Below are 115,343 nucleotides of genomic sequence, written 5' to 3' on the forward strand. Positions count from 1 at the left end.
TGGATCCGGACCCCAACCCGGCGCGTTGGTCGCGTAGCGCAACCGGCTTCCGGTCCGGCAGCCGTCGAGTGTGACCTTTTCCACCCGGGTTCGCAGATTTCGGGTGGATAAGGTCACTCTCGACGCAAGGCCTGGCCACGTACCTGGCCGAACCGGGCCCCGTCCAAGGCTGGTGCGCCCGATCGGTGGATCCAGGCTGGGAACGGAACAAGCGGCTCGTACCGGCACGGTGCGGAGGTTTGGGTGTTCGTTCCCTGAGCCTCAGGGCGAGCCGGATCAGCGGTCGCAGCCGCCGTCCTGGTCCGGCCGCGAATGCATCCGCGATTCGTCGGTCAATCCCTTGTAGGCGTACGGATCCCGGCCGGCGACCAGCTCGACGTCGCGGTAGTCGTACTCGCCGAAATGATCACCGGCCGGCCGCTTCCAGGGCAGCAGCGACTCCGCACTCATGTAGTGCTGGGCCAGCGCCCGCCGATAGCCGTGCCGGCCGGAGTTCTGCAGCGAGCGGTGCAGCAGGTAGCCGTTGAAGATCAACGCGGTGCCGGCCGCAATCTCCACCGGCACGGCGTCGGCGTCGCTGTACGGGAAGTCGAAGGCCTCGTTGGTGCAGTCGAAGCGGGCGTCGTCGGTCTCCCGGTCCGGGTAGAGCACGCCGCGCCGGTGCGAGCCGGGGATCACCCACAGGCAGCCGTTCTGCACGGTCGCGTCGTCCAGCGCGATCCAGGCGGCGGTCAGCGAGCGGTCCCGGGTCGGGATGAAGTGCTCGTCCTGATGCCAGGCCTGGCCCGGCTTGCCCTCGGACTTGATGAAGAACATCGACTGCATCGCCTTGACGTTGGGACCGATCAGCCGGGTCAGCACGTCGACGATCGGCCGGTGCGCCAGCGCGGCGCGGAACAGCTCCGATCCCTTGTGCGGATAGTGGATGCAGAGGAAGCGGCGGAGCAGGTCGTCGTCGGACTCGTCCGGCCGGCGCGGCCGGTCGGTGCCGGCGGCGAACGCCTCGACGATCCGCAGCCCCTCGGTCCGCAGCCGGTCCAGCGCGTCGGCGTCGAACGCGTCCGGGACCAGGACGAAGCCGTCCCGGGCATACCGTTCGGCCAGCGCATCTGTCGGCTGCCCGGTGCCGCCGGTGATCGGCTCGGTGCTGATCATGTCGGTGCTGATCATGGTTTCTCCTCCTGTGGTCGCCTTTCATGCTGGCCGGGAACCGGACCCGGGCCAATGGCGGCGACCGACCGGATAATGTCGGATCATGATCTCCGGATCGGTGTCGGCGGTGCCGCACTACACGGCCCGGGAGGCCGGTTACCCGGCCGGCGCGCGGTTCGGCCCGCGCCGGCTGGCCGAGTTCGAGTTCGTCTGGCTGCTGGCCGGGTCGGCGCTGTGGTCGTACCAACCACCCGGCCAGGAACCGACCGTCGCCGAGAGTTTGACGCCGGGCCTGGTGCTGCTGGCCCGGCCCGGCGGGACCGACCGCTACGCCTGGGACCCGCGCCGCCGCTCGGTCCACGGCTACCTGCATTTCGACCTGCCGGACCTCGGCGCGGACGACGTCGCGGAATGGCCCTTCGTGCGCCCCGCGCCGTCCGGCGGACTGCTCGACGGACTGTGCGGCTACCTGCTCCGGCTGTCCCGGCAGGGCGACCCCGATGCCGAGGCGCTGACCGCCCAGGCCCTGTCGCTGCTGGTCACCGCCTTCGTCCGCGGCGACCCTCCGGCTGTCGACCGGCGGCGACGGGCTCTCGTACCACGTGGCCCAGGGCCTCGAAGCGCTCGATCATGTCGACACCGTCTTCGTCCCCGGCTACCGGACCCCGGCGGACACCGATCCGCCGGCGGTGGTGGTCGATGCGCTCAAGGCCGCGCATGCCCGCGGCGCCCGGCTGGCGGCGATCTCGACCGGGGCGTTCGCGCTGGCCGGGACCGGGCTGCTGGACGGCAAGCGGGCGACGACGCACTGGCACTACACGAAGGCGCTGCGGGAGCGGCATCCGCGGGTGCAGGTGGACGAGAACGTGTTGTTCGTCGACGAGGGGTCGGTGCTCACCTCGGCCGGGGCGGCGTCCGGCATCGACCTGTGCCTGCACCTGGTCCGGCGCGATCACGGCGTCGGCCTCTCCAACGTCGTGGCCCGGCGACTGGTGGCGGCTCCGTACCGCAGCGGCGGGCAGGCGCAGTACGTCCCGCGCAGCGTGCCCGAACCCCTCGGCGACGTGTTCGCCGACACCCGCGAGTGGGCCCTGAGCCACCTCGCCGAGCCGCTGACCCTCGACCTGCTCGCCCGCAACGCGCGGGTGTCGGCCCGCACCTTCTCCCGGCGCTTCGCCGAGGACACCGGCTACACGCCGATGCAGTGGGTGCTCCGGGCCCGGGTGGATCTGGCCCGGGAGTTCCTCGAGCGCAGCGACCTGACCGTGGAGCAGATCGCCCACCGCGTCGGCCTCGGCACCGCGTCCAACCTGCGGCTGCACTTCCACCGGATCCTCGGCACGTCTCCGACGGAGTATCGGCACACCTTCTCGGCCTGATCCCGACGCCTTGGCGAGATCCTTGCGGCCGATGGCAAAAGCTACGGCGTGATCCTTGCGCATGCGGTCGTTCCTGCCACTGTTGAGGCGCCGTGCGGCCGCCGACCATGGCAGGTGACGAAAGGATCCCGATGACCCGCATCGCCATCAACGGCTTCGGCCGGATCGGTCGCAACACGCTCCGCGGCCTGCTCGAACGCGACACGAAGCTGGAGGTGGTCGCGGTCAACGACCTGACAGCTCCGGAGTCGCTGGCCCACCTGCTCAAGTACGACAGCTCGCTCGGCCGCCTCGGCAGCCCGGTCCAGGTCGACGGCTCCGACCTGGTCGTCGACGGGCAGCGGATCGCCGTGCTGGCCGAGCGCGAGCCGGCCAAGCTGCCGTGGGCTGAGCTCGGCGTCGACCTGGTGCTCGAGGCCACGGGCCGGTTCACCGCCGCCGACGCCGCCCGCGGCCACCTCGAGGCCGGCGCCCGGAAGGTGCTGGTCAGTGCTCCGTCCGCCGGTGCCGACGTGACGCTGGCGTACGGCGTGAACACCGAGGCCTACGATCCGGCCCGGCACGTGATCGTCTCCAACGCCTCCTGCACCACCAACGCACTGGCGCCGCTGGCCTCGGTGCTGGACGACGCGGCCGGGATCGAGCACGGCTTCATGACCACGGTGCACGCCTACACCCAGGAGCAGAACCTCCAGGACGGCCCGCACCGCGATCTGCGCCGGGCCCGCGCCGCCGCCGTCAACATCGCCCCCACCACCACGGGAGCGGCCAAGGCGATCGGGCTGGTGCTGCCGAACCTCAACGGCAAGCTGTCGGGCGACTCGATCCGGGTGCCGGTGCCGGTGGGATCCCTGGTGGAATTGAACACCACGGTCAGCCGCGAGCTCGGTCGCGACGACCTGCTCGCCGCCTACCGGGCCGCCGCCGACGGCCCGCTCCGCGGCATCCTCGACTACTCCGACGAGCCGCTGGTCTCCAGCGACATCACCGGCCAGCCCGCGTCGGCGATCTTCGACGCCGCGCTGACCCGGGTCGACGGCCGGCACATCAAGGTCGTCGCCTGGTACGACAACGAGTGGGGCTTCTCGAACCGGGTGATCGACACCCTGGAGCTGCTCGCGCGCGACTGAGCAGCCGCACGCTCGGATCCCTCCGCGTCAGGTGACAACTCCCTCACGGTTCCGCTAAGACGGCCGGGTCTGCTACCACCCCGGCACTATGATCGGGCGGCCGTCACATTCGGGGAATTCACAGACGCGGAGGGCACCAGCCGATGCCGGACACACCGGTGGACATGTTCACCTTCACGGAGGACGAACCGCCGCAACAGCGCCCACAACCGGCGAAGAAGAAGCGCGGGCGGGCGCTGCCGGCCGTGCTGATCGCCGTCGCCGGCGTGCTGGTGCTGTCCCTGGTCGCCGGCTTCCTCTACGCGGCCTCGCTGAACAAGACCGTCTCGGACAACATCCAGCGGCGCGACGACACCATGCCGGAGGAGTCCGACAACGGGCGGCCGGACAAGCAGCCGTCCCAGGAGAAGGGGGCGGTCAACTTCGTCCTGCTCGGCTCCGACAGCCGCGACCCGAGCGACAGCGGCAACGGCCGCTCCGACGTGTTGATCGTCGCCCACCTCAACGCCGAACGGAACAAGGCGTACCTGATCTCGTTCACCCGTGATCTCTGGGTGACCATCCCGGGCAAGGGCAAGGCCAAGATCAACGCCGCCTACTCCTGGGGTGGCCCGAAGCTGACGATCAAGACCGTCGAGTCGATCACCGGCGCCCGGATCGATCACCTGGCCTTGATCGACTTCGAGGGCTTCATCCAGCTGACCTCCGATCTCGGCGGCGTCACCGTCACCAATGATCAAGAGTTCAGCACCCACGGCTTCACGTACCCGAAGGGCGAGATCACCATCTCCGGCGAGGAGGCGCTGTGGTTCGTCCGGGAGCGGAAGAAGCTGAAGAACGGCGACCTGGACCGGGCCAAGAACCACCGCAAGGTGATCCAGGCGATCTTGGAGAAGGGCCTCAGCCCGGAGACCATCGCCAACCCGCAGAAGTTCACCAGCTTCGTCGGCGGCGTCGCCTCGCACCTCACCGTCGACAGCGCGCTGACCGACGACAAGATCCGCGACCTGGCGTTCTCGCTCCGGCTGCCGCCGTCGCAGATCTACAGCCTGCAGGCACCGATCGCACGGTTCGGCACGTCCGACGACGGGCAGGCGATCGACATCGTCGACGAGGAGAAGATGGCCGAGCTGTCCAAGGCGCTGCGCGAGGACAAGCTGGACGAATACGTCGCCAAATACCCGCCGAAGGAATGAGCTCGTGGGGCCGCGGCCCGGGCTCGGTGTCGGGTAGGAAAGACTGACGCGATGGAGTGGATCCGGGCCCTGCGGCTGTTGTGGCGACACGGCTTCTTCCGGCGCCTGATGGCGGTCCGGATCGCCACCCAGGCCTGCGACGGCCTGCTCCAGGTGGCGCTCGCCTCGTACGTGCTGTTCTCGCCGGAACGGCAACCGGACGCGACCGCGATCGCCGCCGTGCTGGCGATCACCCTGCTGCCGTTCTCCGTCCTCGGGCCGTTCGTCGGCGTGATCTTGGACCGCTGGTCTCGCCGCCAGGTGCTGGTGATCGTGGACCTGATCCGGGCGGTGCTGGTGCTCGGCCTGGCCGCCCTGGTCGCCACCGGGTTGCGGACCGGCTCGGTCGAGGCCCTGTTCTACGGCGGCGTGCTGCTGGCGATGAGCCTGAACCGGTTCCTGCTCGCGGCCCTGTCGGCGGCGCTGCCGCACACGATCGAGCCGACCGAATACATGGTGGCCAACTCGGTCGTGCCGACGGTCGGTCCCGCCGGGGCGCTGATCGGGGCGGCGGTCGGCACCCTGCTCCGGCTGGTGCTGGGCAACCAGGTCCCGGCCTATGCGGCCGACGCCACCCTGTTCATCGTGGCCAGCTTCGGCTACGTGCTCAGTGCCTGTCTGGCGCTGCGGATCCCGCGCCACCAGCTGGGCCCGGACGAGCGCGGCACCCGGACGGCCAAGGACGTGATCGCCGGCCTGGCCGGCGCGCTGCGACACCTGCGCGAGCGGCGCCCGGCCGGGATCGGGCTGCTCACCATCGGCCTGCAGCGGTTGATCTTCGGCGTGGTGACGGTCGCCACCATCCTGGTCTTCCGCAACTACTTCCACACCGTCGACGACGTCAACGCGGCGATCGCCGATCTCGGGCTGTTCGCCGTCCTGACCGGCGCCGGCTTCGTCGCCGCCGCCGCGATCACGCCGTTGATCACCGCCCGACTCGGCGTCCGGGCCTGGGTGATCATCGCCCTGTTCGTGTCCGCCGTGCTGCAGGTGTTCCCCGGATCGATCTACACCAAGATCACGTTGATGATCGCGGCGTTCCTGCTCGGGGTCACGGCGCAGAGCGTCAAGATCTGCGTCGACACCCTGGTCCAGGCCCACGTCGACGACGACGTCAAGGGCCGGGCCTTCGTGATCTACGACATGATCTTCAATGTCGCCCTGGTGCTGGCGGCCTGCATCACCGCGCTGACCTTCCCGGCGGACGGACGTTCGGTGCCGATCCTGATCACCCTCGCCGTCGGTTACGCCCTGCTCGGGCTGGCCTTCCTGCTCGTCACCCGCGGAATGGATCTCAACTCCGGCACCGAGTCGATGCGGGCCGTGATCGCGGACTCCGAGTCGATCACGCCGGCCGACACGGCGGCCGACTCCGGCACCGAGCCGACCCGGGATCCGGACCAGCGCGGCTGATCATCCCGGCGACCGAGCAGATTCGGTCTTAGGGCAGCGGGATGACAGCGACCGACTTAGCCTTGAGCCATGCGGATACGCACACTCGGGGTGGCCCTCACCTTCCTGGCTCTGGTCGCTGCCGGCTGCGGTGCGAACGAGGGGTCGGGATCGGCACCACCGCCGGAGCCGGTGGCCTCCACGCCGGTCGAGCCGGCCCCGCCGGAGACGCCGGAACCGCTGTCCAAGGACGCGTACCAAAAGCTGCTGACCGGCTCGGAATCCACGATCCGCAAGGCCTTCGACCAGGTGATGGCGGCCAAGTCCCTGGCTCAGGTCAAGTCCGGGGCCGACGCCCTCGATGCCGTCCTGGCCAAGCAGTCCCAGACCTTCGAGGCGACCCTGCCGCCGGACTCGGCGGCCGACGCCCACAGCACCGCGGCCACCCTGCTGTCGCAGTCTCAGGTCGGTTTCGAGCCGAGCAAGGCCGAGGCCAACGAGTGCGGGATCAAGCCGAACGACACCGAGCAACTGATCCAGGCCAAGCAACAGGTACACGACACCCTGCCCGGCGAACTGTTGAAGGAGACCGCGGGCGACTTCAAGAGGGCCGGTTTCACCTGGGGCGGCAAGCTGCTACCGGCCCGGCCGGAGACCCCGAAGGGCAAGAAGCGGCGGGCCGACAACGGCGAGATCGTCGAGCGCAACGGCAGCCGCGGCTACAACCTGCTGCAGATCAAGAACGACACAAAGGAAGACGTCGTGATCGCCGCGGTGACCAAGAACCCGAAGAAGCCGATGGCCAGCATCTACGTGCGGGCCGGCAAGGACGCCACCCTCGAGGGCCTGGCCGCCAAGAAATACACGGTCTACTACAAGTCGGGCACCGACTGGGATGACGACAAGCGGACCTTCACCCGGAGCTGCGCGTTCTCCAAGTTCCGCCAGTCCTTCACCCCGGAGTCCAACTGGTCGATCGAGCTCCAGCCGCGCCTCGGCGGCAACGCCCCCACCGACGACACCGAGCCCTTCTGACCCCTCTGGTATCGCCTCTGGCCTCGATCTTCGTGATCTTGGTGGCGACGGGTTTGGCGACCAACCGGAACGTTCGTCCTGAAGCGGAAGGCGGGATGGTCGGAGTCTCGAGGACCCGTTCAGCATGTGGCGCTCTCCGAGTGCGGTGGCATTCCGGTCGCTGCCCGACCCTGGCGCCGTGGTCGTCGCCACAGGGGATCAGCCGTCCTGACGGGTACACCGTCACAAATCGGGGGCGCAACCCGGTCCCACCGGGCGATTTCCGGTCCCGCGGGGCGTTGCGCCCCCGATTTGTGCCAGTGCGCCACCTTGGCTGGATGCGCAACCGAGCCGCAGCCCCAGGACACCGAACGCTAGCTGGATGCCCTGGTTCTGGGCGGTCAGGTTGGCGGTTCCGGCCCGAGGCGGCGGCCGAGGCCATCCAGTCTGCCGGCCGCTTCCTGGCCGAGCGGTCAGTGGCCGGTGTCTCGGACATCACCGGCTGAGGGCCAGCGCAGCAGTTCGGTGGTCAACTGCTCAAGGTAGTCGGGTGGTCCGGCTTCGAGGAACCACAGCCAGAGCTCGGCGGCATGGATCGCCGACCAGGACCGCACCTCGGCCAGGTCGGCACCGTAAGCCTCGACGATGATCTTGAACGCCCGGGGATCACGCCGGGACGCTCCCCAGGCCACGCGCGACAACTCTCGGAGCGGATCACCGACGTGGGTAGCTTCCCAGTCGATCACTCCGGTGATGCGGCCGTCGACCGCGAGCAGATTCGCATCGGTCCAGTCGCCGTGGCAGAACACCGGGCGGTGCGGTGCCGGGACCGACAGGGGCAACGGCGGGCCGCCGGCGGCCCGGTAGCGCCGAATGATCAGCGCGTCGTCCGGTGGCGCCGGCAGTCCCGGCGGCGCCGGTACCTCATGCAGGGAACGCAGCAGCGGCACCGAGGCACTGAGACCGGCCAGCCCGGCGTCGGCGCCGACCTCGTCCAACCGGTCTCCCGGCAGCAGGCTGATCAGGATCGATCCCGGGTCGACCTTGATCAACTCCGGCACCGGCAGGGCGCCGTGCGCGAGAGCCCGCAGCGCGAGCACTTCCGTCTGGTGCCGGGCCGGATCGGTGAACCGCTTCTCCACCAGCGAGCGCCCGGCGTGCTCGACCAACCGCACCTGGCCCACTGCTCCCTGCCGCACCGCACCATCCTCCGACCAAAGACCGGGCCGGACCCAGCCGGACGGCGAGTCGGCGCCGACGCGCCCAGCCTCAGGCGGCGTCAGAGGTGCGGCCGGAGCCGAGTTCGACACCGGTCAGCAGCTCGGCCTCACTCCAGAGCAGGGCGGCGGTACGGGAATCCTGGGCGCGGCGGGGAATCCGGGCGGTGCCGGTGGGGCCGACCAGTCCGAACCGGCCGGTCGGGCCGTAGTAGCCGCCGTTCTCGGCGGCCGGATCGGCGGCCGCGTAGAGCAGCGGCTCGGTGCCGGTGTCGACCTCCTGCGAGGGCAGGAACGGGAACTCGAACGAGCGCCGCTGGCTGTCCTTGCCCAGATTCGGCCCGGTCACCTGCAGGTTGGTCTTGGTGAAGCCGGGGTGGGCGCCGACACTGAGCAGATCCCAGCCGCGTTCGGTGGCGAGCCGGGCCAGCCGCAGGGTCAGCATCAGATCGGCCAGCTTGGATTGGGAGTACGCACCGTTCGGGGTATAGCGGCGTTCGGCCTGCAGGTCGTCGAGCCGGATCCGGCCGATGGCGGCCAGGCCGCTGCTCATCGTCACCACCCGGGCACCCGGCGCCTGGACCAGCTTCGGCAGCAGCCGCAGGGTGAGCGCGAACGGGCCGAGGAAGTTGCTGCCGAACTGCAGCTCGAAGCCGTCGGCGGTGGTGTGCCGGGTCGGCACCGCCATCACCCCGGCGTTGTTGATCAAGGTGTCGACGCGGTCGATGCCGGCGGCGAACTCGGTCACCGAGGCCAGGTCGGCCAGATCGATCCGGCGCACCTCCAGGCTCGCGTCCGGGTGCTTGGCCAGGATGTCGGCCTTTGCCTGCTCGCCCTTCTCCGGCGTCCGGACCGCCATGATCACGTGCGCCCCGGCCCCGGCGAGGCGAGCGGCGGCCTCCTTGCCGGTGCCGCTGTTGGCGCCGGTGACGATGATGATCTTGCCGGTCTGATCGGGGACCTGGTACATCGCGTACTCCCTGCCTCACCTGGCCGAAGAGACCAGCGGTCTGTTCTGATACCGCCAGATTAACGGACCAGCAGTCTCTTATCAAGAGACCGGTGGTCTGAAATACTGGGAGCATGAGCCACTTCCGCCGAGCCCGCAGTGAGGAGCAGCGTGCCGAGCGACGCGCCGCGATCCTCGGGGTCGCCGCGACGATGCTCGCCGATCGACCGGTCGCCGACCTGAGTCTGAACGAGCTGGCCCGCCAGGTCGGCCTGGCCAAGTCCAACGTGCTGCGTTACTTCGACTCCCGGGAGGCGATCCTGCTCGAGCTGCTCGACGCGCAATCGGGCGAGTGGCTGGCCACGCTCGAGGCGGCCCGACCGTCCCGGGGAGGGCTGCCGACGCGGTGCCGCCGGCTGGCCGAACTGATCACCGCCTCGCTCGCCGAGCGACCGGTGCTCTGCGATCTGATCAGTGCCCAGACGGCGGTCCTGGAGCGCAACGTCTCGGTCGACGTCGCGATCCGGCACAAGCGGTCCTCGCTGGCCAACATCAAGCGGCTCACCGAGGTCGTCCGCTCCGCCGTACCCGAACTGGCCGAGCCCGCCGCCGTGAAGTTCGCCGCCGCGACCCTGCTCACCGCCGGCGCGCTGTGGACCCACCAGCGGCCGTCCGAGGCGATGCTGGCCGCCTACTGCGCCGACCCCGAGCTCGCCGCCCTCCGGATCGACTTCCACTCCGCCCTCGGTGAACTCCTCACCGTCATCCTCACCGGCCTCCTCGATCCGACTTGTCAGAACTGAGTTGTGCCAGGGCACAACTCAGTTCTGACAAGTCGGGGATTTTGGGGTGGCTGCGTCGTTACGATTTTCCGGATCGGTGCCGCTTCGGCACCCGGCTTCGCGGAGGCCCCGGATGGACGCAGTCAGCGCACCCGATCGGCAGCTGATCGACATGATCGCCGCCCGCCAGCAGGCCCTCGGCGACTACCTCCGCGGCGCCCGGCCGCGCGGCAACCGGCTGGCCGTGACCGGCATCGTCTGCAGCGGCGCGTCGGCCGCCTTCACCGCCGGCCCGGCCTTCGGCGGTCCGGGGTTCGCCCAGACGGCGACCGAGCTGCTCAACCTGCCGCAGACGTCGGTCGTCTGGCAGGTGCTGTGCCTGCTCGCGCTGATCGTCTCGGTGATCACCACGGTGACGATCAACCTGGCCACCAGCCAGCAGCTGAGCAGCCGGGTCGCGGCCGCCGAGACCTGCTCGGCCGAGCTGGACGGCCTGCGTACTCTGCTCGACTTCGGCCAGATCCCGGTCGGCGACGCCGCCCGGCTTTACCACGGCTACATCTCCAAGATCGGCTTCCTCCCGATCCGCTGAACGCCGGTCACCTCCAAGACCCTTCGACAGGCTCAGGGCACGGACCGAGAGGTGTCAGGGGCGGGAGGACCACCAGGTGCGGAGTTCGGCCTCGGCGGTCTCGCGGTCCAGCGGGCCGCGGTCCATCCGGAGCTCCAGCAGGAACTTGTACGCGTCGCCGACGGCGCGGCCGGGCGGGATGTCGAGGATCTCCATGATCGCGTTGCCGTCCAGGTCGGGCCGGATCGAGTCCAGCTCCTCCTGCTCCCGCAGCTCGGCGATCCGCTGCTCCAGCTCGTCGTACGCGGTGCGCAGCCGGGTCGCCTTGGCCTGGTTCCGGGTGGTGCAGTCGGCCCGGGTCAGCACGTGCAACCGGTCCAACTGATCACCGGCGTCGCGGACGTAGCGACGGACGGCCGAATCGGTCCATTGCCCCTCGCCATAGCCGTGGAAGCGCAGGTGCAGCTCGACCAGCTTGGCCACCGCGTCGACCTCCTCGCTGGAGTAGCGCAGCGCCGCCAGCCGCTTCTTGACCAGCTTGGCCCCGACCACGTCGTGGTGGTGGAACGACACCTTGCCGCCCGGCTCGAACCGTCGGGTCTTCGGCTTGCCGACGTCGTGCAGCAGCGCCGCCAGCCGGTTGATCAGGTCCGGCCGCTGCGGCAGCCGGTCCTCCAGCTCGATCGCCTGGTCCAACACGGTCAGGCTGTGCTGATAGACGTCCTTGTGTCGATGGTGTTCGTCGCGTTCCAGCCGCAGCGCGGGCAGCTCCGGCAGCACCCGATCGGCCAGGCCGGTCGCGACCAGCAGGTTGAGCCCGGCCCGGGGCCGGTCGGCCAACAGCAACTTGGACAGCTCCTCGCGGACCCGTTCGGCCGAGACGATGTCGATCCGTTCGGCCATCGCGGTGGCGGCCGCGACCGCGTCCGGCGCCGGCTCGAAGTCGAGCTGGGCGGTGAAGCGAGCCAGCCGCATCATCCGCAGCGGGTCGTCGCTGAAGGACTGCTCCGGCGTCGCGGGCGTACGCAAGCGGCGCGCGGCCAGATCCTCCAGGCCGCCGTACGGGTCGTGGAACTCCTTCTCCGGCAGCGCCACCGCCATCGCGTTCACGGTGAAGTCGCGCCGGATCAGGTCGCCGTCCAACGTGTCGCCGTACGCGACCTCGGGCTTGCGGCTCTCCGGCCGGTAGACGTCGGCCCGGAAGGTGGTGATCTCGACGACCCACTCGGCCTGGCCGACGCTGATCTTGGCGCCGATCGTGCCGTACTCCTTGCCGATGGTCCAGACCGTCTTGGTCACCGACCGGAGCAGCCGCTCGATCTCGTCCGGCCGGGCCGAGGTGGTGAAGTCAAGATCATGACCGAGCCGGCCGATCAGGGCATCCCGCACGCTGCCGCCGACCAGGAACAGCCGATGCCCGGCCGCGGCGAAGACCCGGCCGAGCTCGTCCGCGACCGGCGCGATCCGCAACAGCTCGGCGACGGCCTTCGCCAGGTTCGCCGATTTCGGTCGCGCCGCTGAGGAGGTCACGATCGATCACTGTAGCCGCGTCGCCGCCGGCCGGCCGAGCGGCGGGGAACGACCGCCGCCGGTGACTCGTTCGGTCCTGGGACCGCGCCGACGCATTCGCCGAACGGATATGACAGTCAGCAGAACATTAGGATGACGGAGTGGGGAGTCCGGTGGCTAGGGGGAAAGCGACCGCGGCCCGACGACCCCGGCGACATTCGCGGACGTTCCAGCGCCTGTTGCACGGCGTTCCGTTGGTCGCGGCGCTGATCCTGCTCGCCGGATTCCTGACCCTGGCGCCGGTGCTTCCGGCCCACGCCGACGAGCCGGATTCGCTGGTCTCGATCCAGATCACCTCGATGACCCCGGCGCTGCCGGCGCCGACCGACCCGATCACCCTGACCGGTACGGTCACCAACACCAGCAAGAAACCGATCGACAAGCCCCGGGTCTACTTCTGGCGCAACCAGGCGCCGATCACCGACCGGGAGGGCTTCGACGCGGCGCTGGACTCGGCGGCCAACGATCCGCTCGGCGCCCGGGTGACGGCCGACGTGCAGAACCGGGAGCACCTGTGGACCGAGGAGGACCGGACCCTCGATCCCGGCGAGACCGCCCCGTTCACGGTGTCGGCGACACCGGAGCAACTCGACTTCCCGGCGGCCGACGGCATCTACCTGGTCGGCGTGCACGTGCTGACCGGGACGGACCAGCCGCCGGCGATCGGCCGGTCCCGGGTGTTCGCGCCGATCGTCACCGACCTGCCCGACCAGGTGCTGCCGACCTCGTCGGTGGTGATCTTGAACTCCCGGCCGGCCCGGCTGCAGGAGCAGGTCTTCGCCGATGATCATCTGGCTGCGGAGGTCGGCCCCGAAGGCCGGCTGACCCGGCTGCTGGCGGCGGCCCAGCGAGAGGGGATGACGTTCGCCGTCGACCCGTCGCTGATCGACGAGCTGAGGGCGATGCGGTCCGGCTACCAGGTCCGCGACGAGGACGGCGAGACCACGGCCGGGGCCGGCAGCGAGCAGGCCACCGACTGGCTGCGCACCTTCGGCGAACTGCTCGACAGCCGACCCGGCTACCGGCTGCTGTACGGTTCGCCGGATGTCGCCGCCCTGGTCCGCAGCGATCGCGAAGCCCTGCTGGAACGGGCCAAGGCGGTCGGTGCCGCGGTGCCCGAGACGTCGGAGCTGCCGTTGCTGGTCTGGCCCGGCGACGGGGCCGCCGATGCAGCCACCATCGCCGCCGCCGGCCGGCTCGACCCGGCCGGGATCCTGCTGTCCGACGCGACCACCCGGAGCACCGCCCCGCTGCTCCGCGACGGCGACGGGCCGTTGATCATCAACTACGTCGGCGCGTCCTCGCTCGGCGGCCCGGGGCCCGATCCGCGCGATTCGCCGGTGCACCAGCGGGAACGGACCCTGTCGGAGACCTGGCTGCAGGCCAGCACGGAAGATCTGGACCGGACCCTGGGCCAGGTCCGGCTGATCACCACGCCCGAGGAGGCCAGCACCGAGCAGCAGCTCGCGGCCCCGTGGCTGCGGCAGATCCCGCTGGCCGACCTGCTCCGGCAACCGCCGGAACGGTTGACCGACGAACCGCGCTACCCGAAGGCGGCGCAGGCCGCCGAGCTCGACCACGACGAGCTGCGCCGGGTGGACGACCTGGCGGAGGCGTACCAGACCTATGTCGACCTGCTGGTCGATCCGGCCGAGGCCCGCACCGACGCCGACGCGGCCGTGCTCAAGTCGGTCTCGGCCACCTGGCGCGGCCCGGACTCGGACTGGCCCAAGCTGCTCGACCTCCGGCTGGACCAGCTCGACCAGGTGCTGACCGACGCGGTGAAGATCGGGCTGGTGGGCCGGTTCACCACCACCGGGCAGAGTGACATCAGCTTCCCGATCACGATCACCAACACGCTGATCGACCCGGCCGAGACCGGCACCGCGAACGCGATCCGGGTCGGCGTCGAGTTCAGCTCGGCCCAGTCGCAGCGGCTGCGGGTGAAGCCGCTCGACCCGGTCGTCATCCAGGCCAACGACGCCGGCAACGCCTCGATCACCCGGAACACCCAGATCGAGGCCCAGGCCAACGGACCGGTGCAGGTCACCGCCCAGCTGGTCACCGCCTCCGGCAAGCGGGTCGGCAAGCCGACCACGGTCGAGGTGACGGTGACCCAGGCCGGCACGGTCGGCTGGATCATCGCCGTCGCCGCCGGCGTGGTGCTGATCGGCACGACCGTGCTGCGGATCCGGCAGGTCGCCCGGGAGCGGGCCCGCGACCGCGACGACGACGACACCCGGTCGCCGCCGCCGGCCTCTCCGGTCAGCCCGCGCCGGGCGACCCCGGCCGCCTCCGGCGCGGCCGGCCCACGGCGGGGTCGCCCATGAATCCTGCCCGATCCTCCACGACGGCGCCGAGCAAGACCTCGGGGACGGCTTCCCGCCGATCGCCCGACCCGTCTCGACGCAACCGCTCCCGACTGGTCTCGGCCACCGTGCTGATGGCCGGCGGGACGGCGGTGTCGCGGCTGCTCGGGTTCGGCCGGTTCGCGCTGCTGGTGGCCCTGTTCGGCAACGCCACCCAGCAGGCCGACATGTTCAACTACGCCAACACGGTGCCGACCAGCATGTACATCCTGCTGGCCGGCGGCATCCTGAACACGGTCCTGGTGCCGCAGATCGTCCGTGCCATCCGGCAGGATCCGGACGGCGGCGAGGCCTACACCAACCGGATCATGACGCTGGGCATCCTGGTGCTCGGCCTGCTCACGGTGGTGCTGACCGTCGCCGCACCGCTGGTGATCTGGATCTACACCCCGGAGTCCTGGCACACCCCTGAGCTCTCCCGGGCGTACGACTCGACGGTCCGGCTGGCCTACTACTGCATGCCGCAGATCTTCTTCTACGGCATCCATGTGCTGGCCGGCCAGGTGCTGAACGCCCGGGACAAGTTCGGCCCGATGATGTGGTCGCCGATCGCGAACAACATCATCTCGATCGGCGTCCTGTCGATCTTCTTCGTCGTCTTCGGCACCGGCGACGGGGTCGGCGCCTTCACCGCCCAGCAGGAGCTGCTGCTCGGCCTGGGCTCCACCCTGGGCATCGTCGCCCAGGCGGCCGTGCTGGTGCCGTACCTGAAATCGATCGGTTACCAGTTCCGGCCCCGGTTCGACTTCAAGGGCACCGGGCTCGGCCGGACGGTCCGGCTGGCGAAGTGGACCCTCGGCTTCGTCCTGGTCAACCAGGCCGCGCTGGTGGTGATCCAGAAGGTGGCCGGCGGCGCCACGGCCGAGGGCTCGGGCGGCGGTCTGACCGTCTACATGTACGCGTTCGCCGCCTATCAGCTGCCGCACTCGCTGATCGCGGTGTCGCTGGCCACCGCGATGCTGCCGTCGGCGTCGCGGCTGGTCGCGGCCGGGGACCTGGCCGGCGTGCGGGACGAGACGATCGGCACGATGCGGTTGCTGCTGACCGCGATGGTGCCGGCCGCGGTCGCCCTGTTCTCCCTCGGCGTGCCGATGGCCGAGTTCGTCTTCGGCTTCGGCCGCGGCGTCGACGACGCCTACCTGACCGGCTGGACGCTGATGGCGTTCGCGTTCGGCCTGATCCCGTTCACCCTGCACTATCTCTGTCTGCGGACGTACTACGCGCTGGAGGACAACCGGACCGCGTTCCTGATCCAGATCGCGATCGGCGCCGCCAACGCCTCGCTCGCGGTGCTGATCGTGCTGCTGTTGAACTCGCCGGCGACCACCGCGGTCGGCCTGGCGATCGCGCACGTGATCTCGTACTCGATCGGGCTGGTGCTGGCGGTCGCGATCCTGTCCCGGCGGCTGCCCGGGATGCCGGTCGGCGGCCTGGTCGGGCACGGGCTGAAGCTGCTGCTGGCGGTCGCGCCCGCCGGTGGCGCCGCGTACGGGGTGACCGCCGCCTTCAAGCTGTGGTCGTCGGCGAAGCTGGTGCAACTGCTCGCGCTGGCCGTGGCCGGTGTCGTCGCGATCGTGATCTTCCTGCTACTGGCCCGGCTGCTCCGGATCTCCGAGGTCAGCCAGATCCTCGCCTTCGTGCTGCGCCGCCGGCAGCCGGCCCCCGCGCCGATCGAGGACGAGGCCAGTATCCAAACGGTGATCAGGCCGCTTCGCGAGTTCTACGGCGAAACGGGAATGCCGGAGCCTAGGATCGACCAAGGTCGCCAACAGCCTAGGATCGACCCCGATGCGAAGCATCACCGAATCACAGCAGTCCGGTCATTCAGCACGGGTGGCCGTATCTCAACGATGTCAGCAAAGCCAGGGTCCGAGATGACCACACCATCGCCGCCCTCGGCTGACACCCCGGACCAGCCCGGTCCGGCGGAGTCCCCGAGCGCCGCCTTGGCGACGCCACCCGGCGGCCCGGGCCCGGCCGCTTCGATCACCTCGCCCGGCACCGTCCTCGCCGACCGGTATCGGCTGGAGGAGATGCTGGCCGCGGACGATCCGACGATCACCTGGCGCGCCTTCGACCAGGTGCTGTCCCGGTCGGTGTCGGTGCACCTGCTGCCGCCCCGCGATCCGCATGCCACCGAGGTGCTGGACGCCGCCCGGCGCGGCGCCGCCGCGACCGATTCGCGCTTCCTCCGGGTGCTCGACGCGGTCTATTCCGACGATCCGCGGATCGGCTCCTACATCGTCTGCGAGTACGCGACCGGCCAGCCGCTGAGCGCGATCCTGGCCCAGGGTCCGCTGTCCGGCCTGGAGGCCGCCTGGGTCACCCGCGAGGTGGCCGACGCGCTCTCCGCCGTGCACGGGTTCGGCCTGTTCCACGAGCGGATCAGCCCGGAGACCGTGGTCGTCACCCCGACCGGCAACGTGAAGATCGTCGGCCTGGTGATCGAGGCGGCGCTGCGCCCGGCCCGGGGGGGCGAGCCGGAGGGGCACGGCGAGCGGGCCGACGTGCACGACCTCGGCCGACTGCTCTACGCCTCCCTCGTCTCCCGCTGGCCCGGCGGTCCCGCGTACGGGCTCGGCCCGGCACCGGTGCTGGGCGGTCGCTGGGCCACCCCGCGGCAGGTCCGGGCCGGCGTCTCCCCGGCGCTGGACACGGTCTGCGACCAGATCCTCGGCCGGCCGCCGCGGCATCACGCGCCCTCGATCACCACCGCCAACGAGGTGGTCAACGCCCTGACCAAGGTGCTCGGCACCGCCGACGCGACCGGTGACCTGGAGCGCCGGCTGCGGCAGCCGATCCCACGGGTGACCCCGGACGAGACCGGCGAGATCCCGCTGTCGGAGCAGCCGACCGGGATGATGGCCGCGGTCGACCGGCCGGGCTCGCCGGACACCAACCCGACCGAGGACCAGCCACGGGTGGCCGGCTCGCCGGCGCTGCCGATGGCCGGCTCCATCTCGCCCAGCAGCCCGGAGTCGGCCCGGTCGACCATGATCAGGCAGCCACCGCCGCCGAACGGGGCGACCGCCCTGATCCCCGCTGTCCGCAACGGCAACGGCGCGCCGAGCAAGCCGCAGCGCTGGATCGTGCTGCTGGTCGCGCTGGTGGTGCTGCTGGTGATCGGCGCGATCGTCGGCAGCCTGGTGATCCGGCCGAGTGGGCTGCCGCTGCCGGGCCCGAACCCGCCGAACTCGTCCGCGCCGCCGACCGAGGAGCCGCCGGCCGACCCGGTCAAGGTGCCGATCAGGGACGGCCGCGACTTCGATCCGCAGGGCGACCCGTCGGAGGAGAACGGCGACGAGGTGCCGAACGCCTTCGACGGCGATCCGGAGACCCGCTGGCGTACCGTCCAATATCGCAACAACCCGGAGCTCGGCGGCCTGAAGCGCGGCGTCGGGATCGTCTTCGACCTGGGTGAGCCGGTGCCGGTCCGCGAGCTGAAGTTGATCTTGACCGGCGAGGGCACCGACCTCGACATCCGGGTGCCGGAGGACGATCCGGCCGGCACCGTCGACCCGCCGATGAACTCCGACCGCGACTGGCGGGTGGTCGGCAAGGTCACCGATGCGGGCGAGACCGCCGACGTGACGCTGGCGGAGCCGGTCACCACCCGGTATGTGCTGGTCTTTCTCACCTCGCTCCCGCAGGAGGAGCCTCGGCGCTTCCGCGGAGGGATCCACGAGGTCGAGGTCTATCGGTGACCGGATCGCCGGCGGGCGGTCCCAGCGATCAGGAACTGCTGCGCGCCCACGTCGACGGGGACCCGAACGCGTTCAGCACCCTGGTGACCCGGCACCAGGAACGGCTCTGGGCGATCGCGTTGCGGACGATGCGGAATCCGGAGGAGGCCGCCGACGCGCTGCAGGACGCCTACATCTCCGCCTTCCGCCGGGCCGGCAGCTTCCGCGGCGACGCCCAGGTGACCACCTGGCTGCACCGGGTCGTGGTCAACGCCTGCCTGGACCGGATCCGCCGCAACAAGGTGCGACTGGCCGATCCGCTGCCCGACGATCCCGACCGCGCCGCCGAGCTGGGCGTCACCGAGTCGATCGATCCGTTGGAACTGAAGGAGCAGCGCAGTGATGTGGCGGCGGCCCTGTTGCAGCTGAACGCCGATCAGCGCGCTGCCCTGGTGCTGATCGACATGGAGGGCTATTCGGTCGAGGAGGCGGCGACGATCCTCGGCTGCGCGCCGGGCACGGTCAAGAGCCGCTGTGCCCGCGGCCGGGCCAAGCTGGTGCCGCTGCTGCGGCATCTGCGGGTCGACGCCGATCGCGACGAGCACGACCTGGTCGAGGTGGATTCCGGCGGCCCGGACGTACGATCTCCGGGTCGGCAACGCGACGGCCCGGCGCCCTGACCGACTCCCGCACCCCGCATCCAGCCGCAGCCGCGTCCTCGTTCCCTGAGCCCGTCGGAGGGCCGGCCGCAGAATCGATCAGCCCGTGTCCCATCCGCTCGATCTGGCCTACAACTGGCGGACGCCGATCATCATGACGACCGTCGGCCTGGTCGCCTGCGTCACGCTGCTGGTCAGCCAGCGCACGCCGGGCTGGGAGTCGACGATCGCGGTCCTGGTCGGTTGCTGGGTCGTGCTGCTGGTCGTCGTCTGGTTCCGGGCCCGGGCCTATCTCGAGGTGGACGGCGCGACGCTGACCGTGCGGCGGTTCCGCGGCAAGCACGTGCTGGCCGGGTCCGACGTCGTCGCCGTACGCCAGGTGCGGATGCTGACCGGTCCGGGCTACCGGCTCACCATCGCCGATGGCGCCGCCCACCTGGTCGGCGTGTCGTTGCTCCGGGAGGGCACCCCGACCCTGCTCCGCTGGGTGGCCGCGCACGCTCCGGAGGCGACCCTGGACCCGGCGACCGAGGCGACGATCGACCGGCTGCGAACCCAGGGACTGGTTGAGTGACCGGCGGTGAGCAACGAACTTGAAGCCGAAACAAATCCGCGGCGACCGGGAACCGAACCCCGCGCGGCGGCCGTCCAAGACGACGGTGCCCCGGCACCCGCCCCTGACCGATCTTCTCGTCCGCTTCCCCGATCGAGCCCAAGGAACCCGTTGTGGCCGAACATCTGACCGTTGACGAACTGGCCGACGCCGCGGCCGGTCTCGTCGACGCCGCCCGCGGGGCGGAGATCACCGAACACCTGGCCGGCTGCCGGCGCTGCGCCGCCAGCCAGGCCGAGCTCGAGCAGGTGAGCGTACGGCTCGCCGCCGAACCCACCCCGCCGATGCCCGCCGCCGTCACCGCCCGACTGGCCGCCGTCATCGACGCCGAACAGAACCGGCGGCAATCCGGGCAGGCGAGCTCCGACGATGAACATCGCTACGAACTGGCCCACCGGCACAAGCCCAGCCTCGGCACCCTCGGCAGCGACCTGGCCAAGCCCTCCCGGTCCCGTTTCCTCGGTCGCGCCCTGGTCGCCTGCGTCGCGGCCGCCGCGATCGGCTTCGCCGGCTACGCCGCCGGCGCCCGCGCCGGGCTGGGCGAGCCGCAGGCCCTCCGCTCCCCGCTGACCAGCCGCAACCTGGCCCCCCAGGCCGAAGAACTCCGCTCCAAGACCGACCTCGACAGCCACTGGCTCTCCCTCGCCTGGAGCTGCGCCCGCAAGGTGACCGACGGCCGGATCACCGACATCGCCCGCGTCGTCGTCGACGGCTCCCAAGCCCTCCTCGTCTACACCAGCACCGGCGGCAAGTCCTTCGTCACCGTGGTCTCCGGCTGCCCCGACGACCCGAAAGCCAGCACCACCACCGAACTCCCCCGCTGAGCAAGCCCCGGCCGTGTCCGTACCACCGATCGGTCGGCCCGTTCCGCCGCCGATCCAGGACGGCTAAGGTCGATCTTCATACGAGCCGGTGATCCGCACCGGCATGGGTGGGTGGGCAGCCTCCTGGAGGTATGCCCAAGAATGCCCAATCCCTACCGCACCCTGTGGTCGACTCCGGCCGTCCTACCGGCCCTGACCGCCGTCTTCGTCAGCGCGCTGCCGATCGGCATGGCCGGCCTGGCGATCATCCTCACCGTCCAGCACTGGACCGGCTCACTGCCGTTGGCCGGGCTGCTGGCCGGCGTGTTCAGCGCCGGCAACGCGGTCGGCCTGTTGGCCCAGGGACGCATCCTGAGCCACTGGAACCCGGCGTTGGTGATCATGATCACCGGGCTGGTCTCGGCCCTCGGCTTCGCGCTGTTGATCATGATCGGGTACGGCGGCGCGACGCCGGTGATCATGATCATCCTGGTGGCGATCTGCGGAGTCACCGTGCCGGCGATCACCACCGCGGTGCGGGCCTGGCTGCCGCTGGTGGTGGCCGACGACGCCGGGCGCACCGCCGGGTACGCGCTGCTGACCGTGCTGTTCCAGGGCGCGATCCTGCTCGGCCCGATGCTGGTCAGTCTGGCCGTGGCGGCCGCGCTGCCGGCCGCCAGCCTGGGCTTGATCGCGCTGCTGCTGCTCGGCTCGGTGGTGCTGTTCCGCCAGGCCGTACGGACTCGGCAGGCCGGCGCCGCGCCCCGGCCGGTGACCCGGGGCTGGTGGCGGCACGGCCTCGGCTGGCTGCTCGCTGTCAGCGCCGGGTCTGGCCTCGCCACCGGCATCACGACCGTGGCGGTGCCCGGGGTGATGACCGTCGCCGGCGTCGTCGTCCTGGCCGGCGTCGTGGCCTCGGCGGCGGCGCTGGGCGACGTGGTCGGCGCCCTCGGCTACGGCTCCCGCGCCTGGCCCGGACGGCCGTGGACCAGGCTGGCGATCGTGGCCGGCGGCGGTGCGACGGTCGGGGTGATCGCCCTGCTGGTCGCCGGGGTGCCGTGGCTGCTGGTGTTGACCGGATTCGCCGGCGGGCTGCTGGCCGCGCCGCAGGGAGTGGTGCTGTCCGGGCTGCTGGACCGCGTGGTGCCGGCCGAGGCGCTGGCCCGCGGCTACTCGAGCATGGTCTGTGCGGGCCTGCTCGCCGGGGCGGTCGGCAGCACCCTGGCGGCGGCACTGCTGCCGGTGCTCGGCGAGCGCGGGCTGCTCCTGCTGCCGCCGATCGCCCTGGCCGGGGCCGCCACGGTGGCCCTGATGGCGCGCCGATCCACGCCGGAATAGCTGCACCGGGGCGAGCGTTCGGTCACTGTAGGGTTGCGGTCCAGAACCCAGAACCCAAACCCAGGACTACGCACCACAACGAAGGATCTCGATGAGCAACGTCTCCGGCATCCCGGCCGTCAATGCGATCACGATCTCCACCCCCGCCGCGGCAGCGGTCGCGGCCAGGCCCTCGGCCGAGGTCCGGGATGTGATCATCGTGGGCAGCGGTCCGGCCGGTTACACCGCCGCGATCTATGCCGCGCGGGCGGCCCTGAAGCCGTTGGTGTTCACCGGTTCGGTGGACGCCGGCGGCGCCCTGATGAACACCACCGACGTGGAAAACTTCCCCGGCTTCCCCGACGGCATCCTCGGCCCGGATCTGATGGAGAACCTGAAGGCGCAGGCCGAGCGGTTCGGCGCCGAGTTGGTCGCCGAGGACATCACCGCGATGGACCTGACCGGCGGGATCAAGACCGTGCAGGACGCGTACGACAACACCTTCTCGGCCCGCACCGTGATCTTGGCGATGGGCTCGGGCTATCGCAAGCTCGGCCTGTCCGACGAGGACCGGCTGTCCGGGCACGGCGTCTCCTGGTGTGCCACCTGTGACGGATTCTTCTTCCGGGACAAGGACATCGCGGTCGTCGGCGGCGGCGACTCGGCGGTCGAGGAGGCCACCTTCCTGACCCGGTTCGCCAAGTCGGTCACCCTGATCCACCGGCGCGACGAGCTCCGGGCGAGCAAGATCATGGCCGCGCGGGCGAAGAACGATCCCAAGATCAAGTTCGGCTGGAACTCCGCCGTCTCCGAGATCCACGGTGAGCACGCGCTCAGCGGAGTTACGCTGGAGGACACCACCAGCGGCGAGCAGCGGGAGCTGCCGATCGAGGGGCTGTTCATCGCGATCGGCCACGACCCCCGGTCGGAGCTGGTCCGCGGCCAGGTCGATCTCGACGACGCCGGCTACGTGCTGGTCCAGCCCGGCAGCACCCGGACCAACCTGCCCGGCGTGTTTGCCTGTGGCGACCTGGTCGATCACACCTATCGGCAGGCGATCACGGCGGCCGGCACCGGCTGTTCCGCCGCGCTGGATGCCGAGCGCTTCCTCGCCGACCTGGCCGACGAGGTCACCCAGGTGCCCGTAGCGGCCGGCGTCTGAACCGTCACCGACCCGAAGAACCCAGAAGGAAAGCAGGAACGATGAGCGCTGTCATCGAAGTCACCGACGAGACCTTCGACCAGGTCGTGCTGAAGTCGGACAAGCCGGTCATGGTCGAGTACTGGGCCGACTGGTGCGGGCCGTGTAAGCAGGTCGCCCCGGTGATCGAGGAGCTGGCCCAGGCGCACGGCGACAAGGTCACGATCGTCAAGATGGACACCAACGTGAACCCGGTGACCCCGGCCAACAACCACGTCCTCGGCCTGCCGACGATCCAGGTGTACGTCGGCGGCGAACTGGTCAAGGCCTTCAAGGGCGCCAAGGCCAAGTCCGTCCTGCTCGGCGCCATCGAGGAATACCTCTGAGCGCTGGCTGAAGCTCAGCCGATGAGGCGGGCCAGCACGAGCGGCGTCGCGACCAGCAGGGTCGCGACGCCGACGCCTGTCCAGTCGACTCCGCGCCACGGCGACGGCAAGGCGAAGGTACGGTTCCGGGCGCTAGCGAAGCCCCGGGCGTCCATGGACAGCGCCAACTCCTGAGCCGCGCGGAGGGCGTACACCAGCAGGGCGAAGGTCATCCCGGCCACGTGCCGGACCCGGCCGATCGGCGACCGCCCCGGATCGAGCCCGCGGATCCGCCGCACGTCGGCCATGGTCCGCCAGACGTCGATCAACTGCTGCAGCCGGAGCAGTCCGGCCGCCACCGCGACCACGGGGCGATGCGGCAGCCGGCAGCGCTGGGCCAGCGCGTCGCCGAGCCGGCTCGGCGGCAGCGACGGGATCAGCAGCACCCCGGGGATGACCAGGCAGCCGATCCGGGTCACCTCCGCCGCCGCGATCGGCCACGACTGCGCAGCCAGGAATCCGCGGTCGGAGAACGCCAGCGCCGACCAGCCGACCGTCAGCGCCGCCAGCGTCACCGGGGTCAGCCGGGCCAGCGTCGAGCGCACCCCGCGGACCGCCAGCGGTGCGAGCAACGCGGTCACGGCCAGGGTGAGCAGGCCGGTCAGCCAGTGGTCGACGAAGAACGAGCCAATCGCCGCGCCGAGCGCGATCAACAGCAGGGCCGCCGGGTTGCACCGCGCGGCCGGCGGATCGCCCGGGTCAATCACCTCGACGATCCGGTGATCGGGTTTCGCATCCGGCGCCTCCGTGGCTGCACCGAGAATCAGCCGATCACCGGCTCGGTCGGCCAGGTCGGCATCGTGGGTGGCGACGACGACCGCGGTTTCGTCCGCCCGCAGCGCCTCGATCACCCCGGCCACCGCGGCCCAGGTCTGCCGATCCTGACCCACGGTCGGTTCGTCCAGCAGCACCACCGCCGGCCGGTGCGCCACCGCCGCCGCGAGCGCGACCCGGCGTTGCTCCCCGCCCGACAGTTGGTACGGATCCGCCCCGCGGAGCCGGTCCAGCCCGAGCGCGATGATCATCGCCTCGGCCCGCCGCCGGGCGGCCGCCAACTCGGCCGGATCGTCGGCCAACACCGCCTCACTGGTCGCCAGCACTTCGGCCTCGACCGTCCGCCGGGTCAACTGCTGCTCGGCATGCTGCGGCTGCCAGGCCACCACCCGCGCCAACTCCCGCGACCGCCGCGCCACCCGCTCCAGCGAGATCCCGCCTCCGCTGCGCCGAGAGTGCACTTTCCCACCTGAAATCGTCGGATCCGCGTGGACAAGGTCACTCTCGACGATCACCTCACCCGCGCCGGCAGGGAGGAGACCGGAGAGGACCCGGAGCAGGGTGGACTTCCCGCTGCCGCTGCGACCCTGCACCGCCACCAGGTCGCCACGGCGCAACTCCAACTCCAGCCGGTCGACCAGGCGATCGCCACTCCTCCCGGCGCCCCGGCCCGGTGCGTCGATCGAGAGATCCAGGGCGCGATAGATCACCGCTCCCTCGGTTGAGTGGCCCGGGTTCGTCGCCGAGTGTTCAGCTCCCGATGAGGCTGATCCCGCGCCCGACTCCCGCGTACCCAAACTCTCCGAACCGGCCAGCCGAGCCTCGACCGGATCCGAACCCGAAGGCCGAGCACCACCCGAACCGAATCGCGGCGGGCCCATGGCCTCCGAGGTGCCCGGCACCTCCGACCAACGGATCGACCCGGATTCACCCGGAGCCGATTCGGTCGCACGACCACCATCCGACGCCTCGCGCCACTCGCTGACCGGGGCACTCGGGTCGGCCGGCCGCGGACTCGTCCAATCGATCCGGACCGGATCCGGCGGCGGTTCACCCGGCACCCAGACCCCGGCCGCCAGCAACTCGGTCCGCCGCTCGGCCAGCACGGTCCGCGCCGGGCCGTCGGCCAGCAGGCGGCCGGCCGGGTCGAGCACGATCATCCGATCGCAGAAGTCGAGCCAGTCGCCGGGCCGGTGATCGACGACCACCACGGTGACCGGCCGATCACCGACGACGTTGATCACCGCATCCCGCACCGTCGCGGCGCCGGCCGGGTCGAGCATCGCCGTCGGCTCGTCCAGCAGCAACAGTTCCGGATCGAGCGCGAGGGCGCCGGCCAGGGCGAGCCGCTGCTGCTCGCCGCCGGAGAGATCGGTGGACCGTCGGGTCGCCGGATACGGGAAGCCGGCCGCGGCCAACGCCCGTTCCGACCGGAGCAGGATCTCCGGCCGCGGGGCCCGCCGGTTCTCCGGTCCGAACGCCACATCACGCCCGGCATGCTCGGCCACCACCGCGTGCGTCGGATCCTGCAGCAGCAGCCCCGCCCCGCCGGGCCGGCTGCCGCCCGGGGTACGCAACTCGCCGGTCAGCTCGCCCAGGCTCTCGTCGGCCAGCCCGGCCAACAGCCTCAGCAACGTCGACTTCCCGGACCCACTGGCCCCGGCGAGCAGCACCCGTTCCCCGGGCCGCAGCGTCACGGTGAGATCGCGCAGTGTCGGCTCCCGCCGACCGTGCGGGCGCCAACTCAGCCCGCGAACGACCACCGCCCCCGGCTCCGATCCCGCTGCCGGCGCACCCCCTTCTCGCCCGACTCCGTCGACCTCGGTCCCGGACCCGCCACGATCACCGGCCGCACCAACGTCACCCGACCCGAGCCCAACCGGTCCCGACCTGCCCTCATCCGGCATGGATCCCCACTCCGCCCGAAACCGACCCATCGGTCCTCGACCCCCGCCCCCACTCGCCCACCGACTGTGCCGTTTGCCGGCTCTCCACGCGCCGAGTGGACGGGAAACGTCCCACTCGATGCTCGCCAGAACGCGCCGAGACCCGGCCACGTAGCCTCGACCCCACCCAGTGCGGGTCCGCGGACAGCTCGTAGACCCCGCCGAGGCCAGCGCCGGCCGCACCGAGACGCCCACCGACCCGGCCGGACACAGCCTCGCCCGATCCCCGATGCAGGCGGGGCACGCCCAGTCCCGATCGGCCGACATCCGGCGGACCACCGCGCCGCGCCAAGGCGCCGGCAGCCGCCATACCCGAGACGCCCACCGCCGGACCGGACGCAACCTCGCCCGAGCCCTGGCCAGACACCACGGCACGGCACGGCGAGTGTGACGTTTCCCGGCTTCCCGGGCCCGGCGAGGGCGGGAAACGTCCCACTCGATGCTCGCCCGGTCGCGTCAGGACCTGCGGCCGGGCGAGGCCGGCATCTTCCGACCAAGATCGTCGGTCCACCGGACCGGCCGCACCCGTCCCCAAGACCACCCGGCGCTCACGTACGTCCATCAAGGCGGGTGGGCGGTGGTGCCCATCGAGGGTCAGATCCGGTGGGCGGCGGCGCGTTCGCGGCCCGGCGGGAAGGGGGCGAGGACGCCGGTGGCGGTGAGGGCCTTGACCAGGGCCAGGCCGACCAGACCGCCGAGCAGGGCACCGGAGATCATCATGGCGACGCCGTAGATCAGCACGTAGCCGACGGCCCACTCCTGGTAGTAGGTGAGCCATTCGTACGGCGTCTCCAGCAGGCCGGCGAGCAGCCCGCCGAGCATGGCCGACAGCGCGGTGAAGCGCCGGTAGCCGAAGATCAGCAGGCCGAGCTCGACGCCGATCCCCTGGAACAGCCCGGAGCCCAGGGTGCTGATGCCCCACTGCCCACCCAGCAGCGGTTCGACGCTGGCGCCGACCAGCATCGCCAGCAACGCCGCCCCCGGGCGCCGGATGATCAGCCCGCCGACGACGGCCGGCAGCCACCAGAATCCGCCGAGCAGGCCACCCAGCGGAGGCAGGGCGAGGAAGAGTGGTTGGGTCAGGTTGGTCACCTGCGCCCAGCCGATGAAGGCGATGCCGAACGCGACGCCGATCATCACCGCGGTGATCAGGTCGACGGTACGCCAGCGCAGCAGTGGCCCGGTGGCCAGGTGCGGATCCGCCGAAGCTTCGGTGGTCATGATCATTTTCCTTCCAGTCTCGTGGAAGGGAAGCCGAGACGGATCGCTCCGTCGCGGCTCGAGATGGCCCGACTCCCTACGCCGGTGTCAACCGGATCAGGTTCGAGGGTCTGCGATCTGTCGCACTCTCAGCGCCCCAGGTGCGGCGCTCCCCTGTCGTTCACCGCAACGATAACTCGCCGCCGCCGAACCGGGCGGGTCGGAGCCGGAGGTCCGGCCGCTGAGACTGTCCGAAAGTGATTCCCGAATCGGGTTCCGGTCAGCCCACCGGCTGGGTAATCTGAATCCTTCGGCTGCGGGTCGACTCCGGGTCCCGTGATCGAAAACTTTGCGTCAGCACCAGCTTGACAACGGACGTCGATCGGGGACGTTCGCCGTTGCAGCACGTACCGCGCCGGGGGCCCGAAGGCGTGGTGAGGAGGTCCTACTCGGTGTCAGGCCGACCCGCAGCCTCGTCCGATCCATCCACCAGCCCACGGCGGGCGACCGCTCCGCCGAAAGACCCCCCAGGGCCCCTCAGACCTTTGTTCAGATCCACCGGCCTCCGCCGGCTGTTGGTGATCGGCGCCGGCTTCGGCCTGTCCCTGGCCATCAGTTCGACCGCGGTGCTCGGCAACCAGGGATCGATCACCTCACCGGAGGCGCCCGGCAGCCGGGTCATCATCCCCGGCGTCTGGAAGGCCGGCGCCGAGCCGCCGAGCAAGAGCGAGACCGACCGGCAGGCCGCCGAACGGCAGCGACAGCTGGAGCAGGCCCGCCGCGAGGCCGAAGACCGCAGCCGGCAGTCCGACCATCCCGGAGTCGGCATCCTGCTCGACCCCGGCCCCACTCCGACCGAACCACCCGCGCCGACCGAGCCCGCGCCAACGCCGCCCGCCGACGAGCAGCAGCCGCCGGCTCCGGACGACACCAACGATCCGCCGGTACGCCAGCCGGAGCGGAGCCCGCAGGGCACGGTCGACGAGCCGAAGCCTTCCGCCGACGAACCGCCGCCCAGCAAGGAGCCGAAGCGGGTCGCGCCGACCAAGAAGCCGCGCGCGACCGAGCAGCCACCCAAGCAGCCCGAGCCGGCCCCGCCGACCAAGGAACCGACCCGGCAGCCGAAGCCGCCGAAGGAACCGGAACCGACCAAGAAGCCCGAGCCGACCAGCCGGCCGACGGATGATCCCGAGCCGACCAAGAAGCCCGAGCCCACCAAGGAACCGACGAAGCGGCCGGAGCCGACCAAGGAACCGACCACGAAACCGACCAAGCCGCCGACCAAGACCCCGAAGCCGCCGAAGCCCGGCGACGACGATGATCGCGAGTGCAAGATCATCGATCTGCTCGGCCTGGTCTGCATCTGACCCGAAGCCGACTTGTAGCGGCTGAGCGCTATGTGGTCCAGGCACGTGGGCCCGGCCGCTACAAGTCGGCTTTGATCTTGGGGAACCTGAGGCCCACCGCAGGACAAGATCAAGATTTCTTGAAGCCGGTTCCCCCGAGACCCGCCCGCTCAGTAGCCTTGGCGCGTCGCCGAATCGGTTCAATGATTCGCACGTGTAAGTGGTTCAGCCAAGTCTGACAACGGACGTCGATCGGGGACGTTCGGCCGTTGGAACAGATTCCCGCGTCGGGGGGCCCGATGGCGCGGTGGAGGAGGTCCACTTCGTGCCAGGCCGAGCTGCGTTCCCACCGGACAGTTCAGATCAGCCACGGCGCGCCCTGCGGCGGCCAACGAACGGTTCCCCCGATCGCCCGGGCTTCCTCGCGCGGACCGGCGGGCTCCGCGGACTCCTGTTGATGTGCGCCGGGTTCGGGTTGACCCTCGCCATCGGCACCACCACGGTGCTCTACCAGTACCAGCCTGACTCCGCCGCCGGCAGTGACATCATCGCGCCGGCCGGCTGGGGCGAACCCGAGGCCGAAGCGGACCACTCCAAGGCGGCCCGCCGGGCCGCGGAGCGCCAAGCCGCGCTGGATGAGGCCCGCCGCGCGGCCGACCGGAGTCAGCGGTCGAACACACCGGGGACCCCCTCGAGTACGGCCGGGAACGAAGATCAACAGGAACCCGACGACAACGAGGGGCCGCCGGTCGGGAAGCTGTCGCAGAGCCCGCAGGGCCACGGCGAACCGGACGGGGACGACGACCACACCGCGCCGCCGGAGGATCCCGAACCGACCAAGGAGCCGCGGCAGAGCAAGGATCCGGAGCCGACGAAGGATCCGGAGCCGACCCGGCCCGCACCGTCCAAGGAAGCCGGCTCGCCGCCCGTGCCCACCGAGGAGCCGGCGCCGAGCAGCACGCCGCCGCGGCCGCCGACGCCGTCGGCCGGTCCGTCCGGAGATCCCACTCCGACACCGTCGGCGACGCCGTCCGGATCCTCGCGGCCGGGCGAGGAGGATGACGAGGACGAGCGGGACTGCAAGATCATCGACCTGCTCGGCCTGGTCTGCATCTGATCACCACCCCCGAAACCTGAAACGAGCCTGTCGAGGAGATCCTCGGCAGGCTCGTTTGAGGTTTCAAGATCACCAGTCGTGCACGGTCCCGTCGGCCAACCGGTTGTAGGGCAGATAGGCCGTCTGGTACGGATACTTGCCGGCCTCGTCCACGTCCAGCTCGACGCCGATCCCCGGCTGATCACCCGGGTGCAGGTAGCCGTCCTCGAAGGTGAACGACTGCTTGAAGGTCCGGTTGGTGGCGTCGCCGTGCTTCATGTACTCCTGGATCCCGAAGTTGTGGATCGCAAGATCAAGATGCAGGGCGGCGGCCATGCCGACCGGTGAGATGTCGGTCGGGCCGTGGATGCCGGACTTGATCTGATACTGCGCGGCGAATTCCAAGATCTTCTTCAGGTGGGTGACGCCGCCGGTGTGGGTGACCGCACTGCGGACGTAGTCGATCAACTGCTCGCTGATCAAGCCCTGGTAGTCCCAGACGGTGTTGAACACCTCGCCGATCGCCAGCGGCGTCGTGGTGTGCTCGCGGACCAGGCGCAGCGCCTGCTGGTTCTCCGCCGGCGTGCAGTCCTCGAGCCAGAACAGGTCGTACGGCTCCAGCGCCTTGCCCAGCTTGGCCGCCTGGATCGGCGTCATCCGGTGATGGCCGTCGTGCAGCAGCGGCAACTCCGGGCCGAACTCGCCCCGCACCGCCTCGAAGACGGTCGGCAGGTGGCGCAGGTAGGACCGGGTGTCCCAGTCCTCCTCGGCCGGGCGCAGGGCCCGCTGAGCCGGCTCGTAGTCGTACCGCTTGCCCTCGTTGCCGGGCTGGGTGACGTTGGCCGCGACGCCGTAGATCGACTTCAGGCCGGGCACGCCGGTCTGGATCCGGATCGCCCGATATCCCTGCTCCTGATGGGATCGGACGCTGTCGAACAGCGCCTCGGTGTCCTTGCCGCTGGCGTGACCGTAGGCCAGGATGCCCTCCCGGCTGGCGCCGCCGAGCAGCTGGTAGAGCGGCAGCCCGACCGACTTCGCCTTGATGTCCCACAGCGCCACGTCGACCGCGGCGATCGCGGCCATGGTGACCGGGCCGCGACGCCAGTAGGCGCTGCGGTAGAGGAACTGCCAGGTGTCCTCGATCCGGCTGGCGTCCCGGTCGATCAGCAGCGGCACGACGTGCTCGCTCAGATACGACGCCACCGCGAGCTCACGGCCGTTCAGCGTGCCGTCGCCGATCCCGGTGATCCCGTCGTCGGTGGTCAGTTTCAGGGTGACGAAGTTGCGGTCCGGCGAGGTGACGATCACCTCGGCGCGTTCGATCTTCACGACGGTGTCTCTCCTGTGGTGTGTAGCTCGGTCAGCCGGGCTTCGGTGTCCCGGGCAAGGTGATTATCGTCGGCCGCCTCCGGGCCGAGCACGGCCAGGGCCAGCCGGACCCGGTCGGCGTCGCCGGCCGCTCCGGCCAGGGCGGTGATCAACTCGACGGCGCCGGCGTCCTTGACCAGGTCGGTCTGCAGGTGGCAGATCCAGGCCGCGACGGCCAGCGGCAGCGCGGCTCCATGATCAAGTCCGGCCGACCGGCGGTGCCGGTACACGTCACCGAACCGGACCGGGAACTTCTGCGAGCCGTCGGCGGCGATCTGGGCCAGCCGGTGCTGGATCCGCGGATTGCCGAACCGGTCGCGCAGGGCGGCCGTCGCGGCGTCGATCTCGGCCTGCTTGAACGGCAGCACGGCGGCGGCGTCCCGCCACGCGTCCTCCATCGCCGCGACACAAACCGGATCGGCCATCGTCTCGGCGATCGTGCTCAGCCCGCGCTGCAGGCCGAGATAGGCCAGCAGGGAGTGAGCGCCGTTGAGCAGCCACAGCTTGCGCTGTTCGTACGGTTGCACGTCGGCCACGAACCGGACGCCGGCGACGTCCCAGGCCGGGCGTCCGGCCGGGAAGTCGCCCGCGATCACCCACTCGCTGAACGGCTCGGTGATCACCGGCGCGCGATCGTCCCAGCCGGACAGCTCCTTGGCCACGACAAGATCATCGGCCGTTGTCGCCGGGGTGATCCGGTCCACCATGCTGGACGGGAAGGTGACCGATCCGGCGACCCAGTCGGCGAAGTCAGCACCAAGATCACCGGCGAGCTCCAGCACCCGCCCGCGCAGCATGGTGCCGTTGTCGGTCAGGTTATCGCAGCACAGCACGGCGATCGGCGCGCCGCCGGAGCGGTGCCGGCCGCGCAGGCCGTCGACGATCCGGGCCGGGACCGAGATCCCGGCCTCGCCGGCCGCCAGTCGCTGCCGGTCCTGATCATCGATCAGGTACGCGGCCTCGGTCACCGTGGTCGTCAGCACCGAGATCTGATCATCGGCCAGCACCGACCGCCAGGATTCATGATCACCACCCGGCAGCGCCGCCGCGTGAGTCTCGATCATGGTCGCATGATCACCGTCGGCGGCCCGCTCGATCAACGTGTACCGGCCGTCCTGATCACTCAGGATCCGAGCCAGCTCGACCTGGCGACCGGTGAAGGCTGTGATCAGCCAGGGATCGCCCGACTGATCAAGGTTGGCCCGGTGGGTGTACCAGGCCTGGTGGGCGCGGTGGAACGCGCCCAGTCCGAGGTGTGCCAGTCGCGCGTTGACCTGGGTCATCGGATGGTCATGATCGGGCTCAGCCCTTCGACAGGCTCAGGGAACGGATCAGGCAACGTCATCACGAAGCTGCTTCGACCTCGACCGGCCGGCCCTTGATCACGGGCTCGACGTCGTCGTACTTGCCGTGCAGCACGTCATCGAAGGCGACCGGCTGGCCGAGGGTCGCCGAGACGTAGATCGACCGTACCAGGGCCAGCGACAGCAGCGCCTCCTGGGTGTCGACCAACGGGCGACCGCCGTCCTTGATCGCCGCGGCGATGTCGTCGTACTGACGCAGATGGCCGGCCAGGAAGGAGTTCGGGTCGTTGCGGCTGCCGGAGAACTCGTCCTCGGCCTTGCTCGCCTGCTCGGCCTGATTGCCGCGGGACTTGGCGCTGCGCAGGTTGGCGTCCACCTCGCCGTCGCCGGCGTGCAGATACTTCAGCTCATCGTTGTCGATGATCGCCGAGCCGAGCGAGCCGTGCACCTGGAGTCGGACGGTCAGGCCCGGGTAGGCGGCCGTGGTCAGGTGCAGCGCCGCCAGCGCGCCGGACTCGAACCTGATCGTCGCCGTCGCGGTGTCCTCGATCTCGATCCGCTCGTGCGCCAACTGCGCCGTGTGGGCGAAGATCTCGACCGGCCGGCCGAGGAACCAGCGCAGCAGGTCGACGGTGTGCACACCCTGGTTCATCACGGCGCCGCCGCCGTCCAGCGCCCAGGTGCCGCGCCAGTCCCCGGAGTCGTAGTAGGCCTGGCTGCGGAACCAGGCCATGCTCGCCATCGCCGAGGTGACGGTGCCGAGCTTCTTCTCCTCGATGATCTTGCGGACCACCTGGCTGCCCGGGTCGAACCGGTGCTGGCTGATCACGCTGACCACCTGTCCGCGCTCCTCGGCCGCCTCGACCAGCCGCCCGAACTCGACGCCGTGCTGCACGCTGACGTCCAGCGGCTTCTCGATCACCAGGTGCACGCCGGCGGCCAGGCACTCCTCGGCCTGGTCCAGGTGCAGCCCGCTCGGGGTGCAGATCGCGGCCACGTCGGCACCGGCGGCGAGCGCATCGGCGATGCTGCCGTACGACGTCGGCCGGTCGGCACCCTCGGCGACGACGACCTCGGCCACCCGCTCCATCGCCGCCGGGTCGGTGTCGACCAGCCCGGTCACGACGAAGTCCGGGTGCTTGGTCGCCACCAGCGCGTGATGCTTGCCGATGATGCCGCAGCCGATGATCACGATCCGGCGCTGCCCCGGCGTGGGCGTACTCGAAGCTTCAGGGGCCGTCATCGAAGATCACTCCTTGGGTGTGGGTGAGGAAGGCGAAGGCGCGGGCCGCGCGTCCGAACGCGGCCGGCCCGGAGAATCCGCCGAGTTGCCCGGCGATGGCGAGGTGCGGCTCGAGCGAGGCGAAGCCGTCGAAACCATGATCACGAAGCCCGGCCACGGTCTCGGCGAGCTGGCCGTCACCCTCGCCGGCCGGCGTCACCTGGCCGGTGTCGGCCTTCGCGTCCTTGACCTGCAGGTAGGCCAGGTGCGGCAGCAGCAGGTCGAAGCCGTCGGTGTAGGGCCGGACGCCGCACTGGACGAAGTTGGCGTTGTCCCAAGCGACCTTGAGCGCGGACGAGCCGACGCCGGTGATCAGGTCGTGCACCCGGGCCGGCACGTCGCCGTAGATGCCCTTCTCGTTCTCGTGCAGCAACACCAGCCCGGCCTGTCCGGCCCGCTCCGCCAGTGCCCCGAGGTGATCGATCACCCGGTCCCGGATCGCCTCGACCGCGATCCCTTCGCCCCGGTAGAAGGAGAAGATCCGGATGAACCCGGCGCCGAGCAGCTGGGCGGCGTTGATCGCGGCATCGAGCCGCTTCAGCTCGGCCTCGATCGGTTCGGCTACGTCGACCTTGCCGATCGGCGACGCGATCGCCGAGACACCCATCCCGCGTTCGTCGAGAATGATCTTGAGCTGGGACAGTTGATCACCGGACAGCTCGACGATGTTGGTGCCCCAGGCACTGCGTACCTCGAGGTGGTTGGCCCCGAGCGCCTGCAGGACCGCGATCTGTACGACCGGGTCGGGGTCGATCTCGTCACCGAAGCCGGACAACGTCCATGTGGTCACGCTTCCCGACCCTAAGCTGGCGCCGATCCGGAGGGCAAACGCTTGCCAACAGTTGCCATTCGCATCGCGGAATTGGCCTCACGTCCCCTGAGCCTGTCGAAGCATGTCCTGAGCTTGTCGAAGGGGGCCAGGCCCGACCCTGCTGAGGTCCCGGAATGCAATGGGTTGCATCACGGCTGCCCCCTTCGACAAGCTCAGGACATGCTTCGACAGGCTCAGGGAACGAACGATCAGAAGTCGTCGGGGCAGAAGGGGGCGCGGGGCCAGCTGAAGGCGTGTGAGATCGCCTGCACGCTGCCGGGGGTGTGCTCGTCGATCAGGCCGGCGCGCTGCAGGGTGTTCAACGGGGTGCCGCCGAGGTAGATCGTGGCGAGGTCGCGGACGGTCAGGGCGACATCGGCCGTCGCGTCGGTCCGGGTGACGTCGGCCCCCTCCGGGCCGGCCTGGACCCGGAAGCGTCCGGCCACCTCCGGCAGGAAGCTGTCGGCCACGTCGAGGACGACGTCGAGGTCGCCGGTGTACTTGCGGGCGGCCAGGGAGCGCGGGATGTCGGTCAGCCGGGCGTACGAGGCGTCGTGCAGCTCGGTCTTGATCGCGCGCTGGTCGGCGACCAGCTGGCGCAGCGGTTCGTCGGTCGGCGCATGCCCGAGCCGGAAGACGCGGATCAGGTCGAGGTCGAGCAGGAACCGCCACAGCCGGGCATAGGCCTGCGGGGTCGCGGCGTCGAGATCGTTGATCATCACCTCGCCGCCGTCGTCGGTCCATTTGGTCCGGAAGCTGGCGAACCCGTCCGGCGTGCCGTCGGCCGCGAAGTGCAGCAGGAAGCGGCGGGCGGAGGCCCCGCGCCGCCAGGCCTCCGGGTCGTGCACCATGCCCTTCCACCACGCCTCGGTCCGGGCCAGCGCACCCGGCCGGTCGGCGAAGAACCGGTCCCGGGCCTCCGGAGCGGCGGCCAGATATTCCTCCACGCTGACCTCGTCCACCGACCCGTCGCCGAGATCGACTCCCGGCAGGAAGGCCATCTCCCGGGTCTTGCCGGAGATGCTGAGCAGCGAGGTCGTCCGGCCGTAGCCGAACCGCCCGTAGATCAACGACTCCGACGCCCAGAGCAACGCCAACGGCTCGACCCCGCGATCCATCACATCCACAGTCAGCTGGTGCCGCATCATGTCGGTCAACAGCCCTCGCCGCCGATAGCCCGGCGCCACGGTGACGACGGTGACCGCCGCCACCGGCACCGAGCCGCCGGGCGTCGCCATCTCCCGGGTGTACGCGCCACAACTGGACACCCACCGGTCGTCGACCCGATGACCGAAGTTCCGCTCCGGCTCGAACAGATCCCGCGCCGGCCCCCAGACCTCGGCGTCATAGGTGTCATGAAAACCGCGCGCGATCGCGGCGAAGAAGTCGTCCTTGGTCTCCTCGGTGGTGGTGACCAGCTCAGGCTTGGCGAGATGCGGCGCGGTACGTGTCGACATGGACCCAGTCAACATCGCCGAGCCGACAGCCGCACCCCGATATTCGAAATCGAAGGATCCTGTTCCGTTCCCTGAGCCCGTCGAAGGGCCGGCCCGGGCTTGCCCTTCGACAAGCTCAGGGAACGAAACAAGCAGACGCAGCGTCCCCGCACCTGCTCTGCCCTTCGACAAGCTCAGGGAACGGAACAAGCCTTCGTGATCAGCCATACGCTCGGTGAGGCAGTCGGCGAAACCAGGGTTCCGCTCGGCTGAGACGGTTAAACCCCTGTGCGGCTAAAAGGAAGCGGTGGGGTCTGGGGGATAGGTGCGCGGGCGTGGACGGGCCTGGCGGGAGCCCGCGAACGCAGTGCCGCGGCAGCCGCACCCACACTTGCTCGCGGGCGGATGGTTGCCCGCGCACCTATCCCCCAGACCCCACCGCGAGATCAGCCCCCTACTTGAGAAAGATCTCCACGACAGGCACGGCAACGGATGGAGGCCGTACGGGCAGGGTCAGGGTGACGGTCCCCGCGTCCTCGGCCCCGGGCGTCGTGTTCTGGGCCACGGCATGCGGATCGGCCTCGGTGAAGTGGATCTCGGAGGCGTCGTGCAGGAACTGGGCGTACTCCACCCGACCGCCGAGCCCGGCCAGATGCACGTGCTTCATGGGCCAGGAGAACAGGTGCAGGTAAAGCCGGTCCCCGTTCTGAGTGAAGCGGCAATCGGCCGGCGCGGTGAAGTCGGCCGGCCCGGCGCCATAGATGGATCGGTCGTTGTAGTCCATCCAGTCGCCGATCTCGGCCAGCGTGGCCCGGGCGCGCGGATCGATCTCGCCGCGACCGGTCGGACCGACGTTGAGCAGCAGGTTGCCGCCCTTGGCCACGCCGTCGATCAGCATCTTGATCAACAACTCGGGGGACTTGTAGTCGTCGTTGTCACGGTCATAGCCCCAGCTGCCGTTCAGCGTCTGGCAGGCCTCCCACAGCACCGGCTCGCCGTCGCGGAGCATCGGCCCGCTCGGCTGATACTGCTCCGGGGTGACCAGGTCGCCCGGGATGTCGAGGCGGTCGTTGATCACGATGCCCGGCTGCAACTCGCGGCAGAGCGCCATCAGGGTCTCGGAATCCCAGTCCTCATGGCCCTTGCCCGGAGCGCCGCCGTTGGGATGATCGCGGCCGGGGTAGGAGAAGTCGAAGAAGAGGTAGTCGATCTTGCCGTAGTGGGTCAGCAGTTCCCGGACCTGACCGTGCAGATATTCCCGGTAGCGAGCCATGTCCCGGCCCTCGTTCTGCTCCGGGATGTCGTCGTCCTCCCGCCGCGGATTGATCAGGTCGATCGTGTAGTCGGGGTGATGCCAGTCGATCAGCGAGTGATAGAAGCCGACCTTCAGCCCGGCCGCGCGCAGCGCCTCGACGTAGGGGCCGATGGCGTCCTTGCCGTGCGGGGTGTTGGTGATCTTGTAGTCGGTCAGGGCCGAGTCCCAGAGGCAGAAGCCCTCGTGGTGCTTGGTGGTCAGCACGACGTACTTCATGCCGGCGTTCTTCGCGGTCTCGGCCCACTGCTCGGGGTCGTACAGATCGGCCTCGAAATACCGCAGGTACCGCTCGTAGTCGGCGATCTTGGTCTGTTCCCGGTGCATCACCCACTCGTGCCGGGCCGGCAGAGCGTAAAGGCCCCAGTGGACGAACATCCCGAATCGATCGTGAGTGAACCATGCGTGGTCCTGCGTCATCGCCGTACTCCTCCACTGGCTTGGCGCTTTCGCGCCGGGTCCGTTGGCATCGCCAAATTCATCCGATGATTACGTTAGATCTTCGCAGTGATCGGCCTCATTCACCAGAGTTTCGTGCAGATTTTTCGGATTCGTCGGACACGCCGTCGGGGGTCCTTGACAACGGTGGAACACCGAGCGGAAGTTATTGACGACCCTCGATCGCCGGGTTACGTTCTAGCGACGCTGATGGCTCCTACAACGTCATGTGGGGGACCCGATGCGTCAATGCTGTGGCCATATCCATCGAGCACCGTGCGCTCAAGAAAGCTGTGGTTCAAGCACTCACAGGGGGAACACCAGACATGAAAACCCGTACCATCCTTGCCCTGGCCTCGTTGGCCGGGGTCGCTCTCGCCGGGGCCGCGACCACCCAGGCCTCCGCTGATCTCGTCACCCGGTGCATCGGCACCGGCGGCGCCGTCACCGTTCCGGGCGACCTGGTCGTCCCGGCCGGCAAATCCTGCGTGCTCGAGGGCACCATCGTCGAGGGGAAGGTGACGGTCCAGGCCGGCGCCGACCTGGTCGTCACCGACGGCACCTTCAAGGGCGCCGTCATCGTGGCCGAGAACGGCTACCTCGATGCCTACAACACCGCGGTGACCGGCAAGGTCACCAGCCGTGGCGGTTACGGCGCGACCTTCGGCGGCGGCTCCAGCCTCGGCGCTGGTTACGCCGGGCAGGCACCGGCGGACGCGTCCGTCGTGCCGTTCGCCTACTTCGAGGACACCAGCGTTACCAAGAACGTGCAGTCCGTCTCCGGCGAGCTGTACCTCGGTGGCAGCAAGGTCGCCGGCTCGGTGACCGGCGACGGCACCGTCTACACCGACGTGATCAACTCGACCCTGACCGGTGCGCTCACCGTGAAGGGCAGCGTGGACGGCTCCGTCGTCTGCGCCAGTGAGGTCGACGGCAACGCGGCGTTCGACGGCAACGGCACCGTGCAGGTCGGCGGCGGCGGTCTGATCGACGACTGCGACGACGTCAACTACTTCGGTGGCAACGTCCTGATCGCCAACAACAACGGCGGTGTCGCGGTGAACGGCAACATCATCCGCGGCAACCTGGGCGGCGAGGGCAACGACCCGGCACCGACCGGCGCCGACAACCGCGTCCGCGGCACCCTCTCCGGCCAGTTCGTCGACCTGCAGCCCGCCGCCGCAGCTCGCCGGGCCGCCCCGGAGGATCGTGAGCTCGCTCTGAAGGAGAAGGTTGCTGAGCGCAAGGCGGCTGCTGTCGCCGAGGGCGAGGCCGCCGGATCTGCTGGTCTGTGAGTTCTCTTCACAATCGCTAGTACGAGATCATCCCGGGCTCCATTCTTTCTTTGGAGTTCGGGATGATCTTGTCTTCTTTCCGGGTGGTTGATCATCTCGCGGCGGGGTCTGGGGGATAGGTGCGCGGGCAACCATCCGCCCGCGAGCAAGTGTGGGTGCCGCTGCCGCGAATCTGCGTTCGCGGGCTCCCGCCAGGCCCGTCCACGCCCGCGCACCTATCCCCCAGACCCCACCGCTCCCTTTGCAGACGCACATGGGTTTACCGCCTCAGCCGAGCGGAACCCTCGTCTTGCCGACTGCCAAACCGAGCGTATGGCTGATCACGAGGCATGTTCGGTCGTCGCGTCTCGCCGACGCTTCACCGAACCCCAACTGATCACGAGGGCTTGTTCCGTTCCCTGAGCTTGTCGAAGGGCAAGCCGGATCAAATGGGTGAATCCTTCGCTCGATGACCCGGACCTGCCCTTCGACAAGCTCAGGGAACGGAACAAGCGCTGTGGTCGCCGTCATCCACAGTTCTTTCCACACTTCCACAGGCCCATGATCACGAACCATGATCACATCACATCGTCTTCCACCTTCGTGATCACCCATACGCTCGGTCTGGCAGGCGGAGGCATCATGATCAGCGTGCGGCTCAGACGGTAAAAAATCGGTGTCCCACAAAGGGAGCGTCGGGGTCTGGGGGATAGGTGCGCGGGCGTGGACGGGCCTGGCGGGAGCACGCGGACGCCTGAATCGCGGCAGCTGGCACCCAAGCTACCCGCGGGCGGATGGTTGCCCGCGCACCTATCCCCCAGACCCCGACGCGGGATCCAGCCCTCAGCCCGTTCTAGCCCTTCACCCCAGTCAAGGTGATCCCCTGAATGAAGGTCCGCTGCGCCACGAAGAACAAGATGATCACAGGTAGGACAGCCAGGGTGCTCACGGCCATGAGCGGCCCGAACTCCGTAGCGTACTCACCCCTGAAGAAGTTCAGGCCCAAGGAGATGGTGTAGAGGTTGGGGTCGGTGAGGTAGATCAGCGGGCCCAGGAAGTCGTTCCAGGAAGCCAGGAACTGGAACAAGCCTACGGCCACGAGGGCGGGTTTGATCAAGGGCAGGATCACTCTGATGAAGATCTGCCATTCGTTGGCACCGTCGATCCGCGCGCTCTCCGACAGTTCCTTGGGCAGGGAGCGGAGGAACTGGCGGAGCAGGAAGATGTAGACCGGGACACCGAGCCAGTGCGGCAAGATCAACGGGACCCAGGTGTTGGTCAGGCCGAAGGTGCGGAAGATCTCGAAGGCCGGGAACATCGTGACGTAGAACGGGATCATCATCGTCGCGAGGATGGTCACGAACAGCACGTTGCGGCCGGGCCAGTCGATCCGGGCCAGACCGTAGCCGACCATGGCCGAGGAGAACACGGCACCGAGCACGGACAGCAGCGAGATCACCAGGGTGTTGAAGAAGTAGCGGGCCAACGGAAACAGCGCCGCGGCCTGGGTGAAGTTGTCGAAGGTGATCTCGTCCGGGAGCCAGACGATCGGGCTGGCGTTCAGGTCCACCGCGGTCTTGAACGCGCCGGTGGCCATCCAGATCAACGGGATCAGGAAGATGATCGACAGCCCGATCAACACGGCATGCTTGGCCAAACCGGCCAGCAGTCTCCGCCCGAGCGGCCGGCGGCGGAACTCCAGATCCCGCCGGCCCACGTCAGCCAGAGTGGTGGTCCTGCCCTCGCCGACGAGGGCGCTACCGGCAACAGTGTCGGTCATGATCAATTCCCCCCGTAGTAGACCCGGCGGCCGACCGTTCGGAACACGATCACCGCACAGATCGCTGCGAGTACGAACAACACCCACGCCATCGCGCTGGCATAGCCGATCTTGAAGAAGGCGAAGATGTTCTGGTAGAGGTACATGCCGGCGACCATGGTGGAGCCGGCGGGGCTGCCGGTGCCGCCGGTCAGCACGAACACCTCGGTGAAGTACTGGAACCCGGCGATCAGTCCGGTCACCAACGCGAACAGCAGATGGGGCGACATGAACGGCAGGGTCACGTGCCGGAAGCGGGAGAAGACGTTCGCCCCGTCGATCTTGGCCTGCTCGTACAGCTGCACCGGCACGTCCTGAACGCCTGCGAGCATGATCACCATCAGGTTGCCGACACCCCACACCGCCATGATGATCAAGGCGGGCTTGGCCCAGTCCGGGTCGGCCAGCCAGGACGGCCCGTCGATGCCGATCGCGCCGAGCATCGAGTTGAGCACACCGTACTGCGGGTTGAAGACGTAGGACCAGATCACCGCCGAGGCGACCAGCGGCACGATGCTGGGGATGAAGAAGATCACCCGATAGACCGACCGGCCGCCGACGTTCATGTTCAGCAACAGGGCCAGGGACAACGCGGCGACGATGCCGAGCGGCACCGACCAGAGCAGGATGTAGATGGTGTTGCCCATCGCCCGCCAGAACGTGTCATCACCGAACAGGTCTGCATAGTTGTCGAAGCCGAGCCAGCGGCCCGCCGTCAGCATGGTGCCGGAGGTGAAGCTCGCCTGCAGCGAACGGAGCACCGGGTAGGCGGTGAAGATCAACAAGCCGGCGATCGCCGGGGAGCAGAAGATCAGTCCCCATCTGATGTTGCTCTTGGTCTGCCGGGACATCGGGCGGCGTTGCCGAACGGGCGTCGTCGTCCGTTCCGTGGTTGCGACGGCCATCGTGATCACCCCACCCGTTCGAATCGCTCGGCCTCACGCACGGTGAGTTCCCGGACCCGTTGCAAGGCCTGCTGCGGCGTCAGCTGGCCGTACACGGCGGCCTGGATCTGGGTCTCCATCTGTTGGTGATGGAACTCGCTGACCGTGATCAGCGGCCGGGTGTTGATCATGTTGCGCAGCGTCTCGTGGTAGACCCCGGCGTCCGGGTCGCTGGCGATCACCTCGTTGACCGGTGCCTTCTTGTAGCCGACCGGGAAGCCGATGTGCTCCCACTGGGCGCGGGTCCCCTCATCGGCGGTGGAGAACCACTTGACGAACTCCCAGGCCGCGTCCGGCTGCGGCGCGGCCGCCGGGATGAAGCAGGACCAGCCGCCGAGCCAGGCTCCCTGGCCGGGCCGCTCGGCGCCGGGCGGCTGGTACGGCAGCAGGGTGGAGCCGATCTCGATCTCCGGGTGCAACTGCTTGATCTGCAGCAGGTTGGGTGTCACCAGACAGGCCATGCCGAGCTTGCCGGTGGAGAAGGGGTGCAGCTGCAGCGACGGCGGCGCGATCGCCGCGGCTTCGGCGCCGCCGATGCTCTGCGCCGACTTGGTCATCCACTCCAGCGCCCGGATGTTGGGCTCGTCGTCGGTGGTCGCCTCGTTGGTGCCGGGCTTCCAGAATTTGCCGCCGAAGGAGTAACCCCAGGTCAGCATGGAGTTGGCACCGCCGTACTGGTTCCACGGCATGATGCCGATCTGGGTGGCCTGACCGCCCTCGACCCGGTTGATCTCTCCTGCCATGGCGTCGACCTCTTCGATCGTCGTCGGCCCGCGCTCGGGGTCGAGCCCGCATTCCTCGAACAGTCCCTTGTTCCAGAAGAACGGGAAGTTGGCGTCCGCGTCCCACTGCATGCTCCAGACCCGGTCCTGGTAGGCCATGCTGCGGGCGCAGACGTCGAAGAAGTCCTCGAGCCGGAGCCCGTCCCGCTCAAAGTAGGGCGTCAGGTCCTTCATGATCCCGAGCGAGGTCCAACTCGGCGCCTGGGCGGCGTCGCAGAACCCGATGTCGGGCGCCTGGCGGCCGGCGATCGCGGTGAACAGCTTCTGCTGGACGGTCGTGCCGGTGCTGGGGGCGAAGGTGATCCGGACGCCGATGTCGGGCTGGGACTGCTCGAACAGCTTGGCGCACTCGACCAGGCCGCTGCCGGTGGTCGAGCCCCAGATGTTGTAGATCTCGATGTTGGTCTTGCGGCCCGGTGCCGGCTCCTTGTTGGGCCGGACCGCCGCGGCGTCCCGGCCGGAACTGACGACGGCACAGCCGCTCGCCGCGCCGAGGCCGGCCACGCCGGCGGAAAGGGCGGCGCCGGCTCTCAACAGTGATCGGCGGGACAGCAGTCCACGGCCTTGAGCTCGAGGCTCGACGGGGGGACTCGACGCTCCGGGACCTTCCGCGCTCGGATCGGCCCCCGGGTCGAGGTCAGCGGCATGCGTCACCGGCTCGTACCTCCTCGTACGTTCACGACGGTCGTCTATTGAATCGTTTTGATCGTGGTGAGGTTTGCAACACTAGGGCAGCCCGGCGAGCCGGTCAATAGGTCCCGGAGCCGGTTCCGGGCGCCCCTCGACGGGCGGCGGAGACGTCGTGTCGGAGGTGCTGGCTGATACCTTTCAGCGCCCGCGGGGTCAGCTCGCGCTGGTCGCGAACGGGGCCCCGAGGTCGGTGAAGGTCCGGTGCTCGTACGCGGCCCGACGGACCCAGTCGGCAACGCCCGGGATGGCCAGCCGGGACTCCGCGTCGGCCCCGAGCAGCCGCAACTCGTCCACCGCGATCTGCAGCGGCTCGGTCGCCGCCACCGCGTCCACCACCCGCATGAAGGCGCCGGTGTTGATCAACGGGCAGAGCAACTCGGCGCCGTCGCGGCGATGGGCGAGGAGGTTGTCCAGCAGGCTGACCCGCTGGTAGTCGAGCCGCTCGGTCGGCTCCGCCTCCAGCTCGCCGGCCGGCCGCAGCTCGACCAGGTCCTGGGTGTAGAAGAAGCGGGCGGTCTGCTCGGTCCCGACCACCTCGACGTACGGCGCCTCCTTGGACTCCTCGGCACACAGGGTCAGCCCGAGCGTGATCTTGACGCCGGCGTCGGTGATCACCCGGACCACGGAGGTGTCGTCGGACTCGATGGCGTTGGCCCGGAACAGGTCGACCTCGACCTCGACCAGGTCCTCCGCCCGCTCGGCCCGGCCGAGCCGCAGCGCCGCCGAGGTGGCGTGCGCCAGCGGGTTGGTCACCACGCCGTCCATCACCGGGACGCCGTCGATGGTGCGGCAGCCGGCCCAGCCGGATCGCTGCCAGTAGCCGAAGGTGCGGACCCAGAGGCCGACGCCGGAGATCCCGACCAGCTCGCCGAGTCGGCCGGAGTCGATCATGGAATCGAGGGCGGCGAAGGCGGCCGAGCCGAGACTCTGGAAGCCGACCTGGAGCACCCGGCCGGTCTCCTCGGTGACGCCGAGCAGCTGATCGAACTGGGCCATCGTCGCGACCGGCGGCTTCTCCAGCAGGACGTCGGCCCCGGCCCGCAGCGCCGCCTCGGCGAACGGCAAGTGGGTGTGGATCGGGGTGGCGATGGTCACCAGCTCGGGCCGGGTCCTGGCCAGCAACTCGGCCACCTCGGTGAACTGGGGCACCGACGGATCGATCCGGCCGCTGTCGTCCGGTGCGGTGTCGCAGACACCGACCAGCTCGACCGTGTCCCGCCGCTCCTGGGCGGCCCGCAGATGCGCCGCGCCGTACCCGTGAATTCCGATCACCGCGAGCCGCGGCATCCCCTCCGACATGGCTCGTACTCTTTCAGATGTCGATCTTCGACCTTCCGTCACCCGCCCAGTCGGTGCCGGATCCAGCCGAGCAGGAACAGCCCGGTCTCGGCTCGGACCCGCGGCTCCGCCAGGAACAACCGCTCGAACTGCGCCTCGAGATCGTCGGGTCCGGCCAGGTCCCGCAGGTGCGGCCGGACCGAACTGTTCGGCGGCAGCGGTCGATCATTCGCGGCCCACAGGCCCTCGATCAGTCCCCAGGAACTGGTGCTGAGGCAGTAGACCGCCCGCAGCAGATCCCCGGACTCGAGCCCGACCCTGATCTTGTCCTCAGGATGCCCCAACGCCTCGGCAAGATCAGCTTTCAGCTGGCGCGGAGCCCGGAAGTCGCGGTAGACCCGTTCGGCCACGGACCGGAGCCGGCTCAGGGCGCCGTCGCTGTCGTAGAGGATCCGGCCGTCGAGGTAGGCGTAGACGTGCATCGGATTCGCCGCCAACTGGGTCTGGGCGGACCGTTCGTCGGTGAACGTCCGCTCCAGCAGCAGGTCGTCCCGGTTGTCGCGCTCGAACTCGCCCGGACCCTCGCCGTCGCGGAGAATGCGGACATCGATGTCGGTGCCGGGCAGCGCGTCGCGCCGGGCCAGCGAGCCGGTGAGCAGCACCCCGGTCACCGCCGAATCCTGTCTCGCCTCGGCAACCAGCGTCTCGATCGTTTCGGCGTACTCGGGCGGCAGGGAGCCACGCACCCAGTCGAGGACGCCCTCGAGCTCGTCCCGATCAGTCTTCTCCACCGCAGTCCTCCGTTCGCGTGCCGGCAGTCTTCACCGTACGGCTACCGCTGTCGATCTTGGTCGAGGAGTCGGACCAGGTCGCGATGCCGGGATTCGATCAAGGTCGGCAGCGCCGCGCGCAGCGACGCCACGTAGTCCGGGTCGTCACCGTCCAACTCGCCGGTCAGCCGTTCCTTGATCAACTGCAGGAAGTCGCTGCCCGGTCGGGCCGGCCCGCCGGCGCGGCGATAGGCCGCGACGAAGTCGACGGCTCGGTCGGTGATCATGTCCTCCCCCGCGGGCGACTTGGTCAGTTCCCAGGTGACCCAGGCCAACTCGGCGTCAAGACGTTCGACCCGGACGTCGTCCCAGTCGATCAGCCCGGCGATCCGGCCGTCCCGGCAGAGCAGGTTGCGGGAGTAGAAGTCGCCGTGCACCAGGCCCTGGCCGGCGGTCACCGATCGGCCCGTCTCCCGCAGCAGGTCGAGCCCGGCCCGATGCAACCGGGCCAGCAGGTCGGCCGCCGCGTCCCGCTGAGCTTGATCATGATGATCAAGGAAGCCGCCCTCGACGTACGGCCACACGCTGACCGGCCGTCCCTGCCACGGCAGCACCACCGCGCCCGTGGTCGTCCGGAGCGGAGCCGTCACCTCGGGCACCCGGTCGGCCAGTGCCCAGGCCAGCTCGTACGACTCGGCCAACTGGGCCGGGTCCCGGGAGGCCGGCGAGGCCCGCACGATCAGCCGAGGCTCGGAGTCCACCCGCCAGACCGCCGCCTCGTCACCCTGTCCGACCACCGGCACCGTCGCGGTCGCCCGGATCCCGAAATTCCGTTCCAGCAGGGCTCGCAGCGACTCCGGCAACCTCACCGGAGCAGCGTCTCACGACTACTTCGGCGGTGAACCTGTCGGGGCGACCGTGATCGGACGTACGATCCGGCCATGAGCACCCAGCGTCGGGTGCGGGTGTGGCCCGCCGTGCTGATCGTCCTCGGAGTCGAGGCCGCCGGGCTGACCGCGGTGACCTTGATCAGCTACCTGACCGAGGACACCTCCGGCGCGCTGCGCTGGGTGCTACCGGCCGTGGTCGCGTTCGGCTTCGCGATGATCAAGGTCGGGGTCGATCTGAGTCGGGCCGAGCCGGCGCACCGGCGCGCCGATCCCCGTCCGGGCAGCCGGCCGGGCCGGTCTATCGGCGTAGTCATGATCGTTCTACTGCTGCTGGCCGGCAGCGGGATCTTGGTCGGCCTCGGCGCCCGGGCCGGCTACGGCTGGCTGACCGGGAAGCAGGACGCCGTGCCACGGCTGGCTGAGCCGGCGGAGAACAGCGAGTCCGGCCTCGGCCTGGAGGTGACCGAGGTGCTGGTGTCACGCGACTTCACCCGGGTCGCCATCGCGGTGATCAACAACACCGAGAACACCGTCGTCCTGCCGCTCTATCAGAACTGCCTGCTGACCGCCGCCGACACGACCCTGGAGGCCAGCACCCTGCCGACCCGCGGCCGCTGGAGCGAAACCGTCCCGGTGGCTACCCGAACCAGCGGCACGATCGTCTTCGACGGCCCGCTGCCCGCCGGAGCGGAACGCGCCGAACTGAGCTTCGGCACCGTCTTCCGGCACGGCTTCGACGGCCCCGACACGATCGCGATCACCCTGCCGCTGCGGGAATGATCTTGGAGTCACCCGATCGGCAGTGGCCGAGGGTAGGGAGTGTGCAGGTTGCCGTCGAACAGGCGGCGATAGAAGCTGAATGTCCGCCAGGCGGTGGCCGCGTGGCGTTCGAGGATGCCGACGGCGATCGCGGGGAGGTCTCCGGGCACGTCACCCTCCGCGCACCGCCGGACGAAATCCGCTCGGACCCGCCAGTTCGGCCGGTCGCCGGTCACGGGGTCGACGGCGCCAGGATCCGCCACGCCGCAGACCGCCGTGGCCAGCCAGTTGACCAGCCGCATCGCGGCATAGTCGGCATCGGACGTGGCGATGCTCCGGACGAATTCCGACTCCGGCGCGGACAGGTCGAACGTCGGCGAGGTGGCGAGCCCGAAGTCGGTGCAGTAGATGCGATGGCCGTCGCTGCGCAGGTTGGCGAGCTGCCCGTCCAGATGCAGCAGCCGGCGGTCGCCCAGGAACCGTACGATCTCGAACCACTGCCGCTCGAACGAGGCGGCCCGGCCGACCGGATCGTCGTCCAGCCAGTCGGTCACCAGAGCCGGGACGTGCTCGGAGAACAACAGCAGACTGTGCGAGGCGGTGCGGAGCCCTTCCAGCCGACCCCGTACGGCCGGAGAGCCCTCCAACGCGGCAACGACCGCATCAACGTCGGCCGGCTGGGCCGGAAGCTCCGGGGGCACGGACAGCACGCGCCAGTGGTGCAGCACCGGGAACCACTCCGTCTCGCCGGCCAGCACCCCGTCGGTCACGATCAGGTTGGCGGCCAGTTCGCGCCAGCCGTTCAGCGCCGGGCCGCCGAAGCCATGCCGGGTGAACCGCGGCAGGCCGAAGAAGTAGTGGCAGAACATCGGCAGCTCGAACAGGTTGGCCGTGGATCGTGGCTGAGCCAGCTCCCGGTCGGTCAGCGGGATCCGCTTCACGAACACCGGCCGGCCGGCGACCTCGATCGTCATCGAGCCACCGCGACCTACCGGCGAATCGGCGAACAGTGCGCTCAGCTCGCGGTCGCTGTGTCCGGCCAGGGCCTCCGACACCACGGCGTGCCGGGACCGGCGGGCGCTCAGCCGACGGGAGTCGGGGCTCGGTTCGGGATCAGCCGGCACGGTCGAAGCGGGCCGGCTCGTAGTTGGCCGGCTCCGGCGGGGCCGGTCGGGCCACCAATCCGGTCAGTCGACTGAGCACCGCGGTCAGTTCGAACCGCCGGCGTACGGTCGACCGGAGCTCCATCCGCAGCCGCGGCGTGACCGGATGCGGCCGGGCGATCTCGAACCCGACCGCCGTCAGCCAACCGACCGGCAGCAGCGGACCTGGCCCCGGCAGACTGGTGCCGAACGCCTCCAGCGCCCGGTAGGAGCGTCGGACGCCCAGCGCGGCGACCGACTGGACCAACTGCCGGCCGACGCCGTGGCCGCGGAACTCCTCGACCACGAAACCGGTCAGCAGCACCGCGGCATCCCGGCTCGCCCCGGCGGCGAAGGTCGCATCCTTCGGCAGCAGTTCGGGCGGGGCGGCGATCAGATAGCCGATCACCCGGCCGGCGTTGCTGGCCATCACGCCGCAGGAGCCCCACTGCCGGGTGACTTCCTCGGCCCAGTCGGCGTCGGCCACCCAACCGCGCGGCTTCCCGTTCGCAGGAGCGGATCCATGATCATCGTCGGCGTACGGACCGGGCAGCCGGTCCAGGTCACGCGGAGTCAGCGGCCTGATCCGGCGAGACCGGATCACGGGGAGTCACCGACCGACAGGCTGGCCGTGGCGCGCGGCCTGGTCAGCCCGGCCGCGAATCCGATCAACAGACCGGCCGCGAGGCCGGCCATCAGCCAGCCGAGCCAGCGCCGCCACCGCGGCCCGTCGGCCGGGCCCTGTGCACGCTGCGACCTTCCCATGCGGCCATGCTAGTGCTGTCTTCCCGGAGGTGGCGGGAGATGCCGGACGGCCTGGTGGCGAGACGGTACTGCCCGGGGCCGCCCGCGTGAGGCACCCTTGGTGGGGTGACCTCCTCACTTCCCCCCGAGCGACCGCCGGGCTCCGCGGACGAGCTCGCGACGCGGCGCCGGGACACCCGGATGGACCACTACATCGACCGGTACGCGGTCCGGACGCACGGCATGACCGCCTCGGCCATCCGGGCCCTGTTCGCCGTCGCCAACCGGCCCGAGGTGGTCTCTCTCGCCGGCGGCATGCCGAACATCTCCGACCTGCCGCTGGACGTCGTCGGCTCCTCGCTGCAGCGGCTGGTGCTGGACGACGGTCGGGTCGCGATGCAGTACGGCAGCGGACAGGGCGAGGCGGTGCTGCGGGACGCGATCTGCGAGGTGATGAGCCTGGAGGGGATCTCGGCCCACCCCGACGACGTCACCATCACGGTCGGATCGCAGCAAGGACTCGATCTGGTGACCCGGCTGTTCTGCGATCCGGGCGACGTGGTGTTGTGCGAGGCGCCGTCCTATGTCGGTGCGCTGGGGGTGTTCCGCGCGTATCAGTGCGAGGTGAAGCAGGTCGGGATGGACGCCGAGGGGCTCGACCCGCAGGCGCTGCGCGAGGCGCTGGAGGCGATGCGACTGCAGGGGAAGCGGGTCAAGTTCCTCTACACCATTCCGAGCTTCCACAATCCCGCCGGCGTGACCCAGTCGGAGCAGCGGCGGCGGGAGATCCTGGCGATCGCCCGCGAAGCCGACCTGTTGCTGATCGAGGACAATCCGTACGGGCTGCTCGGATTTGATCATGAACCGCTGCCGACCCTGCGCTCGCTCGATTCAGAGCTGGTGATCTATCTCGGCACCTTCTCCAAGACCTTCGCGCCGGGCTTCCGGATCGGTTGGGTGCTGGCGCCGCACGCGGTCCGCGAGAAGCTCGTGCTGGCTCAGGAATCGGCGACCTTGTGTCCGCCGGTTTTCTCCCAGTTCGCGGTGGCCGGCTATCTCCGTGATCATGACTGGCGCGGCCAGATCAAGATCTTCCGGGAGATGTACCGGGAGCGACGGGACGCCATGATCGCCGGGCTGGCTGATCATCTTCCGGCGGGCTGCTCCTGGACCACCCCGGCCGGCGGGTTCTTCGTCTGGGTCGGGCTGCCGGCGGGCTTCGACTCCCAGGCGATGCTGCCGCGGGCGGTCACGGCCAGGGTCGCGTACGTGCCCGGGACCGCCTTCTACACCGACGGTCTGGGCAGCCGCTTCATGCGCCTGTCGTACTGTTATCCGACGCCGGAGCGCATCATCGAGGGCACTCGGCGACTGGGTGAGGTGCTCAGCCGCGAGTCGGCGTTGCAGGAGACGTTCGGTACGGTCGGGCCGGCCGATCACCCGGGTGGACCGGTGCAGCCGTACCAGGCACCGCAGCCGAACCAGAGTTGATCATGAAGGGACGTGAGCAGGTGACCGACGTCGGAACCGTCGTCGTGCTGTCCGGCGGTCTGTCGCACGAGCGGGAGGTGTCGCTCCGGTCGGGACGGCAGGTGGCCGAGGCCCTGCGAGACGTCGGCCTGGACGTGGTCGAGTCCGACGTCGACTCCGGCCTGGTCGATCGGCTCGCCGAGCTGCCCGGCGCCGTGGTGTTTCCCTTGCTGCACGGGGAAACCGGCGAGGACGGCGCGCTGCGAGAGGTGTTCCGGCTGCTCGACGTACCGTTCGTCGGCTCGGAGGGCGCCGCCTGCCGGGTCGCGTTCGACAAGTCGATCGCCACCACCGTGATCACGGAGGCCGGCATCACTACGCCGGAACAGGTCGCGCTGCCGCACGAGATCTTCCGCGAGCTCGGCGCCCAGAGTCTGGTCGCCGCACTGGGCAAGCGGATCGGTTTCCCGATGATGGTGAAGCCGTCCCGGAGCGGATCCGCCCTGGGCTGCACGAAGGTCGAAACCGCGGAGGAACTGCCGGCCGCCATGGTCGCCGCGTTCGCCTACGGTTCGGTGGCCGTGGTGGAGAAGTTCATCGCCGGGACCGAGGTGACGGTCGCCGTGATCGACCGTGGCGACGGACCCGAGGCGTTGCCCGCGGTCGAGATCCGGCCCGATTCCGGCGTGTACGACTACGCCGCCCGCTACACCGCCGGCGCGACCCGGTTCCTCTGCCCGGCCGATCTGACCGACCAGACGTCGCGACGGTGCGCCGAGATCGCGCTGGCCGTGCACGAGCAGCTCGGCCTGGCCGACCTGTCCCGGACCGACCTGATCGTCCGTCCGGACGGGGAGCCGGTCTTTCTCGAGGTGAACGTCGCGCCGGGGATGACCGAGACGTCCGCCGTACCGCTGGCCGTCGAAGCGGCCGGTTGGGGCTTCGGCGCGACCTGGGCGGCCGTGGTGCGCAACGCCGCGATGCGGCATCGGGGTCGCGGGTGATTCCGATGCCCGTCACCGATCGCCCCGGTCCGTCGACCGGTTCGAGCCGGCTGGTGCCGCTGCAGCGCGTGGGGGTGATCCTGCTCGGGCTCCTGCTGGCCGCGGCGATGGGGGTGCTCGGCTACTGGCAGGCCCAGGTCTATCAGTCGCAGGGGCTCGAGGCGGCGGCCCAGCGGGCGGCCGAGCCGGCCCGGCCGTTGACCGAGGTGGCTCCGGTCGGTGTGGCCGTGGCCGACGGTTACGGCCGGACGGTGACCATGACGGGCTCGTACCGGAGCGATCTGCAGCTGTTGGTGCGCTCCGGCGACGGCCAGGTGCGGGTGCTGACCGGGTTCGAGCAGGCCGACGGCAGCCTGGTCGCGGTCGTCCGCGGCCTGCTGCCCGCTGGGGCTTCGACCCCGCCGCCGCTGCCGAGCGGCACGCTGACCCAGACCGGCTTCTTCCTGCCGTCGGAGGACGACGGTGAGGCCGGCGGTGATCGGGCGGGCGAGATTCCGGCCATTCGGGTGCAGCGGCTGGCCCAGACCTGGCCCGGCTCGCTGGTCAACGGCTACGTCACGCTGGCACCGGCCGACGCCGACCGGCAGGGCATCGCAGCGGCCCCGTACCGGCTGCCGGATGCGCCCGGCCGGTTGCGCAACGGTGCCTATGCCGTGCAGTGGTGGGTGTTCGCGGCGTTCGCGATCGGGATGTCGATCAAGGTGTCCCGGGACCTGGGCAAGCCCCGGCAACAGCCGCCGGCAACTACGACGTAGAGTCGTAGTCATGCGTGGCGCGTTGCTCCGGTATCGGATCATGGCCTATCTGGTCGGGGTCCTCTTGGTGATCTTGGTCTGTGTCGGCGTGCCGATGAAATGGATCTGGCACGACGAGACCGTCGTGACCTGGACCGGGATGCCGCACGGCTGGCTCTACATGGTGCTGTTGATCACCGCGTTCGACCTCGGCCGCCGCGCCAAGTGGAGCTGGAAGCGGCTGATCTTGATCGCCCTGGCCGGCACCGTGCCGTTCCTGTCCTTCGTCGCCGAGCGGTCCGCCACCAAGGATGTCCGCGCCAAGCTCGCCCAGCAGGAGGCCTCCGAGCAGGCCGCGTCGACGGCCACCGAGCCGGCGACACCTGAGCCCGGCCGCTGATCGTCGCCGGACTCGGCATCCTCCTCTTCTCATCGCTGTGTCGTCGCCACCGATGACTGATCCCTTGCCGTCGCCAAAACCTTTAGTCAGCTAAACCATAAGTCGACATATCGACAGATGTATCTAGCGACGTCTACTGTCCTGAAGGTCAGGCTCTGAGAAGGTCTGCCTTACGCCTCGGTGTCTTGGTCCGATTCGTCGGCAGGTGTCGGGTGACCCCCAACGGGCGGGAGATCCATGGAGCCGACGATCCGTTGCAGGTCGTCCACCGTGGCGAACTCGATGACGATCTTGCCCTTGGTCTTGCCGAGATCGACCCGCACCCGGGTCTCGAAGTGATCCGACAGGCGTTCGGCCAGCTCGGCCACCTTGGGCGCGAACGGTTTTGACCGCCGCTTGCGTACCGGCTCGTCGTCGCTGCCGGTCTCCCCCAGCGCCACCATTTCCTCGACCGCCCGGACCGACAGCCCTTCGGCGACGACCCGTTGGGCCATCCGCTCCTGGGCCGACTGATCCTCCAACGACAGCAGGGCCCGCGCGTGTCCCGCGCTGAGCACGCCGGCGGCGACCCGGCGCTGAACGGTCGGCGGTAGCTTGAGCAGGCGGATGGTGTTGGAGATCTGCGGCCGGGATCGCTTAATCCGTTGGGAAAGCTCCTCGTGCGTGCAGCCGAAGTCTTCGAGCATCTGCTGGTAGGCCGCGGCCTCCTCCAGCGCGTTCAGCTGCGACCGGTGCAGGTTCTCGAGCAGGGCGTCGCGAAGAAGATCATGGTCCTTCGTCTCACGGACGATCGCCGGGACCTTCTCCAGCTCGGCCTGCTGGGCGGCCCGCCACCGGCGCTCGCCCATCACCAGCTCGAACTTCCCGTCCGCGATCGGACGGACCACGATCGGCTGCAGCAAACCGACTTCCTGGATGGAGGCGACGAGCTCGGCCATCGCGTCCTCGTCGAAGACCGTGCGCGGCTGCTTCGGGTTCGGCGTGACCGCGGTCGCGTCGATCTCGGCGAAGTACGACCCCTCCGGCACCGGGTGGGCCGGTGCGGCCGGCCCGTCCGTCGAAGCCGGCTCCCGCGGTTCGGTGCGCTGGAACAACTCGCCCAATCCACGGCCCAGTCCACGTCGCTCGGCATTCACGGTCATCAGTTCTCCTTAGCTCCACGCTGGGCGATTTCCGTGGCGGCCGCCAGATACGACTCGGCGCCGGTCGACTCCGGTTGGTAGGTGAGCACGGTCTGCCCGTAGCTCGGGGCTTCGGAGATCCGCACCGATCGAGGAATCACCATGGGTAGCGTCTGATCACTGAAGTGAGCCCGGACCTCATCGACGACCTGGGCGGCCAGCTTGGTGCGGGCGTCGAACATGGTGAGCAGCACCGTCGAGAGTTCGAGGCTGTCGTTGAGCTCGCCCTTGACCAGGTTGATCGTCTGCATCAGCTGGGACACGCCCTCGAGTGCGTAATACTCGCACTGGATCGGGATCAGGATCTCGTTGGCGGCGACGAGGGCGTTCAGCGTGAGCAGGCCGAGAGACGGCGGGCAGTCGAAGAAGACGTAGTCGACGGGATTGTCGCGCAGGTAGGTCCGGAGCGCTTTGTGCAGCCGGTTCTCCCGCGCCACCATCGAGACCAGCTCGACCTCGGCGGCCGCGAGATCCACCGTGGCCGGAAGCACCCGCAGGTTCGGTGCCTCGGGCGAATCGACGACAAGGCTCTCGATCGCGTCACCGTCGAGGAGGACCTCATAGGTTCCTCGGACTCCGGCCCCATGGTCCACGCCGAGTGCCGTGGAGGCGTTGCCCTGGGGATCGATGTCGATGACCAGTACGGACAGCCCGCCGATGGCGAGCGCGGCCGCAAGGTTGACGGCCGTCGTTGTCTTTCCGACGCCGCCCTTCTGGTTGGCGATGACGATCACTCGCGTCTCCGGCGGGGCCGGCAGCGGTCCGATGATCGGGGTGAGTCGCGGGGCGGATCCGTCGTCGCCGAGCTCGGCGCCGTCGGCCGCCGGGCTCGGTAGGTCGTCGTCCTCTGCGTGGTCCGGGTCCTGGGATAGCTCAACCCCGGCCAGGTCGGGCTCAACGACCTCGTCAACGTCCGGGGCTGGTGCCACTTCGGCCGGGAGAGTCGCGGTGGCAGTGCCTCCGTCAGGGCGCGGCGGGGACGTCCCGTTCGCGGGGGTATGGATACGCACGTCCTCACCGCCGGTTTCCCGTGAAACAACCGGCCATCCAAGAGACGTTGCTCGGTGAGCAACGCCGGGCCAACCCAGACCAGCCGACACCCCCGGTCGCTTGGTCAGGACATCGAGATTCCCAGATGCAAGCACTTCTTCCTCCCCTACCTACGGGATCACATTACTGGTCCGGGACTGACAATCTCGCCACCCACACCGCCCCACGGACGGCCGACCTCTCACCGCCCGACATTCCATCGAGCTGAAGGCTGCTTCCCGCCCCCAAGGACCGCCTCAACTTGCCCGATCGACGGTGACGCGGGTCAGCTCGAACGCTGAACAGCGACGGATTCGCCAATAGTCGGCTCACCCTCCAGATCCGTCTCGTGGCGTCGACCAGCGTTTCGCAGACCCACCGACGCCCCTGAATCGGTGCGCACCATCGATGAGTGCCGATCTGATCCGGACGCGTTCAGAAGAGGCCAAAGCGTCGCGATCCTTCTAGCCGAACTCGACGCTCGGCTGCCGTCGATACTCTGGCGCGGCCCACCCGGGATGCTTCTATCCCGCACCCGGAGCCATCCCTCCGAGCGAACCTGATCCCGCTCGAAAACGCCCGGCAGTCGGGACGTGCCGCTCGCCGAAGGGTCCGGGCCCACTGGCGCGTCCGCTCACTTTCATCCGGAGGTTCTCGGCGTAGGTCGACTCACATCGGCCAACATCCCCGAGCGCCCCGGCGAGGCCCACGGCCTCCAGGCAAGCGTTCGGTAGGTCGGTGTGATCCCCGGAGAGACTGCCCGCCCAAGCTGCTCGCAGAAGCCGCACTCGCTTCATCGGTTGTCTGGGAAGGCAGCCACGAAGTGGTCGCGATCGACGTCTGGACCTGCGCCCGGCACTCGTCTGCTTGCCGACGATCGTGGCGCGTGGGACGCCGTTCAGGGGGAGGTGATCGCGCGAGCTGGGAGCTTGTGTCCTCTCACTCCCGCGGCTGGCCGACCCCGAACCAAGCCAGCGTTGGGTAGATACGAGGCGAACCGGAGGTGGTGTGGAACACCTTTGGCACCGACGGCTCGTCAACGCACGGTGCCCACTCCGCCCAACTGAACAGAGGTCCGACGACTCACCATTCTGGAGCCCTCGATGAGTCCGGCTGGAGATCGGCTCGATCGCATCCTTGGCCAAGCCGGGCACACCCAACCGCTCTGCCCGCGTGCTGAGCCAAGGAACGGTTCACCGCGACCACGCGAACGGTCCATCGCGCGGGTCGGTCTCGGCTGACCCCTCGTTGACAACCCCATGGTCTTTCCCGGCGGCATGGCTCGGGCAACGAAGGCGCTTTCGGCAACCGCAGACGAAGGAGCAGCAAACGCCGCAATCTCCAACCTCTTCCTCGCCGACGGTGCTTCATTTGTCGACCTCGGCGCCCAGCAGACGGTGTCCGGGGCCGGAACGGCCCGGCGCCGTCGGCGTGAGGCCGACATCCTGTCCGTGCGCCGGAGATGGGCGCGGTGTGCATCGACCCCCGCGGCGATACACGGAGTCGCCGTCCTCCGATCGCGCCCGCCACAGGGCACGGCCGAATTCGAGATCGTCGAGCGTGGACCCGGCATCCGGCCGGGCCGGAACGGGCAAGCCATGCCGGCGAGGCCACCGCCGACGGCCGAACGCCGTCTGCGACCGGGACCTGGTCGACCTCGACCGGCATCGTCGCCAGCCCGTTGGCCAGGGCGCGCGCGACCTCGACCGCGGTCAGCGAACCCTTGAACTTGTCCGGGCCATCACGATGTGCACGCGCAGAGTTTCCCAGTCGGACCGAGCCTCATCACGCCCGGCCCGGCCTTAGCCCGCGCCGATGCACCGCGTCGGACGTTCTCCAGTCCCCCATGACAAGGCACGGCAAAGCTCGAGATCGTCGGGCATAGCCCCGCCATCCGGGCGGGCCGGAACGGGCGAACCGTGCCTCAGCCGGCGTCGATGCACGGCGTACTCCAGTCCCCCACTCCAAGGCACGGCGAAGCTCGTGATCGTCAAGTGTGCATCGACCGGACCACGATGAGATCGTGCTGTCCTCGACCGATTCTGGGCCACAGTGCCCTTCAGCCTTGGGACTGGACGACTCTGGGTAGGCCACCTGAGCCGGGGATGGTTCACACGATGATGTGAGGGCCGCTCGCCCGGCAGTTCGATGTAGCGACTGGAAGCCTCGCGATTCGAGCAATCAGGAACAGCCCTATGGCTGGGCCCCGATCCGGCTGGATGCCCGCCGATCCCAGGGACGGATCGGCGATCGAACTCAGCACGTGTCCGTGGATGCGGTGGGGATCCGCCAGGTCGGCCGGTGGTCCTGTGATGGCGATCGGGCGGCGGGGCGCGACGTCCCTCGGCGACGGTCCGCCCGCCGCGGTCGTCAGCAGGCAGACGAGCACTGGCCCCTGGCCCACACGTCGATCAGATCGTTCGGGTGGCTTCCTTGCAGACAACCGACGCAGCTTCGGAGAAGGAGTTCTGGGTGCATCGGGGTCTGCTCCCGACCTGGATCGCCGGACCTTGGCCCGCCGAGCTGTGGGCCGCCCTTGGTCCAGAACACCGAAACGCTCCGTAGGCAGCCGGCGGGCAATCAACTTGGTAACCATGCCGATGGTTGCTGTGAGATCGGAGCGCGCGGCTCCCGGCGGCTCTCTTCGTCTTCGGTTCACGTGAAACATTCGGGTGACCGCCGATTGCGGAAGCCGCGAGTGCTCCGTCAGTCGACATTCGCAGCTGAGTTGACCTCAACGCGGAGCTGGCGATCGCGGACACCTTCGTGACTCAGTCTCGCGGAGAAGGCCCGCAACGGCAGCTGCCCGGAAGTGGCAGCCAGACCTGTTCGATGAGTAGAGCTGTGAGCAAGTCCGCGGGATGGGCGTCTCTGGACAGCAGGCAGATCCCGGGGGCGCGGACCGGTGATCACAGACGTCCTCGTCGCGCGGTCCGCGGCGAGGGTCATGTCACCCGTGTGGAGTCGCGCCGGCGCGGCTTCTGGTCGACCGCTTCGATGCGCGGCCCGGTTGATCGCGGTGATCTTGGTGAGGTGCCGGGCGCTGTCCAGGATCGGGCCCGGGCCCGACCACGCTGCCCCCGGACTGCGCCCCGGGTGTGACCGCCACCCCGGCGGTCCTGGCCGCCGCGAGCGCGGACCAGCGCCTCCTCGCTGAACGGTTCCCACACGAAACACCAGGCAGTCGGCACGAGCCGCTCGCCGAAGGGTCGGGGCCCACTGGCGCGTCCGCTCACTTTCACACGAATGTGCTCGGCGTAGATCGCCTCACATCGGCCGCTGTCTCCGAGCGCCCGGGCAAGGGCAGCGGCCTCCCGGCACTTCGACGGAGGCGCTGATCGTCGCCATCCGGTCCCGCCGTTGACGCCGGCCGCCGCGGCCGCCAACCTCATCCCGCGCCAAGAGATGGACGTGGACGGATCACTTGACTGTCTCCACAGACCGAACAGCCACACCCAGCCGCCGCCACTCCGGCCGGGAAGCGAAGCAGCACCGATCTCGTCATTGGCACTCCTTGAGTTCGGCTGCCGCCCGGCCGGAACGAGACCTCCGTGTACAGCCCCACTCGATGCCGAAGGGTTGTACTTCGTCGAGATGGACGCGACCGCGGTCACGCCGAAGCAGCGGCAGGCAGGATTCGATCGGATTTGGCGCCCTCCTCCCGATAGAGCTTCATCGTCTCCTCGCCGAGCTTCTGCCGGTCGTCACAGCACTTCTTCTGCAGCTCCGCCGAGTGCGCGTCCTGGAAGCACGAAGGCGGCCAACACGGTTTAGTGCCGCCGCGCTGCGACCCGACCTGTTGGATCGCAGCTGCGAGCTCGGCCATCGCGGTTCTCGAGGTGAACGTCGCGCCGGCGGTCACCGAGATGTCCGCCCGTAGGTCCACAACTCCACAAGAGCCCGGAACATCTCGCGGCTCTAGTCCGGCACCTGGTTTCATCGACCCGCCAGTCCTGGCAGCCGGAACTGCGCGCTTGTCTGCGAGCTTGGCAGGTGCCAACTGCTCCGCGAAGACGCGCGGCTCTGCCGTCGGACGAGCCATCTTCGTCCCCGCCCACGACGATGCTCCGCCTTCGATGTCGGTAAGGTCGCCTCGAGCTGCGGGCTGCGACTGGCCGAAGCTCGGTCCCAGCGCGATGATCGGCTGCGCGCACGCCGGCGCGCCAACGGCGTCTTGCGGTGGCTCCCCTTTCGCCGCCTTCGATCTGCCAGACCGCGAGCCACTCGCCGAGCGGCCGGCACACAGCTCGCAGATCCGCGCCTGGTCTCAGGTGATGCGGTGGTTCGCACGACGTGGCCACGCGCCGTCAGTTCACGGGGCGCCGTCCGTTCTCGATGATCTGCGGCGAAAATTGCGGCCGCACCGGAACGTGTTGGCCGCTTCACGCTTCCAGGACGCGCACTCGGCGGGATGGCCGACGCTCGTCTCTGACCGCCGAACACGCAGGCTGAAATGCCACTGCTGCTGCCCGCCGCACACAGTCAGGCAGGTGCGGCTTCGTGTGGTCTGACGCCGCACTCGCGTCGTTTCACGTGAATCGACGGGCGCGCCTTCATTCGCGCCCCTGGTCGTGTTGGCCCAGGGAGACTGTCACTCAGCCGAACCCATCCAGGCCGAGCAGCGGCCGACCCCTGCCGCCGCGAGCACCAAGCCGATTCAACTCCGGCTGACTCGGCCCCGACAGACTCCGCTCCGACCAACTCCTGTCCGACGGCCGCCTCGAAACTCAGATCTCGCCGACCCCCGACGACCCACAACTCGAGCATCTCCCGTCCGCCCCAAGTGCGAGGTGGGCCCGGCCGGGCCTGCTATTGCACAGCCTCAGTTCTCCGCGAGGCCCCACCACACCTCTGACTCCGAAAGGGACCTCAGCGACAATCACTTCCCCATCGGGCCGCAACCGCCTCGGCTGGCCAAGCAGGTACCGGGATCGACCTGCATCTCCTCAGAACCCTGCCCACTCGCACTGACAATCTCCCACCCCGAAACGGGGCTACCGACCGACACCCGCCCAGAACTTGGATCCCAGGCTGTGGTGCCCCCGAACGATGCTGGGCTCCCTTCGGAGCCGAATCTCGTTGTTCAGCGCGACCGCCCTGCCGCTCCAGGCCACGCTCTCCTTCCGGGCTCAATACGCCGACCGAGCTTGGACAACATGGTCGGCTCGGCCGCCAGAGGTGATCAGCGCGGACGGCTGGCTCAGGTCCCGACCGGCGGGTCCTGGTGACCGCGGTGCTGGCATCGAGGTTGCTGGGTGACGCGGCACGCGAGGTTGGATCTCATCGCGTATCCAGAGATCCATCATCGCTACCGGTGATCAACTTCCGCCCTTCCGGCACAGGTTCGGGACTGATGATCAAATCACCGTGTAGCTGAGAATCCCTTGCAGACAAGGACATCCCCTGAGAACGACAGGTGATGATCATGAACTCCGGGACATTGAACGGTGGCCACGACTGAACCCCATGGGCAGCGGCACCAGGACCGTTTGGATCCGATCTTGTCCGGAAGCCCGGGCCCTACATCCGGCAAGCCCAGCACTGACCCTGCCGGCTCACCCCCGCACCAGCAGATCCTCGGCGATCGGCTCCGGTTGAGGAGGAGTCCGGTCCAGCACGAGGAGTCCGGTCGAGATGGCATGGGCAAGGCCGAAGGCGATCAGTGTGAGCAGGGCCGGGAACCGAAGCGCTCGGTGGGGACGCCGAGCACGATCAGTGCGGCGCCGACGGCCGTGAGGATCGCCGGGCCAGGCAGGAGGGTCAGGCCGACTAGGGCGACGATCGCGGTGACCGGCGACCGGCGGGTGGTCCCTGGGGGTGGTCATTCGAGCCCACCCGCAGCCTGGACCTCACGGGGACCGACCTCGACAGCCGGGGCGTCACAGCCCGCCTTTGCCGCCTGAACCAATCAGAGGCCGCCGGCTTCGGGCGCCGGAGATATGGCGGCTTTGTGTCGAGCAGGTCAAGCGATCCCGACATTGACCTGGGACCGGGACCTCGGGCCTGAGTCCAAGTCTCACGAGACAGTGCACTTCCCCCTCAGACCCGGGTGGATCCACCCGCAGAGGAGGTACCCGGCGAGTTCCTCCGATCGAGTGGCGAACCGACAAATGCCGGAGCTTCCGCGACGCCGGGTGCGGTTCTCTTGGGCCGGAGCGCGTCGCCATTCCTCTCATCGGCTCGCCCGACCAGCAACAGGAGACCGCAGCCGATCGGGGTGGATGGTCGGGCCGTCCACAGCCAGGGCCTCGCGGATCAGATCCGACGGACCGGAGAACCTGAGCGACACAGCCCGCTGTTGCCACTCGAAAGCCGACCGGACGCGGTCGGCTTCAGGCGCCGGTGGAGCCAGTCGGCAGGACTCGCACCACGGTCGCCGTCTCGGGCCACTCCGGCTCACCCAGCAGCAGGACCTCGGCATCGAGTCCCAGCTCATCGAGCACCGGGCCGGCGTCGGTCACTTCCCGCGCCGCCGACGCACCCTTGATGGCGAGAACCTGTCCCTCCGCGGACCGCAGGGGATTGCACCAGCCGACCAGCTTGCCCAGCGGTGCGACGGCGCGCGCCAGGACGGAGTCATAGCGTCGGTCATGGTCTTCGGCCCGGGCCCGGACCACCTGCACCCGTGGCGCCAGGCCGAGCTCGTCGACGACGCCCTGCAAGAAGGTCGACCGACGGAGCAGCGGTTCGAGCAGGACCAGCTGGACGTCCGGGCGACTCAGGGCCAGCGGGATTCCGGGCAACCCGGCCCCGCTGCCCACGTCGACGGCTGTCGAGTCTGCCGGTAGCAACGACCGGGCAGCCACCGAGTTCAAGATGTGCCGCTGCCAGATCACAGCGGCTTCCCGTGGCCCCAACAACCCCCAAGCGATACCTCGATCAATCAATATGTCGACATATCGCTCTATTGCTTCAGTCTGGTCCCCGAAGATCGGCTTGAGCTCGGGGCGGGTCACGCGGTCGGGAGAACCACCACGTGGCGGTTCGGCTCCTCGCCCTCCGACTCGCTCGCCAGGCCGGCGGCCGCGACGACGTCGTGCACGATCTTCCGCTCGAACGCGTTCATCGACGCCAGGGCAACCCGCTCCGAGCTCTCCTTGACCTCGGTCACCGCGTCGCTCGCCAGATCGGTGAGCTCCTTCCGGCGCCGCTCCCGGTAGCCCGCGACATCCAGCATCAGCCGGCTGCGGTCCCCGGTCTCGGTCAGCACGGCCAGCCGAGCCAGCTCCTGCAGCGCGTCGAGCACCTCACCGTTCGGCCCCACCAGCGCTTCCGCGTCGGTCAGGATCGACACGTGCGCCCGGTCGCCGTCGACATACGTGTCCAGGTCGCCGTCCAGGTCGGCGATGTCCAGCAGCTCCTCGAGGTAGTCGGCGGCCACTTCGGCCTCGACCTCCAGCCGGCTCGTCGGACCCGCGTCCTCGCCGTCCTCGTCGTCTCCGTCGGAGTCTTCCGACTCGTCCGCGTCATCCGAATCCTCGGACGGCACGACCGCCTCGGCCGGCGCCGCGGCCACCACCGGCTCCGCGTCATGATCTTGCTCAGCGTTCGGCACCAGGTCCTCCGTTGCGGGGTCGGCCACCGCCGTCTGGTCCATCTGTCGGGTGTCGTCCACCGGTCCTCCTGATTGTGCGCTCACCGTTTACGCTGCGATCTCGTCTGCCGTCGTGGTTGCTGTCGAACCACCCTCGGCCCCTCCGGTTCCTCCGGAACCGTTGCCGGCTCGGCACCCTTGCCGTTTCGCCGGGCGACGCCATTGGACGTCGCTGACTTCCCTTTGTCGGTACCGGATCCGTTCACGGCCACCGTGGTCGACTTGCCCTTCGCCTTGCGCCGCGCTTCCCACGCGTCGAACGCGGGAGTGCCCGGCGACGGGTTGCGGCGGATCACGTAGAACTGCTGCGCCATCGTCCACAGGTTCGAGGTGAACCAGTAGATCAACACACCCACCGGGAAGTTGATGCCACCGACGGCGAAGGCGAGCGGAAAGATGTACAGCATGATCTTCTGCTGCTGCGCGAACTGACCGGTCAACGCCTCCGGCGGCATGTTCTTCCGCATCAGCTGCAGCTGCGTGATGAACATCGACCCGGTCATCGCCACGATCAAGATCACGCACAGCACGTGGATGCTGGTGATCCCGTTCGCGAACCCGACACCCATGAAGGTGTCCGAGATCCGGGCGCCGAAGATCTGCGCGTTCTGCAACGAACTCAGCAGATCAACGCGATCCTTCAGCCATTGGCCGCGCGGGATGCCGTGCGCCGCACCGTCCAGCACCCGGAACAGCGCGAAGAAGATCGGCGACTGCAGCAGCAGCGGCAGGCAGGACGCCATCGGATTGGCGCCCTCCTCGCGATAGAGCTTCATCGTCTCTTCGCCGAGCTTCTGCCGGTCGTGACCGTACTTCTTCTGCAGCTCCCGCACCCTGGGCTGGATCAGCTGCATCTGCCGGGACGACTTGATCTGCCGGACGAACAGGGGGATCAGCAGCATCCGGATGATGATCGTCAGGCAGACGATCGACAAGGTCCAGGTCCAGCCGCTGTCCGCGCCCAGCACCGGCGACCAGAGGAAGTGGAACAACACCAGCAGCCCGGAAACCGCCCAGTACAAGGGCTGCATCAGGGTGCTGCCGAAGTCGACGAACGGTTGGTACCAGGCGTCCATCGGCACCAGCAGCGGGATCAAGCCCTCAATCACGACAACACTCCATCACTGCAGCACTCGGCCTGCTTGATCGCACCATGACGCTCCATTGTGGTCGCCTTCTCCGCCCGCTCACGCATCTCGCGCTCGAATTCAGGGGTTCCCGGTACGGGATCGAACCCACCCCGGGCCCAGGGATGACACCGGATCAACCGCCGCGCCGCGTACCAGGACCCGCGCAGCGCGCCGTGCACCTCCACCGCTCGCAGCGCGTACGCGGAGCAGGAGGGGTAATAGCGGCAGACGTCGCCGTACAGCGGGCTGATCAGCAGCCGGTACGCCTTCAGCAGGCCGATCACTACATACTTCATGGCCGGGATCGATTCTTGTCGGTCAAGCCAGCATGCCAGGCCGACGAAAGATCCTCGATCAGCCGCTCGGGCCGGCCGGCCGCCGCCGGGAAGGCGCGGATCACGAACCGGGCCTCGCTGGGCTGCTCCTGGAGCAGGCGAGCCGCGCCATGGCGGAGCCGGCGCTTGACCCGATTCCGCTGCACGGCGTTGCCGACGTTACGGCCGACGACGAGCCCGACCCGCGGACCGATCGCGGTCGTCGCGACGGTCTCGGCGGAGGGTTCGGCCACGTAGAGCATCAGTGTGGAACGTCGGATCTTGCGTCCGGTCGAGATGGTCGCGCGAAACTCGGCGGAAGAACGCATCCGCAGTCGCGCGGGCAACACCCGGACCGCACTCCGCTCAGCCCGACAGTCGCGCGCGCCCCTTGCGGCGCCGCGCGGCCAGGATGGACCGACCGGCGCGGGTACGCATCCGCAGCCGGAACCCGTGGGTACGGCTCCGACGACGAAGACTCGGCTGGAACGTGCGCTTGCTCACGGGACTTCTCCCATACCTCTAGTACTGAAACATGTGCTCGGAATAGGTCCCGCGGTCTACAGCTAGCGATCACACGGGCACAACGAACCGGGCGCCGGAGCCCCGGCAACCGCACCAACGGTACGGGGCCGAAGACACCCCGGTCAAACCAGTGCAGGTCCGTCATCCCGAACGGTACCCGGTTCCGAGCCCCCGCGACACGCACCACAATTCCTGAGACCCGTCCAGCCGACACGCCGCCCAGATGAACAAAAGCACCGGTGTGGGTTGCAGAAGCATGACGCCGATTGCTACCGTCCTGGATCGCAGGTGATGCGGGATCCCCTGCTACTGGGCTGCTACGCCCGGACGGACCCATAGTCATCGCATGACGACCGCCTCCAGGGGAGGGGCGGGCCGAGGCATTGCTTCAACTGCCCACAGGTTGTGGATAAGAGTGTGGAAGCATCGCTAGGGTGATCCCGAGTCCAACCGGTCCGGCTGGCCGTTGACACAACATAATGGCGGAGTGATCTTCAACGAGCCAGGAGCTGGACGTGTGTGAGTTATCGGCAGCGGAGCTACCGTGAGCGAGCCCGACCGCTCTACTGATGAGAGCCTGCTGGCTTGGCAGCAGGTGCATGCCGAGGCCGAGACCCGGTTGCGTCCCTGGTGGATCACGAGTCGTCCGTTCGCCTTGCAGCAAGATCAGTTCGTGGTCGCCGTGCCGAACAACTTCACCCGTGATCAACTGGAGAGCCGGTTCCGGGAAGAGATCGAGTCCAGCCTGCGCCGTCGCTTCGATCGGCCGATCCGCCTCGGCGTCGTGGTGGACGAAACGCTGGAGACCGCCCCGCCGCTCGATCTGGAGACCGGCGCCGACGACGATGATCACCGCCGCGACGATCCCAACACGGCCGACCCGCACGACCGGCACGATCCCCATGCCGCCGACGACGATCCCGGGCCGGACCGCGACAGCGCCGGCGGCTATACCTATCCCGAGCCGGCGCCGGAACGACCGCAGCTGGCCGGACTGCACTCCTACGACGCCGACGGCCGCCCGCACGACTCGACCGGCCGGGCCCGGATCGACGGCAACTCCCGGCTCAATCCCAAGTACTCCTTCGAGACCTTCGTCATCGGCGGCTCGAACCGGTTCGCGCACGCGGCCGCGGTCGCGGTGGCGGAGAACCCGGGGAAGTCGTACAACCCACTGACCATCTACGGCGACTCGGGGCTGGGCAAGACCCACCTGCTACACGCCCTCGGTCACTATGTCCGCAACTACTTCGACCGGGTCCGGGTCCGCTACGTCTCCACCGAGGAACTGACCAACGACTTCATCAACGCGATCAGCCAGAACAAGGGGGCGGAGTTCCGCCGCCGCTATCGCGACGTCGACGTGTTGTTGATCGACGACATCCAGTTCCTGGAAGGTAAAGAGCAGACCCAGGAAGAGTTCTTCCACACCTTCAACACGCTGCACAACGCGCAGAAGCAGATCGTGATGACGTCGGACCGGCCGCCGAAGCTGCTGGAGAACCTCGAGCCGCGGCTGCGCAGCCGGTTCGGCTGGGGGCTGATCACCGACGTCCAGCCGCCCGACCTGGAAACGCGGATCGCGATCCTGCGGAAAAAGGCGGCGCAGGAGCGACTCACCGCCGGCTCGGACGTGCTCGAGTTCATCGCCAGCAAGATCCAGACCAACATCCGCGAGCTCGAGGGCGCCCTGATCCGGGTGACCGCGTTCGCCAGTCTGAACCGGCAGCAGGTCGACATGGCTCTGGCCGAGGTCGTCCTCAAGGATCTGATCCCGGAAGGCGGCGAAGCCCAGATCACCAGCGGAACGATCATGGGCCAGACCGCCGCCTACTTCGGCCTGACCATCGACGACCTCTGCGGTCAGAGCCGCACCCATGCCCTGGTCACGGCCCGGCAGATCGCCATGTACCTGTGCCGCGAGCTGACCGACCTGTCGCTGCCCAAGATCGGCCAGCAGTTCGGCGGACGCGACCACACCACCGTGATGCACGCCGATCGCAAGGTGCGCAATCTGATGGCCGAACGCCGCAGCATCTTCAACCAGGTCACCGAGCTGACCAACCGGATCAAGAACCAGTCCCAGCGCTGATTCCTGCTTGTTTCGTTCTCCAGAAAGCATTCTGAGCCGAGTCGCGGCACGATCCCGGGTCGAGTTCTCGCTGTCCGCATCCGGCCAGTTCGGTCCGACACGTCCTTAAGTGGACACAAAACCCAAACCTGAACGAACAGGGAGAAATCCCACACAGGTGGGGATAGAACTGTGGACAACTGTGGACCTGAGCCCGAACGGTCTGGACGGACGGTGGATGGAGCTACCGGCACCAACAGCGTGTCCCAAGATCCTCCCCGTGTAATTTTTGTTGTTACACAGGGTCGTCCCAGTCCCGAATGACATTCCCACCAGCGGATTCGGGGAGTTGTCCCCAGGCTGCACAACCCCTACGACGAGTACTGAGTTACAACCATCACCTCAAAGGCCGAAAGTCAGTGCGCTCGTTCTCTGTGCACAACCTGCCGGTCGGGCCTACCGCCGCCTGCGGCGCCGACTTCACAGACCGGCCTTCGTCGGTATGATCGTCGGGCACTCGGCGGCCCGTGCGGGATTTTGTACGCTCTCGGCGCCGAGTCGACCGTCTTAGCAGTGGCTTGACCCGCGGGATGCCCGCACTGAATAGGCTCCGTACGACCAGTTCACTCAGTGGTCCGAGGCGCAGGAGGAACCGTGAAGATCCGACTCGAGCGTGATGTGCTGGCTGAGGCCGTGCAGTGGGCGGCCCGAAGCCTGCCCACCAGGCCGAGTGTCCCCATCCTGGCCGGGCTGCTGGTCCGGGCCGACGCGTCCGGAGTGACGTTCTCCAGCTTCGACTACGAGACGTCGGCGCAGATCAGTGTGACCGGCACCGTCACCGATGAGGGCGAGGCGCTGATCTCCGGCCGCCTGTTGGCCGACATCTCCCGCTCGCTGCCGGCCAAGCCGGTCGACATCGTCACCGACGACAGCAAGATGGAGCTCACCTGCGGCAGTGCCCGCTTCACGCTGCAGGCGCTGCCGGTGAACGAGTACCCGTCGCTGCCGGAGATGCCCGAGTCGACCGGCACCCTGCCGTCGGACGGGTTCGCCCACGCGGTCGCGCAGACCGTGGTCGCGGCCGGCCGGGACGAGTTGTTGCCGGTCTTCACCGGGATCCGGATCGAGATCGAGGGCGACCAGGTCTCGCTGCTGGCTACCGACCGCTACCGGATGGCGCTCAAGGAACTCACCTGGGATCCCGGCACGCCGCAGGCTTCGGCGACCGCCCTGGTGCCGGCCAAGGTGCTGTCCGACACCGCCAAGTCGATGACCGCCGGCGACAAGGTCACGCTCAGCCTCGCCTCCTCCGGCGCCGGTGACGGGATCATCGGCTTCGAGGGCGACGGTGCGGCCGGCCGGCGACAGACCACGACCCGGTTGCTCGACGGCGAGTTCCCGAAGGTCCGGCACATCATGAACTTCGCGCCGGCGCTGACCGTCCGGATCAACACGGCCGAGGCGATCGCCGCGGCCCGCCGGGTCGCGCTGGTCGCGGAACGGAACACCTCGCTGCGGATGTTGATCAACGAAGGCTCGATCACGCTCGAGGCGGCGACCGGTGATCAGGCCCAGGCCTCGGAGGCGATCGAGGCGGTGGTCAACCAGCTCGACGGCGGCGAGATCGCCGTACCGGCGGCCGGCTTCAATCCGACCTACCTGCTCGATGCGCTCGGGGTCTTCGACACCCCGTACGTCAACCTCTCCTTCACCGCGCCGAGCAAGCCGTGTCAGCTGACCGGCCTGCCCGAGCTGGACGGCGAGCCGTTGACCGACTACCGGCACGTGATCATGCTGATGCGTCTGCCCGCCTGAGCCCACCCGATTCCCAGGAGTAGCCTGCAAAGGCTGGAACTCCGACGAGCGCTGAGGACTGCGATGCAGCTGGGATTGATTGGCCTGGGCAAGATGGGCAGCAACATGGCCGAGCGGCTGCGCCGCGCCGGTCACGAGGTGATCGGGTACGACACCAATCCGGAGCTGTCCGACGCCACCGATCTGCCCGACCTGGTCGCCAAGCTGACTGACGGTCCGCGGGTGGTCTGGGTGATGGTCCCGGTCCAGGCGCTCGATGCCGTGGTCAAGGAGCTGGCCAAGCTGCTCGCGCCGGGCGACATCGTCGTCGACGGCGGCAACACCCGCTGGGACGGCGACGCCGGTCGGGCGGAATTCCTTGGTGGCAAGGGAATCAAGTTCATCGACTGCGGTGTGTCCGGCGGCGTCTGGGGCCTGGACAACGGCTACGCGCTGATGTGCGGCGGAGACGCCGAGGATGTCGCGGTGGTGCAGCCGATCTTCGACGCGCTCAAGCCGGAGGGCGAGTTCGGCTTCGTGCACGCCGGATCGCACGGAGCCGGGCACTTCGCCAAGATGGTCCACAACGGCATGGAGTACGCGATCATGCAGGCCTATGCCGAAGGCTGGGAGCTGCTGGAGACCGCCGACGTGGTGACCGACGTGCCGGCCACCTTCAACTCCTGGCGCGAGGGCACCGTGATCAGGTCCTGGCTGCTCGATCTGCTGGTCCGGGCCCTGAACGACGATCCGCAGCTGACCGAGATCAGGGGTTACGCGGAGGATTCCGGCGAGGGCCGGTGGACGGTCGACGCGGCGATCGACCTGGCCGTGCCGGTGCCGGCGATCTCGGCCGCCCTGTTCGCCCGCTTCGTCTCCCGGCAGACCGATTCGCCGGCGATGAAGATGGTCGCGGCGATGCGGAACCAGTTCGGCGGCCACGCGGTGCAGAAGGAAGCCGCCCAGCTCGACGAGATCTGATCTTGGCTTGTTCCGTTCCCTGAGCTTGTCGAAGGGCAAGCCGGATCAATCAAAGATCATCTGGCCTGCTCCCTTCGACAGGCTCAGGACGGCGCTTCGACAGGCTCAGAGAACGAACAGGTGCCGCCATCTGCCAGCACGTCTTGATAGACGCCGATCTTGAACCGGATCAGGTCCCGGCAACGATCAAGCTGCTCCCGTTGCTCGGCGATGCGTTGCTCCTGCCGGTGCAGCAGTTCCAGCCGCTCGAGTTCGTTGCCGTCGCCGGCGCGCACCAGTTCGGTGTAGCGGCGCAGGTCGGGCAGCGGCATCCCGGCACCGCGGAGCAGAGTGCAGACGAACAGCCACTCGATGTCGTCCTCGGTGAAGATCCGGCGGCCGCCGGCGGCCCGGCGCACCGGCCGGGCGAGGATCCCTTCCCGCTCGTAGAAGCGCAGGGTGTGCACGCTCAGCCCGGTCCGTTCCGCCACCTGGCCGATGCTCAGTTCCGTCAGCCGCTCCGTCATGCCCCGATCCTCCCCTGAGCTTGAGCTAGAGCCGACTCTAGGATCTACCGTCGCGGCCATGACACTGCGCTATCGCCGACTCGGCGGCACCGGCATCGAGGTCAGCAGCTACTGCCTCGGCGCGATGATGTTCGGCTCCGAGGGCAATCCCGATCATGACGAGTGCATCGGGATGATCCACACCGCGCTCGACGCCGGGATCAACTTCATCGACACCGCGGATGCGTACGGCGGCGACAACGGCGAGTCGGAGGAGATCGTCGGGGCCGCCCTCGAGGGCCGGCGGGACGAGGTGGTGCTGGCCACCAAGGTGCACTTCCCGATGTCGGATCGGCCCAACCACCAGGGCAACTCGCGGCTGTGGATCACCCGAGCGGTCGAGGACAGCCTGCGCCGGCTGCGGACCGACCGGATCGACCTCTATCAGGTGCACCGGCCGGATCCGCACACCGACATCGAGGAGACCCTGTCGGTGCTCAGCGATCTGGTGCACCAGGGCAAGATCCGCGCCTTCGGCTGCTCCACCTTCCCGGTCGAGGAGATCGTCGAGGCCCACCGGGCCGCCGCTGATCATGGTCTGCTCCGCTTCCGGACCGAGCAGCCGCCGTATTCGATCTTGACCCGCGGCATCGAGCGCACGATCCTGCCGCTGGCCCACCGCTATCGGATGGGCGTGCTGACCTGGGGCCCGCTCGGCTGGGGCTTCCTCACCGGCAGGATCCGGCGCGGCGAGGCGATCGACCTGACCACCGGCCGGGCCCGACACGCCCCGGATCGCTTCAATCCGGACCTGCCGGAGAACCAGCGCAAGCTTGACGCCGTCGAGGAGTTGATCACTCTCGCTGACGAGCTCGGCTGTACGTTGCCGCAGCTCGCCGTGGCCTTCCCTCTCGCCCATCCGGCGGTCAGCTCGGTGATCCTCGGCCCGCGCACCCCCGAGCAACTCGACGGCCTACTGGCCGGCGCCGAACTCACCCTCGACGACGCCACCCTGGACCGGATCGACGAGATCGTCCCGCCCGGCACCGACCTGATCGACCTCACCTGGAAACCCCCGTCCCTCACCGACCCCACCCTCCGCCGCCGCCCCGTCCCAGATCGAGCCGCAAGCAAGTCCAATCGCCTGAGCCCGGACCAACAACGAGTTCAGGCCTGAGGAGTGGGCGATGGGTCCCTGCACAAGGTTGATGGGGACGTTTGGGTGTTTCGTTCCCTGAGCTTGTCGAAGGGCAAGCCCGATCACATACCGGCTCGTTCGGAAAGATCATCCACCGGCATCAGCTGGTCTGCCCCCTTCGACAGGCTCAGGGAACGAAACAGGCGAACCGAGGAGCTTGGTTTCACGTGGTGAGTGACTTCGCGTAGCGGTGGGCCGGAACGCTGATCGGGCCGTTCGGGCCCGGGGCCTGATGATCAAACTCGCCCTCGTCGACCCAGCCGTTTCGTTCGTAGAAGCGGCGGGCACGGGCGTTGCCGGCGACGACGGCCAACCAGGCCCGATCATGACCGGCGGCGGCGACCCGGCGCTCGGCCTCGGCCAGCAGGGCGTCGGCGACGCCGATGCCGCGGCCGCCCGGAGCGACGTAGACCTGCTCGACCTCGTCGCCGATGATCATGACGAAGCCGGCGACCGCCCCAGCCAGCTCGGCCACACTGCTGTCCCGGACATGATCAACAGCACGCTCGTCGAAGGTCTCCCGGGTGCGGACCGCGACCAGCTCGTCCGGCACCCGGCCGCGGTGTGCCTCCTGCCAGCCGTCGTACCAGATCCGGGCGATCGCCGGTGCGTCGTCGGGCTCGGCCTGGCGGACCCGGAATGCCGAATCGGTCACGACCGTCAGCGTACGGCCATGGCCTACTGTGGTCGGGTGTTCGTCGATCATCTGCAGCTGGCCGACTTCCGGTCGTACGCGGCGGTCGACATCCCGCTCGACTCCGGGGTGACCACGTTCGTCGGCGCCAACGGGCAGGGCAAGACCAATCTGGTCGAGGCGATCGAGTATCTGTCGACGCTGTCCTCGCACCGGGTGTCCACCGACCTGCCGCTGGTCCGGGCCGGAGCCGATCACGCGATCGTCCGGGCCGGAGTCCGGGCCGGCCTCGACGATCCGCGCCGGCTGCTGCTGGAGCTCGAGATCACCCCGGGCAAGGCGAACCGGGCCCGGCTGAACAAGTCGCCGATGCAGCGGCCGCGGGAGATCGCCGGGGTGTTGCGGACGGTTGTGTTCGCGCCGGAGGACCTGGCGATCATCAAGGGTGATCCGAGCGAACGGCGCCGATTCCTGGACGAGCTGCTGGTCGCCCGCTGGCCGCGGATGGCCGGCGTCCGGGCCGACTACGACCGGGTGCTGAGGCAACGCAACACGCTGCTCAAGTCGCTCGCCGGGCGGGCTCGCGGCGGGCGCCGCCCCGGTCCGGAGGCCGAATCGACGCTGGAGGTCTGGGATTCGCACCTGGCGCGGGCCGGCGCGGAGTTGCTGGCGGCCCGGCTGTCCACCCTGACCGACCTGATGCCGCAGGTCTCCAAGAGCTACGCCGACATCGCGCCGACCAACAACAACGCGACCGCCGACTACAAGGCCTCCGCCGACCTGACCGGCGCGACCGGCACCGAGGCCCTGACCGAGGCGCTGCTCACGGCCATCCGGGACCGCCGCTCCGACGAAATGCAGCGCGGGGTCTCGCTGGTCGGGCCGCACCGCGACGACATCGTGCTGTCCCTCGGCCCGCTCCCGGCCAAGGGGTACGCCAGCCACGGCGAGTCCTGGTCCTACGCGCTGGCCTGCAAGCTCGGCAGCTTCCAACTGCTCCGCGACGACGGCATCCAGCCGGTGCTGCTGCTGGACGACGTCTTCGCCGAACTCGACACCACCCGCCGCGAGCGGCTCGCCCGCGGCGTCCTCGGCGCCGAACAGGTGCTGGTCACCGCCGCGGTCGGCGCCGACGTCCCCGCCGAACTCGCCGGCACCCGGTTCCTCGTCGCCGGCGGCGAGGTCCGCCCCGACCCGCTCACCCCGCCGCTATCGACGACCTCCGGAACCACATCGACCGACTCCGAGTCGCCGTCGGCCGACCGCGCCGAGCCGGAACCGACGGACAGCGAACCCCCACCTCCGGACCCCGACCGGCCGGCCGCGTTCCCCGAGTCCGCCGAAGGGCAGGACAGGTGAATTGCCCCGCCTCCCGTCCCCGCAGGTGGGTATCGAGCAACTGGTTCCGGTCCCTGAGCTTGTCGAAGGGCAGGTCCGGTGAGTGACTCGATCGGTCCTGTGGCCGTAGGTGGTCGTGAGTTCGGCACGACGGCACAGGCCTCGTTCCGTCCGCGCCGCACGTCCGGCACGATGCCGCAGACTTCGTTCCCCAGCCTGGATCCACCGACGCCTGCGCGGCGGGCGTCGGTTTGGGCTAATGGCGGAGAGACGCGCCAAGGACGGGCGGGCCGAGCCGGGGGCTTGGCCGAAGCGGCCGGCTTCCGGTTGGCTGCGCCGGGTCCGCGGGTCCGCGAGTGGACGCTTTGGCCGCGAATTCGTGCCTGGAGCGTGGCCAAAGGGTCCACTCACCGCACAACCCGACCTCGGCTGGCCGAAACCCCATCCGACAGCCGGCCGCGTCGCTCGAGCCCGTACCAACCCGGTCGTCCTTGGTGCGTCTTTCGGCTTTCGAACGGCCCGGAAACCGATACTTTCTCGGGCTCCTCACTCCTCGGTCACTCTTGCGTCCGCGACTTGCCAGCACACTTCACTGGTGCCACCTGCCGCGTGGCCCAGCGGTGTGAGCCTGTCGAAGCAGGTCCTGAGCCTGTCGAAGGGGGCAGGTCCGATGACTGACCCAGCCGGCCCCGGGCCCGATCTTGCCAACGGATCCGACCCGGAGTCGCCGAACGATCCGGGTGCGGCCGAGCCGAAGCCGGCCGTTGATCATGATGCGACCGGGCTCGACCTGGCCCGCACCGTCGCCCGCTCGATCGGCGCCCAGTCCCGCCGTCGGCGGCGCCGTCGCGGTGGACCGGGCGCGGACCGCCCGGCGCCGACCGAGCCCCAGTCCTCCGGAGCCCGGCCCGACGACCGGGACCCGCAGCTGCTCGGCCGGGCGATCGACCGGCTGGTCGACAGCCGCGGCTGGACCACCGAGGTCAGCGTGCACCTGTTGCTGTCGAAGTGGCCGGCGCTGGTCGGTCCGGCCAACGCCGAGCATTCCCATCCGGAGAGCTATGTCGACACGGTGCTCACCGTCCGGACCGAGTCGACGGCCTGGGCGACCTCGCTCCGATCGATGGCACCGCAGCTGGTCGCCAAGCTCAACGCCCAGCTGGGCGACGGGACGGTGACCAGGATCCAGGTCCTCGGGCCGGACGCCCCGTCCTGGAAGCACGGCCGCCGATCGGTTCGAGGCCGCGGACCTCGGGATACCTACGGCTAGTGGCCATCAATTCCTGATAGACACGCGCCAATCTCAGCCTGGTCACAGGTTCCGTAGCCCACTCGCCGCTACCCTCTGCGAGTGGAATTCACCCTGGACTTCAGTCCCGAGTTGCTGGTCGCCTTTCTCACCCTGTTCGTGCTCGAGGTGGTCCTGGGCGTCGATAATGTCATCTTCATCTCGATCCTGGCCAGCAAGCTGCCGGTCGAGCAGCAGGCGAAGGCCCGCAACCTGGGTCTTTCGCTGGCCATGATCATCCGGATCGGGCTGCTGTTCGCGGCCTCCTGGATCATCAGCCTCAAGGCCGACCTGTTCACGATCGCCGGCATGGGTTTCTCCGGTCGGGATCTGATCTTGATCTTCGGTGGTCTGTTCTTGATCTACAAGGCGGTCAAGGAGATCCACGAGAAGCTGGAGGGGGCGGAGCCCGGTCACGGGACCAAGACCGCCCGGGCCAACTTCGCCTCGGTGATCGTGCAGATCCTGTTGCTCGACATCGTGTTCTCGTTCGACTCGGTGATCACCGCGGTCGGCATGATCGACAACCTGCTGGTGATCGTCGCCGCGGTCGTGCTGTCCTTCGCGCTGATGCTCTTCTCGTCCCGCTACATCTTCGCCTTCGTCAACAAGCACCCGTCGGTGAAGATCCTGGCCCTGTCGTTCCTGGTGATGATCGGCGTCTTCCTGATCGTCGACGGCTTCGGGATCAAGGTGGACAAGGCGCTGATCTACGTGCCGATGGCCTTCGCGATCGGGGTCGAGGTGCTCAATCTGGTCTACCGCGGTCGGCAGCGGCGCAAGCACAACCAGCCGGACGACTCGGTCCACCTGCGCAACGCCCCGTCCCGCGCCGATGATCAAGAAGCCCTGGCCGCGTCCACCGGCGAGTCCGATGGCTCGGTCAGCCTCTCCAACCGTCCGGTCAGCGGGAAGTCCGACAAGGATTGATTTGTTTCGTCCCCTGAGCCTGTCGAAGGGCAAGCCCGATGATCACCAGGGCCCTTCGACAGGCTCAGGGAACAAACCAAGCGAAGCTCAGGCGTTGCCGGCGGGCGAGGCGCCGTCGCCGCCGTTGATCGCCATGGTGTGGAAGTTCGGCGCTTCCGGGCGGTTGGTGCTCGGCCGGTCCAGGTAGAACCAGGCGGTGGAGGCGATGTCGTCGCGCAGCGGCAGATAGCGGCCGCCGCTGTGCCAGCCGAGGGCCTGGATATCGACCTTGCGCAGCCCGGAGGCGAAGCGGATCGCGTCGACGATGTGCCAGCGGTACATGCCGAACCGCTGCTGGCTCCGGTAGAGCCCGTCCGGCCGGATGACCTGCGGCATCCCCAGGTACGGGGTGCTGAAGCTGGTGTAACCCTGGCCGGGCACGTCGAAGTTCCAGGCGCCGCCGAAGTAGTCCTCGGTCCCGGTGCCGGCGATGGTCGGGAAGTCGGTGTCGTCGTCGAGGAAGAACTTGATCTCGCCCTCGCCCCACCAGCCCGGCGAGTTCACGCCCCAGGCCAGGTAGGTGCCGACGTAGTGCCCGGCCCCCTCGACGCCGTCCACCAACACGTGGGTGGTCCGGTCCTCGAGCGGGTTGCTCCGCCGCCACTGCGCGTGCAGGTAGCCGCTGCCGGAGTAGTCGTCGCCGAGCTCGTACGTCACCTGGTAGTAGACCGTGACGTCGGCCTCGGCCGTGTTCTCCACCGTCAGCAGCGCCGACTGCCCGAACGGCATCGGCCAGTACGAGTTGAAGCCACCGTTGGGATTGGCAGCGACCATCTGCGAGCTGACCTGGTCGAAGACGCCCCAGCCGCTGCAGAAGAAGTCGCCGTACGGCACCTCGATCGCCGGCTCGGCCGCGCCGTCCCAGTAGGCCCGCAGGATCAGGTGCCGCCAGTGGTTGGAATGGGTGGTGATCCAGATGTGGGTGATCTTGCCCGGCTGATCGATGTCGGCCAGGGTGAAGGTCTCACCCGGCTTGACCACGACGCTGGGCGAGACCTTCCAGCCCTGGCCGAGATCGCGGGCGGCGCGGGCCCCGGTCCCTTCCGTCGCCTTGCCACCACCGCCGCGGCTGCCGTCGAAGTTCTCCGGACTGATGGACCGCGTCTCTACCTGACGCAGCGTGGCGAGCGAAGCGATGTCGGACACGAATTCTCCTTGTTGTTCGATGGTCCGACAAATTCAAGCATGGTCGTGTAATCGATTTCAATGTGCCGTCCGCAGCGGGTAGGGTTTGGTCCGGAAGCGTGTGCATCGCCGCTGCCGCCCGGCATCGGCGATACTGCGAGGCACAAGGTCCCACGATCGGCCGTGTTCGCGCGGCGCCGACGTCGTGACGCGACGGGGGCTGAACCGAACCGGGAGGTCAGGGATGGCGACGATCTTCGAGGTGGCGGCCCGGGCCGGAGTGTCACCGGCGACCGTGTCCCGGGTCTACAACGGGACCCCGGTGTCGGAGGAGAAGTCGCGGCTGGTCCGCCAGGCGGCCGAGGAGCTCAACTTCGTCCCCAACCGGACGGCCCGCGCGCTGCGCCGGCAGGCCTCGGAGGTGATCGCGTTGATCATCCCGGACATCGAGAACCCGTACTTCACCTCGCTCGCCCGCGGCGTCGAGGACGTCGCCCAGGCCGCCGGCTACTCGGTGGTGTTGTGCAACAGCGACGACGATCCGGCCAAGGAGGCGACGTACGTCGACATCGCCGCGCTGGAGAACATGGCCGGCGTGATCATCGCCGCGGTCTCCGAACAGCCGCGGATCGAGCGGATGATCGACCGCAACCGGCCCGTGGTCGCGGTGGACCGGCCGATCGCGTTCGAGGTCGACGAGGTGATCATGGCCAACCGGGACAGCGGCGAGGTGGCGGCCCGGTCGCTGATCGAGGCCGGCTACCGGCGGATCGCCTGCATCACCGGCCCGGCCGACGTCGGCACCGCCCGGGAACGGGCCGCCGGCTGGGAGGCCGTGGTGACCGAGGCCGGCCAGTTCGACCGGCCCGAGGACTACCTGCGCTTCGCCAACTTCCGGGTCGAGGGCGGCCGGGAGACCCTGGCCGAGGTGCTCGCCCTCGATCCACCGCCGGACGCCGTCGTCGCGGCCAACAACCTGATGGGCGTCGGCGCCCTGCAACTGCTCTCCGAGCGCGGCCTGATCCCGCCCAAGTTCGGCGTCGCGGTGATCGGCGAACTCCCGTTCACCACCCTCACCCCGACCGCGATCACCCTGGTCCGCCTCCCCGCCCGCGAAATGGGCACCCGCGCCGCCACCCTGCTCCTGGAACGCATCAACGGCGACAAGTCGGCCCCCCGCGAGGTCATCGTCCAGCACACCGTCGAACCCGCCACCGCCCTCCGCTGACTGCTTGAACAGGCGGCGCTACCAGGGGCCGGAGCGGAACTGCAGGCCGGCCTCGGTGAGGGCCTGGCGGAGCAGCCTGATCCCTTTCGGGCCGAAGCCGTGCAACTCGAGGAGTTCGGCCTCGGTGTGCTCGGCGACCTGCTCCAGGGTGGTGATGCCGGCCTCGGTCAGGGCGTCGTTGGCGGGTCCGCTGATCTTGGGCACATCGGTCATCACCCCACTGTGTCAGGTGGTCTAACAGGGCCGCCCACAATCTGTCCGAACGGCTTGCAGCTGAAATCGATTTCGGGAATGCTGGACACCGTGCCAACAGCTGAGCCGCGCTATGCATCGACCGAAGCCCTCGACCAACAGGCCACGGTGGCCGCGTTCCCGCTCGGCGGGATCGGCACCGGCAACGTCTCGATCGGAGCCCGCGGAGACTTCCGCGACTGGGAGCTCCAGAACTGCCCGGGCAAGGGCAACCGGCTGCCGTTCACGTTCTGCACGATCGACGTCCGGCCGCCGGGCAGCACGGATCCCGGAGCGGCGGTGACCAAGGTCCTCGAGGGCCGGTTCGCCGGCCCGCACGAGGGCGACAGCGGTTATCCGTGGGGCGTCGTGGCCGGGTTGCCGCGCTTCCGTACCTCCTCGATGCTGGGCCGCTACCCGCTGCTGGGGATCGACTTCGAGGACGACCGGGTGCCGGTCAAGCCGTCGCTGGAAGCGTTCACGCCGCTGGTCCCGCTCGATCCGGCCGAGTCCGGCCTGCCGACCGCCGTGTTGCGCTACCGGGTGCACAACCCGACCGACCAGGAGCTGCAGGTCACCCTCGCGCTGTCGCTGGCCAGCCCGGTCGGCATGGACTCCTGGAAGTCCGACGGTTTTCCCACCTTCTCCGAGGCGCCGACGGTCGACTTCCGGGAGGACGGTGACGTCCGCGGCCTCAGCTTCACCGCGGCCGGCGGGACCGATGATTTCCGGTACGGCACCGCCAGCCTGACCACCCGGCACGACGACGTCTCGGTCAAGCCGCGCTGGCTGGCCGGCGCCTGGTCCGACGGCGTGCAGGCGTTCTGGAACGACATCACCGCGGACGGCCGGCTCGAGCCGGAGACGCGGGAGAGCTACGACGACAAGACGCCGACCACCGGCACCCGGATCGGCAGCCTGGCGCTGCACCGGACCCTCGCTCCCGGCGAGACCGGCGACTACGAGTTCCTGCTCTCCTGGCATGTGCCCAACCGGCACCAGGCCTGGCACCAGGGCAACGAGGGCTGGGACGACGTCGTGCTCAACCACTACGCGACCCGCTTCCCCGATGCCTGGGCGGTGGCCGGCCACGTGCACCAGAACCTGCCGCAGCTGGAGGCGAGCACCCGCGGCTTCACCGACGCGTTGTTCGGCTCGACCCTGCCGGCGGAGGTGATCGACGCGGCCGCGGCCAGCCTGTCGGTGGCCCGCAGCACCACCTGTTTCGTGATCGACGACGGCACCGCCGAGGGCCAGTTCCTGGCCTGGGAGGGCAGTTTCGATCATGAGGGCAGCTGCCTCGGCACCTGCACCCACGTCTGGAACTACGCCCAGACGCTGGCCTACGTCTTCCCCAGCCTGGAGCGCAGCGCCCGCCGCAACGAGTTCCTCCGCGAGGTGGAGGAGAACGGCCGCATGCACTTCCGCAGCGTGCGCGGTTTCGGCGGCGACAAGCATTGGGATTTCCGCCATCCGGCGGTCGACGGGCAGCTCGGCACGGTGCTCCGGCTGTATCGGGAGTGGCGGCACAGCGGCGATGATCAATTCCTGGCCGAGCTGTGGCCGCAGGTGGCCAAGGCCGTCGATTTCTCCTTCGACTACTGGGATCCGGACGGCGATCTGATCTTGGAGTCGGTGCAGCACAACACCTACGACATCGAGTTCCACGGGCCCAACCCGCTCGGCAGCGTGATGTTCTACGGCGCCCTCCGGGCCGCCGCGGTGATGGCCGAGGCCAGCGGCGACGGCGAGCGGGCCAAGCGCTACGCGGTCGCCGCCGAGAACGGCGCCGCCGCGATGGATCAACTGTTGTTCAACGGCGAGTTCTACATCCAGAAGCTCGACGACGTGGACGCCTACCGCTATCAGTTCGGGGTCGGGGTGCTGTCCGATCAGCTGCTCGGCCAGTTCCTGGCCCACCTGACCGGGCTCGGCCACGTCGTCGACGCCGATCACGTCAAGTCCGCGATCAAGGCCGTCTTCGATCACAACTTCCGCAGTGATCTTTCCGAGCACGTCAGCGTACAGCGGACGTACGCGCTCAACGACGAGGCCGGATTGATCTTGTGCTCCTGGCCCGACGGTGGCCGGCCCAAGCTCCCGTTCGTCTACAGCGACGAGGTCTGGACCGGCATCGAATACCAGGTCGCCGCCCATCTGATCTTCGAGGGTTTCGTCGAGGAGGGCCTGACGATCACCCGCGCGGTCCGGCAGCGCTTCACCGGCCGCAACCGCAACCCGTGGAACGAGGCCGAGTGCGGCAATCACTACGCCCGGTCGATGGCCAGCTGGGCCTTGATCATCGCCTGCACCGGCTTCGACTGGGACGGCACGGCCAAGCGGCTCGCCCTGGCCCCGGTCGTCGGTGATCGGAGCCGGCCCTTCACTACGGTGTTCACCACCGGCACGGCCCAGGGGCGGATCGTTCTCGACGGTGACTCGGCGGAGATCACGGTTGATCACGGAACCCTCGACCTGGCCGAGCTGGTGATCGACAACCGCCCCTACACGTCCGATGATCAAGGTCCGGTGCCGGCCGGCCACACCCTCCGGTTCACCCCGGCCTGAAGAGTCGACCAAGGAGATCAGCACCATGTCAGCGAACACCTCGTACGCCCTCCCCACGCCGCTCGCCCGACCGGACGCGGCGCCGAAGACGGCCTATCTGATCGCCAGCGGTGATCTCCGCGAGTCGGCCAACTCGGCCGGCTGGCCGACCCAGCAGGAGCTCGAGGCCGGGGTCACCAAGGCGCTCGAGGCACAGGGCTGGACCGTCATCCGGGCCAACCCGGTCGACCCGGTCACCGGGCACGGGTTCATCAGCAGCCAGCGGATGGGCCTCGAGGTGTTCAAGCAGATCCCGAGCGACGCGCCGCTGGTCGTCGCGGAGGCCGTCTGGCAATACAGCCACCACGTCCTGGCCGGGCTGCGCACCCACCGGGGCCCGATCCTGACCGTGGCCAACTTCGCCGGCGACTGGCCGGGTCTGGTCGGGCTGCTCGGCCTCAACGCCGGGCTGACCAAGATGGACAAGGCGTACAGCACGATCTGGAGCGTCGACTTCACCGACGACTACTTCACCGAGGGCATCGCCGAGTGGGTCAAGAATGGCACGATCACCCACGACGCCGGCCACGTCCGCACGATCAACGGCTTCACCGACGGACCGGAGCAGGCCCTGGGCGCGGCGCTGGCCGATCAGCTGCTGGACGAGAAGGCGATCATCGGCGTCTTCGACGAGGGCTGCATGGGCATGTACAACGCGATCTTCGACGACGAGTTGCTGAACCAGCTCGGCATCTACAAGGAGCGGCTGTCGCAGAGCGCGCTCTACGCCGAAATGCTCACCGTCGACGACGCCGAGGCCGACCAGATCGGCACCTGGCTGACCGACAAGGGGATGACCTTCAAGCTCGGCACCGACGAGGCGACCGAGCTGACCGAGGCCCAACTGCGCTCGCAGTACAAGATGTACATCGCCGCGCTGCGGATCGCCGACGACTTCGGCTGCGACGCGATCGGGATCCAGTACCAGCAGGGCCTGAAGGACCTGGTGCCGGCCAGCGACCTGGTCGAAGGTCTGCTCAACAACGTCGACCGGCCGCCGGTCACCACCCGCGACGGCTCCCGGGTGATCGCCGAGGGCGCGGCCTTCCCGCACTTCAACGAGGCCGACGAGGGCGTCGCGGTGGACACGCTGGTGACCAACCGGATCTGGACCGCGATGGGCCTCGACCCCGCCAACACCCTGCACGACGTGCGCTGGGGCGAGGACTTCGACGGCCAGTTCGTCTGGGTGTACGAGATCTCCGGCTCGGTCCCGCCGTCGCACCTCGGCGGCTACGAGCACGCCGAGGGGTGGCGGCAGGGCCCGGTCTTCTTCCCGGCCGGTGGCAGCACCATCAACGGCGTCTCCAAGCCGGGCGAGATCGTCTGGTCCCGGGTCTACATCGCCGAGGGCAAGCTCCAGGTCGACCTCGGCCGCGCGTCGGTGGTCGAGCTGCCGGCCGAGGAGACCGAGCGCCGGAAGCTTGCCACCAACCCGGAATGGCCGATCATGCACACCGTGCTGCACGGGGTCAGCCGGGACCAGTTCATGGCCCGGCACAAGGCGAACCACGCCCAGGTCGCGTACGCCCCGGACGCCGAGACTTCCGACCGCGCCCTGGTCGCCAAGGCCGCCCTGTTCGCCCAACTGGGCCTCCCGGTCCACGTCTGCGGCGACCTCGGCGAGGTCGGCCAGGCCCTGATCCAGTCCTGACCAAGCGTTTGTTCCGTTCCCTGAGCCCCCACCTCTTCGTTCCCTGAGCCTGTCGAAGGGCAAACCCGATGACCCTGGCTCGCCCTTCGACAGGCTCAGGGAACAGAATCTGCATCGTGACCGCAAACGCTAATAGGATGCGGAGGCGATGAACCCGCTGAGCCTGCTCTGGACCGACCTCCGGATCCTTGTCGTCGACACGGTGAAGGTGTGGTGGCGGCTTTTCCCGCAGATCGCGGGCATCTACCTGCTCGGTTGGCTCGGCTTCCAGGTCGCGCTCAAGATCGCCGCGTACACCGAGGACCTGAACGTCTGGGTGACCATCGCGGTCTTCTCGGCCGGCTTCCTCACCCAGCTGATCCCGATCGTGCTGATCCTGCGGCTGGTCGGCCGGGAGCTGGGCATCCGGGAGATGGTGCCGGAGGAGGACAACGCCCAGGATGAGCGGGACAACTCGATCACCCACCTGCTGGCGGTCACGCTGCTGCCGTTCATCGGCATCTACGCCGCATTCGGCCAGCTGAACGACGCGGCCAACGAACTCTGGGTCAACCAGATGGTCCGCACCGGCGCCTTCAGCTCCGATAACGTGCTGGCCGCCCTGAGCAACATCGCCAAGGACCAGCCGGTGTTGTTGATCGGGGTCGTCATCGGTTCCTACGTCGTCCGCCGGGTGATCGACCTGCTGCACGAGCGGACCGGCTGGCGGGTGCTCGGCATCGGGGTGGCGCTGATCGAGTCGTTCTTCATGATGGTGGTCGTGCTCGGCGGCGTCCGGCTGTTCCAGACGATCACCGGCTGGTTCATGGATCGGGCCGTGGTCGGCTGGTTCGCGAGCGGCCTGGACGCCTTCCGGGGTCTGCTGGCCAGCCTGAACCTGCGGTTGCCGGAGCTGGTCGATCAGTGGGTGACGTTCTATCTGGACGAGGTCTGGCCGTCGTTCTGGGAGGTCTTCAGCCAACCGATCATCTGGCTGGCCGTGGCCGCCCTGGTCTACGGCTCGCACGTGATGTCGGTGGCCGAGCTGTGGCGTAAGCGGACCCCGATCACGACCCGGCTGAAGGGCGCGACGTCGTTCGAGCCGCGGAGTGACCGGCGTCGGCTGCAGGGCATCAAGCCGCCGCCGGCGGGCGTCCAGCGGGCGGCCGTGGAGTTCAAGGAAGCCCTGCTCGGCGACATCGACGACAAATACCTGCCGACCATCAACTCGGTCCGGCTGATCCTGCGGGCCGGTGTGATCTTCCTCGGCGCCTACATCGCGGTGTACGCCGTGCACCAGATCCTCAACAATTACGCCCACGTCCTGGTGCAGTCCATCGTCGGCGGCCACGACATCACCTTCTGGGTGACCTGGGGCCCGGTCTGGGATCTGCTCTACGGACTGCCGTTCGAGCCGTTGCGGCTCTGTCTGCTGGCCGTGGCGTTCCGGCGCTGCCTGGAGCTGTTCCGCGCCCGCGCGCACCCGACCGATCAGGTCGTGACCCCGGCGGCGCCGGAGAAGGTGGCGGCATGAGCACTGTTCCGGGCCCGTCGGCCACCAGCCCGACCACTCCGGAGACCCCGGCCACCCGACGCCGGCTCCGTGATCAACAACTGCAGCGCTCGAAGCTGCTGGCGGTGATCGTCGTGCTGGCCTGCGTGATCGTGGCCACGGTGGGCTTGAGGGTCAGCGACCCGGGCGACAACTTCCGCGCGGTGACCGGCGAGCTCGGCACGATGCTGAAGGTCGACGGCGTCGAGCTGACGATCAGCGACGTCCGGGTCGGCCAGCTGATCGCCGACGACGAGGAGATCCAGAGCCGCACCGCCGGCATGTTCGTGCTGCTCCGGGTCCAGGTCGCCAACCCGGACACGCTGGACAAGTACATCCTGAACCACGCCCGGCTGCTCAGCGGCAAACGGATCTACGAGACGTACGGGCTGACCAACATCTCCGCCGAGCCCGGCTACGTCGCCCGGGCCGACTACCTGTTCGAGGTCGATCCGGAGAAGATCGACGGGCTCACCCTCGAGATCTGGAACCAGGGCATCGTCTCCGGCTACCACAACCGGGCGCAGATCCACCTCGGCATCACGGCGGGCAACGCCGACAAGTGGCGTGACGCCGCCAAGAACGGGCTGATCATGAAGCAGCCGTTCACCGAGACCGAGGTGCTGCGATGAGCGGGCCGCAGCAGCCGGGTGACTGGCACCTGCACGAGCACGCCGGTCCGCGACCGGCCGAGCACGACCCGGGCGACCCGGGCACCGGGGTGGCCTGGGCGCAGCCGACGGTCGAGCAGCGGGTGCCGGGGCGCCGGCCGCTGACCAGCAAGGGCCGGTCCTGGCTGCTGTTCCTCACCGCCGGCTGCCTGGTGTTGATCTACATGGTGATCTGGACCGTGTATGCGGCCGCCCACACCGACGACCGCTACGTCCAGTTGCCGCCCGGGCAGCCGTCGGCGACCTCGGTGAACAAGATGCAGTACCGAGTGCACAGCCTGGTCAAGACCGAGCGGATCAACAACCCGGCCGAGCCGGACGAGCCCTATATCGCCGATGCCGGGACGGTCTATGTGGTGGCCGAGGTCGAGGTGTTGCGGGTCGCGGAGAACGACGTGTTCTACTGCCAGGCCGAGTTGGCCGTCGAGGGCACGCGGCGGATCGCGTCGGGCGGTGGCAGCATCTACCTGGATGGTACGAAACTGCCCACCAGTTGCCCCTCGGACGAGTTGAAGGTCGGTCATCCGTTCCGGTTCTTGGCGATCTTCGTGGTGCCCACGGAGTTCGCCGACCAGATCTACGGCATCGCGGTCCAGTACACCGACTACGGGGCGCCGTTCCAGGTGATCCGGCCGCCGGCCTGACCGAACGTCAGTCGTCGATGTCCTCGGGCAGCACGGTGACCGGCAGCCGGTAGACGAAGGTGTCCCGGCCGTTGTTCCAGGTCTTCTCGCCGGTGTCCAGGATCGTCGGGTTGCTGTACTCGATCTCGCTCACCGCCAGTTGCACGTCCTTGGACGGCTCGTAGCGCTCGCTGAAGGTGAATTCGACCTGGTACGGGACCGGCGGCAGGCCGGGGGTGAAGTCGGAGGCGCTGTCCAGACCGTTGGAGGTGCCGATCATGTCCGTGTCCGACTCCGGCGTCTCGACGGTGAGCGGATCCTTGGCCAGGAACATGCCGGTGCCGCCGGTCATCGGCGACATGCTCTCGTCTCCGGTGGTCCGCCCGGTGCCGCGCACGATCAGCGTCCACTTGATCGAATCGTCGTAGTCCTTGATCTTCTGCACGGTCGCGTCGTTGAACGTGAACTCGTACGGCCCGGACTTCACCAGCTGTCCCGGCTGGACCACGGTGCGTTCGTCGGTCCGCACCTTGAACCCGCCGAGGGCCCAGATGCCGCCGATCACGACGACGATCGCCAAGATCACGATCGCGGCCTTGGCCGGCCCCGGCAACCCGCGCCGCTCGTCGTCCTGGGGCGGCGCCCAGTCCGCGCCGACCTCGGCATCATCGAGTCGCGGCGGCCTGAACTGAGGCTGCTGTCCGCCCGGCTGAACCTGCTGCTCCGACACGCGCAGCAGTGTAGTGCCGGCAGTGTCGCCCGGAGCGACGCGGCCGATCGGTCGAATCTCTGAAACGGCCTCAGGACGCCGTGGAGGGATCGGGCCTGTACGGGGACTGTCACCCAGGCCTGAAAATCGAGCAGATCCGCCTCCCACAGTCTGTGAATGGGCATTGGTGGTCGATACCCGGCCTCCCAACGCGCGGTTTCGGGCCGTAACAGGCTAAGATGGAGAAGACAAGTTCGGCGGGCTCGGCCGGCGTCGAAAGCGTTGGCGCCCAGGCCCGAAGTTCTGCCGAATCGTTTGACCGCGCCGTCCGCCGCGGAGCCGAGTTGCCCCGGGGTCCTGGACGGCGCCTGTGTGACAGGAGCCTATGCGCGTGACCGATCACGAGACCGTGACGCCAGAATCCCCCTCCGACGACACGACTCCGGATCTGTCGCAAGTGCAGATGCCGGTGTCCGATCTGGAACCACAGCCGGGGATGGGTGTGCCGGGAGAGTACGACTCGGAGTCGATCACCGTGCTGGAGGGCCTGGAGGCCGTCCGGAAGCGACCCGGCATGTACATCGGGTCCACCGGTGAGCGCGGTCTGCACCACCTGGTCACCGAGATCGTGGACAACTCGGTGGACGAGGCGATGGCCGGCTTCGGCGACGCGATCGACGTCCGGATCATGCCCGACGGCAGCATCAAGGTGATCGACAACGCCCGCGGCATCCCGGTCAAGGAGCACCCGACCGAGAAGATCCCGGCCGTGACCCTGATCCTGACCGTGCTGCACGCCGGCGGGAAGTTCGGCCAGGGCGGTTACAAGGTGTCCGGCGGCCTGCACGGCGTCGGCGCCTCGGTGGTGAACGCGCTGTCGCAGAAGTTCGTCGTCGAGGTGCGACGGGACGGCTACCGCTGGACCCAGTCCTTCACCCTCGGCGTGCCGGACGGGCCGCTGGAGCAGCACGAGGCGACCGACGAGACCGGCACCACGACCCAGTTCTGGGCCTCGGAGGACATCTTCGAGACGACCACGTACAACTTCGACACGCTGGCCACCCGGTTCCGCGAGATGGCGTTCCTCAACAAGGGACTGCAGATCAGCATCACCGACGAGCGACCGGACCGGATGGACGAGAACGGCAAGCCGTTCTCCGAGACCTTCCGGTACGAGCAGGGACTGATCGACTACGTCCGCTACCTGACCGGCAGCAAGGAGCCGGTGCACAACTCGGTGATCGCGCTGGAGTCCGAGCGGCGCGAGGCCGGGCTCGGGCTGGAGGTCGCGCTGCAGTGGAACATGTCCTACCAGCCGTCGGTGCACACCTTCGCGAACGCGATCAACACCCACGAGGGCGGCACCCACGAGGAGGGCTTCCGGGCGGCGCTGACGTACACCGCCAACAAGTGGGGCGAAAACTGGGGCATGCTCAAGAAGGCCGACGACAAACTCTCCGGTGACGACATCCGCGAGGGCCTGACCGCGATCATCTCGATCAAGCTCGAGGAGCCGCAGTTCGAGGGCCAGACCAAGACCAAGCTGGGCAACACCGAGGCCCGGTCGTTCGTGCAGCAGGCGGTCAACGCCGCGCTGGGCGACTGGTTCGAGCAGAACCCGGCCGAGGGCAAGATGATCATCCGCAAGGGCCAGGCCGCGGCGATCGCCCGGATCGCGGCCCGCAAGGCCCGCGAGGCCGCCCGCAACCGGAAGGGTCTGCTCGGTGGCGGCGGGTTGCCGGGCAAGCTGAGCGACTGCCAGTCGACCAACCCGGAGGAGTGCGAGGTCTTCGTCGTCGAGGGCGACTCGGCCGGCGGTTCGGCCAAGGGTGGCCGGGATCCACGGATCCAGGCGATCCTGCCGATCCGCGGAAAGATCTTGAACGTGGAGAAGGCCCGGATCGACAAGATCCTGCAGAACAACGAGGTCCAGGCGATCATCTCCGCCCTCGGCACCGGTGTGCACGAGGACTTCGACATCGACAAGTTGCGCTATCACAAGATCGTGATGATGGCCGACGCCGACGTCGACGGTGCACACATCCGGACGCTGCTGCTGACCCTGATGTTCCGGTTCATGAAGCCGCTGATCGAGGCCGGTCACGTCTACCTGGCCCAGCCGCCGCTGTTCAAGATCAACTGGACCAACTCCGCGCACGAGCTGGCATACACCGACGCCGAGCGGGACGCGCTGCTCCGGGTCGGCGCCGAGGAGGGCAAGCGACTGCCCAGGGACAACGCGATCCAGCGCTACAAGGGTCTGGGCGAGATGAACCCCGATCAGCTGTGGGACACCACGATGGACCCGGACAACCGGATCCTGCTGCAGGTCACCTTGGACGACGCGGCCCGGGCCGACGAGATGTTCTCGATCCTGATGGGTGAGGACGTCGAGCAGCGCCGGGTGTTCATCCAGCGCAACGCCAAGGACGTCCGTTTCCTCGACATCTAGTCCGTCCCCTGAGCCACACTCTCCGTCCCCTGAGCTTGTCGAAGGGCCTCTTTGCAGGCCGTACGCTGAAAATGATCATGGAGTAGCTGAATGAGCGAGACCGCACCGCCCGCTGACCGTCGGGAGCCGGTGGATCTGCAGGAAGAGATCCAGAAGTCCTACCTCGACTACGCGATGAGCGTGATCGTCGGCCGGGCGCTGCCGGATGTCCGGGACGGGCTGAAGCCGGTGCACCGCCGGATCCTCTACGCCATGTACGACGGCGGTTACCGCCCCGACCGGGGCTGGAACAAGTGCGCCCGCGTCGTCGGCGAGGTGATGGGTCAGTATCACCCGCACGGCGACAGTGCGATCTACGACACCCTGGTTCGGCTGGCCCAGCCGTGGGTGATGCGGGCGCCACTGGTGCAGGGTCAGGGCAACTTCGGCTCGCCGGGCAACGACCCCGCGGCGGCGATGCGCTACACCGAGTGCAAGATGGCGCCGCTGGCCATGGAGATGGTCCGCGACATCACCGAGAACACGGTCGACTTCAAGCCCAACTACGACGGCAAGGAGCAGGAGCCGACGGTCCTGCCGAGCCGGTTCCCGAACGTCCTGGTCAACCCCTCCCCCGGCATCGCCGTCGGGATGGCGACCAACATCCCGCCGCACAACCTGCGCGAGGTCGCGGCGGCGGTGCACTGGCTGCTGGCGAACCCGGAGGCGACGGCGGAGGAGTTGCTGGAGGCCTCGATCGAGCGGATCCCGGCCCCGGACTTTCCCAACGGCGCGCTGATCGTGGGTCGCAACGGCATCGAGGACGCGTACCGGACCGGGCGCGGCTCGATCACCATGCGCGCCGTGGTCGACATCGAGGAGGACAAGTCCGGCCGGGCGCTGCTGGTGGTCACAGAACTGCCGCACATGGTCAACCCGGACAACCTCGCGGTGAAGATCGCCGATCTGGTCAACTCCGGCCGGATCACCGGGATCGCCGACATCCGCGACGACACCTCGGCCCGGACCGGGCAGCGGCTGGTGATCGTGCTCAAGCGTGACGCGCAGCCGCGGGTGGTGCTGAACAACCTCTACAAGCACACCCAGCTGCAGGACACGTTCGGCTGCAACATGCTGGCCCTGGTCGACGACGTGCCGCGGACGCTGCGGCTGGACCAGTTCATCTCCTACTGGGTGGCACACCAGATCGAGGTCATCCAGCGGCGTACCCAATACCGGTTGGATCAGGCGGAGAAGGACGCCCACATCTACCGCGGCCTGGTCAAGGCACTGGACGCGCTGGACGAGGTGATCGCCCTGATCCGGCGCAGCCCGAGCACCGACGAGGCGCGCGAGGGCCTGATCGGGCTGCTGGAGATCGACGAACTGCAGGCGAACGCGATCCTGGACATGCAGCTGCGCCGGCTGGCGGCCTTGGAGCGGCAGCGGATCATCGACCGGCTGGCCGAGATCGAGGCCCGGATCGCCGACCTGAAGGACATCCTGGCCCGGCCCGAGCGGCAGCGGCAGATCATCGGCGACGAGCTGACCGAGATCGTCGACAAGTACGGCGACGATCGGCGGACCCAGATCATCGCGGCCGACGGTGATCTCGGCGCCGAGGACCTGATCCCGGACTCCGAGGTCGTGGTGACCATCACCCGCGGCGGGTACGCGAAGCGGACCAACACCGACCAGTACCGGGTGCAGCGTCGCGGCGGCCGGGGCGTGCGCGGGGCGACGCTGCGGGTGGACGACGAGGTCGATCACCTGTTCGCGACGACCAATCACCACTGGATCCTGTTCTTCACCAACAAGGGCCGGGTCTACCGGTCGAAGGTGTGGATGCTGCCGGAGGCCGGCCGGGACGCCAAGGGCGGTCACGTGGCCGGGCTGCTCTCGTTCCTGCCGGACGAGGAGATCGCGCAGGTGCTGGCGATCCGCGACTACGAGGCGTATCCGTACCTGTTGCTGGCGACCAAGCACGGCCTGGTGAAGAAGACGGCCCTGTCGGCGTACGACTCGCCGCGGCAGGCCGGCGTGATCGCGATCAACTTCCGCGAGGACGACGACGAACTGATCGGCGCCGAGCCGTGCGGGCCGACCGACGACGTGCTGCTGATCTCCCGCAAGGGCCAGTCGATCCGGTTCTCCGCCGGCGACGACCAGTTGCGGCCGATGGGCCGGGCCACCTCGGGCGTGACCGGGATGAAGTTCCGGGCCGGCGACGAGCTGCTGTCGATGACCACCATCCGGGAGCAGGCGGCGGAGGACGAGCTGTTCGTCTTCACCGTCACCGACGGCGGATTTGCGAAGCGGACTAAGGTCTCCGAATACCGTCAACAGGGCCGCGGCGGGCTGGGGATCAAGGCCATGAAGCTGGCCGAGGATCGCGGATCTTTGGTCGGAGGGCTGGTTGTAACAGAGAATGACCAGGTGATCGCCATCAAGGCCAGTGGTCAGATCACCCGGAGCGCCGTGACTGAAGTAGCGGTCAAGGGTCGGGACACCATGGGCGTCAAGTTCGTTGGCGTACGCGAGGGGGATTCGGTGGCGGTCATCGCGCTGAATCCGGAGACAACTGCAGAAGCGGTCGAGTTGGACGGTTCCGAGGGCGGTGAGCCCGTAGACGCCGAGGGGCAAGCGGCGGTCACCGATCCGCAGGACGACTCAACTGAGGCCGTGACAAACACCCCGCAGTCGACGGATGCTGGTGTCGCAGACGCTGAACCGGAATCCGGCGGGGCCGAGGAGGATGAGACGTGAGCGAAGGCAACCGGAGCCAGGTTCCCCGTGAGGGAACCCCTCCCCGGGGCACGGGACCCGGCGGAGGTGACAGCCCGGCCAACGCCGCTCGGGGTCAGAACGGGGCCGGTCCAGGAAGTCCTGGATCGCGCAACGCACGAGTCGCCACCGGGAACCGACCGGGCATGAACCCCCGGCCGGTCTCCTCGCCGCCGCCGCAGAACGGGTCTCCCGTGCGGCCGAGCAACGGGAACGGCAACGGGAACTACGGGCGGAACGGTTCCGGGCAGACCCCGGGACGGGTCGGCCAGCCCGGCCCCGGCTCGGCCCAGTCGCCCCGCCCGGCCCAGAGCCGGCCCGGCGCGCCGCAGGGCGGTTCGGACCCGTCGAAGGAATCACTGCGCAACAAGCTGGGTCTCGGCCAGAAGCCCCAGCCGGGCGGCAGCCGCCCCGGCAGCTCGGCCGCCTCGCCGAATGCCGCCGGACCGGGTGTGCCCGCCGGTCGGCCGCCGGTCGCGCGACCCGCCGCCGCCCGCCAGCCGGGCACCCCGGCCGCCCGGGTGAACCAGCCCGCCGCTCGGCCCGGCCAGCCGGCCACCGCCCGGACGACGCCTCAGGTCGATCCCGGCCGCCCCGGCGTTCCGACCGAGGACCGCACCGAGGTGCGTCCCGCCTCGGCGCTGGCCGTACCGTCGCCGACCCGGACCGCCGGCACCGCCGCGTCCGCCGGCTCGCCGACCGACCGCGCCCGCGCCGAGCTGGGTCTGCCGCCGAAGCCCGGCACCGCGCGCCGGACCCGTAAGGCCCGACTGCGGCTGTCCCGGCTGGACCCGTGGTCGGTGATGAAGACCTCGTTCCTGTTCTCGATCTCCGCCGGCATCGTGCTCGTCGTCGCCGTCTACGCCGTCTGGACCGTGCTCGAGGGATCGGGCCTGTTCGAGTCGATCAACGTGATGATCGGGTCGGTCACCGACGCTCCGAACGACACCACGCCGTTCCGGATCGAGGAGTACGTGAACACGCCCAAGGTGATGGGTGTCGCCGCCCTGATCGCCTGCGTCGACGTGGTCATCCTGACCGCCCTGGCCACCCTGGGCTCGTTCCTCTACAACCTCGCCGCCACCATGCTCGGCGGCCTCGAAGTCACCCTCGCCGAAGACTGATCCACTCCGACCCCCGAGTCCCCCTCTCCCTGAGCTTGGGCAGGCCGCTTGGGGTGTTCGTCCCCTGAGCCTGTCGAAGGGCAAGCCGGTCGGGGTGTTCGTACCCTGAGCCTGTCGAAGGGCAAGCCGGTCGGGGTGTTCGTCCCCTGAGCCTGTCGAAGGGCAAGCCGGTCGGGGTGTTCGTCCCCTGAGCCTGTCGAAGGGCAAGCCGGTCGGGGTGTTCGTCCCCTGAGCCTGTCGAAGGGCAAGCCGGTCGGGGTGTTCGTCCCCTGAGCCTGTCGAAGGGCAAGCCGGTCGGGGTGTTCGTACCCTGAGCCTGTCGAAGGGCAAGCCGCTTGGGGTGTTCGTACCCTGAGCCTGTCGAAGGGCAAGCCCCATCCGCCCGAAGCACAAGCCGGTCAGCTCGGCGACCGGATCCTTCGTCTCCGCACCACCTACTCGTGCTTCGCGCCCGCCGTAGGTGCCGCGAAGCTCTAGAAAAGGGCGCGAAGGCCGGCCAGCGCGCCGCGCCGCGATCACCGATCTCGCCACCCGCTCCAGGCGCGACCGTTATCGGCCGCCGCGACCGCTGCAACGGTCGCGCGGGCCGACAACAGTCGCGCGACGCGGGGTTCGGACTGGCCTGGGCTCAGTGGCCCTCGGGCAACTCCCAACCGGTGCCACACGGGCCGCCGGCGGCGGACTCGTCGATCCACACCTCGTCGCCGGCCGGAGTCAGCAACGGCTGGTAGAACGTTGCGATCTCCACGCTGGCCTGCGGCACATAGTGGAAGATCAGCGACCGCCGAAACCGAGTTTCGCTGGAGTTGGGCAAGGATCCGTGCACGGTGCTGCCGTGGAAGAACAGCACGTCCCCGGCCCGCATCTCGGTCTGGACGGTGCTCAACCCCGGCGGGATGGACACCTGGACCGACGAGAAGGACTCGCTCTCGTCGGCCGGCTCCGGGCATTCCAGGTCGTACACATGGGAGCCGGGGACGACCTTCAGACCGCCGTTCTCCGCATCGCAGTCGTCGACGGCGATCCAGGCGGCGAGGCAGGTCTCCGGATGGGCCCGCAGAAACAGGTTGTCCTGGTGCAGCGCCTGACCCCGCGCGGTCGGCGGCTTGAAGTAGAACATGGACTGCGCTGCGAACGTCGGCCCGAGCAGCTGCTGCACGCGCTGCATGATCCGCGGCTCCAGCATCCAGTGCCGGGACAGCCGCCCGACCTCGAGCTCGGGCCGCCGGTGCGGCTGGACGAATCGCGGGTAGCGGGCGAGCGGATCATCGTCCGGCACCCCGTCGTTGTGCCCGATCGAGTTGTCGAGCTCGACCTGCTCGGTGAACGCGACCTTGATCGTTTCGATCTCGTCGGCGGTGAGCAGCCCGCGGACGTGGACCACCCCGTTGTCGCGGTAGGCGTCGGCCAGCTCGACGTCGGGCTCCAGCAAGATATGTGACATAACCCGATCCTCCGTGCTGATCATGGACCGAGCCATGGAGTCTGCGGCCGACTTCATGGAAGATCATGCTGTGGGCACCACGCGGATCGAGTCCTACACGCCGCAGGTCGAGGCGGTCGAGGCCGGGCACCTGACCGAAGGGGCCGAGTACGCGACGTACCGCAGCGGCGGCACCACCGACTGGTTGCTGATCCAGACCCTGGCCGGCGCCGGCCGCTTCGGCATCGACACCGCCGAGGTGATCGTCGGCCCGGACTCGGTGGCCCTGCTCCGGCCCGGCACCGTGCACGACTACGGCTCACATCATGATCACTGGGAGCTCCGCTTCGCCCACTTCCATCCCCGCGCCGAATGGCTGGCCCTGCTCGACTGGCCCGAAGCCGCCCCCGGCCTGCGCCTGCTGGACCTCTCCCCCGCCCTGTCCCTGCGCGTCGCCGACGCCCTCGCCCTGGCCGCCCGGCACACGATGAGCGGCGTGGCCCGGGCTCAACTGTTCGGCGCCAACGCCGTCGAGCTCGCCCTGCTCTGGTGCGACACCCAGAATCCGGGCGAGGGCGAGATGGACGACCGCGTCCTCGCCGTCATCGAACACATCGGCCGCCACCTGACCGACCCCCTCTCCATCGCCGACCTGGCCGCCGTCGCCAACCTCTCCACCTCCCGGCTCGGCCACCTCTTCGCCGAGCAGGTCGGCAGCAGCCCGCAACAGTTCGTCCAGGCCCGCCGGATCGGCCTGGCCAAGCAACTGCTCGATCTGACCAACCGTCCGATCGCCGACATCGCCGCCGAAGTCGGCTACCCCGACCCCCTCTACTTCTCCACCAGATTCCGCCGCCAGGTCGGCCTCAGCCCCTCCGCGTACCGGGCCCGGAGCAGGGGCTGAGGTTACCGATTTGAGGCAGGTCCTTGCGATGCACTAATCTGTCCGTTCGTGCCCCCGCGGGCACTCCGCAGTCGCGGGCCTATAGCTCAGACGGTTAGAGCGTTGCCCTGATAAGGCAAAGGTCAGTGGTTCAAGTCCACTTAGGCCCACCCCGCAATCCCAGCCCATGATCATCCAGCCTCGCTGGAACGGCTTCAGTGGGCCTTGAGAAGTTCCCAGTGGCCCTCGGAGACGACGTCGACCGAGCCGTCTGCCGCTACCGAGATCGCGGTCTCGTCATCGATCGCGTACGCCGCTCCCGGAAGCTTCGTCGCCCACCGGCGTGCGCTGTCCAGGGTGTTGTCGGGCCAGTCCGGGTAGTCCAGGTGCGGGAAGATCGAGAAGTCGACGATCCCTAGGGTCTCGTCGCTGGCGGCATCCGGCCAGGCGACGAACTCGTCGCCGATCCGGGGAGTCATCACCATGCTGCCCGCGCTCATCCCCACCCAGACCGTCTCGTCGAGGGATGGCAGGAGGTCGGCCAGCCCGCTCTGCCGCATCCAGTGACACAGGTAGGTCGCGTCGCCACCGTCGGCCAGGAGGACATCGGCGTTGCGAACCCAGGAAACCCAACGCTCCGCAGCGATGCTGGGCAAGGCCGTGAGTTCGAGCATCCCGACCGACTTCCAGCCCGCGTTGCACAGGCTGCCCGTGACGCCGTACCAAACCGTCTCCGGCGTGCAACCGGGGTGGCCGTACTTCGCCGTGGGGATGAACAGCGCGGTGCTCTCGGCGATCGGTTGGCCCAGCAACTCGGTCAGCGCGTGCCGGATGGTCGAGTTCTGGATGCCCCCGGAGGTGAGGAGCAGCTTCATGTCAGGCAGCCTACGGGGCCGACCGGCCCGGCTACGCTGCGGAGATGCCCGACCCGCTGCGCCATCGGATCGCGACTCTCCCCGGCACTCCTGATCGTCCGAACGAGGACTACGCCGACGTGAAGGGCAACGTGGCCGTGCTCCTGGACGGTGCCGGCATCAAGGCCGTGCCCACCGGCTGCCGGCACAACGTGCACTGGTTCGTGCAGCAACTCGGCCCGGCCGTGCTGACGCACGCGGCCGGGGCGATGGGGCTCGACGAGGCGCTGCGCCGGGCGATCAATCAGGTCCGTGAGCTGCACGTCGACACCTGTGATCTTGATCATCCCTATTCACCGGCGGCGACGGCGATCATCGTCCGGGTCACCGAGCAGGTGGAGGCGCTGCTCCTCGCCGACTCGACGCTCGTCGTACGGCACCCCGATGAGCAACTGTCGGTGATCACCGATGAACGGTTCGCGACGCTCCAGGCTCGGCTCATCAGCGAAGGTGTGGTGCCGAAACCCGGCTGGATGGGGCCCTACATCAACCGGCCGGAAGGCTACTGGATGGCCGGAGCCGTGCCGGTCGCGGCCGACAACGCCGTCCTCCGGTCCTGGCCCGCCGATCAGGTCAGCTCGCTGGTGCTGCTGTCCGACGGGGCGACCCGGCCGGTCGACCTCTTCCACCGCCAGACCTGGCCGGAGTTGATCAACACGGTTGCCGGCGAAGGGCCGGGGCGAGTCCTCGAACAGGTCCGGGTGATCGAGGACACCGACCCGGAGCACGAACGTTGGCCCCGCGCCAAGACCCACGACGACGCCACCATTCTGGCTGTCGACCTCGGCTGACCGCCGCATCGTCGCGATTGCTGCAAAGCTGGGTGGATGACAGGTCTTCTGCGTTTCAGTGGCCGGACGGTGCTGATCACCGGCGCCGGGTACGGGATCGGGCGGGCGTGTGCCTTTCGGCTGGCCGCCGAAGGGGCGCGGACGGCGGTGACGGATCTGGACGAGTCGGCCGCTCGGGCGGTCGCGGCGGAGCTTCCCGGTCCGGACGGCGTTGATCATGCTGCCTATCCGATGGACGTCACCGACACCGACTCGGTGAACCGCACAGTTGATCAAGTTGCCGCGGACCTGGGCGGGCTCGACGTCCTGATCAACGTCGCCGGCGGCGACACGATGCACGGCGCCTTCGAGGAGACCGAGGACGAGGTCTGGGCGCGGATGCTCGACCTCAATCTGCTTGGCGTCGTCCGCTGCTGCCGGGCCGCGACCCCACACCTACGCCGGAGCACCAGGGCCCCGGGGATCGTGACGATCAGTTCGATCAACGGCTTGACCGCGTTGGGCAGCGAGCCCTACTCGGCGGCGAAGGCGGGTCTTTCGTCGCTCACGACCAATCTCGCCCACTCGCTCGGACGCGACGGGATCAGGGTCAACGCGGTGGCCCCGGCCACGATCAAGACCCGGGTTTGGGATGACCAGCCGGGCGGGGCCGATCGGCTCCGTGGTCTCTATCCGCTCGGCCGGGTCGGTGAACCCGACGATGTCGCCGCCGCAGTGGCGTTCCTCGCCTCGAGCGACGCGGCCTGGATCACCGGGCACGTCCTCCCCGTCGACGGCGGACTGCTGACCAGCCACGGCTCCATATCCCAGTGTCGGCCCAACTTAGCTAGACGGCATGAGGTTCGAAACCGCTAGGTGGCTCGCGAGCCATCTCAGAACTAGCCACGGGCGACCGCTGGAGCAGCTGTTGGGCTGGTGGTGCCGTCTTGAGGACGACGGCGTAGCGAGCCTAAGATCAGAGCATCGTCAAACACGACGTTGACCGCTTGCCCTCTTAACCAAGAATAGCTGCGTCACCGCGAGACGGAGGGTAGCGTCGAAGCATGACGAACGCAGGGCGCTGGATACAACGTGTGCTCAGGAACGACGACCTTGACCTATACCTAATGGTAGGTGTTGCGATCGTCTTCACAGTTCTCGGGATTACAGGCGTTGATGCAAAATGGGTCACCGCCTGCGTTCTGGGCCTCCTTGCCCTTCTTGCCTTCTCACAGATTCGATCACGTCGCCAAATTGCATCAATCGCAGGTCGTGAACACCAGGACCCATTGCGACGTATCCTGCCCAAGTTCCCCAAAGATCTCGAGGCCCGTCGCATGACGGGGACAAACGTAATGCTCATCGGTATATCACTCTCGCGGACTATACAGTCATACCGCCGCGCCATGCGTCACACACTGATGATCGGAGGGAAGGTGCGAATCCTCCTTCTAGATCCGGAGACTCTGGATCCGCGCGCACAGGGCGAGACGCTGCACGTTCGAAATAGAATCAACAATTCGCTGCAGGAATTGGCCGTGGCCAAGACCGAGTTTGAAATGCTAGAAGTGCGCTTAATGGTTAACGAGCCAGCATGTGGGATGAATCTTATCGATGCCGACAGTCCGGCAGGCTTGATTGTCGTACAACATCGCGAGTTCGATCCTGTTGGCGAGGCGTCACCCATAATCGCGCTCGAGCAAAAAGACACCCCATGGTATATCCACTTTCGGAACGAGGCGGAGCGAATCTGGGAGGCGAGCATGGAATGGCCACAGGCGGGGAATTGGGTTGAAAGGCGCCGCGGCAGATCCCCATTCGTAGCAGACTTCGGAACAGACCACATTGCCGCAATTGGCAATTGCCGATCGGCGCTCATAACTGGCGTAGCCCGGAATGAACTAATACGTAGCAACTTCCAGGTGTTTCAAAGAGCGCTCCAGCGAGGTTGCAAACTCCGCTTCGTTCTCATCGATCCGGAAAGTCCTGCAGTTGAGATTGCGGCCGACAGATACTATGCGGATCGTTCGCCAGAAAATCTGCAAAATCGCATCCGTCAGTCGACCGAACTGCTAACCGATTTACGTGAACGGACAGATGGGGATCTAGAACTCCGATACACCAGCTGCGCAATCGCGATGGGATGCATCGCTACGGACACCTCTCAAGGCGGCAACCCGGGTGCCCTTTTCCTCGAATACTACACACATCAGGTAGCGAACGAGCCAAAGCTCATACTCCGCCCAGGGGACGAGCCTGAGTTCCACTCTCTTCTTCGGGAAGCCGAGACTATCTGGAGTCTAGCGAGGACTGTCGGTCCAGGGCAGACCACAACACCATGAACCTGAAAGGTTGGATTCAAACGTGTGCTACTTCCGAGAGACCAGAGATTAGCCGGCACAATTTCAGCACATTCGTGAGTAGCTCGGAACCCTGTGGACGCGATAACCGAACAGCTCAGGTGGCAGAGAAGACTATCGAGTGGCCGGACCTCGCGCCAAGCCGCCGCGCTTCAGTACGTGAACAAATGCTCGAGCCGCGATCTGAGATGCAAGAAGTTGCCGTTCCTGTTTATCTTGATGCTTCTTCTCTGCATAGTCACAGACCGCCTTTACAACTAGCCATTCGACTGTCGACCTGTAACTTGCCGAAAACACGCCTGCGCCTTCCATTTCACCACCCATGGCATCCGGAAATCGGTCCAACAACTGTCGCTTGAAATCTGCGTTGTCTATAAGCTTCTCCCCCGAAAGCAACTGACAAGGAAGAAGATCGATTCCCAATTCCGATGCCAATCCGATGTCACGGAATCGACTGAGCAATGTTGGAGAACACGGTACATCGGACCCGCGACTGACCACATCCATCTCTCCAACTCGCTGAAGTTCGTAGGAGGTTAGCCTTTCGGAGAGTAGAAGTTGACCAATCGGTTGCCGATTCTCATCCATACCAAATGCGACACCGACGGCCAGCACAGCCCAGGGTTCCAACTCCCTTATGGCGTCACTGACGGTAAGTTGCGCACCTCCTGGCCCACCGGAACCCATCGAGCACCTGACATGCGCTACAACGGCGCCTCCGATCGGACCATAGATCGAGTAGGTGTTGCGATGGCCCAAATGAAGCTGAGGAGGTTGACCTATCTCAGCGAAGGCGTGCCTGAGGCTCGTTGTCTCTATCTCATTCACGGTCACCACCACGACATCGGCGCGCGTAAGCATGACCTGGCTCCTTGTCATCTCGAGTTCACGCTCCAATGCGCGATCGTCCTTCGAAAGTTCACCAGCTGTCCACAACAGGAGTCGGTGGGCCGCTTCGAACGAATCTCGAGGCGCGGCGATGGATCGGGGTGCATCGGCGCCCGCGGTGAGTCTCAGGCTCTGCCGTACCCGCGCGAGGATACGACTGCGAATACCATCTAGAGAATGAAACTCTCCGGGCAACTGCGAGGGCGGAACGGGACGTTGCCGCTCGACGGTGTGCATTGCACCTGAGATCCATCGCACTGCGGCGGTGAACAGAAGAGCCTCCGGGTGACCAGTCGCTTCAACGTAGGAGATCCATCTATCTGTAGAAGTTTGATGGGGTTCGATGAGCTCGGCCAACCCACAAGTTGCCATGAACCCAGCAAGAACCCGGCAGTCGAAACGTGGAAAGTCACGTGACAAATCATCGAAGATCGTCAATCCTCGAATCCCGGTTACTATATCTCCATCTCGAAAGTTTAGATAGTCAAGGGTGAACCCTCGACTAATTTGCCGACGCAATTCGGCCTCAGCAATTGGCCGTCGAGCAAGATCTCCCAGAAATGTGGAAAAGTATGGCCAGGTGACAGCCTGTGCCTCCCTGTGCGTGAGCGCCGCCTGCACCGGTGCACGCATTGCCAGGATGGTGGGCTGAAAGGGTGACTTCGCCAAAGTCCCTAAACTCCACGTGAATAGGTGAGACACTAAAGGGGCAGTACTGCCCCCCTCTTTGCGCTGTGTGGGAATTGCCCATCCAAGATCAGATTCGGATCTAAGGAAGTAGCTCGGGTATCGCAGGTGGTCATGCGCGTAGGCTTCTCGGCGACTTTCAATGAACTCAGTCTGAGTCGAGTCGGAACTGACTGTGTCAAGTCGCTCGATCGACAATAGAGCCTCTAAATGGAGTCGAGCGGCGTCGTCTAAGGCATCGTTCTCCCATACCGCGGAAAGGCCGCAGTATAACGGAGTGGACGTGCACAACGACGTTAGCCGCAACAACCGTACAATTTGTTCCCCGCGCAGCTGGCTACCCGCGGCCAGATTGAGCTCGCGATCTAGGAAGTGCAAATATATGGATGAGCGAGCCATTTCCCCGAACCTTCTTCACGAGAACGTCAGTTCATTAGTTCTACCTAGGGCCATCATCACTGTGTCGAGTTCTCCGCGTGCGATTCTACTCCGCATCTCATCGGTCGGAAGTCCGGTTACGTCAGACACCTCTGTCTCGAACTCAAGACGATTAGTCGGTATATCTCGAATCTCGGCCAGCTTAGCTCCGATTGAGAAGAATCGGACCGGAATGTTCAAGCGCGCCGCCTGGGCGATCTCCACAAGCACGCCGTCGGCCAAGCGGTCACCGAAGACCCAAACTTCGTCGGATGCAGCGATTAATCGGTGATTGCCGCGGCGAACCTGATCACGTGGAACCCGGTCGCCCAGGAAGTAGTCGAAAACCCGGAATGGATTCAGTGGAATAGACCCTCTGTGAAAAACGAACTCACAGACAACGTCTCGGCAGTAGAAGTACTGCTTAGATTGAGCTGTGTACACGAGCAACTGATTCATCTCAGGACTCCTAATTTCTTGGCCGCAGCACTGCCGGCGATGTGGCCACTCACTAGTGCCGCGACTAAACCCCGAAAGTCCCCGGCTGTGTCACCAGCAATCCAAACATTGTCGGCCACACGGAGTGCATTGTCATGTGAGGGGTACAAGCCCACACCCTCAATTGTAGGCGCGAATACCTCCGCTCTTTCTAGATGATCTCTTGGAAAGTCTCTCATAAGGAGTCGAATACCGGCAATAAGGCGCGCCGAGATTTCCGGCCCAAAGTAGGCTCTGAGTGGTGCGGCACTCTTTGGTGAGCCGATCAGGCTGCCTAACGTGGTAGTCAAGGGTTCGGCCTGCATGCTCAGTAGATTTCGCACCGTGGTCCAGTGGCGGCGGATCTCAGTCGGATCCCGCATTCGAATGTTGAATCCGACATTCGATCTACCTGTGGGCGGGCAATCGGCGCGGCCTGAGAAGCTGCGTACTCTATTGAATTCGGTTTCCACGACGATTCCGTCGCGGCAACAACAGAAAGTTCTCCACTCATCTCCAGTTAGATCGTTTCGCCATATCAACTTCGGATCGAGTTGCTCGTGGGAGCGGAGGAAGAACTCACCCGACGGTTGCTGGATTCTTATCCCAACCTCGAGCCGAACCGGTCTTAGCAACCTTGGGGATTCTATGGGTTCAAGTAGGAGAGGTCCGAACCGGCCTGATGCGATGAGAATACCCAAGGACGTGATCAAGGATCCGTCGTGGAGACGAACCAGCCATCTCGAGCCCACGGCAGCTACGCTTCCGACCGATGAGTTGGTCAGAAGGCGCGGGATGCGACTTCTGAGACTATCAATCAAGGCTGATCGTCGAGCGAGCGGCATGTACTCCGAGGGATAGGACTTGACTCGGTGACTACCAATAGTGCGTAGGGGCGATTGGTTCTGGACGCGAACGGGAACACGGATTCCAAACGACTTAGTCAACTGGGTGAGTTCACACTCAGCAGCACGCAGAAGATCTGACTGAAGTTTCCACAGTTTGGACGCCGATGGTCGAAATGAGAACTTGCCGTCACTGAACAGGCCGGCGCCACCGACGCCGCGGACGAGGTCGGAGGGCGATGCAGGGTCCCGAAGGGATCGCTCAGGCCCGGACTCGAGAACGAGTGGATGCAGCGCCGCCGCGGCGACTGCGGCCATCAACCCGGCGGGCCCCGCTCCAACTATTATCAAACTTTCGACCCCTTCGTCCTTATGCATCTGGACAATTCTACGGCCAGCCACGCCGCACTGCAGGTCGAAATCGCGTCGGCGAAGCTGCGAAACAACGCAGTCCAAGCGTGGGAAGTCGGTTCAGGGAGCCGGACCACGGAGAATAGGCCGTGCACTGGTCTGGCTCTCGACGCGACAGTGCAGCCCCTTCAGCGGACCGAGAACACGGAGAACGCGGCGAAGAGTCGGGCCGCGCCCCCTTGCTAGGTCACTACCGGTGCCGAGGGCCGGCTGCCAGGTCGACAACGGCGACCAGTATGGGGCGGCCGTCCAAGACGGGTAGTCGACCAGGTAGGCAGCGAAGTCATCCGGTTGTGCGTCGACGAGGCGCAGATGTGGCCCACGATTCCTAGGACGCGTCGTAGCCGATCAGGTGTCAGCCGTCTGCGACAAGCACAGTCCATGGCGGATCGCTAAGGGTGAGCGGAATCGGGATCGGGCCAGCGGCTCGGCGTCGTCGGTGCCCATCGCGACCAGGAGTGGCCAGAACGCCGGCCAATCCGACTCCTCGACCCGCCTGATCCTGACCATGGCCTCAGTCTGGCCGCGCCCGGCGTGATCGGGGAAACTTGGGCCGGGTAGTCACGGCGAGAAGCTCCCCGATCCCGCGGTCGGGATCGAGCCGGTCCGGGCCGCCATGGAAGGCTGTCCGTTGCAGACGACCAGAACAGAGGACCGGAATGATCACTGAGTTCGCCCGCGACGGGCTGTTCACCGCCGCCTGGTTCGGGCTGATGACGGTGGTCTGGCTCGGCTGGGCCCAGGAGGATCCACCGCGCCGCTGGCGCTTGCCGCTCGGCATCGGGTCGGTGCTCGGGATGATCTTGGCCATCGGGTTCGGCGTGCTCACCGCTTTGAACTGGTCGGCACCGACGGCGTTGGCCGGCCGCTATCAGTGGTTCGGCGTGCTGGTCGGCGCCGAGGTGATCGCAGCCGGGCTGGGCTGCCTGCTACTGGCCCGGCGATCGGCCGGTCGGTGGATGGCCTGGTGGGTGGCCCTGATCGTCGCGCTCCACTTCGTGCCGCTCGGCTTGCTGCTGAGTGATCCCAGCATCGCGGTGTTCGGGCTGATCCAGGCAGCGTTGGTGATCATCGTCGGGGCTCGGCTGCGCGGCGCGACCGATCCCACCAGCCGGCTGGTCGGGCCGGTGATGGGCGCCACCCTGCTCGGTTACGGTCTGATCGCCGGCATCCTGCAGCTCATCCGAGGGCTGCCCTGACCGGCTCCCACGAGCCGCGTACGCTCATCGGCGTGACCACCCGGCGCCTGTCGTGGAGCGAACGCGACCTCGCTGATCAATCCGGTCGCACGGTGGTGATCACCGGCGCCAACTCCGGGCTCGGCCTGCGGGCGGCGACCGTCCTCGGCGAGCACGGCGCGCGAGTGCTGCTGGCGTGCCGCTCCCGCGAACGCGGCGAGCAGGCGGTCAGCACCGTCCGGGGCGGCGAGTTGGTGCTGCTCGATCTTGCCGATCTCTCCTCGGTACGCAGCGCCGCGGCCGAGATCAGGCAACGCACCGGAGACCAGCTGGACATCTTGATCAACAACGCCGGGATCACCTGGCCGCCGTTGCGCCGGACCGTCGAGGGATACGAGTCGACGTTCGCCACCAACCATCTCGGCCATGCCGCTCTCACCTGGCTGCTGATGCCCGCGTTGCGCGGCGGCACCGACCCGAGGGTCGTGCACGTGGCGAGCATCGCGGCACGGAGCGGGATGCTCGATCTGCACGATCCGAACTTTCATCGGCGTCGTTACAACGGCGGCCTGGCGTACGGGCAGTCCAAGCAGGCCAATCTGATCTTCGGGCTCGAGCTGGAGCGGCGCCTCCGGGCGGCCGGTGATCAGATCCGCAGCGTCGTCGCCCATCCGGGGATGACCGACACGGAACTGTTTCCGAACTCGATGCGCGACCGCGGCCGTCTGCTGCTCCGCGCGAGCCGGGTGCTGAACTCCTTGATCACGCAGCGGGTCGGAGCCGGCACCTTGCCGATCTTGTACGCGGCCACCGCCCCGGAGGCTCACGGCTACTACGGACCGGGCGGGCCGCTCGAGATCCGCGGCGCCGTCGGGCCGGCGAGGATTCCACGAGCGGCCACGGCCGAACCGGTGGCCCGACGCCTCTGGGACCTGACCGCGGAGCTGACGGGTATCGCTCCGGATCCCGGCTGACGGCCGCCCGACGGTACCCATATGATCACACGCGCTCAGCAGGTGATGATCCGCGTCCGGGCTTCGTCGTGAGCCGTCGGAACCGCGAGGTGGGCCCGAGAGTCGTAGCCAGGACGCGACTCGCTGCGGACCGCAGATGACGGGGACGATCCGATGGATGACTTTCCGAGGTACACCGACTATCGCTCGGGGCAGCCGACGAACGACTCCACGCGCCCGAACCCGACGAAACCGTTGCTCACTCCCCGAGCCCGACCATCGAGCAACACGACCGGCCATCCCGCCCCCAACGAGGGCGTCGGCGCCCTGGTCTGCGGAATCCTCGGCCTGTTCTTCTGCGGGGTGGTGCTCGGCCCGATCGCCATCTATCTCGGCAGCCAGAGTGAATCCGGCCTGGCGAAGGCCGGCAAGGCGCTCGGCATCGTTGCTGTCATCGGCTGGGCCGTGTATGTCGTCGTTGTGCTCGCCGGCAACGCCTGATCGTCTCGTTGATCTTGCGTCGATCCGATCAAATTCGTCGGCCGGCGGAGACCTCGAGCAGCAGGTCCACCCGGTCGTCGATCACGAAGCTGCCATTGTCCAGCGCGGAGATCATCCGGACGCCCCAATCCTTGCGGTTGACCGACGCCCTGCCGACGAAGCCGACCCGGAACCCGCCCGCAGGATCGTGATCCGTGCGGGTCAGTTCGACGGTCACGGCCACCGGCTTCACCGCGCCGCGGATGGTCAGGTCGCCGGTGATCATGAAGGTCGACGACCCCTCCGCCCGGATCGCGGTCGAGGCGAAGGTGATGGTCGGGTGAGCTTCGACCGCCAGGAACTCGCGGCGGAGGTGATCATCACGGCGCCGGTTGCGGGTCTGGATCGAAGCCGCCTGCAGGGTCAGTCGGACCGAGGATTTCGTCGGGTCGTCGCCGTCGAGCTGCACCACACCGTCGAACCGCTCGAACCAGCCACGCACCTTGGTGATCTTCGTGCTGCGGACGACGAAGCCGATCCGGGTCCGCGCGGGGTCGATCACGTATTCGCCGGTCAGTTGGTCCAGCCTGCTGGTCGTGGCCATGTCTCGCTCTCTCTCGTGGAACCGCACTGGGCGCATCCGACCCGCTCGATTCCGGGCCGGTCTACGCTCTCGATCGGGAAGACACGCGGCGGCGCGGAAACGTGACGTCACATTCGGCGCGCGGGACGGGTCTGGTGGGCATGGACGAGCACGACTGGCTGGCGGAACGATTCCAGGAGCACCGACCCAGGCTGCGGGCGGTCGCGATGCGGATGCTCGGCTCGGGCACCGAGGCGGAGGACGCGGTCCAGGAGGCGTGGCTGCGGCTCAGCGGCGCGGACGCCGACGAGATCGAGAATCTCGAGGCCTGGCTGGTCACCGTGGTCGGCCGGGTCGCGCTCAACATGCTCCGCTCCCGCCGGACCCGGCGCGAGGATTCGCTCGAGGCACGGCTGCCGGATCCGGTCGACGACGAGTCCGGCGGCGCCGATCCGGAGCAGGAGGCCGTGCTCGCCGACTCGGTCGGGCTGGCCCTGCTCGTCGTCCTCGAGACCCTGACGCCGGCCGAGCGGCTGGCGTACGTCCTGCACGACATGTTCTCGGTGCCGTTCGAGGAGATCGGCGTCATCCTCGACCGCTCGCCCGAGGCGTCCCGGCAACTCGCCAGCCGGGCCCGGCGCCGGATCCGCGACGGCAATTCGAACCCCGAGGGCGACGTCACCACCCAACGTCGGGTCGTCGAGGCCTTCCTCGCCGCCGCGCGGGGTGGCGACTTCGAGGCACTCGTCGCCGTGCTCGACCCAGAGGCCGAGGTGCATGAGGACAGCGGCTCCGGGCTGCAGCTGGCCGCCACCGGCGCCGAGAACGTCGCGCGCCGGGCCCAGTCGGTCTCCCGGACCGGCGTCGACGCCTATCCGGCGATGGTCGAAGGCCGGGTCGGGTTCGTCGCCTTCCTCGACGGTGACCTGTATGCGATCGGCGCCCTCACCCACCGTGCCGGTCGGATCGCCGTCCTCGAGATCACGATCGATCCGCAGCGCCTGGCCGAGCGCGAGTACACCGTCCTGGACTTCCTCTCGAACTAGTGGCCCTGGTTTCCGACCACCAGTCGCCCGACGACCCCGCCGAACGCGGCGTGTCGCGGGGCCCAGGCCGGGATCGTGGTCGAATTCCAGGGTTCAGACCGGCGGACTGAACTCCGACGCGATCCACGCCGGCCGGCGCAGCCCGCCGAGGTGCTGGATGCTCTGGATCACCAGCGGATGCATCAGTTCAGCGGTCGACAGCTCGGTTTCGGTCTCGGCCCTGGCTCGCAGGGTCCGGGCCGCGAGGTCGACGATCTGATCATGAACCGGCCAGCCGGTCAGCAGCCCGAGCACGCCTCGGGCGAGCGTGGTCCACGGTCGATCGGATTCGTCAGCGAGGACCCGGACGTCGCCGTCGGAACGACAGGTCACCGTGCCGGTCGACGGTCCAAGATCATGGTTCGACAGGCTCAGGGAACGTGAGGGCCCGATCGGCCGGGTCGTCGGCTGCAACCGCCACTCCCGCGGGTTAGGGAGGTAATGGGCGTGCCGCGGGCTGGCACTCTCGATCGCGATCATGTCGCCGAGCCACAGCTCCTGGAACTGGTCGGACGTCGCGTCGACGATCCTTCCCTTCCTCGAGCTGGTTCGAGCAGTGCACCCAGCTGAGGTGTCGTCCAGCAGCAACAGATAGCCGTTCCGCCGATGCCAGCCGACTTGTCAGAACTGAGTTGCGCCGGGGCACAACTCAGTTCTGACAACTCGGGAGCGGAGGGTCAGTAGACCTCGATGTCGTCGATGAAGACGCCGTCGGCGGACTTGGTGAAGGTGCGGGTGAAGGCGACCTTCACGTGTTGAGCCTTGACCGGAGCGAAGCGGACCTCGAAGCGGTTGCCCGAGGGGTCGTTCGGTCGGTCCACGCCGCCGCGGTCGGTCCACTTCACCCCGTCCGTGCTGGTCAGCACCCGGACGGTGTCGGGCCGGTAGCCGGAATACTCGACGTAGCCCTGGACGTCCACCTGCCGCACCGTCTTGGCCGCGCCGAGGTCGAAGGTGACGTCGAAGTCCTTCTTCTCATCCGGCTTGCCCTGGATCACGTACGGCCGGCCGTCGCCGAAGTTGTCCGAGATCACGCCGTCGGTCGATTCCAGCCCGGTCAGATCCTTGAACGTCTCGGGCAGCGTCGCCGGGATCTCCCACGACTTCTGGTACGTCAGCCCGCCGACCAGGTTTTGCCGCGGGAGGGCGAAGCCGGCGACCTTGAACTCCAGCAGCCCGGGGGTGGCCGTCTTCAGCCGGAGGTAGCGCGCCTTGCCGTTGATGCCGACGAAGTCCTCGCCGCCGTTGGCCTTGGTCCGCCGGACGGCGTCGACCCAGCTCTTGCCGTCGTACGACGTCTGGATCGTGTAGTCGGCCGGATGATCAGCACCCCACTTGAGGAAGACGCCGTCGACCTGATGCTGCGCGCCGAGATCGGCCGCCGCGCCGGTCTTGATCGTCGCCGCCAGATCCTTGGCGGCGAACGGCTTGCCGGCCGCGGCGTCGAGCACGAGGGTACGGATTCGATCAAGGAACGTGACGTCGCCGGTGAAGGTGCCCGGCTTGCTGGCCAGGGCCAGGGCAAGATCGGTGGCCAGGTCCGGGTGCGTCTCCTTCAAGATCGTGACGACCTCCCAGTCCTCGATCCCGTCACGCATCGACTCCAGCCGGATCGTCCGCTCCAGCAGATCCTTGTGCAACTTGTCGGGGTTGACCACCCAGAAGTCACCCTTGACGTCTTGATCATCCATCGAGATGTTCCAGTTGTTGAACGCCCAGTGCAGATGCCCGTTCGCGCCGCGGGCGGCGGCGAGCCAGCCGATCAGGCGCTGGTAGTACTGCGGCTGATCGATGAAGCGATTGAGGAAGCCCAGGGTCGGGATGTTGCAGTTGTAGAGCCACAGATCCTTGCCCTCGGCCCGTCCCTTGTCGTAGGCGGCCGGATGGGTCTCGTAGTTGAGCAGGTTCGGGATCAGGATGTCCTCGCGCGCCGCCACCTCGCTGGCGACCGGCTCGTGGAAGGTGGCGTCGCCGATCTTGAGCTCCGGCCAGACCGCCTTGACCTTGTCGTAGATCCCGTTCCAGCCCGCCCGGCCCGACGCGCCCTGCGGCTCGTCGCCGATGTGGCCCCACCAGATGTCCTCCCAGCCCTTGGCCCTGACATGATCACGCATGGCGCCGACGTACTGCGTGATCCACCGGTCGGCCTCGGCCGACTCCCACGGGACGTACTTCTTGATCGTCTTCCCGTCCGGGCCCTGGGCCAGGGTCTCGACGTCCCAGTTGGTCCAGTAGCCGGGGCCGCCGTTGACCCAGAAGCCTTCGAGCCGGCTGACCGTGCCGCGGTCCATGAAGAACTCGACCACCTCGTCGATCTTGCTCCAGTCGAAGTGCACGGTGCCGTCGGCGTCGACCGTGGTGTTTCCGGCCAGGAACAGCGTGTTCATCGGCAGGGTCAGGTTGTTGTTGCGATAGTCCTTGCGCAGTTGGGCATAGTCCTCCATCAGCTTCCACCACTCCGGGCTGAACGGGGAGAAGCCGTAGTTGGCCAGCATCGTCTCGACCCCGCTCGGCGGCGGCTGATGCGACACGGTGCCGAAGAACAGCGTCCACTCGACGTCGGTGAAGCCGCTGTCCTTGGGGTCCGGGATCGTCACTGCGCGGACGTTGACCGACAGCGGCAGGTTGAGGGTGCCGCGATCGGTCTCGACCAGGATCCGGCCGCGGTAGATCCCGCCGGGGGTGGACTTCGGCACATGGACCCGGATCCAGAACGGCTGCGTCGTGTTCGCCGGGACCTTGATCGACTGATCGTTCGACAGCCCGTCGGGAAAGTTGTCCGGCGCCGGCCGGCTCGGCGCGTAGACGTACTGGTTGCCGCCGAATACCGAGTTGTGGTTCAGCCCGGTGAACTTGACGAAGTTGTACGTGAGGTTCGGTGCCTCGATCCGGTTCCGCCCGGCGCTGAGCGGCGAGAAGCTGACCTTGTTGATCGTCAGGTCCTGGTTCGAACGAATCACGGCCTGGCCGGCCTCGAACTCGTTCCGGGCGGTGTCGAGGGCGAGCGCCGACAACGCGCCGGAGTCGCTCGGCCGTGAATCGGGGAAGACGTGCGTCGATGCCCGGGTGGCCCAGACCTCGGTCGTCGGGGCGGCCGCGGCGCGGACCGGAGTGATCATCAGGGCGGCCACACACAGTGTGGCCACCAGGGCGGCGAACAGCGGGGACGGCTTCATCGGCGGGCTCCCAGTCGGTCGGGTCGAGAACCTCATTTTTCAAGTACACAAGGGAGATCGACAACCATCCCGATTAGACCACTGTCCGCCGCACCCCGCTGCGGCGCGGTCGGCCCGGGTGACTCAGTAGACCTCGAGCTCGTCGATGAAGACGCCGTCGGCCGACGGGATGAAGGTGCGGGTGAACGCAATCTTGACGTGCTGGGCCTGGACCGGCGCGAAGCGGACCTGGTAACGGTTGCCCGAGGCGTCGTTCGGACGACTGACCCCGCCGCGGTCGGTCCAGGTCTTCCCGTCGGTGCTGGTCAGCACCCGCACGGTGTCGGGCCGATAGCCGGCGTACTCCGCATAGCCCTGCATGATCACCTCGCGCACCCTCTTCTCCGCACCGAGGTCGAAGGTCACGTCGAACGACTTCTGTTCGCCCGCCTTGCCCTGGATGACGTACGGCCGCTGGTCGCCGAAGGTGTCCGAGACCACGCCGTCGGTCGACTCGCGCCCGGTCGTGTCCGGAAAGCCGCTCGGCGGCTCCCAGGACTTCTGGTACGTCAGCCCGCCGGCCAGATTCGGCCGGGACAGCGGTGAACCGGCGACCTTGAAGCCGATCAGGCCCGCGGCGGGGTCCTTCAGCCGGACGTAGCGACCCTTGGCGTTCAGGCCGACGAAGTCCTCGCCGCCGTCGGTCTTGATCCGCCGGCCGGCGTTGACCCAGTGCTCACCGTCGTACGACGTCTCGACGATGTACCCGCCGGCCGGGGGAGTGTCACCCCAGGTGACGAAGACGCCGTCGAGCTGCTGTTGTGAGCCGAGGTCGACGGCCTTCCCCGTCTTGATCACCGAGGCCAGCTCGGCCGCGGCGACGCGCTTGCCGGCCGCCGCGTCGAGCGCGAGCGCCCGGATCCGCTCGAGGTAGGTGACGTCGGGAGTGAACGTCCCGGGCGTGCTGGCCAGCGCCTTGGCGAGATCCATCGCCAGCTGCGGATGCCGCCGTTTCAAGATCGTGATCACCTCCCAGTCCTCGATCCCGTCGCGCATCGACTCCAGCCGGATCGTCCGCTCCAGCAGGTCCTTGCGTTCCTTGTCCGGGTTCACCACCCAGAAATCGCCCTTGAGATTCTGATCATCCATCGAGATGTTCCAGTTGTTGAACGCCCAGTGCAGGTGCCCGTTGGCGTTGCGGGCGGCGGCGAGCCAGCCGATCAGGCGTTGGTAGTACTGCGGCTGATCGACGAAGCGGTTGAGCATGTCGGCCCCGGGGATGTTGCAGTTGTAGAACCAGAGATCCTTGCCCTGCTTGCGGGCCTCGTCGTAGGCGCGGGGATGGGACTCGTAGTTCTGCAGGTTGGGAATCGCGATGTCGACGCGCTCGCTCACCTCGCTGGCAACGGGTTCGTGGGCCGTCGCGTCGCCGATCACGACCTCGGGCCAGACCGCCTTGACCTTGTCGAAGATTCCGTTCCAGCCGTCGCGACCCGGCGCACCCTGCGGTTCGTCGCCGATGTGCATCCACCAGATGTCGTCCCAGCCCTTGGCCTTGACGTGATCACGCAGCGCCGTGACGTAATCGTTGATCCAGCGGGAGGATTCGGGCGAGTCCCACGGAACGTACTTCTTGATCACGTTCCCCTCCGGCCCACGGGCGAGGGTCTCGACGCCCCAGGTGGTCCCCGAGGTCGGACCGCCGTTGACCCAGAATCCTTCGAGCCGACTGACCGTGCCGCGGTCCATGAAGAACTCGACCACCTGGTCGATCTTGCTCCAGTCGAAGTGGACGGTGCCGTCGGAATCGATCTTGGTGTCCCCGGCGAGCAACAGGGTGTTCATCGGCAGGGTCAGGTTGTTGTTGCGATAGTCCCGGCGAAGATCGGCGTAGTCCTCCATCAGCTTCCACCATTCGGGACTGAAGGGGGAGAAGCCGTAGTTGGCGAGCATGGTCTCGACGCCGCTGGGCGGTGGTTGGTGGGACACGGTGCCGAAGAACAGGGTCCATTCGACGTCGGTGAAGCCACTGTCCTTGGTGTCGGGGATCGTGACCGGCCGGACGTTGATCGACAGCGGCATGGTCATGGTGCCGTGATCGGTCTCGATCTTGACCGTGCCGCGGTAGATCCCGCCGGCCTGGGTCTTGGGGACCTTGACCCGGACCCAGATCGGCTGGGTCCTCTCGGCCGCGACCTTGATCGACGGCGCGTTCGACAGCCCCTCCGGGAACTCGCCCGGCGCCGGGCGGCTCGGCGCGTAGATCGATTGGCTGCCCAGGCGGGAGTTCCGGTTCAACGAGACGTACTTGACGAAGTTGTAGCTCAGCTCGGCCGCGGGGATGGTGTTCCGGCCGGACTTGAGCGGGGTGAAGGCGACCCGCGCGATGGTGAACTCGCGGTCCCACCGGATCATCACCTGTCCGGCCTCGAACTCGTTCCGGGCGGAATCCAGGGCGAGGGTCTGCTGCCCGCCGGTGTCGCCGGGGAGGGAATCGGGGAAGACATGAGTCGAGGCGCGAGCCGCCCAGAGTTGAGGCCTGGCGGCGGACTCGGCCGGCGTCGGTACGGAAAGCAGGGCGGCCACACACAGGGTGGCCACCAGGGCGGCGAACAGCGGCAACAGCTTCATCGGCGGGCTCCCTGTCACTGGGTCGAGGGCCTCATCCTTCGAGGCGCGCAGGGAGATCGACAACCAACCCGGCTAGACCACTGCCGGCCGAAAGCTCCGGTGCCGGCAGCAGATCCCGGCTGCCGGGTGATCAGCTCCCGCCCGACGATCCATCGTCCGGCTCCCGGCCGGTGACCCTCCGAACGTCACCGGCCGGCAGCCAGACCCGGTGCCGGCGAGCGTCGTGCAACTCGACCAGCACCACCGGTCGCACCCAGCGGGTCACGTGGCCGCGCACCCACTCCTCGCCGTCCCGGGCCCAGACCACGCGGGCCTCGACCTCGATCCTGGTGTGGTCCCGCAGAAACCGGGCGGTCTCCCCCGCCGGCCACTCCTCGTTGTCGACCAGTTGCTCTTCACCCGGGGCGAGCTCCTCCCACCAGAACGAATCCCTGACATCAGACATTCTGTCAGTATCGAACACCTGATCGATTTATCCTAGGCCCAAGTGTCCGTGATGTGGGACACCTGGGGCGGTGGTTGATTCCGAGCCCAAGGGTCGGGAATCATCGATCCAAGGTCATGAGTGTCAGCGTCAAGCCCCGGCTCGCTGGCCGGCAACCCTCGCGGAAGCGGGTGGGGTGCTCCGGGTGAAGACCTGGTCCGACACCCCGTCGGGCAAGCCACTTCCACGACATGCGGAGGCACCATGAAGAGCAAGGGATCGGCGGAACCGCTGTGGCGAGACCCAGCGGCGACATTCCGTGCCCGGCTACATGTTGATCTTGCTCGGACGGCCAGTGCCGTCTGTTGTTGTCGAATGCGCTGACCCGGCCATCGACAACCCGCCGACGCCGCGCCCGCACGACGAGCGCGGTTGATCGGCTTTCTTCGAGGATCACCAATGTCTGATCAGGATTCGACCATTCCCGCTGTTCCCATTGTTCCCACCATCCCAACCCTGGTCCGCCACGCGCGGATCATCGCGGCGACGCCCCGGCTGTGGCACTCCGCGGTCACCTTCGATCCGGATTCCCGGTTCCGCACCCACCTGCATTCCGCGCCCGAGTACGAGGCGTGGCTGCAGACCTGGCTGCCCGGCCAGTCGACCGACTGGCATGATCACGGCGCCGGCAGCGGCGTGCTGGTCGTGCTGCAGGGCCGGCTGCTGGAGCACCTGGCCTGGGACGACCCGACCCGCCCGGCCCAGATCGACCCGGAGCCGCTGACCCATGACGCCGGCCGGCCGGCCGAGTTCGGCCCGTTCCACATTCACCGGCTGGTGAACAGCTCGCCCGACCCGGCGATCAGCCTGCACCTGTATCCGCCCACGGTGGTCGAGGCCCGGCACTACGCCCGGTACGGCGATCTGCTCGACTCGGTCGACACCAGGCTGATCGGGGCACCCCGGTGAGCACCCTGATCGCGGGTGCGGTCGACCAGCTGGTTCCACGGCTGCCGGCGCTCAGCCCGACCGAGGCCCGGCACGCCTGGGACGCGGGCGCGACGGTGATCGACCTCCGCTCCCCCGGCGAACGGCTCCGGGACGGCGACCTGGCCGGGGCGCTCCGGCTCTCTCCCGACCAGCTCGCCGATCTCGACCTGTCCGACGAGACCACGGTGATCTTGGTCTGTGGAGCCGGCGACCGGTCCGATCGACTGGCCGGCATCCTGCACCGGCGCGGCTTCGGCAACGTGACCTGGGTCGGCGGCGGCTACCGGGCCTGGCTGGAAGCGATCTGGCGGCAGTGGTCGGAGATGTTGGTCTGCGATCCGGGCACCCCGGCGGCGCGGTTCGCCCGGTTGATCACTCACCGGACCGGCGTGCCGGTTCCTCGTCGTGATCACGAGGGCGCTGCCCACGCGGCCGGTTGACCAACCGCCGCAGCAACCACTCGGCCGGTCCCGGTCGGTCCAGCCGGTGCAGGATGTTGGCCAGCACCGCCGCGACGAGCCAGGCGACGATCGCGATCACTGCCGCCCCGGCCGGCCCGACCCGGGCCCCGAAGCCGAGGAAGGCGGTCGAGGAGATGAAGATCAACGCCGCCTCCATCACGATGTAGCAGGTCAGTGAGCGCTGCCCGATCGCCGTGAGTGGTCGGGTCCAGTGCGCCGTGGGCGGCACCCGGCCGCCGATGAGGCCGAAGATCGCCGCGTACGCGAAGCCGCCGGCGAGGCCGCTGAGCACGTGGACGGCCTGGGCCCACCAGCCGTGCCCCGCGGTCAGCATCCCGGCGTTGCTCAGAGCCAGCGGCACCGCGCCGAAGATCGAGATCGGCAGCCCGACGGTGACGATTCGGCGCAGCAAGATCAGATTGCGCTCCGGCTCCTCCAGCAGCCGGCGCCGCCCGGCCCAGACGCCGACCAGCACGGCCAGCGCCACCGGGAACAGTGCGGTGTTGATGATCACCGACATCAGCCAGCTGACCACCCGGAAGGCCAGGTCGGCCGGCGCGTAGCCGAGGTGGCCGATCGCCATCATTTGATCCTGCTCGCCCGGCCCGGCCGACAGCATGAAGCCGAGGGCGATCGAGGCGAGCACCGCGACGCCGGCCAAGATCATGATCATCTTCCGCAGTGCCCGGTCGTCCCGGATCAGCACGCCGGCCAGCAGCACGGTGATCAGGCCGTACGCCCCGAGGATCTCGACCGGCGTGACCAGGATCGCCATCCCGAGACCGAACACCAACATCCACCAACCCCGGCTGCGGACCCGGGCCCGGATCTCGGTCTCCGGTTCGCCGCGCCGTCGCCGGCTCTCGATCACCAGCACCAGCCCGTATCCGAGCAGGGCGGCGAACAACGGATAGGAGCGGCTGAAGACGAACACCGTCATGCCGAGATTGACCAGCTGGTCGGCCAGGCTCGCCGCCGGTGGCAGTCGTTCATCGAAGGTCACCGGCTCCGGGCCGGTGATCAACAGTGGGGCGTGGGCCAGCGCGATCAACAACAGCATGAAGCCCCGGGCCAGATCCGGGGCGAGCATCCGCGCAGTGCCAGGTCGGGCAAGAGTGTCGGGCATGACGACGAGTCCACCAGCCGCCGGGTCCGAAGGCGAGACGCCGATCGGCCAGAACGGCTGGACGATCGGCCAGAGTGTGCGCCCCAGCCCGGCCGGGGGACTTCTTCCGGTCGGCCGATGAGTTCTCGCCGGGACGGGAGTCGAAGGAGGGGAGAGCACGGAACCCGGATCAGAGGAGAATGATCATGTTCGAGCAGACGATCGGCCTTGAGGTGCACCACCAGCAGCGAGCCGAGCTGGCGGCCATCGCGGAACAGGATCGGCTCGGCCGACGGCTGCTGCGGGAGCGGAAGGCGGCCCGGCGGCGGGCTCGGCGGATCGAGCGCCGGCGGCAGCTGTGGCCGAGCACTGCGACCAACCGCCCGGCCTTCTCGTGACCCGATGATCACCGGGCGGCACGTCAGCGGCCGATCGAGCTCTCCCGGAGCCGCAGGGTCCAGGGGACGGCGACGGACTCGGCCGGTCGGTCGGGGTCGGCGATCCGGGCCTGGAGCAGGCGCAGGGTCTGCTCGGCGAGTAGGTCGAGGTCGGCGGCGACGG

At 68.2% G+C, this 115,343-nt stretch carries 96 protein-coding genes, 1 tRNA gene, 1 pseudogene and 2 riboswitches (1 of these 100 running past the window's edge); of the genes and pseudogenes, 51 read left to right on the forward strand and 47 right to left on the reverse strand.

The features are described from left to right. Window positions 1-276: 276 nt before the first annotated feature. The gene (locus FNH24_RS25540; protein ID WP_246187073.1) at window positions 277-1,170 is read right to left on the reverse strand and encodes a phytanoyl-CoA dioxygenase family protein; all 894 of its coding nucleotides are present in this window, start codon (window positions 1,168-1,170) and stop codon (window positions 277-279) included. 551 nt (window positions 1,171-1,721) lie between these two features. Here FNH24_RS25540 and FNH24_RS25545 point away from each other — a divergent pair. The 5 genes from FNH24_RS25545 (at window position 1,722) to FNH24_RS25565 (ending at window position 7,323) form a co-directional block, all read left to right on the forward strand. After that, window positions 1,722-2,531: a GlxA family transcriptional regulator gene (locus FNH24_RS25545; protein WP_281351112.1), complete on the forward strand. Its 810-nt coding sequence runs from the start codon at window positions 1,722-1,724 to the stop codon at window positions 2,529-2,531. Window positions 2,532-2,662: 131 nt separating this feature from the next. After that, complete coding sequence (gene gap, locus FNH24_RS25550) at window positions 2,663-3,661, forward strand: type I glyceraldehyde-3-phosphate dehydrogenase (RefSeq protein WP_152365086.1); 999 nt, start codon at window positions 2,663-2,665, stop codon at window positions 3,659-3,661. 143 nt (window positions 3,662-3,804) lie between these two features. After that, a complete protein-coding gene (locus FNH24_RS25555; protein ID WP_152365087.1) occupies window positions 3,805-4,857 on the forward strand; it encodes an LCP family protein in 1,053 nt (350 codons plus the stop codon). Window positions 4,858-4,908: 51 nt separating this feature from the next. Further along, window positions 4,909-6,309: an MFS transporter gene (locus tag FNH24_RS25560; RefSeq protein WP_152365088.1), complete on the forward strand. Its 1,401-nt coding sequence runs from the start codon at window positions 4,909-4,911 to the stop codon at window positions 6,307-6,309. A gap of 69 nt (window positions 6,310-6,378) precedes the next feature. Further along, window positions 6,379-7,323, forward strand: a complete 945-nt coding sequence (locus FNH24_RS25565; protein WP_152365089.1) for a hypothetical protein — start codon at window positions 6,379-6,381, stop codon at window positions 7,321-7,323. A gap of 452 nt (window positions 7,324-7,775) precedes the next feature. On the opposite strand, the gene FNH24_RS25570 is transcribed toward FNH24_RS25565, so the two are convergent. Beyond that, the gene (locus FNH24_RS25570) at window positions 7,776-8,501 is read right to left on the reverse strand and encodes a phosphotransferase (RefSeq protein ID WP_161606312.1); all 726 of its coding nucleotides are present in this window, start codon (window positions 8,499-8,501) and stop codon (window positions 7,776-7,778) included. Between the two features lie 70 nt (window positions 8,502-8,571). Beyond that, window positions 8,572-9,489 (reverse strand): SDR family oxidoreductase, encoded by a 918-nt coding sequence (locus FNH24_RS25575; protein WP_152365091.1) that lies wholly within the window; start codon window positions 9,487-9,489, stop codon window positions 8,572-8,574. A gap of 113 nt (window positions 9,490-9,602) precedes the next feature. On the opposite strand from FNH24_RS25575, the gene FNH24_RS25580 reads away from it, so the two are divergent. Together FNH24_RS25580 and FNH24_RS25585 are read left to right on the forward strand one after the other, a co-directional pair. Next, window positions 9,603-10,271: a TetR/AcrR family transcriptional regulator gene (locus tag FNH24_RS25580; RefSeq protein ID WP_152365092.1), complete on the forward strand. Its 669-nt coding sequence runs from the start codon at window positions 9,603-9,605 to the stop codon at window positions 10,269-10,271. Between the two features lie 112 nt (window positions 10,272-10,383). Continuing rightward, window positions 10,384-10,842: a hypothetical protein gene (locus FNH24_RS25585; protein ID WP_152365093.1), complete on the forward strand. Its 459-nt coding sequence runs from the start codon at window positions 10,384-10,386 to the stop codon at window positions 10,840-10,842. A gap of 54 nt (window positions 10,843-10,896) precedes the next feature. Here FNH24_RS25585 and FNH24_RS25590 read toward each other — a convergent pair whose 3' ends face one another. Beyond that, window positions 10,897-12,315: a CCA tRNA nucleotidyltransferase gene (locus FNH24_RS25590; protein ID WP_246187121.1), complete on the reverse strand. Its 1,419-nt coding sequence runs from the start codon at window positions 12,313-12,315 to the stop codon at window positions 10,897-10,899. Between the two features lie 188 nt (window positions 12,316-12,503). Between FNH24_RS25590 and FNH24_RS25595 the strand changes: the two genes are divergently transcribed. The 8 genes from FNH24_RS25595 to FNH24_RS25630 all read left to right on the forward strand — a co-directional run bounded on the left by FNH24_RS25595 (window position 12,504) and on the right by FNH24_RS25630 (window position 23,361). Then, window positions 12,504-14,720: a DUF6049 family protein gene (locus FNH24_RS25595; RefSeq protein ID WP_152365095.1), complete on the forward strand. Its 2,217-nt coding sequence runs from the start codon at window positions 12,504-12,506 to the stop codon at window positions 14,718-14,720. Continuing rightward, window positions 14,717-18,463 (forward strand): murein biosynthesis integral membrane protein MurJ, encoded by a 3,747-nt coding sequence (murJ, locus tag FNH24_RS25600; RefSeq protein ID WP_152365096.1) that lies wholly within the window; start codon window positions 14,717-14,719, stop codon window positions 18,461-18,463. The genes FNH24_RS25595 and murJ overlap by 4 nt, the downstream gene beginning before the upstream one ends. Next, window positions 18,460-19,122, forward strand: a complete 663-nt coding sequence (gene sigM / locus FNH24_RS25605; RefSeq protein WP_152365097.1) for an RNA polymerase sigma factor SigM — start codon at window positions 18,460-18,462, stop codon at window positions 19,120-19,122. Before murJ ends, sigM begins: the two co-directional genes overlap by 4 nt. 85 nt (window positions 19,123-19,207) lie before the next feature. After that, window positions 19,208-19,675, forward strand: coding sequence for a hypothetical protein (locus FNH24_RS25610; RefSeq protein ID WP_152365098.1), 468 nt, complete (start codon window positions 19,208-19,210; stop codon window positions 19,673-19,675). A 152-nt stretch (window positions 19,676-19,827) separates the two neighbouring features. After that, entirely contained in the window at window positions 19,828-20,538 is a 711-nt protein-coding gene (locus tag FNH24_RS25615; RefSeq protein ID WP_152365099.1) for an anti-sigma factor family protein, read from the forward strand. 141 nt (window positions 20,539-20,679) lie between these two features. Beyond that, window positions 20,680-21,855: an MFS transporter gene (locus tag FNH24_RS25620; protein WP_152365100.1), complete on the forward strand. Its 1,176-nt coding sequence runs from the start codon at window positions 20,680-20,682 to the stop codon at window positions 21,853-21,855. Window positions 21,856-21,946: 91 nt separating this feature from the next. Continuing rightward, on the forward strand, window positions 21,947-22,996 hold the full coding sequence (gene trxB, locus FNH24_RS25625) for a thioredoxin-disulfide reductase (RefSeq protein ID WP_152365101.1): 1,050 nt from the start codon (window positions 21,947-21,949) through the stop codon (window positions 22,994-22,996). A gap of 41 nt (window positions 22,997-23,037) precedes the next feature. Further along, complete coding sequence (locus FNH24_RS25630; protein ID WP_152365102.1) at window positions 23,038-23,361, forward strand: thioredoxin family protein; 324 nt, start codon at window positions 23,038-23,040, stop codon at window positions 23,359-23,361. A gap of 14 nt (window positions 23,362-23,375) precedes the next feature. Here FNH24_RS25630 and FNH24_RS25635 read toward each other — a convergent pair whose 3' ends face one another. After that, entirely contained in the window at window positions 23,376-26,387 is a 3,012-nt protein-coding gene (locus FNH24_RS25635) for an ATP-binding cassette domain-containing protein (RefSeq protein WP_152365103.1), read from the reverse strand. Between the two features lie 327 nt (window positions 26,388-26,714). Then, window positions 26,715-27,341, reverse strand: coding sequence for an ECF transporter S component (locus FNH24_RS25640; RefSeq protein ID WP_217428541.1), 627 nt, complete (start codon window positions 27,339-27,341; stop codon window positions 26,715-26,717). 56 nt (window positions 27,342-27,397) lie between these two features. Continuing rightward, a riboswitch (TPP riboswitch) is annotated at window positions 27,398-27,506 on the reverse strand. 359 nt (window positions 27,507-27,865) lie between these two features. On the opposite strand from FNH24_RS25640, the gene FNH24_RS25645 reads away from it, so the two are divergent. Together FNH24_RS25645 and FNH24_RS25650 are read left to right on the forward strand one after the other, a co-directional pair. Beyond that, entirely contained in the window at window positions 27,866-28,687 is an 822-nt protein-coding gene (locus FNH24_RS25645; RefSeq protein ID WP_152365104.1) for a hypothetical protein, read from the forward strand. 436 nt (window positions 28,688-29,123) lie between these two features. Continuing rightward, entirely contained in the window at window positions 29,124-29,783 is a 660-nt protein-coding gene (locus FNH24_RS25650; RefSeq protein WP_152365105.1) for a hypothetical protein, read from the forward strand. A gap of 69 nt (window positions 29,784-29,852) precedes the next feature. Here FNH24_RS25650 and manD read toward each other — a convergent pair whose 3' ends face one another. From manD to FNH24_RS25680, 6 genes and pseudogenes are all read right to left on the reverse strand, one after another. Further along, complete coding sequence (manD, locus tag FNH24_RS25655) at window positions 29,853-31,091, reverse strand: D-mannonate dehydratase ManD (RefSeq protein WP_152365106.1); 1,239 nt, start codon at window positions 31,089-31,091, stop codon at window positions 29,853-29,855. Further along, window positions 31,088-32,413 carry a mannitol dehydrogenase family protein gene (locus FNH24_RS25660; protein WP_152365107.1) on the reverse strand — a complete coding sequence of 442 codons (1,326 nt, stop codon included), beginning with the start codon at window positions 32,411-32,413 and terminating at the stop codon, window positions 31,088-31,090. The genes manD and FNH24_RS25660 overlap by 4 nt, the downstream gene beginning before the upstream one ends. A gap of 61 nt (window positions 32,414-32,474) precedes the next feature. After that, a complete protein-coding gene (locus tag FNH24_RS25665) occupies window positions 32,475-33,677 on the reverse strand; it encodes a Gfo/Idh/MocA family protein (protein WP_152365108.1) in 1,203 nt (400 codons plus the stop codon). Further along, window positions 33,664-34,506 carry a sugar phosphate isomerase/epimerase family protein gene (locus FNH24_RS25670; protein WP_152365109.1) on the reverse strand — a complete coding sequence of 281 codons (843 nt, stop codon included), beginning with the start codon at window positions 34,504-34,506 and terminating at the stop codon, window positions 33,664-33,666. Before FNH24_RS25670 ends, FNH24_RS25665 begins: the two co-directional genes overlap by 14 nt. Before the next feature lie 230 nt (window positions 34,507-34,736). After that, window positions 34,737-35,984 (reverse strand): GNAT family N-acetyltransferase, encoded by a 1,248-nt coding sequence (locus FNH24_RS25675; RefSeq protein ID WP_161606314.1) that lies wholly within the window; start codon window positions 35,982-35,984, stop codon window positions 34,737-34,739. A 433-nt stretch (window positions 35,985-36,417) separates the two neighbouring features. Then, window positions 36,418-37,704, reverse strand: a pseudogene (locus FNH24_RS25680) (alpha-L-fucosidase); the annotation flags it as partial. Window positions 37,705-38,039: 335 nt separating this feature from the next. Here FNH24_RS25680 and FNH24_RS25685 point away from each other — a divergent pair. Next, the gene (locus FNH24_RS25685; protein WP_152365112.1) at window positions 38,040-39,008 is read left to right on the forward strand and encodes a hypothetical protein; all 969 of its coding nucleotides are present in this window, start codon (window positions 38,040-38,042) and stop codon (window positions 39,006-39,008) included. Between the two features lie 832 nt (window positions 39,009-39,840). Here the strand turns inward: FNH24_RS25685 and FNH24_RS25690 are convergent. The 6 genes from FNH24_RS25690 to FNH24_RS25715 form a co-directional block, all read right to left on the reverse strand. Continuing rightward, window positions 39,841-40,767 (reverse strand): carbohydrate ABC transporter permease, encoded by a 927-nt coding sequence (locus FNH24_RS25690; RefSeq protein WP_152365113.1) that lies wholly within the window; start codon window positions 40,765-40,767, stop codon window positions 39,841-39,843. Window positions 40,768-40,769: 2 nt separating this feature from the next. Continuing rightward, window positions 40,770-41,711 carry a carbohydrate ABC transporter permease gene (locus tag FNH24_RS25695; protein ID WP_152365114.1) on the reverse strand — a complete coding sequence of 314 codons (942 nt, stop codon included), beginning with the start codon at window positions 41,709-41,711 and terminating at the stop codon, window positions 40,770-40,772. 5 nt (window positions 41,712-41,716) lie between these two features. Next, window positions 41,717-43,066 (reverse strand): extracellular solute-binding protein, encoded by a 1,350-nt coding sequence (locus FNH24_RS25700; protein WP_161606315.1) that lies wholly within the window; start codon window positions 43,064-43,066, stop codon window positions 41,717-41,719. Window positions 43,067-43,375: 309 nt separating this feature from the next. After that, window positions 43,376-44,521 carry a Gfo/Idh/MocA family protein gene (locus tag FNH24_RS25705; protein WP_152365116.1) on the reverse strand — a complete coding sequence of 382 codons (1,146 nt, stop codon included), beginning with the start codon at window positions 44,519-44,521 and terminating at the stop codon, window positions 43,376-43,378. 38 nt (window positions 44,522-44,559) lie between these two features. Beyond that, window positions 44,560-45,291 (reverse strand): nucleotidyltransferase domain-containing protein, encoded by a 732-nt coding sequence (locus FNH24_RS25710; RefSeq protein ID WP_152365117.1) that lies wholly within the window; start codon window positions 45,289-45,291, stop codon window positions 44,560-44,562. Window positions 45,292-45,332: 41 nt separating this feature from the next. Continuing rightward, window positions 45,333-46,139, reverse strand: a complete 807-nt coding sequence (locus FNH24_RS25715; RefSeq protein ID WP_152365118.1) for a phosphotransferase enzyme family protein — start codon at window positions 46,137-46,139, stop codon at window positions 45,333-45,335. Between the two features lie 72 nt (window positions 46,140-46,211). Here FNH24_RS25715 and FNH24_RS25720 point away from each other — a divergent pair, with 72 nt between their 5' ends. After that, a complete protein-coding gene (locus tag FNH24_RS25720) occupies window positions 46,212-46,940 on the forward strand; it encodes a hypothetical protein (RefSeq protein WP_152365119.1) in 729 nt (242 codons plus the stop codon). Between the two features lie 8 nt (window positions 46,941-46,948). Here the strand turns inward: FNH24_RS25720 and FNH24_RS25725 are convergent, their stop codons facing one another. From FNH24_RS25725 to FNH24_RS31600, 3 genes are read right to left on the reverse strand one after another with little or no spacing between them, the layout of a single operon-like run. Continuing rightward, complete coding sequence (locus tag FNH24_RS25725) at window positions 46,949-48,043, reverse strand: protein kinase family protein (RefSeq protein ID WP_217428542.1); 1,095 nt, start codon at window positions 48,041-48,043, stop codon at window positions 46,949-46,951. Then, on the reverse strand, window positions 48,033-48,665 hold the full coding sequence (locus FNH24_RS25730) for a GNAT family N-acetyltransferase (RefSeq protein ID WP_152365120.1): 633 nt from the start codon (window positions 48,663-48,665) through the stop codon (window positions 48,033-48,035). The genes FNH24_RS25725 and FNH24_RS25730 overlap by 11 nt, the downstream gene beginning before the upstream one ends. Then, complete coding sequence (locus FNH24_RS31600; RefSeq protein WP_161606316.1) at window positions 48,662-48,826, reverse strand: hypothetical protein; 165 nt, start codon at window positions 48,824-48,826, stop codon at window positions 48,662-48,664. Before FNH24_RS31600 ends, FNH24_RS25730 begins: the two co-directional genes overlap by 4 nt. Window positions 48,827-49,006: 180 nt before the next feature. Between FNH24_RS31600 and FNH24_RS25735 the strand changes: the two genes are divergently transcribed. Genes FNH24_RS25735 through FNH24_RS25750 form a run of 4 tightly spaced genes read left to right on the forward strand, consistent with a single transcriptional unit; the run spans window position 49,007 to window position 52,413 of the window. Further along, window positions 49,007-50,296 (forward strand): aminotransferase-like domain-containing protein, encoded by a 1,290-nt coding sequence (locus FNH24_RS25735; RefSeq protein ID WP_152365786.1) that lies wholly within the window; start codon window positions 49,007-49,009, stop codon window positions 50,294-50,296. A 2-nt stretch (window positions 50,297-50,298) separates the two neighbouring features. Next, window positions 50,299-51,279, forward strand: a complete 981-nt coding sequence (locus FNH24_RS25740; protein ID WP_217428543.1) for a D-alanine--D-alanine ligase family protein — start codon at window positions 50,299-50,301, stop codon at window positions 51,277-51,279. Between the two features lie 5 nt (window positions 51,280-51,284). After that, window positions 51,285-52,034: an SURF1 family protein gene (locus FNH24_RS25745; RefSeq protein ID WP_152365121.1), complete on the forward strand. Its 750-nt coding sequence runs from the start codon at window positions 51,285-51,287 to the stop codon at window positions 52,032-52,034. A gap of 10 nt (window positions 52,035-52,044) precedes the next feature. Further along, a complete protein-coding gene (locus FNH24_RS25750) occupies window positions 52,045-52,413 on the forward strand; it encodes a DUF3817 domain-containing protein (RefSeq protein ID WP_152365122.1) in 369 nt (122 codons plus the stop codon). A 170-nt stretch (window positions 52,414-52,583) separates the two neighbouring features. Here FNH24_RS25750 and FNH24_RS25755 read toward each other — a convergent pair whose 3' ends face one another. From FNH24_RS25755 to rpmH, 10 genes are all read right to left on the reverse strand, one after another. Next, a complete protein-coding gene (locus tag FNH24_RS25755; protein ID WP_152365123.1) occupies window positions 52,584-53,555 on the reverse strand; it encodes a ParB/RepB/Spo0J family partition protein in 972 nt (323 codons plus the stop codon). Beyond that, window positions 53,555-54,481, reverse strand: coding sequence for a ParA family protein (locus tag FNH24_RS25760; protein WP_217428599.1), 927 nt, complete (start codon window positions 54,479-54,481; stop codon window positions 53,555-53,557). The genes FNH24_RS25755 and FNH24_RS25760 overlap by 1 nt, the downstream gene beginning before the upstream one ends. 1,225 nt (window positions 54,482-55,706) lie before the next feature. After that, window positions 55,707-56,393 (reverse strand): glycerate kinase, encoded by a 687-nt coding sequence (locus FNH24_RS32730; RefSeq protein ID WP_152365789.1) that lies wholly within the window; start codon window positions 56,391-56,393, stop codon window positions 55,707-55,709. Window positions 56,394-58,233: 1,840 nt separating this feature from the next. Next, window positions 58,234-58,485: a hypothetical protein gene (locus FNH24_RS25770; RefSeq protein ID WP_152365124.1), complete on the reverse strand. Its 252-nt coding sequence runs from the start codon at window positions 58,483-58,485 to the stop codon at window positions 58,234-58,236. A gap of 2,470 nt (window positions 58,486-60,955) precedes the next feature. Beyond that, window positions 60,956-61,579, reverse strand: coding sequence for a 16S rRNA (guanine(527)-N(7))-methyltransferase RsmG (rsmG, locus tag FNH24_RS25775; protein ID WP_152365125.1), 624 nt, complete (start codon window positions 61,577-61,579; stop codon window positions 60,956-60,958). Next, on the reverse strand, window positions 61,576-62,238 hold the full coding sequence (locus tag FNH24_RS25780) for a Jag family protein (RefSeq protein ID WP_425486912.1): 663 nt from the start codon (window positions 62,236-62,238) through the stop codon (window positions 61,576-61,578). The genes rsmG and FNH24_RS25780 overlap by 4 nt, the downstream gene beginning before the upstream one ends. Window positions 62,239-62,258: 20 nt before the next feature. Then, window positions 62,259-63,293 (reverse strand): membrane protein insertase YidC, encoded by a 1,035-nt coding sequence (gene yidC / locus FNH24_RS25785; RefSeq protein ID WP_152365790.1) that lies wholly within the window; start codon window positions 63,291-63,293, stop codon window positions 62,259-62,261. Between the two features lie 29 nt (window positions 63,294-63,322). After that, entirely contained in the window at window positions 63,323-63,643 is a 321-nt protein-coding gene (gene yidD / locus FNH24_RS25790) for a membrane protein insertion efficiency factor YidD (RefSeq protein ID WP_152365126.1), read from the reverse strand. Continuing rightward, the gene (rnpA, locus tag FNH24_RS25795) at window positions 63,640-64,011 is read right to left on the reverse strand and encodes a ribonuclease P protein component (RefSeq protein WP_152365127.1); all 372 of its coding nucleotides are present in this window, start codon (window positions 64,009-64,011) and stop codon (window positions 63,640-63,642) included. Before rnpA ends, yidD begins: the two co-directional genes overlap by 4 nt. Window positions 64,012-64,027: 16 nt before the next feature. Then, the gene (rpmH, locus tag FNH24_RS25800) at window positions 64,028-64,165 is read right to left on the reverse strand and encodes a 50S ribosomal protein L34 (RefSeq protein ID WP_152365128.1); all 138 of its coding nucleotides are present in this window, start codon (window positions 64,163-64,165) and stop codon (window positions 64,028-64,030) included. Between the two features lie 565 nt (window positions 64,166-64,730). Here rpmH and dnaA point away from each other — a divergent pair. From dnaA to gnd, 3 genes are all read left to right on the forward strand, one after another. Further along, entirely contained in the window at window positions 64,731-66,278 is a 1,548-nt protein-coding gene (dnaA, locus tag FNH24_RS25805) for a chromosomal replication initiator protein DnaA (protein WP_281351089.1), read from the forward strand. 633 nt (window positions 66,279-66,911) lie between these two features. Further along, entirely contained in the window at window positions 66,912-68,072 is a 1,161-nt protein-coding gene (gene dnaN, locus FNH24_RS25810) for a DNA polymerase III subunit beta (protein WP_152365129.1), read from the forward strand. A 63-nt stretch (window positions 68,073-68,135) separates the two neighbouring features. Further along, window positions 68,136-69,032 (forward strand): phosphogluconate dehydrogenase (NAD(+)-dependent, decarboxylating), encoded by an 897-nt coding sequence (gene gnd / locus FNH24_RS25815; RefSeq protein WP_152365130.1) that lies wholly within the window; start codon window positions 68,136-68,138, stop codon window positions 69,030-69,032. Window positions 69,033-69,115: 83 nt separating this feature from the next. Here gnd and FNH24_RS25820 read toward each other — a convergent pair whose 3' ends face one another. Next, entirely contained in the window at window positions 69,116-69,538 is a 423-nt protein-coding gene (locus FNH24_RS25820) for a MerR family transcriptional regulator (protein ID WP_217428544.1), read from the reverse strand. Window positions 69,539-69,602: 64 nt separating this feature from the next. On the opposite strand from FNH24_RS25820, the gene FNH24_RS25825 reads away from it, so the two are divergent. Continuing rightward, window positions 69,603-70,694 (forward strand): aldo/keto reductase, encoded by a 1,092-nt coding sequence (locus FNH24_RS25825; RefSeq protein ID WP_152365793.1) that lies wholly within the window; start codon window positions 69,603-69,605, stop codon window positions 70,692-70,694. Between the two features lie 184 nt (window positions 70,695-70,878). Here FNH24_RS25825 and FNH24_RS25830 read toward each other — a convergent pair whose 3' ends face one another. Then, a complete protein-coding gene (locus tag FNH24_RS25830) occupies window positions 70,879-71,370 on the reverse strand; it encodes a GNAT family N-acetyltransferase (RefSeq protein WP_246187075.1) in 492 nt (163 codons plus the stop codon). Between the two features lie 18 nt (window positions 71,371-71,388). Here FNH24_RS25830 and recF point away from each other — a divergent pair, with 18 nt between their 5' ends. The 3 genes from recF (at window position 71,389) to FNH24_RS25845 (ending at window position 74,905) form a co-directional block, all read left to right on the forward strand. Then, entirely contained in the window at window positions 71,389-72,708 is a 1,320-nt protein-coding gene (recF, locus tag FNH24_RS25835) for a DNA replication/repair protein RecF (RefSeq protein ID WP_175047923.1), read from the forward strand. A gap of 649 nt (window positions 72,709-73,357) precedes the next feature. Next, the gene (locus FNH24_RS25840) at window positions 73,358-73,957 is read left to right on the forward strand and encodes a DciA family protein (RefSeq protein ID WP_152365134.1); all 600 of its coding nucleotides are present in this window, start codon (window positions 73,358-73,360) and stop codon (window positions 73,955-73,957) included. 81 nt (window positions 73,958-74,038) lie between these two features. Beyond that, a complete protein-coding gene (locus FNH24_RS25845; protein WP_152365135.1) occupies window positions 74,039-74,905 on the forward strand; it encodes a TerC family protein in 867 nt (288 codons plus the stop codon). An 87-nt stretch (window positions 74,906-74,992) separates the two neighbouring features. Here FNH24_RS25845 and FNH24_RS25850 read toward each other — a convergent pair whose 3' ends face one another. Then, window positions 74,993-76,090, reverse strand: coding sequence for a glycoside hydrolase family 172 protein (locus tag FNH24_RS25850; RefSeq protein ID WP_152365136.1), 1,098 nt, complete (start codon window positions 76,088-76,090; stop codon window positions 74,993-74,995). 223 nt (window positions 76,091-76,313) lie between these two features. On the opposite strand from FNH24_RS25850, the gene FNH24_RS25855 reads away from it, so the two are divergent. Then, window positions 76,314-77,297 (forward strand): LacI family DNA-binding transcriptional regulator, encoded by a 984-nt coding sequence (locus FNH24_RS25855; protein ID WP_152365137.1) that lies wholly within the window; start codon window positions 76,314-76,316, stop codon window positions 77,295-77,297. Window positions 77,298-77,315: 18 nt separating this feature from the next. Here FNH24_RS25855 and FNH24_RS25860 read toward each other — a convergent pair whose 3' ends face one another. After that, window positions 77,316-77,510, reverse strand: coding sequence for a DNA-directed RNA polymerase subunit alpha C-terminal domain-containing protein (locus tag FNH24_RS25860; RefSeq protein WP_175047924.1), 195 nt, complete (start codon window positions 77,508-77,510; stop codon window positions 77,316-77,318). Window positions 77,511-77,600: 90 nt separating this feature from the next. On the opposite strand from FNH24_RS25860, the gene FNH24_RS25865 reads away from it, so the two are divergent. The 5 genes from FNH24_RS25865 (at window position 77,601) to FNH24_RS25885 (ending at window position 84,635) form a co-directional block, all read left to right on the forward strand. Next, a complete protein-coding gene (locus tag FNH24_RS25865; protein WP_161606317.1) occupies window positions 77,601-80,096 on the forward strand; it encodes a GH116 family glycosyl-hydrolase in 2,496 nt (831 codons plus the stop codon). Window positions 80,097-80,121: 25 nt separating this feature from the next. After that, window positions 80,122-81,789, forward strand: a complete 1,668-nt coding sequence (locus tag FNH24_RS25870) for a fucose isomerase (RefSeq protein ID WP_152365140.1) — start codon at window positions 80,122-80,124, stop codon at window positions 81,787-81,789. A 148-nt stretch (window positions 81,790-81,937) separates the two neighbouring features. Then, on the forward strand, window positions 81,938-83,302 hold the full coding sequence (locus tag FNH24_RS25875) for a hypothetical protein (protein ID WP_152365141.1): 1,365 nt from the start codon (window positions 81,938-81,940) through the stop codon (window positions 83,300-83,302). Beyond that, window positions 83,299-83,952, forward strand: a complete 654-nt coding sequence (locus FNH24_RS25880; RefSeq protein WP_152365142.1) for a hypothetical protein — start codon at window positions 83,299-83,301, stop codon at window positions 83,950-83,952. The genes FNH24_RS25875 and FNH24_RS25880 overlap by 4 nt, the downstream gene beginning before the upstream one ends. Next, a complete protein-coding gene (locus tag FNH24_RS25885; protein WP_152365143.1) occupies window positions 83,949-84,635 on the forward strand; it encodes a hypothetical protein in 687 nt (228 codons plus the stop codon). Before FNH24_RS25880 ends, FNH24_RS25885 begins: the two co-directional genes overlap by 4 nt. A gap of 7 nt (window positions 84,636-84,642) precedes the next feature. Here FNH24_RS25885 and FNH24_RS25890 read toward each other — a convergent pair whose 3' ends face one another. Then, on the reverse strand, window positions 84,643-85,344 hold the full coding sequence (locus FNH24_RS25890) for a hypothetical protein (protein ID WP_152365144.1): 702 nt from the start codon (window positions 85,342-85,344) through the stop codon (window positions 84,643-84,645). A 364-nt stretch (window positions 85,345-85,708) separates the two neighbouring features. Here FNH24_RS25890 and gyrB point away from each other — a divergent pair, with 364 nt between their 5' ends. From gyrB to FNH24_RS25905, 3 genes are all read left to right on the forward strand, one after another. Next, on the forward strand, window positions 85,709-87,775 hold the full coding sequence (gene gyrB, locus FNH24_RS25895) for a DNA topoisomerase (ATP-hydrolyzing) subunit B (RefSeq protein WP_425486913.1): 2,067 nt from the start codon (window positions 85,709-85,711) through the stop codon (window positions 87,773-87,775). A gap of 90 nt (window positions 87,776-87,865) precedes the next feature. Continuing rightward, a complete protein-coding gene (gene gyrA, locus FNH24_RS25900) occupies window positions 87,866-90,520 on the forward strand; it encodes a DNA gyrase subunit A (protein WP_152365145.1) in 2,655 nt (884 codons plus the stop codon). Window positions 90,521-90,684: 164 nt separating this feature from the next. Beyond that, window positions 90,685-91,662, forward strand: a complete 978-nt coding sequence (locus FNH24_RS25905) for a DUF3566 domain-containing protein (RefSeq protein ID WP_152365146.1) — start codon at window positions 90,685-90,687, stop codon at window positions 91,660-91,662. Window positions 91,663-92,290: 628 nt separating this feature from the next. Here FNH24_RS25905 and FNH24_RS25910 read toward each other — a convergent pair. After that, window positions 92,291-93,106, reverse strand: coding sequence for a phytanoyl-CoA dioxygenase family protein (locus FNH24_RS25910; protein ID WP_246187076.1), 816 nt, complete (start codon window positions 93,104-93,106; stop codon window positions 92,291-92,293). Window positions 93,107-93,140: 34 nt separating this feature from the next. Between FNH24_RS25910 and FNH24_RS25915 the strand changes: the two genes are divergently transcribed. Together FNH24_RS25915 and FNH24_RS25920 are read left to right on the forward strand one after the other, a co-directional pair. Further along, the gene (locus FNH24_RS25915) at window positions 93,141-93,989 is read left to right on the forward strand and encodes a helix-turn-helix domain-containing protein (protein ID WP_246187077.1); all 849 of its coding nucleotides are present in this window, start codon (window positions 93,141-93,143) and stop codon (window positions 93,987-93,989) included. Window positions 93,990-94,064: 75 nt separating this feature from the next. Further along, window positions 94,065-94,138 (forward strand) — tRNA-Ile (locus tag FNH24_RS25920). Window positions 94,139-94,183: 45 nt separating this feature from the next. Here FNH24_RS25920 and FNH24_RS25925 read toward each other — a convergent pair. Further along, the gene (locus tag FNH24_RS25925) at window positions 94,184-94,843 is read right to left on the reverse strand and encodes a Type 1 glutamine amidotransferase-like domain-containing protein (protein WP_152365148.1); all 660 of its coding nucleotides are present in this window, start codon (window positions 94,841-94,843) and stop codon (window positions 94,184-94,186) included. 44 nt (window positions 94,844-94,887) lie between these two features. Here FNH24_RS25925 and FNH24_RS25930 point away from each other — a divergent pair, with 44 nt between their 5' ends. The 3 genes from FNH24_RS25930 (at window position 94,888) to FNH24_RS25940 (ending at window position 97,994) form a co-directional block, all read left to right on the forward strand. Continuing rightward, the gene (locus tag FNH24_RS25930) at window positions 94,888-95,673 is read left to right on the forward strand and encodes a protein phosphatase 2C domain-containing protein (protein ID WP_152365149.1); all 786 of its coding nucleotides are present in this window, start codon (window positions 94,888-94,890) and stop codon (window positions 95,671-95,673) included. Between the two features lie 36 nt (window positions 95,674-95,709). Then, window positions 95,710-96,528, forward strand: a complete 819-nt coding sequence (locus FNH24_RS25935) for an SDR family NAD(P)-dependent oxidoreductase (protein ID WP_152365150.1) — start codon at window positions 95,710-95,712, stop codon at window positions 96,526-96,528. Window positions 96,529-96,716: 188 nt separating this feature from the next. Continuing rightward, a complete protein-coding gene (locus FNH24_RS25940; protein WP_152365151.1) occupies window positions 96,717-97,994 on the forward strand; it encodes a hypothetical protein in 1,278 nt (425 codons plus the stop codon). 132 nt (window positions 97,995-98,126) lie between these two features. Here FNH24_RS25940 and FNH24_RS25945 read toward each other — a convergent pair whose 3' ends face one another. Continuing rightward, a complete protein-coding gene (locus FNH24_RS25945) occupies window positions 98,127-99,533 on the reverse strand; it encodes a 5'-methylthioadenosine/S-adenosylhomocysteine nucleosidase family protein (RefSeq protein WP_161606318.1) in 1,407 nt (468 codons plus the stop codon). Window positions 99,534-100,001: 468 nt separating this feature from the next. Further along, the gene (locus tag FNH24_RS25950) at window positions 100,002-100,463 is read right to left on the reverse strand and encodes a DUF7768 domain-containing protein (RefSeq protein WP_152365153.1); all 462 of its coding nucleotides are present in this window, start codon (window positions 100,461-100,463) and stop codon (window positions 100,002-100,004) included. A 1,933-nt stretch (window positions 100,464-102,396) separates the two neighbouring features. On the opposite strand from FNH24_RS25950, the gene FNH24_RS25955 reads away from it, so the two are divergent. The 3 genes from FNH24_RS25955 to FNH24_RS31830 all read left to right on the forward strand — a co-directional run bounded on the left by FNH24_RS25955 (window position 102,397) and on the right by FNH24_RS31830 (window position 104,369). Further along, entirely contained in the window at window positions 102,397-102,936 is a 540-nt protein-coding gene (locus FNH24_RS25955) for a hypothetical protein (RefSeq protein WP_152365154.1), read from the forward strand. Between the two features lie 32 nt (window positions 102,937-102,968). Beyond that, complete coding sequence (locus FNH24_RS25960) at window positions 102,969-103,889, forward strand: oxidoreductase (protein ID WP_246187078.1); 921 nt, start codon at window positions 102,969-102,971, stop codon at window positions 103,887-103,889. A 153-nt stretch (window positions 103,890-104,042) separates the two neighbouring features. Further along, complete coding sequence (locus FNH24_RS31830) at window positions 104,043-104,369, forward strand: DUF4190 domain-containing protein (protein WP_175047925.1); 327 nt, start codon at window positions 104,043-104,045, stop codon at window positions 104,367-104,369. Between the two features lie 28 nt (window positions 104,370-104,397). On the opposite strand, the gene FNH24_RS25970 is transcribed toward FNH24_RS31830, so the two are convergent. Then, window positions 104,398-104,952, reverse strand: coding sequence for a YceI family protein (locus FNH24_RS25970; protein WP_152365155.1), 555 nt, complete (start codon window positions 104,950-104,952; stop codon window positions 104,398-104,400). Between the two features lie 101 nt (window positions 104,953-105,053). Here FNH24_RS25970 and FNH24_RS25975 point away from each other — a divergent pair, with 101 nt between their 5' ends. Beyond that, window positions 105,054-105,977: a sigma-70 family RNA polymerase sigma factor gene (locus FNH24_RS25975; RefSeq protein WP_246187079.1), complete on the forward strand. Its 924-nt coding sequence runs from the start codon at window positions 105,054-105,056 to the stop codon at window positions 105,975-105,977. Window positions 105,978-106,070: 93 nt separating this feature from the next. On the opposite strand, the gene FNH24_RS25980 is transcribed toward FNH24_RS25975, so the two are convergent. From FNH24_RS25980 to FNH24_RS25995, 4 genes are all read right to left on the reverse strand, one after another. After that, the gene (locus FNH24_RS25980; RefSeq protein ID WP_152365156.1) at window positions 106,071-106,496 is read right to left on the reverse strand and encodes a hypothetical protein; all 426 of its coding nucleotides are present in this window, start codon (window positions 106,494-106,496) and stop codon (window positions 106,071-106,073) included. Window positions 106,497-106,693: 197 nt separating this feature from the next. Beyond that, window positions 106,694-109,192, reverse strand: a complete 2,499-nt coding sequence (locus FNH24_RS25985) for a glycoside hydrolase domain-containing protein (RefSeq protein ID WP_161606319.1) — start codon at window positions 109,190-109,192, stop codon at window positions 106,694-106,696. Window positions 109,193-109,315: 123 nt separating this feature from the next. Beyond that, window positions 109,316-111,802, reverse strand: coding sequence for a glycoside hydrolase domain-containing protein (locus FNH24_RS25990; protein ID WP_152365158.1), 2,487 nt, complete (start codon window positions 111,800-111,802; stop codon window positions 109,316-109,318). Between the two features lie 130 nt (window positions 111,803-111,932). After that, window positions 111,933-112,247: a hypothetical protein gene (locus tag FNH24_RS25995; protein ID WP_152365159.1), complete on the reverse strand. Its 315-nt coding sequence runs from the start codon at window positions 112,245-112,247 to the stop codon at window positions 111,933-111,935. Between the two features lie 112 nt (window positions 112,248-112,359). After that, a riboswitch (SAM riboswitch) is annotated at window positions 112,360-112,472 on the forward strand. A 213-nt stretch (window positions 112,473-112,685) separates the two neighbouring features. On the opposite strand from FNH24_RS25995, the gene FNH24_RS26000 reads away from it, so the two are divergent. Continuing rightward, window positions 112,686-113,195, forward strand: a complete 510-nt coding sequence (locus FNH24_RS26000; protein WP_152365160.1) for a cysteine dioxygenase — start codon at window positions 112,686-112,688, stop codon at window positions 113,193-113,195. Beyond that, window positions 113,192-113,656: a rhodanese-like domain-containing protein gene (locus tag FNH24_RS26005; RefSeq protein ID WP_152365161.1), complete on the forward strand. Its 465-nt coding sequence runs from the start codon at window positions 113,192-113,194 to the stop codon at window positions 113,654-113,656. The genes FNH24_RS26000 and FNH24_RS26005 overlap by 4 nt, the downstream gene beginning before the upstream one ends. Here FNH24_RS26005 and FNH24_RS26010 read toward each other — a convergent pair. Beyond that, the gene (locus tag FNH24_RS26010) at window positions 113,589-114,803 is read right to left on the reverse strand and encodes a DUF418 domain-containing protein (protein WP_152365162.1); all 1,215 of its coding nucleotides are present in this window, start codon (window positions 114,801-114,803) and stop codon (window positions 113,589-113,591) included. The genes FNH24_RS26005 and FNH24_RS26010 overlap by 68 nt on opposite strands. Window positions 114,804-114,988: 185 nt before the next feature. Between FNH24_RS26010 and FNH24_RS26015 the strand changes: the two genes are divergently transcribed. Beyond that, window positions 114,989-115,180: a hypothetical protein gene (locus tag FNH24_RS26015; protein WP_152365163.1), complete on the forward strand. Its 192-nt coding sequence runs from the start codon at window positions 114,989-114,991 to the stop codon at window positions 115,178-115,180. Between the two features lie 23 nt (window positions 115,181-115,203). Here FNH24_RS26015 and FNH24_RS26020 read toward each other — a convergent pair whose 3' ends face one another. Continuing rightward, window positions 115,204-115,343: the 3' portion of a LacI family DNA-binding transcriptional regulator gene (locus FNH24_RS26020; RefSeq protein WP_152365164.1), read on the reverse strand. The gene runs 862 nt beyond the window's last position; only the last 140 of its 1,002 coding nucleotides appear in the window; the start codon falls outside the window, past its right edge — the gene reads right to left on this strand; it ends in the stop codon at window positions 115,204-115,206.

This window comes from Microlunatus speluncae, from assembly GCF_009299835.1.
Taxonomy (GTDB): domain Bacteria; phylum Actinomycetota; class Actinomycetes; order Propionibacteriales; family Propionibacteriaceae; genus Microlunatus; species Microlunatus speluncae.

Excerpts from the sequence above, each read along its gene's own strand:
- FNH24_RS25875 (WP_152365141.1), top strand. The coding sequence starts at position 81,938 with ATGAACCCGCTGAGCCTGCTCTGGACCGACCTCCGGATCCTTGTCGTC.
- gyrA (WP_152365145.1), top strand. The coding sequence starts at position 87,866 with ATGAGCGAGACCGCACCGCCCGCTGACCGTCGGGAGCCGGTGGATCTG.
- FNH24_RS25935 (WP_152365150.1), top strand. The coding sequence starts at position 95,710 with ATGACAGGTCTTCTGCGTTTCAGTGGCCGGACGGTGCTGATCACCGGC.
- FNH24_RS25860 (WP_175047924.1), bottom strand. The coding sequence starts at position 77,510 with ATGACCGATGTGCCCAAGATCAGCGGACCCGCCAACGACGCCCTGACC.
- FNH24_RS25555 (WP_152365087.1), top strand. The coding sequence starts at position 3,805 with ATGCCGGACACACCGGTGGACATGTTCACCTTCACGGAGGACGAACCG.
- FNH24_RS25565 (WP_152365089.1), top strand. The coding sequence starts at position 6,379 with ATGCGGATACGCACACTCGGGGTGGCCCTCACCTTCCTGGCTCTGGTC.
- FNH24_RS25940 (WP_152365151.1), top strand. The coding sequence starts at position 96,717 with ATGACGAACGCAGGGCGCTGGATACAACGTGTGCTCAGGAACGACGAC.
- FNH24_RS25660 (WP_152365107.1), bottom strand. The coding sequence starts at position 32,413 with ATGACCCAGGTCAACGCGCGACTGGCACACCTCGGACTGGGCGCGTTC.
- FNH24_RS26000 (WP_152365160.1), top strand. The coding sequence starts at position 112,686 with ATGTCTGATCAGGATTCGACCATTCCCGCTGTTCCCATTGTTCCCACC.
- FNH24_RS25985 (WP_161606319.1), bottom strand. The coding sequence starts at position 109,192 with ATGAAGCCGTCCCCGCTGTTCGCCGCCCTGGTGGCCACACTGTGTGTG.
- FNH24_RS25885 (WP_152365143.1), top strand. The coding sequence starts at position 83,949 with ATGAGCGGGCCGCAGCAGCCGGGTGACTGGCACCTGCACGAGCACGCC.
- FNH24_RS25740 (WP_217428543.1), top strand. The coding sequence starts at position 50,299 with ATGAAGGGACGTGAGCAGGTGACCGACGTCGGAACCGTCGTCGTGCTG.
- FNH24_RS25735 (WP_152365786.1), top strand. The coding sequence starts at position 49,007 with ATGGACCACTACATCGACCGGTACGCGGTCCGGACGCACGGCATGACC.
- FNH24_RS31600 (WP_161606316.1), bottom strand. The coding sequence starts at position 48,826 with ATGGGAAGGTCGCAGCGTGCACAGGGCCCGGCCGACGGGCCGCGGTGG.
- FNH24_RS25945 (WP_161606318.1), bottom strand. The coding sequence starts at position 99,533 with ATGCGTGCACCGGTGCAGGCGGCGCTCACGCACAGGGAGGCACAGGCT.
- FNH24_RS25980 (WP_152365156.1), bottom strand. The coding sequence starts at position 106,496 with ATGATCGCGATCGAGAGTGCCAGCCCGCGGCACGCCCATTACCTCCCT.
- yidC (WP_152365790.1), bottom strand. The coding sequence starts at position 63,293 with ATGGACGCCTGGTACCAACCGTTCGTCGACTTCGGCAGCACCCTGATG.
- FNH24_RS25695 (WP_152365114.1), bottom strand. The coding sequence starts at position 41,711 with ATGGCCGTCGCAACCACGGAACGGACGACGACGCCCGTTCGGCAACGC.
- recF (WP_175047923.1), top strand. The coding sequence starts at position 71,389 with ATGGCCTACTGTGGTCGGGTGTTCGTCGATCATCTGCAGCTGGCCGAC.
- FNH24_RS25915 (WP_246187077.1), top strand. The coding sequence starts at position 93,141 with ATGGAGTCTGCGGCCGACTTCATGGAAGATCATGCTGTGGGCACCACG.
- FNH24_RS25950 (WP_152365153.1), bottom strand. The coding sequence starts at position 100,463 with ATGAATCAGTTGCTCGTGTACACAGCTCAATCTAAGCAGTACTTCTAC.
- FNH24_RS25685 (WP_152365112.1), top strand. The coding sequence starts at position 38,040 with ATGAAAACCCGTACCATCCTTGCCCTGGCCTCGTTGGCCGGGGTCGCT.
- FNH24_RS25855 (WP_152365137.1), top strand. The coding sequence starts at position 76,314 with ATGGCGACGATCTTCGAGGTGGCGGCCCGGGCCGGAGTGTCACCGGCG.
- FNH24_RS25540 (WP_246187073.1), bottom strand. The coding sequence starts at position 1,170 with ATGATCAGCACCGACATGATCAGCACCGAGCCGATCACCGGCGGCACC.
- gyrB (WP_425486913.1), top strand. The coding sequence starts at position 85,709 with ATGCGCGTGACCGATCACGAGACCGTGACGCCAGAATCCCCCTCCGAC.
- FNH24_RS25745 (WP_152365121.1), top strand. The coding sequence starts at position 51,285 with ATGCCCGTCACCGATCGCCCCGGTCCGTCGACCGGTTCGAGCCGGCTG.
- FNH24_RS25635 (WP_152365103.1), bottom strand. The coding sequence starts at position 26,387 with ATGTCGGCCGATCGGGACTGGGCGTGCCCCGCCTGCATCGGGGATCGG.
- FNH24_RS25665 (WP_152365108.1), bottom strand. The coding sequence starts at position 33,677 with ATGACGGCCCCTGAAGCTTCGAGTACGCCCACGCCGGGGCAGCGCCGG.
- murJ (WP_152365096.1), top strand. The coding sequence starts at position 14,717 with ATGAATCCTGCCCGATCCTCCACGACGGCGCCGAGCAAGACCTCGGGG.
- FNH24_RS25580 (WP_152365092.1), top strand. The coding sequence starts at position 9,603 with ATGAGCCACTTCCGCCGAGCCCGCAGTGAGGAGCAGCGTGCCGAGCGA.
- FNH24_RS25575 (WP_152365091.1), bottom strand. The coding sequence starts at position 9,489 with ATGTACCAGGTCCCCGATCAGACCGGCAAGATCATCATCGTCACCGGC.
- FNH24_RS25620 (WP_152365100.1), top strand. The coding sequence starts at position 20,680 with ATGCCCAATCCCTACCGCACCCTGTGGTCGACTCCGGCCGTCCTACCG.
- FNH24_RS25925 (WP_152365148.1), bottom strand. The coding sequence starts at position 94,843 with ATGAAGCTGCTCCTCACCTCCGGGGGCATCCAGAACTCGACCATCCGG.
- FNH24_RS25955 (WP_152365154.1), top strand. The coding sequence starts at position 102,397 with ATGATCACTGAGTTCGCCCGCGACGGGCTGTTCACCGCCGCCTGGTTC.
- FNH24_RS31830 (WP_175047925.1), top strand. The coding sequence starts at position 104,043 with ATGGATGACTTTCCGAGGTACACCGACTATCGCTCGGGGCAGCCGACG.
- FNH24_RS25650 (WP_152365105.1), top strand. The coding sequence starts at position 29,124 with ATGTGCGCCGGGTTCGGGTTGACCCTCGCCATCGGCACCACCACGGTG.
- FNH24_RS25840 (WP_152365134.1), top strand. The coding sequence starts at position 73,358 with ATGACTGACCCAGCCGGCCCCGGGCCCGATCTTGCCAACGGATCCGAC.
- FNH24_RS25820 (WP_217428544.1), bottom strand. The coding sequence starts at position 69,538 with ATGACGGAGCGGCTGACGGAACTGAGCATCGGCCAGGTGGCGGAACGG.
- FNH24_RS25880 (WP_152365142.1), top strand. The coding sequence starts at position 83,299 with ATGAGCACTGTTCCGGGCCCGTCGGCCACCAGCCCGACCACTCCGGAG.
- FNH24_RS25690 (WP_152365113.1), bottom strand. The coding sequence starts at position 40,767 with ATGACCGACACTGTTGCCGGTAGCGCCCTCGTCGGCGAGGGCAGGACC.
- FNH24_RS25755 (WP_152365123.1), bottom strand. The coding sequence starts at position 53,555 with ATGACCGTGAATGCCGAGCGACGTGGACTGGGCCGTGGATTGGGCGAG.
- FNH24_RS25870 (WP_152365140.1), top strand. The coding sequence starts at position 80,122 with ATGTCAGCGAACACCTCGTACGCCCTCCCCACGCCGCTCGCCCGACCG.
- yidD (WP_152365126.1), bottom strand. The coding sequence starts at position 63,643 with ATGAAGTATGTAGTGATCGGCCTGCTGAAGGCGTACCGGCTGCTGATC.
- FNH24_RS25720 (WP_152365119.1), top strand. The coding sequence starts at position 46,212 with ATGAGCACCCAGCGTCGGGTGCGGGTGTGGCCCGCCGTGCTGATCGTC.
- FNH24_RS26010 (WP_152365162.1), bottom strand. The coding sequence starts at position 114,803 with ATGCCCGACACTCTTGCCCGACCTGGCACTGCGCGGATGCTCGCCCCG.
- FNH24_RS25905 (WP_152365146.1), top strand. The coding sequence starts at position 90,685 with ATGAACCCCCGGCCGGTCTCCTCGCCGCCGCCGCAGAACGGGTCTCCC.
- FNH24_RS25995 (WP_152365159.1), bottom strand. The coding sequence starts at position 112,247 with ATGTCTGATGTCAGGGATTCGTTCTGGTGGGAGGAGCTCGCCCCGGGT.
- FNH24_RS25970 (WP_152365155.1), bottom strand. The coding sequence starts at position 104,952 with ATGGCCACGACCAGCAGGCTGGACCAACTGACCGGCGAATACGTGATC.
- trxB (WP_152365101.1), top strand. The coding sequence starts at position 21,947 with ATGAGCAACGTCTCCGGCATCCCGGCCGTCAATGCGATCACGATCTCC.
- FNH24_RS25910 (WP_246187076.1), bottom strand. The coding sequence starts at position 93,106 with ATGTCACATATCTTGCTGGAGCCCGACGTCGAGCTGGCCGACGCCTAC.
- FNH24_RS25640 (WP_217428541.1), bottom strand. The coding sequence starts at position 27,341 with ATGACCACCGAAGCTTCGGCGGATCCGCACCTGGCCACCGGGCCACTG.
- FNH24_RS25930 (WP_152365149.1), top strand. The coding sequence starts at position 94,888 with ATGCCCGACCCGCTGCGCCATCGGATCGCGACTCTCCCCGGCACTCCT.
- FNH24_RS25990 (WP_152365158.1), bottom strand. The coding sequence starts at position 111,802 with ATGAAGCTGTTGCCGCTGTTCGCCGCCCTGGTGGCCACCCTGTGTGTG.
- FNH24_RS25675 (WP_161606314.1), bottom strand. The coding sequence starts at position 35,984 with ATGTCGACACGTACCGCGCCGCATCTCGCCAAGCCTGAGCTGGTCACC.
- FNH24_RS25750 (WP_152365122.1), top strand. The coding sequence starts at position 52,045 with ATGCGTGGCGCGTTGCTCCGGTATCGGATCATGGCCTATCTGGTCGGG.
- FNH24_RS25705 (WP_152365116.1), bottom strand. The coding sequence starts at position 44,521 with ATGTCGGAGGGGATGCCGCGGCTCGCGGTGATCGGAATTCACGGGTAC.
- FNH24_RS25560 (WP_152365088.1), top strand. The coding sequence starts at position 4,909 with ATGGAGTGGATCCGGGCCCTGCGGCTGTTGTGGCGACACGGCTTCTTC.
- gnd (WP_152365130.1), top strand. The coding sequence starts at position 68,136 with ATGCAGCTGGGATTGATTGGCCTGGGCAAGATGGGCAGCAACATGGCC.
- FNH24_RS25585 (WP_152365093.1), top strand. The coding sequence starts at position 10,384 with ATGGACGCAGTCAGCGCACCCGATCGGCAGCTGATCGACATGATCGCC.
- gap (WP_152365086.1), top strand. The coding sequence starts at position 2,663 with ATGACCCGCATCGCCATCAACGGCTTCGGCCGGATCGGTCGCAACACG.
- FNH24_RS26015 (WP_152365163.1), top strand. The coding sequence starts at position 114,989 with ATGTTCGAGCAGACGATCGGCCTTGAGGTGCACCACCAGCAGCGAGCC.
- FNH24_RS25630 (WP_152365102.1), top strand. The coding sequence starts at position 23,038 with ATGAGCGCTGTCATCGAAGTCACCGACGAGACCTTCGACCAGGTCGTG.